We start from the raw sequence: 115,343 nt of genomic DNA, 5'->3' as shown, positions 1-115,343 counted from the left end.
TGCTGACGCATCGCCTGATCAAAACCGCTTTTCATGATTCCAAAGCCACCACCAAATTGTGTATTGCCGACGCCTGCCTGTCGGGAAGCATGACCCGCCCATCCCGGCAGCGAACCGTGGCGCAGTCCATGACCAGTGATGGCGGCAAAGGAAATAATGTGGCGATGATCCTCGCCAGCCGGTCGACGCAGTCTGCGATCGAAAGCCGCCGGTTAGCGGGCGGGGCCTTTACGTATTATTTGCTACAAGGACTCAACGGACGGGCCGATTTTGATCATGACAAAATCGTAACCATCCGTGAATTGCACCGGTATGTGTCTCCGCAGGTTCGGCAGACGACCCGGGGAAAACAGGCACCGGTTTTTTATGGCCGTTTTTCAGATACGCTGGCTTTATCGTATCTTTGAAGACGAGCTGTACTGAGTAAAATATACTAGGTAATGTAATCGAAACCTATGGCCCCAACGTTTACTTCGTTTCAGGAATTTAAACGACGTTACCCCATTCGCCCCAACGACAAAGAGTCGCTGTTGGGGAGTGGTTCGTATGGCCGTGTTATTAAAGTGGAAGACCAGCTGGAGACCGAATGGGTGGCGATTAAGGTCAGTGAATTTAAAGGAAACGATACCAAATCGCTGAAGGCCGAAGTGAATCTGGCCCAGCGTGTGCCCCGGCAGGCCAATATTGCCCGTTACGACGCTTGTTACCGGCTTGAAACCGACACGAGCATCAGCGATTTTGCCATTATGAAATACTACCCGGATGGCAACCTGGCCGACCTGCTCAAACGGGAAACCCTGTCTTCGGCCCAACTCTACGAAATCACGCAGGGCATTCTGCTGGGTTTGCAACACCTGCACCGGCACCGGATTGTTCACCGCGATTTCAAGCCCGCCAACATTCTGATCTCGCGCGATAATGCCGGACGGTTTGTGCCCAAAATTGCGGATTTTGGCCTAAGTAAATTGGTGACTGACGAAGAACTCGACAGCTCTGATTTCGACCTGAGCGACGGCCGGGGGACGCCATCCTACAAAGCGCCGGAGCAAATAGAAGGCAGTAAAGTCAGCTTTAACCTCGACTTGTGGGCCTTTGGCATTATCTTATATGAAATGCTGACGGGCGAAAAACCGTTCAAGGCCGACCTTAGAAATACCAGCGAACAATCTGCCCGGCGCGAAATTGAGAAGAAAATCATCACGGTGGAATTACCCGCCCGATTGAACGAGATCGGTGAGCCCTACCGGTCGATGATCCAGCGCTGTCTGGTTCGTGATATTCATGAGCGGGTTCGGAAAGAGGAGGAGTTGCTGGATTTACTGGACCGGATTCCGCAACTTCTGGACGAGGCCAGCCGACTGGTTGAGCAGCAGGATTATGAACAGGCTCTTTTACGTTACGAGCAAATTCTGGCCAAACGGGAAGGTCATGCCGAAGCCGAAAAAGGAGCCAATCGGTGTAAAGCAATCCTGGAGCAGCACTACGTGACTCGTTTACTAACCGAGGCTGATGGGTTTGTTGAACAGCAGCAGTTTGAAGAGGCTAAAAACCGCTACGAGCGCGTATTACAATTCAAACCGACTCAGAAAATTGCCATTGCAGGGTTGGCGTTGTGCATCGAAGGGCTTCGGCCCCGGCTGGTGGAGGCTGAAACCGAAGCAACCGACGCCTATCCGCAGGACCATACCGACGTGTATGTGGAACCGTCAGCGCCCACTGTTGCCGCCGTCGCGCCGAAACCGGAACCGGAACCAGTCAGTGAGGCAATACCGGTGCGAAATACCTTTAAACCGTCTGTGTCCGGTAAAACACTCGATCAATTTGCTATTTATCAATACGTTATCAATTTGCCCAGCCATTCTTTCTCCTGGCGTATTGTCACATCGGTGGCGCTCGGTATTGGCGGCATTGCGTTGTACATCAATTTAAGAGGTCCGGCAAAAACGGCAGATACGTTAATACCAACACCGGGTGCGGGCTCTTCTGTCGAAATGAAACCGAATACGGAACCCCTTAAACCCAAGGTCGGAGAAACGAAAGAGGCTTTGAAAAAACGGATTGACATTGCGCTCAGTAAAGCCCGAAAAGCGTATCGTCGGCAGGGATACGAAGAGGCCGTTGTACTGACCAGCAGTGCCTTACTGCTTGACCCTACCCGCAAGGATGTGGCCGCTCTGCATACGGCTGCCACTGCGGAATTTGAAAAGAGAAAGCTGGAAAATGGCGGAAAAGTAGCCATCCCGGACCCCGCTACAGCCGGTACGTCAACCACCCCAGCAGAGGCAGAAAAGCCCGCTGCCGAACCCGTAGTTGACCCCAAAGAAAAGCTCCTGAAAGAAAAGCAGGTGCAGCAGGATGCGTATGATCAATTGATCGATGACGGCATGAAAGTTATTAAAAACAGCAACGACAAGGCAAAAGCCATTACCATGTTCAGCAAGGCGCTGGCGCTGGCGAAAGAGAATGACTTAAATACCGCCCGAGCAGAGGAAGCCTACAGTTCCTACCTGGCAAAAGCCAATAAAATCTTCGCTACGGATGAGTTTGAAGGCGCAAAAGCGTGGTACCAGGTTGCCCAGGCGCTGAAAGACACGGACGAAGTTCGACGGAAAATCAAACAATGCACCAACCAGTAATCCAATGCTATGCGTAAAATTCCACACCAATTTATTTTAAGCCTGCTGTTCTTATTCGTTTTGGCGCCCTCCGTGCAGGTAGTGGGCCGAACCGGAACCGTGGTCGTCGATGACGAGTATGACCGGTACAAAAAAAGAGGGGATGACTTCTTTAAGGAGGGAAAGTATTTCGACGCCCGCCGGCAATACCAGAACTGCCTCGAAGTTCCCGGTTTTGAAAATGATGCCTATGCGAAGAAACGGATCGAAGAAAGCACCACCGGTCTGGAACTCCGCCAGAAAGTTGAGGAGAGCGTGCGCCAGGGCAACAGCCAGGCCGTGGTTGACCTGCTCTACCAGCTCTTGAATCTGAATCCCGACGATGCCCTTACCAAAAACCAGTTTGCCGACCATTACGAGCGCCAGGCCAATCTGCTCTTTAACAAGAAAGAATACCGGGATGCCCGCAATAATTATTTGGCCGCGATCCAGTTCGCCAATGCAACCAAAAAGGAAACGCTGCTGATTCAGGTCCGGATTATCGACGAGATTCTGCGCCCTAAATACCCGAAACGAATGGGTTTGAAGATCGGGACCGGTGTGGTTGCCGTTGGAGCCGGCGCCGTGGCCCTGTTGCTGCGGAGTGATTACCAAACCAAACTCAGCGCGCTGAACCGGATCAGTGAGTCGGCCGACCCGACCGGTACGGGGATCATCGCCAACCCGGATACCTACCGCCAGTATGACGATGCTTACAAGGCGGCTGAAGCGGCCAAAAACAGGAACAGCTTGTTTAAAGCCTGCCTGGGCGTGGCTGCCGTGGCCACCATCGCCGAAGTTTATTGGCTGGTACACAAGCCCAAACCCCGCAAAACGGCCTGGAACTGGCAACCCGCTTCGGAATCGTGGGGGCTGGCGGTTCGTTATTCATTCTGACATTTTTCCCCACAAGGTGCTCTTTCCACATATCTATGAAATCATTATCTACTAATATACTGCGCGTTTCGTTGGTTTGCCTGCTGGGTGTAATTTTACTGGGCTGCGAAAAATGGGAATTGCCGTCGCGCAAAACGAAGCGAAATTGCGTGAAACCGGCGGGTAGCCTGGAAGCGCAGATTCAGCAGAAAAAAGTTGATTTTTCAATCGCGAACAGCTCGGGTACAATTGATAAAATAACCTGGGATTTCGGAAACGGCAGTTCGACCGTGACGACCGGTTTAACGGTTAGTTATACGTATCCGGCGTCCGGCAGTTTTTCCGTCAAGGCCACGCTGTCGAATACGTGCAACGAGGAGACTGTTCTTTTGCGGACGGTAACGGTGGCCGATGCCGCCCTGCCGACGGTTAGCCTACAACCCGCTTCTGAACTGTCTGTCAACGCAGCTACCTTCGGAATGACCGTGACCTCGACGGGCAACGCCAACCTGACCAGCTATGGAATCGTCTATTCCAGCACGAATCCAGTGCCGGAGCGGGGAAAACCCGATGCTACCACTCTTTACAAGGATGAGTCAATAGCCCTCAATACGCCGGTTTCGTTCAATTTGACCAATCTTCAACCGAACACGCTTTATTACATTCGCAGTTTTGCGGTCAATCTGGCCGGGGCGGGGTATAGCTCGCCGGTGCAGACCTTTCGGACGGGGTCGAAACCTTCACTCAGCAATATGGGCGCGACGCCCGGGGTTACAACCGGCAACGTCAATTTTGTCGTGACCAATACCGGCAGCCCGGCCGCGATCGAATACGGTATTTGCTATTCCGCCAGTAACCCAAACCCGGAAATCAATAACAACTCAAATTCCGTTAAGGTAGCCAATCCGGCCCTGGGCACCAATACCGTGGTTGCCTTGCTGGATCTAACGCCCAATACCAAGTACTACTACCGGGCTTATGCTAAATTACCGTCGGGAGAAATCGTTTACAGCACCACCGATTCGTTCACCACGCAGGTCGATACACTGGCGCAGGATTTGATTGCCTCCGTTTCGTTTACCGACGGATCAAAATTGGATGTGAGCGGGAATAATAACCACGTCATTCTGGTCGACAACCCCACATTTGTTACCGACCGCAAGGGAAAGGCGAATTCGGCGATTCAACTGGATGGTCAGAATGATTATTTCTTTATGGCCGAAAACAGTACGTTACGCCCGGCTTCGCTTTCGATCAGCATCTGGATTAAGCCCATAACGGTAGACCGGTGGATGCAGATTTATAACAAGTCCCGCTTCAGTGATGGGGCCAATGAAATGTATAGCTCCTTGATTCGCCCCAATGTGGGAGCCGCCGGCATTGTAATCAATACGGACATTAAGCAGAACAGCAACTGCCAGGGCGGGTTGGGCTGGCAAACCTTTACGTTCACCAGCGGCCTGCAACTGAACACCTGGCACCACGTCGTGATGACCTACAGTGGCCGTTCGGCCCGGATGTATTTTGATAACGTTTTGCTGTATACTACTGAAAATCTGCCGAAAAACACCATTGACGAATGCATTGGTGGTGACTTGAAATTTGGTGCGCAGGCGCTCAATATTCCCAATTACTTTTATGGTTCGATGGATGACATCCGGATCTACAAACGGGCGCTGACGCCCAGCGAGGTTCAAACCTTGTATAACCAATAACCGGCGCTACTGAATCTTCCTGATTACGCGTTGCGCCAGCGACTGAAAAGGGTGAGCCTGGTCCGAACTGATTCGTTTCAGAAGGGGCAGGGCTCGCTCTTTCTGGTTATTCTTGACATAGGCCAGGGCCAAAAACCACTCCGTTTTCTGATGCAACTCGGGCAAGGCGGTCTGCCGGGCCTTGTCCAGCAGCGGAATGGCCTCGGTTGGTTGCCTGTTGGCCAAATAGCTCAGTCCCAACAGATAATTCTTGTAGTGAATCGTTTGTTTATCGGCGGGCAGGGTTTTTAATTGCCCGATGACCCGATCGTAGTTTCCGGCTTTATAATTTTTGAAAGCCTCAAAGAATGTCGTCCGCGTTTGCGTCGAAACATGCTCGGACGGGAAATTTTTCATCACCTCGTCATTGTCCGTAAACGTTTCGGTATAGGCTAGATCGGCCTGACGACTGGCGGTTTGCTGATAGGCATAATAGCCCACGCCCAACACCACCACCACCGAAGCGGCCGCGGCCCAATACCGCAAACCGTTCAGCGGCAGCACCCGGGCCGCTGGTTTTGTGGCCGCCCCATCGGCCAGGGCATTTTCTTTGTACTGCGTTTTGGCCCGTTCGAGTGCCCGCTGAATACCAACGGCTTGCAGGCCTAACCGCATCTCGCGCTGGCGATCAACCGCTGACCGGAGTTCGTCCTCGGCCTGCAGGTCACGCTCGAACGAGAGCCGGTCGGTCTCGGAGAGTTCATGGTTCAGATAGGCCTCTATTAATTCAAATTGTGCTTGTGTCAATTTCATACTCGTTGTTGCTTAGCGGTTTGATGGTAAAAAACCTTTCAACTTTTCAGCGCATTGATACCGTTTTGATTTAACCGACTCTTCCTTCATTCCGAGCCGTTCCGCAATTTCCCGCAGCGGAATTTCATCCACATAAAACCATTCCAGGACCTTCCGGCAATCTTCCTTGAGTTGCTGAAGGGCCTGCTGAACCGTTTTAACGACATCCAGCCGCTCCAGATCGTTGACCACATCCGCCGAATCCGCCGTATCGATGTGGTCAGGCATGGGGCCGTGATTACGCATCCGGGCCGATTTTAATTCGGTGAGCCACACCCGTTTGCAATACTCGAAGGCCACGGTTGTGATCCGGGCGCTCTCCTGAAGTTGATACTTCCCGGTTTCGATATTGAGCAGAAAATTCATCAGACCTTTTTGAAAAGCGTCTTCGGCGTCCATTTCAGAACCGCTGTTCGTCAGGATCCAATGCCGGAACCTCGGAAAGACGTCGGCATATAAAAACTGATAAGCCCGCTCATCGCGCCGGCTCAGGGCCTCGTAAAATTCGTGATCAGTTTTGTAAATAAGTAACGGTCGGGATGCCATAAGACAGGGGTGTGGACAAAGCTAAAACCGGGTAAACTACCTTTTTTGCATTCGTTACCTCGTCATTAATAGGAGACACGGGCCAAAGGTGATCGGCCACTGAGCCAATTTTAATGCTATTTCCTGAAAAAGTGTATATAAAAAAAAGGTCATACCACCATTTACCTTGTCAAGTCGATCCCGATCAACATCTGAAGGTAGGTGAACTAACTGGCTAAAGCCGGATCAATCAATACGCTATTAGCCACCCGATTTAGGTTTAATGCAGTTCTGTTTGATTCGAAGTGTTCGAGATACGGGAAGCCAATGGTGTTTTTTTGTTGGTTCCAGGCACGTTTCGAAAGAAATAAAAGCCGGGCGGTAGGCTGTTCGGCAACAGCCTTTTACTCCGCCCGCCAACAAAACCTTATTACTCACTCTTCAACACGTTCGCCGGATTGCTCCGGGCCGCTTTCAACGTTTGTGAGCCAATCATAAAAAAGGCAATGAGCATAATTACCACCACACTCAGCAGTAATTCACTCATCCCGATGGGATGATGATAAACAAATTTCGTCAGAACCACCTGGTCGAAGAACAGGTAAGTAACCGGCAAGGCAATCAGGGTGGCGATCACGAGCAGAAACAGGAATCCTTTACTGAGCATGAAAATCAGGCCGACCTCGCTGGCACCCAGTACTTTACGGATGCTGATTTCTTTCAGCCGGGTTTCAGTCGTAAACACCACCATGCCAAACAGACCCATCGACGCGATGCAGATGGCCAGGAAGGTGATGAAACCGATGACCTTCACCATGACCTCAAATTGGCGGTATGCCTCTTCAATCTGCTCGTCGTAGAAGGCAGCATTCAGCGGATGGACCTTGTCAAATTTCCGCCAGACGGCTTCGATGCTGGCCAAAGCCGCCGGGTAATCTTCGGATTTAATGCCCACATTCAGGTAACCACCGGGCTCTTCGGCAGAATACCGGAAAACGGTCGGCTCAATTTTATGATCCATCGTTCCGTAGTGAAAATCTTTCAAAACTCCCACGATCGTCAACGGCTTCTTATCCACAATTACCTGTTTACCAATCGCTTCGGCCGGGTTGCCGGTGGTAATCCGGAAGCGTTTCAGCAGCTGTTCGTTCACAATGACTTCCGTTTCGTTGCCGCTGGTCGGGCGGTTTTTAAAATTGGTACCGGCTATCAAGTGATGCCGGTGGAGCGGAAGATAGTTTTCATCGACAAAATTGAGCCAGACATTAGCCGAATCCGGCGTCCCTTTCGCCTGATACTTCAGGTTGGTACCATAGAGACTGCCCAGGCTCGTGATCATTCGGGACGTGGCGATCTGGCGCACCGCCGGAATTTCGGCCAGTTCCTTTTTCAACAAATTACTTTTGTTGCCCTGCATCCGGATGTTCAGGATATTTTCGGTGGTAAATCCGAGATCGAACGAAAGAAACCCCCGGTATTGCCGGTAGCCGATCAGGGTGGTCGAAATAAAGATCAGCGAAAAGGTATATTGGATGACGAGTAAGGCTTTACGCATGCTGACATGCCGAAATACCTTAATCGAAGAGGCATCCTTTAACACCTGAATCGCTTTGATGCGGGCAAAAAACAGCGCGGGAACAAACCCGGCAGTGAGACCAACCACCACGGCCAAAATAAAAAAGTAGAGGAAAAGTTGCGGTGATAATTCGAGCGAAACAAGCCCTTCCTGGGGAATAAGGGCCAGAAACTGAGTTCGCAGGACCAAAAAAAGAGGAAACGAAAGCACCAGCGCCAGCAGGGAAATAATCACCGATTCGGCTAAAAACTGTCCCAGAACGTGGCCTTTGAGCGCACCGACGATTTTGCGAACGCCCACCTCACGCGAGCGTCGCATCGAGCGGGCGATCGACAGGTTGGTATAATTAAAACAGGCCGACACGATCACGACGAGGGCCAGTCCAATCAATACCCAGGCCACGGGCTTGGGTATATTGACACCAATCTCGTTGGACAAACGCTCTCCAAAGACAATTTTATCCATTGGCTGGAGCGAAAGGGTAATTTTCTGGTGCTCAAGCCGGGTATTTTCGGCGGCACTCAGTTTGTCAAGGCCAGCCTGAATGCCTTTCAGATTGGCGTTTTCGGGGAGCGTCAGATATACGTAGTTTTGATAGATGTTGCTCCAGTCCATCACACCACCGTCGGAATCGGCTTTTTGGCCGAGCATCGACACCAGCGAAATCAGGGCTTCAAACCGAATGTGCGACAGTTTGGGCAGGTCTTTTAAAACACCGGTAACCGTGTAATTGAGTGTGTCGAAGCGGACGGTTTTTCCCAGTGCTTCAGCCTCCCCGAACAACTTCCGGGCGGTTTTTTCGGTAATCACCAGCGAATACGGTTCTTTCAGGGCCGTAGCCGGATCGCCTTTGAGCATCGGGAACGTAAATACCTTGAAAAACGACGGATCCGCCCACGTAGCCTCAAGGGGAACGATGGTTTCGTCGCTGACTTTCGCATCGCTGTAAAACCCGCGCCGAATCAGTGTTACGTCTTCAACGCCCGCAATCGTTTCCTGGATCTTGTAGCCGGCTTTCAGCGAAGTGGACGCAAAATTCATCACGGTTTTGTCGTCCGACTCGGTGTGGGTCAGCAGCCGGTAGGTGCGGTTTTTCTTTTCATGAAACCGATCGTACGAAAACAGGTCGGACAGAAATGCCACCACCAGCAAACCCACCGACATGCTGACGGCCAGCCCGATGATGTTGATGGCGGAGAACAATTTGTTGCGCACCAGACTGCGCCGTGACGTTTTGAAATAGCTGCCGAGCATGAGCCAATGGATGAGTAAGTTGAGGAATTCGGGTTTACGGACGGTATAAGGTCTGAAAAATTTCAGGGCATCGAGCACGTAAATCAAGCGGGCGCGCCGGGCTCCTTTGGTTTTCAGATTGCGCTCGAAATATTCATTGAGGTCACCTTCCAGGTCTTCGAGCAGGTCGGGGCGGCAATACCAATGGAGCAGATTCCGGGCCCAGCGGGGCGGTTCAGGCGGTTTGTTGGCGGACGTTTTCATACGGAACCCTCCAGGTTGAAGCCGGGAATAATCCGCCAGAGCGCTTCGCGAACCTCTTTAGAGCGTGTCAGGGCGACTTTTCCCGCGTGCGTCACCTCGTAATACCGCTTGCGCTTGCCACCCCGCGCCTGGGTGGCTTCGCCCATCCGGCTTTTGACCAAGCCCTTCTCTTCCAGGCGGTTCAATACCGCATGCACGACGCCCAGCTTGGCAGCCCGGCCGGTGTATTTTTCCAGTTCGTCACAAATTGCTACACTATAAGCATCATTGATGAGCGCTGCAATGGTCAGCAGCACCAGCTCTTCAAATTCGCCCAGATTGGTCCCTTTCACAGGCTTGGTGGCTTAACGGGTTTCGTAATTAATTCACCAAATGTATGTAAAATGGGTTTATTAATTCATGAAATGTATGTAAAATATTTTTACGACCTGTCCGTCCTTATCCCGTTCCGAATGGTAACGAACTTAATTGACGCCTTCGTTGAGCTTCGCGTTTTGCCCCGCCAGAATTCGCCAGTCCCCATCCTTGTTGGTCAAGACGATCGTTCGTCGAAAACGGAAGGTCTGGCCGGGATAGCGTTCATCACCGCTTAAATCTGTACGAACATGCACTAAGGCCATATCCGGTTTGATCAGCGTTATATCCTCAATGGAGCGGGTCGTAAAATGAGTGGTCTTAAAATAGGTACTGTGCGTGGTTTGATAGTGCTGCTCAATTTCGGCCCGGCCCTTGTAATAGGCACCAAACCAGTTGACCCAGGTTGCATCGGTATGGTATTGTTCCGCTAAAGCTTTGGCATCGTGGCGGTTCCAGGCCTCTTCATATTTCTTAATGACTGATTGGATCGCTTCCTGAGCTGGATTTTGGGTGCTCTGCTGGGCACGAATGGCGTACGGGAGGAGGGATAACAGGGCGATTGCTGCTAGATGACGTTTTTTCATACCCGGAATGTAGGTTTGTAGGGTCACAAGGTAGGCTTCAATGCATAAACACAGACCTGTTTTTTATTCAATGGTAGACCGTCGTAAATCTGACTTCTAAAAGGTGTTTCAGTCTAGGGGTAAAGAGAAGCTGGAAAAATTGATCGATACCGCCAAAAAAAAGCCAACGCCGTTTAATTGCGTTGGCTTAATAAAGATTTCTGGTTGAATCGTCGCCTAATTCTGCTCACTTATTTCCAGAACCACGCTGGTCCTGCGGGCATCTACGACAGGATTAAAACCAACCGTCATCAGATAATCGCCCGAATAAACGGCCTGATTGCGGTTGATGGGCGAATTGTCACCCGGCATGGTATTCACTTCCTGAATCTTGTATTTTTTGCCGGGGTTGAGGCCTTTCAATGGAATCGGTGCCATACTGCCTTCTCGATACCGGTTTCCGACCAGGTAACTGAACCACACGGCTTTGTCCTGCTTTTCACTGACGTACAGCAAGGAAGCCATATCGTTGGTTTGGGGAGAAATCAGGCGGAACAAATCACCCTGCCAGATCACGTCTTTCACCCGGCTGTAGGTTTGAAGCGCCTGCTGACTAAAAGCCAGTTCCTTCTCGTCCAGCTTGCTCACAACGATGTCATACCCCAGTTTCCCCATCATGGCAACATCCGTGCGGAATTTGATGGGTTGTTTGCCCCAGTCGGTAATGTGGTTACACATTGCGATAGCCGGAAAAAAATACGAGTAATTCCATTGAATAAAGATGCGCTCCAGCCCATCGGTATTGTCGCTCGGCCAGAACTCGGTAAAGTAGTTGAGGGCACCGTAGTCGACCCGGCCACCACCACCCGAGCAGAGCATCAGCGGCAAGGTGGGGTATTTGGCCCGCAGGCGCTCCAGTACTTTATACAGCCCCTGCACATACTCGACGTACAGGTGCGTGGGATTGGGGTTCGTTGCTGAAAAGGCGTTGTAAATCACCGCGTTACAATCCCACTTGATATATCCCAAGGTCGGGTTTTTTGTCAGAATACCGTCTACTACGCCGTAAACGAATTCCTGGACCTTCGGATTGGATAAATCCAGTACCAGCTGATTCCGGAAATAATACTCGGCGCGGTTCGGTAGTTTGATCACCCAGTCCGGATGCTTTTCGTACAACTCACTTTTCGGACTGACCATTTCCGGCTCCAGCCAGATCCCGAATTTGATGCCCGCCTTCTCGGCTTCTTTCACCAGATAACCCAGGCCGTGCGGAAGCTTCTGTTTGTTTTCCTGCCAGTCACCCAGACCGGTATGGTCGTCGTTGCGGGGGTATTTATTCGCGAACCATCCATCATCTAACAGGAATAAGTCGACGCCCAGTTTTTTGCCGTCTTTGAACAAGGTCGTCAGTTTTTCTTCATTAAAGTCAAAATACGTGGCCTCCCAGTTGTTTAACAGTGTTAACCGGTTGCCTTCCCCCTGCGGAATGCGGAATTTGCGGGCCCAGCGGTGCAAATTCCGGCTTGCTTGACCCTTGCCCGAATTTGAATACGTGAACAAAAAAGCCGGGGTTACAAACTCCTTGTCCGGGGCTAGCATATACTCCGAAGCGTAGGGGTTGATGCCGGCAATAAGCCGTAAATTCTGGAGGGGATCGACTTCAAACTGAATCTGATAATTGCCCGACCAGGCCAGCGTTCCGGCAATCACCTCACCGGTTTCTTCTTCGGCCGGTTTGTTCAACGAAAGAAGAAAGGAGGGGGGCTGGAACAAATCGGCGCGCGTTCCGAGCTTGGAATCAAGTACTTTTAATCCGGCGGTCAATTGAATTTCCTGAGGATTCATCTCCCGCGCCCAGTCGCCGTGGAAATGGGTCAGGTAATAGTTTTTGGCCGGAACATACAGATTGGCCGACGCGTATTTCTGCAAACGAACGGTTTTTTTCTCCGTATGACGAATACTGGACCATTGTTCGATCACATCTTCGTTCTGGTAGGCCTTGTAAAACAGCTTGACCTCAAAAGGATACTGGGGATCTTTAAGAAAAACCGTTGTCAAAACAACGCCATCGGCCACCGTTTTCGTCTCGTGCCGGACGTATTTTAGATCGGAAGAAGGATTGCCGTCTGCGTGAGCCACTTGCAGGGCCGGTTCGAGCAAATTACGTGAACCAGCCGGTGTGTAAGCCGAATTGTAGAGATTGGTATAATCTTCACCGCGTTTATTATTGTCTGACAAAAGGCCATATTCGGCGGAATTTTGCAGCCGTTTCCCCAGGTGAACCACCGTTGGATCGCCCTCCTTATTGACCCGGATAACGAGGGCCGTTCGTTGGGTTTCAATGGCAATTTGGGTGTTGCCGGGCGCAGTAGGGCGTGCAACGGCATTCAGGGAAAATAAGGCAAGGAATAAAAAAAAGTTTCTCATGATAGCGAACGGTAAAGGTTGCAAAGCTAACAAAAAGAAACTTTATGGGTGGCAATCAAAACCATGACTTTCGCGGGTTGCCGACCTTTAGAAAGCAGGGTCGTACCCGGTAAAAGGTAGTTCACACACTTCGGGTGAAATTAAACGGATCGCCCGGCTAGTTCCTCCATCGAACCGAAAACGGCAATTCCCCGTCGCCGGGCCTCAGTAATCATTTCGTCCGCACCCCGGGATGGCCCGCCAATTCGCAGAACGGCGTTGCAATGGGCTAGAAGGTCGACGGCGACCGGATGAAAAATCCGGTCGAAAACCGCATCGCCAAGGTGGCGGGAACCAGCAGCCTTGATCAACGGCAACGCGACCCACTCGCCCAGCATGGGCAAATGACCCATTTCGAGCAGTTGAAGGGCGGTTTGGGTCATCAAAAGAACATTATCTGCAATTTTTTCAGGATCATCGTTCGTGCCGGAGCGATACGGACCGGCCACCAATATCATTTTTTTCATTCGATCAGTTGGATTTTTTGAACCTTACGTAAACAAAGGTAATAAATTTGATCAATATTGATAAATTATGATCAAATTTGATTGAATACTTACGGATAACCCAGTTTAAATCTGATCTATTTATGGGCTTACTATACTATTAATTCTATCTTGTTTGAAAATTGGATGATAGATGTAAAATAGGCTGGCGATGAAGAAAATTGTGATTACGAGAAGTTTTTTAAAAAGACCGAATTTTGCCGTTTATTCGTTGCTGGTTGTCTTTGTCATTTTTGAAATCACCTATTGGCAACTTGTCCCCGGAAGAAAGCTGGATGCAGTAAGCAAGTATGAAGCTGGGCCGGAATTTCTTTACATAGTAATTCGAGGTGGCATTCTCCCGGAACTCGTTACGGTTTCGATTGTAGTTGCCTTGATCGATATCCTGCATAAGGTGCTGAAAATTAGCGCGATTGAGGTGTCCTGGCGGTCGTTGCTTCGCTATGAGCTTTCTTTTCTGCCCGTCATGTTGCTGGCTTTTTTTGTCTTTAACCCAATTACGCAATCCGTGCGGTATTTATTGGTTGAGTTTCCTGGTTATGATTTCGCGATTTACCGGGACCATTTCATTCTTGGCTCGTATACTTGGAAATCCTATTTTCAATACGTGTTTGCCGTCCTGCTGATGGGCTATTTCACGCTAAATAGCTCGCTTTTGCGCGATTTTTTAAAAACTAACCATGATTCGGTTGAGTAAATAAAAACCCCTCCTCAGCGCCAGAGGGGCAGCCGGGAGGGGATTTGGAATGATTGGCTACGGACGGTTACTGCTCCACTTCAACAATCATTTCCACTTCGACGGCGTAATCCGAGGGCAGGGCCGCTACCCCAACCGCCGACCGGGCATGCTTGCCTTTGTCGCCAAATAGCTGAACCATTAAATCCGAGCAGCCATTGACCACTTTGGGGTGATCGGTGAAGTCGGGAGTGGAGTTAACCATGCCGAGCACCTTGACAACCCGTTTGACTTTATTCAGATCGCCAATTTCGGCTTTCAGGGAAGAAAGCAGGCCAAGAGCCGAGAGCTTGGCCGCTTCGTAGCCCTGCTCAACGGTCAGGTCTTTTCCCAGTTTGCCTTTGATGCCGGTTCCGTCGGCCCGGTTTGAAACGTGGCCGGATAAAAACACCAGATTGCCCGTTCGAACGGCTTTTACATAATTCGCCAGCGACGCGGTGGGTTTAGCGAGTTCAAGGCCCTGTTCTTTCAATTTCGCTTCGACCGACTGGCCCACTACGGCACCCGAGTAGACGGAAATACTGATGACCAGAAGCGTACAGATTTTTCGCACAACGAGTAGAGTTTATAGAGTTAAACGTGGGTAATGCTTTACTGGTCAGGGATTTATCAGCTTCTCATTTCTTTCATAACCTGCTGAATGGTATCGACAAATTTTTCGGTCACTTCCCGTTTGGGCGTGGTGTCCCAGTTGCCGACCAGACCGTTACCGCCCAAATAGATGCCATCTTTTCGGGCAATGATGCTGGCTCCTCTCGCATTGAGTTTATACGTTACTTCGGGCTGGGGAATCAAACAGGCCAGCTGGCCGGAGATCGGCGTCAGTTCTTCATCATTAAAAATTTCTTTTGCTCCTAAACCCATGCAATTGACCACACAAAGCTCGGGTAAAGCATCGATATCTTCCAGCTTTTTGATCTCCTGAACCTTGATTTTTCCGCCCAGCATGATAAAGGTACTGAGTTGATGGTGAAGATAACTGGGAATGTTGAACATCATGCTCGACCGCCAGGAAACATACCTGGAGCCAAACGAATGTTCGTTCGGGCTGAGGTCCCTGCGCTCGGGAATCAGGCCCGCCAGGTGGTATACTTCGCCACCCAGCGCCACGTCCGTTTGCTGCCGGAACGGTTGGTCGCTGACCCCATATTCATCGACCCACGACACAATATCGTCCAGACCAAGCATAAACTGAAACCGCCGGAACGAAAACCGGGTGGCTTTTTCCCACAGATCCTGAAACTCCGGAGTCGCCACTTTCGGGTCACACACGCGCGAAGCCGGCGACCAGGTTCCTGTTGCCAGATTGCTCGTGACATTCGGGGGCAGGTCTTTGGTGTAGATGGTTACCTCGCACCCTTTTTCCTGAAGCAGCCGGGCCGTGGCCAGTCCAACCGTACCACTGCCTAAAACGGCTACTTTTTTTTCGCCGGTCGAAAGCACCAGCTCGCGGGCCAGATTGCCCGTTCCCCAGGAGAGCGACCAGCCGCTGCCGCCGTGACCGTAATTGTGCACAAGGGTTTTACTGCCCAGGGTTTCCTTCGCGATGCGGGGCCCGGAAGCCCGGAAAGGCCGTAACCCAACGGTTTCTTTCACGATTCGATCCAGGGAAAGCTTCAGTTTGGGAACGCGGTGCATAACCTGGGCCGATGATGCGTTGAATCGCGGAGCGCAGGAGGTTAGGCCGGAGGCCAGCGCGAGTGAACTCAGGCCGGCCGTGTTCAGAAAATTTCGACGGTTCATAGTCGTACACCGGACCGACTGCCCGGCTTTGGATAAGGTGATGATTGATAGGATAAATAACCCAGATAAGAGCATCTGGAGGAGTTGTATGCGGCCGGAATAAATCTACTATAATTTTTGATATATCAAAATAAGCTTTCGGAATTACCTAAGATATATCCTATTAATTTCTTGATTAGGCCAATTGGGTGAATTATTGTTTTTGTTGATCAGGAAGATTTTGCGAGTGATTGCATGCCCGCCTGGCACGAGCGAGTCAACCCTTTCTTCGTTCAAGGGATTCGGTTTCAATTAACGAGGAGCGGGCTGGCCGGATCGGCGTATAGAATCAGATTTAGTGCAGCCCGTAATCGGTCCTCCGGTGGTTTAAACCACCAGTGGGCTTTGTCGTTGACTGGAATGCCATCCCGCAAACGGTCTTAAAAAATCGTACTCTCTGGCAATTCTACTCATATCCCATCACTTCAACAGCGCCATCACAGCATCGTCGCCCATGACGGCATTGGCCGGGCGTGGATGAGCCTCATTGAAAACCTGCAAATCGGCGGGCTTTAAAAGAACGTTCGGGCTTTCGTCGATGTGGCCGTCTTTCAGTACTTTATTGAGATCGAGCTTCAGGTGTAACGCCAGAAACCGGTAGGCAGCCGCACGTTTGGAAGGGCCAAAATCGTGCTTTTCGTTCGGAAGGTGAACATTTTCGACCCGGTTTTTGGCGTTGTAAAAACCGTAAATGCGCTGAATATGAGGAAACTCTACATTCGGCGTATTTTTGGTCCAGTCTCCGCCGTCCGAAATCATGATCATGGGACGGGGAGCTGCCAGTGCGGCAATTTCGACGTTGTTGGTTTCAAAAGTGGGTCGTTTATGAATGGGCATCCCACTCTCGCAAATGCATCCGCCGAAAAAATGGGCCGAAACCATAACGACCGGCACCGAAACCTTAACGCGGGAATCCAAAGCCGTGAGCAAAAACGTCTGCGTACCTCCGCCCGATTCGCCCGAAACCGCCACCCGGTTGGTATCGACATCGGGCAGGCTGGTCAGAAAATCCAGCGCCCGGATGCTGTTGAGGGTTTGTAATTTAGCGGCTTCCGGAAGCTTGTGGTCACACTGCTTCGAGTCGCCGTATCCCAGCATATCGTATACGAACACAACGGCACCCATTTTGGCCATCGTGATGCACCGTTGTTGGGTCTGTTCCACAAACCGCGCATCGGCGTTGGCAACGTGGCCGTGCGGACAGAGAACAGCGGCCGTTTTTCCGGAAATACCGGCCGGTTTATACAGGTTTCCGGTTACATAAAAACCGGGCAAACTTTCAAAAGCCACGTTTTCGACGGTGTAACCGTCCATCTTCCGGAGGCTGTGGCGGATGGGGTTGAGAGCGGCAAATGCCGGTTTTTCCGGCAGCTTCAACCCCTCGCGGATGCCCTGCCGGATTTGGGCCGCCCGTTTTTCCCACGAAGCCCGGTCGGTATAGGCAAGGGCGCAATTCTGAAGCGCTTTTGCCCCGTCGGGTTCCGAAAAATAGGCCCCTTGCCGCAACTCGGGCCGGGCCGGATTGGGTTGGGCAAAAACATGGAGGGGTAAGGCGAGCAGCACACAGAGGGAGGTAATGGAAGAGCGCATTTCGGGTCAAATTTAGGGTTGTGCTAAAGTAAATGTTTTTGCCATGGAGACAAAATAAGAAGCAGGTTCCCGTGGACTAATCCCGTTTAAAACCGTTTATTTGCAGGTAAAATCAAAAACTGTACGTCTATGACTCCTTTTTTCAGAACCGTTTGGCTTTTTTCTCTACTGGTACTATCGGCTTTCTATGATGGTAAGGCGTAATCGACCCCAAAACCCAATTTTATCATCATTCTGGCCGACGATTTGGGCTATGGTGATCTGGGTTGTTATGGTCACCCGACCATTCGGACGCCCCATCTGGACCGGATGGCGACGGAGGGAACCCGGTTTACGCAATTTTACGTGGCCGCCAACGTCTGTACACCCAGCCGGGGGGCTTTGCTAACGGGACGCTTACCGGTTCGGAGTGGTCTGTTCGGCAAGCGGGTCGTGTTTTTTACCAACTCGGCCAATGGCCTGCCCCACAGTGAGATAACGATTGCCCAAGCCCTGAAAACCAAAGGGTATCAAACCGGGCTGGTTGGAAAATGGCATCTGGGGTCTCAGCCCGACTACTTACCGCTGAACTACGGATTCGATTCCTATTTCGGACTTCCGTATTCCAACGATATGGGAAAAGTGGGTGCGTTTTCGAGTTCGAACTCCGCCGGTTTGCCGCCCAATACCAACCCGCCGTTGCCGTTATACCGCAACAATCAAGTGATTGAAACCGAGCCTGATCAGCGGTTATTGACCAAACGCTATACCGACGAAGTGTTGAAATTTATTACGACCAACAAAGGCAAACCATTCTTTATGTACTACGCCAGCCCATTTCCGCATGTACCGTTGTATGCTTCTGACGATTTCAAAGGTAAAAGCAAACGGGGTTTGTACGGTGATGTGGTCGAGGAACTGGACTGGAGCGTGGGTCAGATTTTGAAGAAGCTGAAAGATCTGAAACTGGATAAAAATACCTTTGTCGTCTTTCTGAGCGACAATGGCCCCTGGCTGATTAAAAACCGGCTGGAAGAAGAGGGCGGTTCGGCCGGTCCGTTGTTTGAAGCCAAAGGGTCTACTTACGAAGGCGGTATGCGCGTTCCGGCCCTATTCTGGGCACCCGGAATTGTAAAAGCCAACACCGTATCGAGTGCCGTAGCCACCTCGATGGATTTATTTCCGACCATCCTGAAACTGGCGAACGTGGCACTTCCGAACGATCGGGTACTGGATGGGCAGGATATCAACGATCTGTTGACCGGCAAAAAAGAAAAGGGGAGCGAACTGGTCTATTTTTACGATTCAGACCGGTTGTATGCCATTCGGAAAGGGCCGTGGAAAGCGCATTTCACAACGCATCCGTCGTATTCGCCGGAGGCCCCCGTACCGCATGATCCCGCTTTGCTGTATAACCTGGAAGTGGATCCCGGCGAACGCTATGAGGTGGGTAAAAAACACCCGGAGATTCTGGAAGAGCTAAAAAAGGAGTTCGAAAAACACCGCGCGGGTGTGGTGCCGGTGGCGCCTTTGCTGGATGCTGTTGTAGAGAAATAGACGGTTTTACCGCAGAATACCGTTTACTTTGTGTTCCGGTAAAGCCGTTTCTAAATCCTGTTGTACAGACCGTATGAAAACGATACTCGCACTGCTGTTTCTGGCTACGACCTCATGGGCCAACGTTTCGCTGCCTTCCATTTTAAGTTCCAATATGGTGATGCAGCAGCAGACCGAAGTCACGATCTGGGGCTGGGCCGATCCGACCGAGAAAGTCACCGTTACGGCCAGTTGGGAAAGTCGGCCCGTCAGCACCACCTGTGCCGATAATGCCGTCTGGAAAGTGAGTTTGCGGACTCCTAAAGCCGGTGGACCCTACACGATCTCGATCAACGGGTACAACAAAATAGAACTCACCAACCTTCTGATTGGCGAAGTATGGCTTTGTTCGGGTCAGTCGAACATGGAAATGAGCGCGGGTGGTGGAGCAAAAGACGCCCGGGCGGAACTGCCTACGGCGTATAACGCAAACATCCGGTTTTTCAAAATTCCGAAACGGGCAACCGAATCGCCCCAGGTCGATGTGCGGGGCAACTGGGTGGTTTGCGACTCGCTGACGCTGAAGTATTTCAGTGCCGTAGGTTACTTTTTTGGGAAGAAACTCCAGACGACGCTGAATGTTCCCATCGGTTTGATCGATATGTCGTGGGGCGGTTCGTTCATGGATTCGTGGGTGCCCGAAACCGTCGCCATGCTTTATCCGGAAACCCGGCGTTCGGCCCTGGCGATGCCAAAAGCGCCCTGGGCACCCAACAAACCGGGTGTACTGTATAATGGAATGACCGCGCCCATTACCTCGTTTCCTATTGCCGGCGTCATTTGGTACCAGGGCGAAGCCAATCGGCATGATGCACCGGCGTATTATAAACTGACGCATACGCTGGTTGACTCCTGGCGGGGTGTCTGGCAGAAGGATTTTCCGTTTTATTACGTACAGATTGCTCCCTATACCTACGGTGATAAATACCAGACGGCAGCTACGCGTGAAAGCCAGACCAAAGCGATGGATATTCCAAAATCCGGCATGATCGTGACGACGGATCTGGTTGATAATCTCAGAGATATTCACCCGGCGTATAAAAAAGAAGTGGGTAACCGGCTGGCTAACTGGGCATTGGCGGAAACGTACGGACAAAATGCCGGACTTTATAAGAGCCCGCAATACCGCTCGATGCAGGTTGAAGGCAACAAAATCCGGCTGACGTTCGACAATGCACCCAATGGGCTCGTCAGTAAAGGATCTGAAATTACCGAGTTGGAAATTGCCGAAGCCGATAAGGTTTTCTCAAAAGCGCAGGCGCGAATCAAAGGCAATACGGTGGAAGTTTGGGCCGATAACATCAAAAATCCGGTGGCGGTGCGGTTTGCATTTCGCGACGCACCCGTACCCAATCTATTCAGTAAGGAAGGCTTGCCGGTCATACCGTTCCGAACGGATTCGTGGGATTTGGGGCTGAAACCGGTTACTAACCAGTGAAAAAAGTTGTGTCGCGGAGTTAAGCAGAGAGTAGGGAGGTAAGCAGAGTAAATAAGAAAAAATGACTCCGCTTACCTTCCTAATCTCCGCAGATCTCCGCGACACACTACCAGCCTAACTCATAACTCTTCACTCAATATCCCGGATTTTGGGTCAGGCCGGGATTCAAAGCTCTTTCGCTGGCCGGAATTGGGAATAACCGGCGGAAAAGTTCTTTATTATCTTTGAAACCCCAGGCATCTTCAAACTTGCCGAAGCGGATGAGGTCGTTCCGGCGCCAGCCTTCCCACGATAATTCGCGGGCGCGTTCGTCCAGTAAGTCATTCAGGGTAAGAGTCGTAACCAAATCCGTTTTGGCACGTTTCCGTAACTTGTTAACCAAAACGACGGGCGTTTGCAGCTCACCGGCGACGGTGGTAGGGGCTGCTCCCCGCAGGATGGCTTCGGCTTTCATCAGGTAAATGTCGGCCAGGCGGAAAACCGGGAAGTCGTTGCCCTGGTAGCGGGTGCTGGCGTTCGAATTCTTGTCGGGATAGAATTTTACCGACCGAATGCCTTTCGCCTTGGCCAGATCGTCGTTCCCCACATCCAGTTTGGCGGGAATCACAAGCGTCAGATCGGGCGAAAATTCGAGTTGCCATTTAATGGCAGTCGCTCCATCGGTACCCGCATAGGTTGCATCGAGTCCTTTTTTGGTGGTGTTGACCAGAATCGGGGTGCCGTCAAAGTTGAACTGTTTGCCCACCAGCCAGGTATCATTCCGAACATCGCCTTTCAGATTGAATTTGGCGTAAAATTCCTTGATCGTACTCATGGCGATACTGGGGCGGAACGGAATGCTGTATTTGGCCACCAGTTCCGGGTGCGTGGCAAACCGGGTAAAGTGGTTGCCCGGTACGACGTTGCCATCGTAGGGAATGGCAAAAATGATGTCTTTGATCTGGGGGCCATTATCACCCGCGAAAATGCTCTGGTAGTTGTCGTCGAGGGCGTATAACGAACCCGCTCCGGTCAGGATGGCGTCGCAGGCGGCTAGGGCATCCGCGTATTTTGGCGTACCTGTGTATACTTCCGCATTCAGATACAGCTTGGCCAATAGCGCATTGCCCATCCATTTGTTCACCCGCCCGTACGTCAGAGCGCCTACTTTGTCGTTCAGATTCGGGATCGATTCTTTCAGCTCTTTTTCAATAAACGCAAAAACATCGGCCCGTTTCGAAGTCGCCGGCAGTTTGGTATCGCCGAAAACCATAACGATAGGAACATTGCCGTACAGATCCATCATGTAAAAATGGAACAGCGCCCGCATGGTTCGTAATTCGGCGATTGCGGTGGTTTTGGCCGGCGAATCGGGCGACGCTTCGAACAGTTTGATGATGCGGTTGGCCGTATTGATACCACTGTAGCCCCATTGCCAGACGCTGATCACGTTGGTATGATCGATGGTCCAGTTGTGCTGGTGCAATTGGCGGTATTGACCTCCATCGTCGAAGTTACCGTCCCGAGCCGGGATTATGGCTTCATCGGTCGAGAGCGTCTGCATCCGCCAGTATTCAACGGCGTAGCTTACACCGGCCTGGTTATAAGCCAGTTGGGTATAAACCGGACCGCTGGCCGCCACAAATTCTTCCGCTGTTTTGGGGAAGTTCGAATCCGTTAGTTCCGATTCGATTTTTACATTGAGGTCGCTGCACCCGCTCCCAAGGAATCCGAGTGAAAGCACCATCAACGCAAGTTGTATCGTTTTCTTTTTCATGTTTTTAGAATCGTTTTCAGTTTTCTGTAAACGGTTTTCCGCCGGGACTAACGCGGGTTTTGCTTATGTTTTCATGCGTGCGGCAGCCACCGTACACCGTATACCGTAAACTGGATTAGAATGTAATGTTAGCGCCCAGCACAAACGAGCGGGTTTTGGGGTAAAAATTGTTGTTGTCGATTCCCGGTGTAATCCCGCCTAAGTTCATTTCCGGGTCGATACCGCGGTACTTCGTGATCACGAACAGGTTGCTGGCCGTTACGTACACCCGTAGGTTGCGAATGGCCGGCGCACCGGTTTTGATCGTATACCCCAGCGTGGCATTATCCAGCCGCAGGTAGGAACCACTTTCCAGATACCGGTTTGAAACCAGATACGAGTTGATGTCGGCAAAGGGTTCGTCGAGCACAATCCGCGCCTGGTTGTAGGAGTTGGCATCACTCGGGCCGTTCAACTGCGCCAGCGATGCATTCAGGATTTTGTTCCCCGTAACGCCCCGTACAAAAATGTTCAGGTCAAAATTGGCGACGGTGAAACTGTTGTTCCAGCCGTAAATCAGTTTCGGCTGAGCGCTGCCGCCGATCACGAAATCGTCGGAAGTCGGCGAGGTCGTCAGTGTGCCGTCGGCTTTCCGGAATTGCGATATTCCTTTTTCATTTTTACCCGCATACTGCCACAAATTGAACGTGCCGATTGGGAGCCCTTCTTTCACAATCTGCGACGAATTTCCCGATTGGCCCCGGCCACCGACAAAGGCTGTCCGGATGAAATTCAGCGTAAATTTGTCATTCGACAACGTGGTGATTTTATTCACGTTATGCGCCAGGTTGAGGCTGCTGCGCCAGGTAAACCGACCGGTTTTGATCGGCGTGGCCGACAGACTCAATTCCACACCTTTGTTGCTCATCTTCCCGGCATTGGCCGTCAATGTACTGACGAAATACTGCGTAGTTGACACCGGATACGTCCAGATGAGGTCCGAAGTCAGTTTGTCATAGTATTCGAGCGTACCGCTTACCCGACCTTTCAGAATACCGAAATCAAGCCCGACGTTGAGCATGGCTGTTTTTTCCCATTTCAGATCCGGGTTTTCGTTCTGGGTCGGACCAACGCCGTTGATGTAGCTGCCGTTGTAGTAGAACCGGCCCGTCGAACCGTAGCGGAGAATGGAAACGAACGGATCGAAGCCCAGCGAATTCCCCGTAACCCCATATCCGACGCGCAGTTTAAGATCACTGACCGCCGTGACGTTAGCCATAAAGGGTTCCTTGCTGATCTGCCAGCCCGCCGAAACCGTTGGAAACAAGCCCCACTGGTTGTTTTTTCCGAAAGCGGACGAGCCGTCGCGACGAACCGAAGCCTGGAGCTGGTATTTTTCGTTGTACTGGTAATTGATCCGGCCGTAATACGAAATCAGGCGCAGGGTTTTGATAACCGTATTGCCGAAGTCGGAGACGAAACCGAGCGGTGGGCTGCTCAGACCCAGGTTGTTATACAGCAAGGCATCCGATACGAAACCCCGTGTCGACGTCTGAAAGCCATCGCCCTGGCGGTCTTGCTGCCACGAATAGCCGGCCAGCAATTTCAGGTCATGGTTGCCAAACTGCTTGTCGTAATTGAAATACGACTCGATGATTTTCTTGGTATTGGCGTAGGCCGAACGAATGGCGATCCCACCGGTGGTAAGGGCTCCCTGGGCGTACCGATTCGCGTAGTAGTTATAATTGATCTGCTCATCCTGAATGGCCAGGTTGGCGTTGTAGAACAGATTCGGCAGAATCTCGGCCTGGATTTTTCCGTTCGCCATGAAGGTTTTGGTCTTCCGGTTTTCGGTAATGCTTTCGATCAGGGACACCGGATTGGAGTTGCCCCGACCAAAGTTTTCCTTGAACGTGCCATCCGGGTTCCGAACGTTCACCGTTGGCAGATACCGAACCATATTTTCATAAACGCCACTGGGAATGGTTTTGGCGGTATTGAAGGTATTTCCTACCGAAAGATCGAGCCGCAGCCGGTTGTTGAACGCTGAATGCTGTACGTTGGCCCGAATAATGGTCCGTTCCCGCGAGGACCCGCGCAGGACGCCGGGATTGTCGAGGTAATTGACGCTGGCACCGTATAACGTATTGTTGCTGCCCCCCTGAAACGAAATGGTGTGGCTGTGCGAAACCGGACTGCGCATCACTTCCTTCTGCCAGTCGGTATTGACGTTGTCTTCATCTGCCGGCGCCAGAGTTTTGCCGTTGGCTTTCAGGTACGACCGGATTTCGTCACCCGTCAACACATCGATGCGGTTGGAAACCTGCTCGAGGGCGGTATAGCCACTGTACGTCAGTTGGGATTGACCCGCTTTGGCCCGTTTGGTGGTAACGATAATAACGCCGTTGGCGGCCCGCGCTCCGTAAATGGCGGTGGCCGAAGCGTCACGCAGTACATCGATCGAAACGATATCATCCGGCGGAATCAGGTCGATGGACGCATCGGGCACCCCGTCGATTACGTAGAACGGCTGTTGGGCCGCCCCTTCGCGCAGGGTTGAAGGACCGCGTAAGGTGACGGAAGGGGTGCCGTTGGGGTCACCGGAGCGGGTGATGTTCAGACCGGCCACTTTGCCTTGCAGCAATTGGGCGGGTGACACCACGACTCCGCGGTTGAAATCTTCCGGTTTGATGGAGGCAATGGAACTGGTCACCTCCCGTTTCGACAGACTTCCGTAGCCCGTTACGACCACTTCACTCAGTTGCTTCAAATCCGGAGCAAGCTGGATGTTGATGACTGGTTTGCTGCCAACGCTTACTTCCTGCGAAAGATAGCCGACATAAGAAAAAATCAGAACGGACTGGGGCCCGGCCACGGTAATGGAATACTCGCCCGAAGCGTTGGTGGCCGTACCGGCGGTTGTTCCTTTGGCGATGACGGTTGCGCCCGGAAGGGGCTGGTTTTTTTCATCGGTAATCTTGCCCGTAACCGTTACCTGGGCCGCCTGGGCGTGGGTGGCTGATCCGCCTTTGCCGGGCAGGATGGTGGCCTGAGCGGGTAGACCCGCGCAGAGCAGGGCCAGAGCGGCCCAGCCCGCCGGGCGAAATGGTTTACGTAAAATTGGAGGCATCATTTGAAAAGGGGTTTGATTTTTAATTGGTTCGTACGGTTTTGACTGCATGTTAGACGCAGCTTGGCCGAAAAGTAACCTTTTCGGAAGGGCAGTTCCTGCGTTTATTCGGGGCAAAGGTACAGGAAAGGGTACTTGACGGGTATTTACAGGGCGTTAAGGTTTAATTACGATTACGGGTACGTTGAGCTATAGACTGTGAATCTACCGGACGTAAAACCGCTCTGACAGGTAAGCCGGAAAAGCAGAGAGATTGGCGTGGTAAACAGCTTGGAAAATGACCACTGGTATTAGTTTGGCGCAAAATAGAGCAATTGTTTTATGACAAGCAAATGCAGGAGCGGGAGAATGTGATGAATGGGTTTCGGGAAATGTGTTTTTGGGAATTGCAAGGTAACCGCCCGCCAAATCTCGAAAATGCGGGCTTTTTTCGTAAGTTTGATAAACCGCAAAGCGCCTATCGCTTGCCCTCTTTTCGAGAAAATACCTTCGGATAAAACCACCCACTCATGCACTACGGAGATACTGTAAAACACAGCAATGCAGGCATCAACAACGGCCACCCGATGACGGTTTCGAGTATGAATGAAGACGAAACCCAGGCGCTGTGCCGCCTGGATGACGATTCGGAAGAATGGTTCGACGTACAGGAGCTAACCGTAGTGGGCGAACTGGACGACAGCTTTATCTGAGCGAAACCGGGTTTTGATAAACCCGGTTTATAAATACGTGAAGGGGTTTTTTGAGTCCACGTAGGTGATTTTCAGATCGGGTAGTTTGGGTTGCAGCCAGGGCACCAGCCACTGCATGCCGGGCGCTTCACTCATGATGTGGCCCAGGATTCCAAGGGACAGGTTTTGCCCCTGTTGCCGGGCATCCCGAACGTATTCGGCGGTTTCCCACTCGCTGATCTCCCCGCACAAAAGCACATCCGGTTTGTCCTGCTGCAGAGCCATGATGTGGCTCCGGCCGCCCGAAGCGCCCGGCATGAGCAAAACCCGCCGGCAGAGTTGCGCCGGATCGCCCACCACCCGCATCTGGGCGATACCCAGTTTTGCCTTCGCATGGGCAATAATCTGCTTGAGCGGCATCGGCGCGGGGAGCGTGATCAGGCGCGGATTTTTCTCGTCCAGGTAGTTCTCCCAACCCAAAGCGGTCACCACGCCCATCCGGATGCCGTCGGGTCGGTGGGAATGCCAGTAATCGTGGAACCGCCAGACCGCAATGCCGTTTTTTTCGAGCAGCGCGTGCTTTTTCTGGAAAACTTCGTCTTTTTGCAGCCAGTCGGTTTCGTCGGCGTGGTTGTAAAAAGTTGGTTCGTGAACAATGATGAAGTTGGCTCCCAGCCGAATGGCTTGCTGGATGACCTCCATCGTGGCAAACATGGTGGAAACGATACCGGTCACTTTCTGCTCGGCATTCCCGGATTTCAGGGTGTCGACGGTTTTTGGAAACGGCGCATTCGGGATGGTTTTCAGAATCAGTTCCATCACCTGGCCCACGGTAACGGGCTGGGCGGGTTGCCGGAAATGTTCCGTGGGGTTGATTCCCGGAACCGTCAGTAAAAGAGAGGCTTTGGTGAGGGTGCCGACAAACGCCCTGCGGCCTGGTTTTTCCGGTGATATCATGGTTTCTGGTGGTAGTTAAAGGCTTCCATTACTTTTGACCGTTCGATGGGTGGCATAAATTTGAAAAACGTTCAGCAGCAGCGTAGGGAACAGGATCAGGATTTTTTTCATGGGAAAGGTCGTTCTACTCCGGCAAGCTTAACCATTTTTGCGGACTTTTTAGGGCTGGACCCATAAAAAATGCCCCACCAGGTGGCGGGGCATTTTCGATTCACATGTTAATAAACTTTACATTCTTCTTAAAAAAACCGGTGGGTTATTTTCCGATCATTTCCGTCGGGGCGCTTTTTTCCACGGCTTTCATGACCCGAAAAAAATTGCCACTCCAGATTTTCTCGATGTCTTTTTTGGAATACCCGCGACGGACAAACTCGACGGTGAAATTTTCGTATTGACCCACATCGAAGCAGTCGGCCAGCGCACCACCGCCGTCGAAGTCGGCACCCATCCCGACGTGGTCGATTCCGATCAGTTTAACGATGTGGTCGATGTGGTCAACGGCGTCTTTCACGGTAGCCAGCTGAACGGGGTATTTTTTGTTCAGCTCCATAAAGTCGGCCCGCAGTTTCTTCTGATCGTCTTCCGACAGCTTGCTCATGGCTCCCATCATCGCCCGGCGGTCTTTCACGCCCCATTTTTCCAGCATGGCTTTCTGCGCGGCTTCACGCTCCGGGCTCACCGGAATGGTTTTGACATAGTCGCTCAATAGATTCAACTGTACCACGCCACCGTTTTTCGCCAGTGCCTTCAGCATGTCGTCGGTCAAATTGCGGGGGTGATCGCAGACGGCTTTGGCCCCTGAATGCGAAGCGATAATGGGTACTTTCGACAGCCGGACGACATCATAAAAGGTCGAGTCCGAAACGTGCGAAACGTCGATCATCATGCCGAGCCGGTTCATTTCGGCCACCACCTGCTCGCCCAGGGGGCTGAGTCCCTGGTATTCGGCTCCTTTCGGATCGGTGGATGAGTCGCAGATGTCGTTGTTGCTCGAATGGCAGAGCGTCATGTAGCGGGCGCCGAGGTCGTAGAATTTCTTCAGCATCGACAGGTCGTGACCCATCGGATAGCCGTTTTCTACCCCGATGAAAATCGCGCGTTTCCCGGTTTTACCGACGCGTAAAGCATCCTGTGGCGTCGTTACCAGCTCGGCTTCGGAACCGGTATTTTTGAGCGTCGTATGAATCGCATCGAAAATGCCCAGGGCTTTTGTTTTCGCGATTTCGTGGCCTTCCGGCGTGCGGGGCCCCTGGCCCAGATAAACCGCCCAGAAAATAGCATCCAGACCGCCTTTCCGCATCCGCGGATAATCCACTTTGCTGTTGGTGGTGCGGGCGTCGTTGTCTTTTGTGACATCGAATCCGGGTCGCGAGAGCAACATCGGTGTATCGGCGTGGGTGTCGACGGTAAATGCTCTTTCGTGAATTTTCTTCGCTTTTTTCAGCAACGCTTTTTCATCATCGCCCGCCGATGCCGGGATAACGCCGGTGGCGAGGCAGGCAAGCAGGGTAGGGTAAAGCCAGTTTTTCATGGGGAAATTAGTTTAGTAGAACTAGAAAAAAGGGTACGTATGGTTCCGTACCCTTCTGATGGATAGTTATTTGGCAAACCAGAGTTTGGTTTTCATGTCATTTTTGCCGCCCTGTTTCGTGAGGGCATCGCTGAAATTCTTGAAGTTCAGCGACTCCTCCGTTCCCGGATACGGCAGCCGGGTTGGAATCACCCCGCCGTTGGTGTTGATCACCGCCGGTGAAAGGGCCGGAATGCCCGTGCGCCGGTATTCCGCCCAGGCTTCCAGACCCTGACCATACAAGGCGATCCATTTCTGCTCCATGATTTGCGTATACCCCGCTGCGCCGGTTTTCAGGGCGTTGGCCGCTAGATAAGCCGCATCGGCCGTCAGCTTGTATTGCGCAAACGAAGCGTTGATGCCGGCCGTATAGTTGGTGGCCACATCGCCCGCCGTGGTGATGCCTTTGTAGGCAAATTCCGCTTTAATGAACAGCATTTCGGCATAACTCATGATGACGCCCGGGGCCGTTGGTGACACGAAATACGCGCCAACCTTGGACGTTTTGGCCAGGCCCAGCGCATTGGCATCCGCACCGGAAAGTCCGTTGGGAACCCCCAGAAAATCACCACCGGCGGCCGGTTTGTCGGCGTAAACCGCCAGCCGGGCGTCGTTCATGGCTTTCAATTTGTTCACCAGCGTGGCACTAACCCGGTGGTCGTCCCGCGTTTTGCGGTTCTGGTTGATCGGGTTATTGTTGTTGGTAGCATCGAGGTAATTCAACTGAATGTTATCGGCATTCGACTCCATAACCGGGTATTTCGCCGGGTCGCTCAGAATCCGGTTGATCTCCGCTTTTACATCGATCGGCGCATCCGCTTTTCCCAGCATCCGGTTTAGCAAACGCAGGCTGAGTGAATTGGCAAATTTCTTCCATTTGGTCAGGTTACCGGCAAACAGAATGTCGCCCGCGATGCCTTTGGTGGCATCGTTGAGCACCAGCATGTCATTGGCCGCTTTCAACTCCGCAATCAATCCCGCATACACATCTTTCTGGGCATCGTATTTGGGGGATAAGGTGCCTTCCAGCCCCTGAAGTGCTTCCTTGTAGGGAATGTCGCCGTAGATATCGGTCAGTAGCGAAAACACCCACGAGCGCATGATCACCGCCACCGCCTGGTAGTTGGGATTATTGGTTTCCTTGCCAAGTTTATAAATGCGCTGGTAATCGGCTAGGGATTCGATGTAGAATATTTGCCAGGACGACCCGCCGTACACATCGCTGGTGATGGTATACTGATCGATGTCCGTATATTGAATCCGGGCCCAGTATTGCGGAATCAGATCCCCCACGTCCATGCCCAGTGAGCCGCCCCAATAGGCATCGACGGCACTCTGAATACCGTGTGGCAGGAACAGATCCGCCGAGGCAACCGTCGGCGCATTGGGGTTGGTATTGATTTCATCAAAGTCGCCCGTACAGGCGGAAGCACCCAGCAGGAGGGCCGCCAGAACGGTTTTATTTTTCAAGGTATGAAGAATGCGTTTCATGATTTTAGTTTATGATTTATGATTTATAGTTTTTGGTTGGTAGTGAAGCTGTTAGCCAACTATAAACTAAAAACCTTAAACGGTTTTACAGATTGAAGCTGATGTTGAAGCCCATCGTGCGGGTGGTCGGCGTCTGGCCGTTTTCAATTCCCTGCAGGTTTCCGTCGTTGTAGTAGCTGGTTTCCGGATCGATGTGCGGAACATTGCTGTGGAGCAACGCCAGGTTACGGCCCACAATCGAGAGAGCGATGTCGCGGAACGGTAGTTTTTTGAACACCTGACCGGAAATCATGTAAGTCAGTTTCACCTCGCGCAGTTTCACGTAGCTGGCATCAAACAGCGTTACTTCGTTGTTGGTCAGCGAGTAGTATTTTTTGTGCCACTCTTCGGAAGAGATTTTGGTCGTATTTGGCGTATAAACCGGGCTTTCGGCGGTTCCGGTATTGACCACGCCCTGACCGATAATGCCATCCTCGCGACCCACCGTGGTTTCTTTCAGGACGCCGGTATAGCGACCGATATTCACGCTTTGCGAGAAGATGTCGCCACCCGATTTAACGTCGATCAAGGTGCTCAAAGACAGGTTTTTGTAGCGGAAGGTGTTCTGGAATCCACCAATCCAGTCCGGGGTAAAGTTGCCCAGAATCCGGCGGGCTGGATTGATCTGTGGATAACCGCTCTTGTCGTAGATGACATTGCCGTTGGGGTCACGCAGCAGACCCTGGCCAAAGAACGTGCCGTACGGTTGGCCAACGCGGGCTTCGATCGTCATACCGCGCACCGTTCCCAGGGTGTAGGTCGTCAGGCCGTCTGGTAGTTCGACCACCTTGTTGCGGTTGCGGGCCCAGTTTACACCAATGTCCCACTGAAAGGCACCGGTTTGTATGGGCGTTGCGCTCAATTGGACTTCAATGCCCTTGTTTTGCAGTTTACCGGCGTTCAGTACTTTCGAATTAAAACCGGAAGCCTGGGAAATGTTTACGCTCAGTATCTGGTTGAACGACTGTTTGTCGTAATACGTCACATCCAGCCCGATGCGGTTATGCCAGAGTTTTACCTCAGCACCCACTTCGTAGGAACTGGTAATTTCAGGCTTCAGCGTGGCGTTCAGCATCGTGTTGTTTTCGGCCAGCGACGGCGTGCTTCCCCAGGGATTCTGATAGGTATACGCCTGAATCAGGTTATACGCATCCGTGTCGTTACCAACCCTGGCAATACCGGCGCGTACTTTGGCAAACGACAATACCGGTGAGTTAAGATTGAACATGTCGGTCAGAACGGCGCTGAGGGAAGCCGACGGGTAGAAATACGAGCGGTTATTGGCGGGCAGCGTACTCGACCAGTCATTACGGGCGGTCAGGTCCAGAAACAGGTAGTTGCGGAAACCGAGGTTGGCCGATGCGTAAGCGCTGTTGACCTGCTTTTCTGTGTACGAGTTTTCGGCTACTTTGGCCTGGCGGGAGTTGCCCAGGTTCCAGACGCGGGGAATCGCTAACTCCGTAGCACCCATGTAATTGCGTTGGTAGTAGTTGGTCCGGTGGTTGCCCCCGATATTGGCCGTCACATCGAACTCGCCGAATTTATGGGTGGCATTCAGCAGGAAGTCGGAGTTCGACTCGCGGATGAAAATCTGCTCTTCGTTGTAGCTGTCGTACTGTTTGGCGCCGTTCAGGTTATCGATCCGGGCGGCTCCTTTTGTTTTCCGACGATCTTCGTAAACGTCCGTTCCCGTGCGGGCCGTCAGCGTTAGCCAGGGCGTAAATTTGTAGGTGGCTGCCAGATTGCCGTAGAGCCGGTCTTTTTCGTTGAATTTCGTACTCAGGTTCAGAACATAATACGGGTTTGTCCAGTAATTGTTATTCCAGTTGTTCTGGTAAATGCTGTTGGGCGCCGTGTAGTTTTTCAGGTTTTCCATGTCCACCTGACGGCCAAACCAGATAAAATACAGACCCCAGTTCGTGCGGTTGTCGCTGCCATCTTTCACATAATTACCCGTGGCCCGGATGCTTAGTTTCTTGGTGAGATTCCAGCCGGCATTCAACGAAACCGTCTTCCGTTTGTAGTCCGTATTCGGCAAAATACCGGTCTGATTCAGGTCCGTCAGCGACAGGCGGAAATCGCCTTTATCACTTCCGCCCGTGATCGACACGTTGTTGGTTAACGTGCGGCCGGTCTGGAAAAACTGGTTGACATTGTCGGGATGGGCAATCCAGGGCGTTGGTGTCCGGGTGCCGTCGGCCGCAATCGGAGAGTCGAACTGCGGAATCAGGCGACCATCCAGTTTGGGCCCCCAGCTTTCATCTACGCCATCGTTGACCCCTTTTCCGGTACCATCGACGTAAGAAAACTGACCTTTATTGCCCTGTCCGTATTCATTCTGCCATTCCGGCTGGCGAAACGGGGTATCGAAAGCGGTATTGGAGTTAACCGCAACGCCGATGCCTTTCGTGCCTTTGCCGCTTTTGGTCGTAATCAGAATCACCCCGTTGGCACCGCGTGAGCCATATAAGGCAGCCGCGCTGGGGCCTTTCAAAACGCTCACGTTATCGATGTCGTCCGGGTTCAGCGAAGAAGCACCGTTGCCGTAGTCAACCCCGGTTCCCGAGCCATAGTTGCCATTGTCGATCGGAACACCATCGACTACAAAGAGCGGCTGGTTGTTGCTACCGATCGAACTGGTACCGCGAATCAGAACCCGGGAGGATGCGCCCGGCGATCCATTGGAATTCGTTACCTGCACCCCGGCAATCTTGCCCGACAGGGCGTTGACGAAGTTGGTCGAACGGGCCTGGGTTAGTTGTTTGCCACTCACTTCCTGTACCGAGTAGCCCAAGGCTTTCTTTTCACGGGTAATACCGAGTGCCGTCACCACCACTTCGCCCAGGAGAGCCGCATCTTCTTCCAATGGAATTTCGATGGAAGTTTTATTGCCGATGGGCACTTCAATCGGTTTAAAACCAATGAAGGACACAATCAGGGTGGCGTTGGCCGGGGTGTTGATCGTAAACTCGCCGTTTGAGTTGGTCGTGCTGCCACGATCCGTTCCTTTGATCAACACATTGGCTCCGGGCAGGCCCCCGCCATCGGTTTTCGACACAACCCGTCCCTTCAGGGTCAGATCCTGCGCGTAGCTGGCCAAACTGATCAGGATGGCAAACAGCACATAACATGGGGTAGATATTCTTTTCATAAAAATGAAAAATTAACGAAGTGAGATGAACTAGGATTATTTTTAGTGAATTGGCGAATTGAGAGGATTTTTACTGCTTTAAAAAAAATACTGTTTTGGTAATTATTTTGCTTTTTAGGCTAAATCAAGTTTGTTTTTGATGTCGTATGTGATCTAATTATTAAATTAATTAAAAATCTAATATAAAAGACGAGGTAATCAATAACCAAATTTTATTCTAATTATAGCTTATAATTTAAAATTAATATTGTAAAAATAGAATTCTATCATAAGATTTGGTAGAATATGCCTATTGGGACCATATAATAAATAAAATGATGCAGTTCAAACTAAGGTTAAAGTTTATAGTATGAATTTTCAAAGCTGATGGTTCATTTTTAGGTGTTATTCCGGCGTAAAAAGGGGGCTATTGAAGTCGGTGTGAAAGCTGGTTTCTACCGCATTCCGGGGGAGACGCGGGCTGTTTCCAGACCCGGATGGTAGACGTTCAAAAGAGTAAATCGGCCGTCACGCTGGCTTTACTAATTTCAAAGCCAAACCTGATGAAAAAGCGTTGTCTGTTGTTTGCCGGATTGTCTGTCCTGTGGTTTTTTAGGGTTGTCGCCCAACCTAAACCGCCCCGTCTGATTGTCCGCGGAGACGACATGGGCTATTCGCACTCGGGCAATGAAGCGCTGGTGAAATGTTACAAAGAGGGGATTGAGTCGTCCATTGAGGTGATTGTGCCTTCGCCCTGGTTTCCCGAAGCAGTTGAAATGGTAAACGATATTCCCGGGGTCGATGTCGGAATTCACCTGGCACTGACCAGCGAGTGGGACAATGTAAAATGGCGCCCCGTGTCGGCTTGTCCCAGCCTGCGCGATGCCGACGGGTATTTTTACCCGATGATTTACCCGAACAAAAACTACCCCAAACGCGCCCTGGTGGAAAACGACTGGAAACTCGACGAGGTCGAACAGGAATTCCGGGCGCAAATCGAAATGGGCCTGAAAAAGATTCCCCGCATCAGCCACATTTCCGGCCACATGGGTTGTACGGGCATGGGCGACGACGTGAAGGCGTTGATTCAGAAACTGGCGAAGGAATACCAACTCCTGATTCTCGATCATACCAGGCAGGAAGCGGGCGTTACGGCTGCGGGTTACCTGGGACCGCACGCGACTTCGGCGGAAAAAATCGAGAGCTTTTCCAAAATGCTCGAAAGTCTGGAACCGGGCAAAACGTATCTCTTTGTCGATCACCCTGGGCTTGATACGCCGGAATTACGGGCTATCCATCACATTGGTTATGAACAGGTTGCCGTCGATCGCCAGGGTGTCACCGACACCTGGACCAGTCCGCGCATCAGGGAGTTGATCAAAGCCAAAGGGATTCAGCTAATTGGATACCGCGATTTGAGAAAGTGAACGAATCGGGATTCCGCATCAGTGGCCGGTTCATGAATTCGTGCCGTATTGCAACGGGCAGGAACTTTCATGCGTACCGATGAGCAGACTCCTAACGGCAAACCAATGGCTATACGGTACAGAAACCCACTGATGGTCCGCCTGCTTCTGCTCCTGATGTACGCTCTGCCCGGACGCATTCCGGTCGCATTGGGCCAGGGGGTCGATTGCGCCAATGTCGGCTTCGAAGAAGGTACTACCCGGGGCTGGGTTTTGTCGAACGGGGCGGTGGAGGACGTCAATCAGAAAGTAGTGTACCAAAGTGAAGTGCCCGGAACGATCGAGAATGAACACCTCATTACCCGGGCCAGCGATGGCAACGATCCCCGAATCACCAGCGAAGCCATTCCGATGGTGGCCCCCGGCAGCAACTACTCGATCCGGATCGGTAATGTGACGCGCGGAGGGCGGTTTGACCGGATCAAAGGAACGTTCCTGGTGACTCCCGATAACACCTTATTCCAATACCGGTTTGCCGTTATTCTGGAAAATCCCCGGCACGAAGTCTGGCAGCAGCCGGAGTTCATGATTCGCATCACGACGCAGGACGGGACTACCATCGGTTGCAGTCTTTACAACGTGACGTCCGCCGGTACGATCGATGGGTTTAAAAGCCAGGGCGATTTCCGGTTTCGAAACTGGACGACGGGGGCAATCAATCTTCAAAACTACGTTGGTCAAACGATTACGGTGGAAGTAACGGTGCATGGCTGCACGGAGCGACGACACGTCGGCTACGCGTATTTTGACGCGCAATGCCTGAAAGCTCAGATCAGCCCGGCCTTGTATTGCCCGCTGGTCGATCCTAAAATGACCTTGAAAGCGCCGGAAGGTTTTGCGTCATACGTCTGGAATACCGGCGAAACCACACCGACGATCCGCATCGACCCGGTGCAGGGAGCCCGTTACTGGGTGAAAGTCAAGCCGTTTTCCAGCCTGAATGAAACCTGCGAATTTCAACTGAACCACATCGTCAGTTTTGAACGTCAGAATGAACCGGAGCCGATGGCCGTGTCGATTTGCGAAGGGGAGGGCTATGCCGTCGGCGATTCGACCTATCGTCGGGCCGGTACCTATTTAACCCGCATCAAGCGGGGCACCGAGGTGTGTGATAGCCTGGTAAAAACCGTACTGACCGTTCGCCCTTTGGCCCGCAGTTCGCAAACCGTCACGATTTGCGAAGGCGAAAGCTATACCGTGGGTTCGGCGGTGTATAAAACCGCGGGCTCCTACGACACCCGGATTGCCCGGCCCAAGCCCCTTTGTGACAGCCTGGTAACGACCAATCTGGTCATCAGCACGATTGCCCTGTCGGTTACGCCCGATACCCTCATTCGTCCGAACGCAAGTGCTCAGCTTCGCGCGGTGGTGTCGTCGCCCGGAACTTACCGCTACACCTGGAGTCCGGCCGACGGTTTGTCCTGCCCGACCTGCGCAGTTACTACCGCAAAACCGCCGGAGACAACCCGCTACACCGTAACGGTCGAAAATACGGATGTCAGCTGCCGAAAAACCGCATCGGTGAACGTAACGATTGGCGATTGCACGATTCACACGCCGAGTGCTTTTACCCCAAATCATGACGGGAACAATGATGTTTTCCTGATCCTGGGTACCGACTGTGTGGCTGAAATTAAAGAATTTGTCATCTATAACCGCTGGGGCGAAGTCATTTTTACGAAACAGAATTTTCCGGCATCCAACCCCGACTATGGCTGGAATGGCGAGTATCTGGGCACCATTTCGGAGGGTGGCGTCTATTCGTTCCGAATAAAAGTAGCTTTTATGAACGGGAAAGTCGACGAACGGCGGGGAACGGTTACCCTGATTCATTGAGGATGGCCTACTTTTTAGGTTCCCATATTGAAAAAAGAGTAACTTTAGTAGCTAAACTGGTTTTTGTCAAAAACCACGCTCGTATTGCCCATTTCTACTCTCTGACCTATGCGCCCGTTTGTTTACCGAGCTTTGCTCTGGCTTCTGTTGCCGGGCTTGGCCTTTCCGGCCCTGGCTACGCACCAGGTCGGCGGACAGATTGAAATGCGCGCCATCGGCGATGTGCCGGGGCATTTTCAAATCACGGTTACCAATTACCTCGAAGACAATAACCGGGCCGCTATGACAACCGGCGGGCAGATCGGAATCTTCCGCAAACGCGATAATGCCCGGATGCTGGTTTTTGATGTGTATGAAACGGCTCAGCGTCAACGGGTTGTGTTTACGAACGAATCCTGCGCTACCTCCAAAAACCAACGGGTTGTGGTTGCTACCTTCGGCGCCGAAATCCAGCTCAACCCGACTGTTTACAACGATGCCGGGGGCTATTACATGTCGTTCCAGACCCAAAACCGGAACGATGGCATTAACAACATCAATAATCCGGTACAAACCGGTTTTACGTTCTACCTCGAATTTCCGGCCCTGCAAAAAAACGGGCAGCTTTTTACCAATTCGTCACCCCGGTTTTCTACCATCAATGGCGAATACCTCTGTATAAATGAGGCTTTTACGTTTCCATTTGGCGGTTCCGACCCGGATGGCGATGAACTGCGGTATTCGATGGTGACGCCCCTCAACAAAAACGGGACGGGCCGCAATCAGGAAGTGTCGGCGGGACCTTATCCGGATGTGCAGTGGCTGGGCGGTTTTGAGGCCAACAATGCCATTCCGGGTAGTCCGACGCTGACCGTCGATGCCAGGAGCGGCCAGCTCTCCGTTACGCCAAACCAGTTGGGCCTCTTCGTTTTTGCGGTGAAGGTGGAAGAATACCGGGATGGTCTGAAAATTGGCGAAGTACGCCGGGATTTTCAGTTTCTGGTTATCGACTGCCCGCCGGTCACGACCCCCAATCCGACGGTTTGGGCCACCAATCAGCCCACCGGTACCGAATTTACGATCTGCAAGGGAAAGTCGCTGGAACTGCAAACGACGGTCAATCCGGATTGGAACTACCAGTGGCGACGGGACGGCCTGAACCTGGCAGAGGCCACCGGTACCAAATTAGTGGTCAATGAACCGGGAACCTATTCGGTTTTTGTTTCCATAAAAACGCAGTGTGGCAAAGCCAGTGGCTCGCAGAACGTGAAGATCAACGTTATCGATCTCACGTCAGCCATCAACACAACCGGCCAGCTCTGCGCCAAAGACGGCTCGGTGTCGCTGAGCGTGTTGGAAGGAACCGGGCTTGTTTACCAGTGGTATCAGGATGAAAAGCTCCTGGCGGCTCCGGCTACCGGGCCCGTCATCACCACTAGCCAGCCGGGCCAGTTTCGGGCCGTCCTGACCCAGCCGCAGTACGGGTGTAGTTATCGTACCGAAACCGTCTCCCTGACGCGGGCGGCCCCGGTTCAAGCGGCCATCCGGTCAGCCCAAACCCGGCTTTGCCCCGGCGGATCGCTTTCCCTGGAAGGGGTCGGCGGGGTCAATTTTGCCTGGCAACGCGACGGGCAGGCCGTGGCTACGGTTACTGATCCGGTATTTTCGGTGCAAACCGCCGGTCGCTACGTCGTCGAGGTAACCGCTCTAAACGGGTGTAAAGCGACTTCCACGCCGTTCGTGGTTGAACAGATTCCCGGGGTGCAGGTGACCATGGAGGCCGTTCCGTCCGTTTGTGGGACCAATGGGCCGGTTTATGCGCTCACCGGAACCCCGGCCGGAGGGACCTTTGCCGGACCCGGTGTGTCGGGTGCCCGGTACGATTCCAAAGCTGCGGGCATTGGGAATCACGTTCTGACGTATTCGGTCAATTTTGCGCCCGAATGTCCGGCGGCTGTGGCGCAGCAAACCGCCATCGTTGCGCCCATTCCAACGATTTTGCTTCCCGAAGAAGTCATCACTTCCAGCGGTAAATCATTGACCCTGACGCCCGAAATGACCGGCGATCCGGTGGTTTTCCGGTGGTCGCCACCCACTTACCTGGCAGACACGACCGAAGCGAATGCGCGGGTGGTGGACATTACTGACGATATCGTCTATACGTTGAAGGTTGAGAACGCAACGGGTTGTAAAGCCGAGGGGTCAGTCGTAGTGACGGTATATGAGCGAATCTGGGTGCCGGGCGCTTTCACGCCGAATGCCGACGGGCAGAACGATGTATGGGAATTGAAAGGAGTCGAAGCCTTTCCGGAAGTTGAAGTGACCGTTTTTAATCGCTGGGGAGAAGTCATTTATAAGTCGGTCGATGGGTATTCTCATCCGTTCGACGGGACTTTAAAAGGGGAACCCGTACCGCCGGGTGCCTACGTTTATACCATCCGCTATGAACCCAAACGGCCCTTGCTGCGCGGAACTTTGGTGATTTTGCGGTAATCAAAACCAGCTTTTTGGGTTTTAATAGTTTATAAAAATAGCCGCACCGGCTTTTTCATACCGGTGCGGCTATTTTTATAAACTATTTGCAAATTGTACTTATTTAACCGGGATGGTTTTCACGGCGATTTTCGCACCTGCCGCTGACGTGATGTTAAGTGGCTTGCCATAGGTATCGATCAGATTTTTCCAATACAAATCACCCGGAGCGGTCGAGTTTCCAGCAATTGTACGATTCAGATCGAGATTCGTTTCAGTGAGATTATCGATCATCCAGACATCACCCGCCGGAAGTTGAGTCGTCGTTAGTGTCAACTTTGTATCATTTTCAGACAAAGCCCACTTGCCCGTTGAAGAAGCACCTTCAAGGCTGGTTTGTACCAGATCTCCGTTGCTTTTAAATTCAAGACGAAACTTACTCATATCCACCAGGTTTCCTGGATTACCTTTTGTGTAACCCGGCACTGCCAAGGTACCTACCGTTATAACACCCGTTTGAACCTCCCAGGTACGGGCAATCATCTCCGCTTTGGTTTTTACCGCCGGAGTATCGTCTTCATCTTTGCTACAACTTACGAACAGAGTAGTACCCATTAAAAGGAGTAAGATTGCTTTTTTCATAAATCAGTTTTTTTCAGGCTTAAGTTTTCCGGCAGCAATTTATTGAAATATTTTTAGACCGGCTGGCAAAAGGACCGTTTAATAAACGCTTTGTCCGGCTAATATATTATATGGCAGTTTTTGCCTGCCCCGACAGCCAGCGCACCCATCCTCGGAACGCCTGAACCGATGCAAACCGGTTCAATGCAATCCCTGACAAACACAATGGATATGCCCGAAACTCTGGGTTTCGGCGTGCCAGTCAAAAGCGTCGTTGTAGCGGTTATGTTCCCAGAAAAACTTGCCGCGTGTCCGGTTGTAATTTCCGGTTTCGTTCATCGTGGCCGCATCGAAAAGCCGCCCGTTGATCATCACGTACCGGATCGATTCACTGTTGCGAAGGTCCTGCAACGGGTTTTTGTCGAGCACCAGCAAATCGGCCAGTTTGCCGACTTCCAAAGACCCGATTTCCCGATCCAGCCCCAGGTTTCTGGCCGGGCCGATGGTGGCCTGTTTCAACGCCTGAAGATTTGAAATACCGCCCTGACCCAACATCCAGAGTTCCCAGTGCGCGCCCAGTCCCTGCAACTGACCGTGCGCACCGAGGTGTACGCTCACGCCGGCGTCGGCGAGTTGTCGGGCCGTTTGGGAATTGCCAATGTGGCCGAATTCCTCATCGGGCAACATCAACCGCCGACGCGAGCGGCTGTCGACCACGGCGCGGGGTGTAAACCGCAGCAAGCGTTCCTGTTCCCAGACGTTCATTTTCTGATACCAGTAGTATTCGCCCGAAACGCTGCCGAAACTGACAATCAGCGTGGGCGTATACCCGGTTTTGCTGTTGCTCCACAACGACACGACATCCTTGTAAACCGGATCGACCGGCAGGTTGTGTTCAATCGTCGTGTGGCCATCCATAATCATCGTCAGGTTGTGGTTGAAGAACGACCCGCCTTCCGGCACCACCATCATGCCCAGTTCACGGGCGGCCTGAATGATCTGCTGGCGCTGGTTTCGACGGGGCTGGTTGTAACTTTTAACCGAAAACGCCCCGACGGCTTTCATCCGGCGCAGGTGCGAACGGGCATCGTCGAGGCTGTTGATCACGGCCTTGAAATCGCCTTCGGCCCCGTAAAGGATGGTGCCCGTCGAGAAGACCCGGGGACCGAGCATCCGGCCGGATTTCACCATTTCCGACTGACTGAAAACCATTTCCGTATTCGATGAAGGGTCGTGAACCGTGGTGACGCCGTAGGCCAAATTGGTAAAATACGACCATTGTTGCTGAGCCGATTTGCCGTCGCCGGTGCCGATGTGCGCGTGGGAATCGATCAGGCCCGGCATGATGGTTTTGCCCGTGGCATCGATGATTTTTGCGTTGGCCGGAATGGTCACCGAACCGGCCGGGCCAACGGCCAGAATTTTGTTATCCTGAACCACTACGATACCGTTTTCAATCACCGCGTCGTCTTTCATTGTCAGGATCGTCGCGCCCTTGAAAGCCACCACGCCTTTCGGAACATCGGCGGTTAATGTAAGACCAATCGGAATACCGGTCGTATCGATGGCGGGAAGCTTTTCGGGGGCACCCTCCACAAAGGCAAAACTGTTCCGGATGGACCGCGTGAAGTAGTCCGGGCCAATCGTCCAGTGCAGATTCTGGCTGTCGTTCGACCAGTGCAGGTAGTCGCCCGCGTCGCGCGTTACTTTATAAACCGGAAATGCTTTGGTGCCACCCGAGAGCTCCGCGGCTTTCCCGGCCCTTGGAAAAGGGGCAATGTAAAGTTGAAAAAGCTCCTGAAACGCAATCCAGCGGTTGTCGGGACTCGGCACAAACCGGGTGGCGTAGGGAGACGTAAAATGCGTTTGCTCGTCGGCGTTGTTGAGCGTAACACTTTTGAAGGATTTGGTAGCCCCGTCTTCCACGAAGAAAATCCGGTCGCCGGTGCTGTTGAAGAGCGGTTCTTCGCCATCTTCCCGAATGAACCGGGGCGTTCCGCCGTTGCCCGGCATCACGTACAAACCCGGTTCCTTGCCAAACGCAAAACCCATAAAACCGTTCCCCGTGCCTTTTCGATAAACCAGTTGCGAGCCATCGGGCGAGAAAACCGGCGTGTTGTAAAAGCCTTTTTCGCGGGTTAAAGTCTCCATTTTGCGGGATTGCAGGTTCAGTTTCCGGATGCTGCCCGCCAGTGAATCGTTCCAGGTGGTATAAACGACAAATTTTCCGTCGGGACTAAAACTGGGTTCGTATTCAAAACTGGCGGTTTCTTTGGTCAGCCGTTCGGGCTGGCCGTTGGGCAGGGTTTTCTGGTAGAGATACCCGGCCGCGTGGAAAATAAGCGTTTTTCCGTCGGGCGAGGTACGCGCGTGGCGAATCATTTTCGACTCGAAGGTGGGTGAAAAAACCGTCTGCGGGAACCGAACGGCCTCCTGAATGGTCAATTTAGCGTTCACCGTAAACGGAATTTCAACGGCTTTCCGGGATTGCACATGGACCCGGAACAGCTTGCCTTTGGCCCAGATCACGAGTTCTTTGCCGTCGGGCAACCAGTCGTAATTCGGATACAGCCCCATGATCGCCCAGGCTTCCTGCTGGTCCTTGTTGAGCTGATCGAAAACCGGGAATTCTTCCCCCGTTTTCAGGTCGTGGATGTACAGCACGGTTTTGGTGCGAACCCGCCGGACAAACGCCAGTTGCCGACCGTCGGGCGAAACTTGCGGCCGTGTGGCACCGCCGGGACCCGTCACGATGTTTTTCACTTCGCCCGTCTGACGATCGACGCGCCGGATGGCGTAAATCTGGCCATTGGGGTCTTTATTGTACTGGAAAATAGGTCCCGGACTCACATCTTCACTGAAATAGACATACCGCCCGTCCGGCGAAACGCAGGGTTCACCGGCATCCTGCTGGTCGTTTTTCCGCTTTGTCAACTGCAAACCGCTCGTTGTTCCGCCGGAATGATACAGCCAGAGCTCGCCGGCACCGAGCGAACGGCGGCTGGTAAAGTGCTTACGGGCAACCAGATACTGGCCGTCGGGTGTCCAGACGGCATTGTTGAGCAACCGGAACTCTTCGTTGGTGATCTGTCGCGGGTTGGAGCCGTCGCGGTTCATGGTCCAGATGTTATCCCCCCCGGCGCGGTCGCTGGTAAACGAAATGCGGTTGCCATCGGGGCTATACCGGGGCTGAACATCCAGCGGCAAACCACCCGACAGCAGTCGGGCCGTTCCGCCGGTTATGGGCAGGGTATACAGATCGCCGAGCAAATCGAAGACCAGTTCCTGACCGTTCGGACTGACATCCAGATTCATCCAGGTGCCTTCACGGGTTGTAAACGTAACCTCTTTGGCGGGGCCGTGCGACGCGGCCACATCCCAGGCTTCCCTGGGTTTTTGGGCAAATGAAAAAGTAGAAGCCAGGAAGGCAACCGCAACGGTATAGAGTTTCTTCATCGGGAGCGTTTAAGAACTCGAAAGATACTGAATGAGCCGTAAAGGTAACGGGTAAAATGCCCAAATTCTGCCGTATGACTTTTGGAAGGATTACTTTGAAAATTTCTCCGTATAGTAGACTATTCCGATATTGAAAATGACAATACGGTAATTCGATAGTAAGAAGCGAATTTTCTAAAACTCTTTTAATCAGAATATTGTAGTATACTATAGATTGATGTCGATCCAATTTAACGAGTGTATATATAGTCTATAAATTGTACTATAGTAAGTATCAATCCATCCATTAGACCTACAGAAATGATGAAATCCATTGAAAAACAACTGGCTGATTTACAGCGGCAAATTGAGCATTTGACTACTCAAGTTACCGTACTTCTTGCGCATTCACCGGGCAATGCGGGTGGTTCGGACCGCACGCTGGTGCGGAAGCATCAGCCAAAACTGATTCAGGACGACCGTACTTTCAACCCGGCAAAAGGGCTGAACCGGTTTCGGGCCTTGCAGAGCAACGGTTGATACCGGTTTTTACAAAGGGTTCTTTCAAATCGCTGACGGCTGCTACTTCCTTTGCGCCGGTCACCGCGCTCCTTTCAGTTGCCGTTGAAAACCAGCCGGATAGCTCCTTCTGAGCCACGGGTTTTTGTTCCGGCCGTATGCTTCAACCGACGGGCCGGCTCGGCTTTATCCGGTTTTGTGCCGACCGGTTTCTTTGATTGGATACCCCCAAAGTTGGATCCGCCACAGGCCAGCATCCACATCCCGAGCGCCAGTCCCAGGGCAGACTGGATTAATTTACCGTTCGTGTTCATCAGCAGAATTGTTGTTTGAAGTCGCGAAGGTAGGATGCGGGTTGCCTTGTGGGCAATAAAATGAGGTTAAGTGGAAAAAATAGGGGGTAAAGCGGACGATTTTTTTTCTGAAAGAGCCAGCGCCCAGGACAAAGTGGCTAACAATCCGGACCTTCTTGGAAAATAAATAGTAAAAAACCGGGTCTTGCATCTTATAGGCGTATACCAGGTGTGTTTTCCACGAAAAACCTCTTCAACTTATACTTTTTTATGGCAGCGGAAAAAAAATCGGGGGTCTCCCGGAGAACATTTCTCGACCTGACCGCCAAAGGAGCCCTCGCCACCACGGCGCTTATCGGCGGGTTTCCAACCATCGTACCGGCCTCCGTATTTGGTAAAAATGCGCCCAGTAACCGCATCAACGTTGGCGCCATTGGCGTTGGCCGAATTTCACGAACCCACGATATGCCGGGCGTCTGGCAATACGATAATGCCCTCATCATGGCCGTATGTGATGTCGATAGCCGGCGGGTTGAAGAAGGAAAACAACTTGTCAACGGGGTTTATTCGAAAAAAACCGGTAAAGACTACGACGGTGTTCGCGGTTATTCCGACTACCGCGAGCTGCTGGCCAACAAAGATATCGATGCCGTTTTGATCAGCACGCCCGACCACTGGCACGCGCCGATGGTGGTTCATGCCGTCGAAGCGGGCAAGGATGTTTACATGCAAAAACCGGCTTCCCTGACCATTTCGGAAGGACGTCTGATGGCCGATGCCGTGAAGCGGACGGGCCGGATCATGCAGGTGGGCAGCCAGCAGCGGTCGACGACGCAATTCCGGTATGCCGCCGAACTCGTGCGCAACGGCCGGATTGGTCAGCTGAAAACCGTATACGTCGGTTTACCCGGCGACCCCTCGGGCGACGAAGAACCCGAAATGCCCATCCCGAAAAATCTGAATTACGACATGTGGCTCGGCACAACGCCCGAGGTCTATTACACCGAAAAACGGGTGCATCCGCAGGTGGGGTACGACCGTCCGGGCTGGTTGCGTTGCGAACAGTTTGGGGCCGGGATGATTACCGGCTGGGGGTCACACCACATCGACTGTTCGCACTGGGCGATGAATACCGAATACACCGGTCCGGTGGAAATTTGGGGTAAAGCCGAGTTTCCCAAAAAAGGATTATGGGATGTGCACGGTATTTTCCGCACGGAAGCGGTATACGAAAATGGCGTTCACATGATTGTGAGCAACGAATTGCCCAACGGCATTAAATTTGAAGGAACCGACGGCTGGATTTTTGTGTCACGCGGGGATGCTGCCGTTACGGCCAGCGATCCGGTTGCCAAACAGAAAGCCGCCAAAGCCCTGGATGCCAGCGATCCTAAACTGATCGAGTCGGTGATTGGGCCGAATGAAATCCATTTGCCCGTCAGTAAGGAACACCACGGCAACTGGCTGGAAAGCATCGTCAGCCGCAAGGAACCGATTGCCCCTGCCGAAGTGGGTCACCGCTCGTGCTCGGCCTGTCTGCTCCACCATGCTGCCATGAAACTGGACCGGAAACTGTATTGGGATCCGAAGAAAGAACAGTTTAAAAATGATGCGGAAGCCAATAAATTATTGTCCCGGACGCAGCGGTCGCCCTATGCCATCAAAGCAGTGGCATCCACCAAAACCAAATCCCGTTAATTACCGAATCTATCCGAATGAACGTATCGCCTGTAGTTGGCAGCCTGTTGTTGGCAGCCCTGTTTACCGCTTGTCAGTCTGGTCAAAAAAAAGATGACATGATTCAGTTGATTACCCTCGATCCTGGCCATTTTCATGCGGCACTGGTGCAGAAAACCATGTATGAGGGCGTCGATTCGACGGTTCATGTCTACGCACCGGATGGGCCGGATGTCGAGCTTCACCTGGAAAAAATAAAAACGTACAATGCCCGACCCGAGAATCCGACGCATTGGCACGAAGATGTGTATCTCGGCACGGACTTCCTGGATAAAATGCTGGCCGATAAAGCGGGGAATGTCGTTATAATGGCGGGCAATAACCGGTTGAAAACCGATTACATTCAGAAAACGGTTGCCGCCGGTTTTAACGTTTTGGCGGATAAGCCGATGGTAATTAGTGCGGCCAATTTCAATCAGTTAAAAGAAGCGTTTGCTACTGCCGAAAAAAAGAAGGTATTGCTGTATGACATCATGACCGAGCGGTATGAAATCAGTACGATGTTACAACGGGCGTTTTCGCAGCAGGCCGGGGTGTTTGGTACGCTGGAAAAAGGAACACCCGACAATCCGGCGGTGACCAAGGAAAGTGTTCACCATTTTTACAAGAACGTCTCCGGCAGCATCCTCACCCGCCCATCCTGGTTTATGGATGTGGCCCAGCAGGGCGAAGGGATCGTGGACGTAACAACGCACCTGGTGGATCTGGTACAGTGGGAGTGTTTTCCGGAACAAACAATTGATTATCAGAAAGATATTAAGTTGAATTCGGCCCGCCACTGGACCACCGACATGACCCTGAGCCAGTTCAAAGCCATTACAAAGCAGGACGCATTTCCGGATTACCTCAAAAAGGATGTGGTGAAAGACAGCGTTTTGCGGGTGTATAGCAATGGCGAAATCAATTACCAGCTCCGTGGCGTACACGCCAAAGTTTCCGTGATCTGGAAATACAAAGCGCCGGAAGGAACGGGTGACACGCACTACTCGATCATGCGGGGAACGAAGGCCAATCTGATCATTCGTCAGGGTGCCGAGCAACAGTACAAACCGACTTTATACATCGAAGCCGTTGACAAAAAAACGGATCTGGAAGCGGCTTTAAAGACGGTTTTGCCAACGATCCAGCAAACGTTTCCGGGCGTCGATGTGAAGAAAATAGCCACGGGCTGGGAAGTCGTCATTCCGGAAAAATACAAGGAAGGCCACGAAGCGCATTTTGGCCGGGTGGCTCAAAAGTATCTGGACTACCTCAAAGCTGGGGCCTTACCCGCCTGGGAAGTTCCGAATATGATCGCCAAATACCATACGACCACGCAGGCACTGGAGTTGGCAAAACGGACCCGCGGACTTTAGTCCGTGCTGGTTGTTTCGTAGAAGTAGACACTAAATCCATCAAAGATCACCTGGACTAACGTCCGCGGGTATACCATGAACAAATCACAAGCCAACCGGCGCCGGTTTCTGAAAGAGTCCGTCACGACGGCGGCTGGATTAGCCAGCCTGACGGTTTTGCCTAAAGAACTTTTGGCAACGCCCGCAATTCCGCATTTTGTTCCCAGTACGGGCAGTAGTCGTTTGAAAGGGGCTGCCCGCATCCGGTTTTCGGCCATCGGGCTCAATCATGGACACATCTATGGCCAGGTCGAAGCGGTGATCCGGGGCGGTGGCCAGTTGGTTTCTTTTTATGCCAAGGAACCGGACCTGGCGGCTGCGTTTACGAAGCGTTATCCGGAAGCAAAGCTCGTCAAAAGCGAAAAAGAGATTCTGGATGACAACTCCATCCAACTCGTGGTCAGTGCCGCAATTCCCGATGAACGCGCACCACTCGGTATTCGCGTGATGAAGGCCGGGAAGGATTTCATGGCGGACAAACCCGGTATTACGACGCTGGAACAACTGGCTGAAGTTCGTAAGGTGCAGAAAGAGACCAAACGGATTTACTCCATCATGTACAGCGAACGCTTGGAGAATAAGGCAACTATCAAAGCCGGGGAGTTGGTGAAAGCCGGCGCTATTGGAAAAGTGATACAAACCATTGGTCTGGGACCACATCGGATAACTCCTAAAAGCAGACCTGAGTGGTTTTGGGATAAACAACGGTTTGGCGGTATCATCTGCGACATTGCGTCTCACCAGTTCGACCAGTTTCTTTTTTTTACGGGCTCAACACAGGCCGAAGTAGTGGCTTCGCAGGTTGGCAATACCAACCATCCGCAGCACCCGAAATTTGAAGATTTTGGTGATGCGATGGTTCGTGGTAACGGCGGAACCGGGTATATCCGGGTCGACTGGTTTACGCCCGACGGACTCAATACATGGGGCGATGGTCGGTTGACGATTCTGGGTACCGAAGGGTTTATCGAAATTCGAAAGTATGTAGACATCAGCGGACGTGAGGGGGGCAATCACCTGTTTCTCGTTGACAATAAGGAAACGAAAACCATCGATTGCAGCCAGGTCGAAACGCCTTATGGTAAGCTTTTGATCGATGACATTTTAAATCGCACCGAAACCGCCATGACCCAGGCCCACTGTTTTCTGACTACCGAACTCGCGCTGAAAGCCCAGAAACAGGCGCAGGATGTAAAAATGAAGGTTTGATTTTTGGATGCCGGATTGAACGACGAAAAACGGGATGATTCGGATTTTCCGGCTCCGGAGAAGCCTTCAGCACCCATCCAAACGAACCGTTACTCCATTTCAAGCTCCGCAGGGACGCCCGAAAACCGTCCCTGCGGGCGATAAAACAGTATTTTCTTACAAACATTCCATGAATCGATTTGCTACGGTTTTTCTTGCCGGTTTATTCCTTGTCGGGCTCGCGTCTAGCGCGGCCTGGTGTCAGAAGGATGGGGTTAACTGGAAGAAAGTCAAGGTGTTGGTCTACACCAAAAACGGAAAAGGCTACGTTCACGACAACATTCCCTTTGCTGCGAAGAGCATTCAGAAACTAGGGGAGGAGCACGGTTTTAAAGTGGATGTGTCGGACCAGCCGACGGTTTTTACGGAAGATAACCTCAGGCAGTACACACTGCTGGTCTTTCCCAGTACGAACAACGACGTTTTCGACACCGATGAGCAGCGGCTTTCATTCCGGCGCTACATCGAAGCCGGGGGTGGGTTTGTGGGCGTTCACTCGGTAACGGGGACCGAGCGGAACTGGACCTGGTTCAAGCGGATGATTGGCGGGACTTTTGCCTGGCATCCCAAGTTTCAGAAGTTCAAAACGCACGTAATCGACACCAAGCATCCATCGATGCAGGGAATTCCGAAAGTTTGGGAGAAAGAGGATGAGTTTTACTTTACCAAAGAAATGTCGCCCGGACCAACGGTGGTGATGGCCCACGATCTGACCACCCTCAACGGCGAAGAATCCGAAAAAGTGAAGATGTTCGGCGGTTCCTTTACGCAACTGTATCCGGCAGCCTGGTACTACAACTTCGACGGGGGCTTTACCTGGTGTACGACGCTCGGGCACGATAAAAAAGACTATTCCGAACCGTTGTTCATGAATCATATTTTTCAGGGAATCCGCTACATCGCCAGCCAGGTCAAAAAGATCGATTTCAGTAAAGCGTACGCCGATTCGAGAGACACCCCGCTGCGGGATAATTAAAACCGCTAGTCTTCCATCAGTTTCAGAATATCCTGCCAAACGGCATCGGCACTGCTGGGTCGTTTGGCATTCAAATCCGCCATCTGCCCTTTTTTGTCGATCAGGATGTACCTTGGGATACTCTGAACACCAAAATACTGCACGATCCGCGACCGCCAGCCCCCTTTCGACCAACCTTGCTCGCCGGGTAGCTGGTGCGTTTTCAAGGCATTTTTCCAGTTAACTTCTGAATCGTCGATGGAGATATACAGAAACGCTACTTTCTCCAACTGCTTCTTGCTCAGTCGTTCGTAGAGTTTTTTGGAATGCGGAATTTCGCCGATGCAGGGACCGCACCAACTGGCCCAAATATCCAGATAAACCACTTTGCCTTTAAAATCGTCGAGCGTGACGGATTCGCCATTTTGATTTAAAAACGAGAAAACAGCCGGGTCGACCGGTTTCTTTTTGGCCGCAGCCACCTCCGGTTTTGGATCCTCTTTTCGGGCCATCACGTCGCCACAGCGGGCTTGGACCAGATCCGTGTACGCCGTCGAATTGGGCGTAGCGGTTAAGGCCGCAAATACGTCACGCACGGAGGACGGAGTGGCTTTTTCGCAATTATCGAGCAGAAGCCGCGCCAGGGCATACTGATAGGGCTTGCCCGTCAGCACCTGACGGGCAAAACCGGCTTTTTCCGGCAGCATTTTGTGAAGGTCGTTCGGCGTGTATTTGGCAAAATTCCGGCTTTTGGAATTGGAATACGTCACGTAATAGAGCAGAAAATTCCGGTAGGGTTCGGCCGTCAGGGCGGCTTCATCGTTGACCTTCGTTTCATCCAGCCCTTCCAGCATCACCGCGGGCAGCGACGGCACGGTTTGCTGCGAAGCCTGGGCATTTGTCCGAACGATGGGCCAGGCCAGGAGCAGGTGCCAGTAATTCCAGCGAATGCAGTTATCGACGTACTTTTTGAAGGAGTCAGAAAACTGAGCCGCCTGCGGATGCTCCTTATAAAAGGCCAGCTGGGCTTTTCGGGCCGTAAACAGATTCATTTCCCATCCGTCGACTCCCATCGTTTGGGCCCTGGCATACTGGGCTGTCGCGTCGAAATCTGCTTTGAACTTTTCGTTGAACTCGTTCAGGAAACCGTGTTCGGCTGCCGCCGTAAACAGGGTTTCGGGTTTTGGACCCGGGTAACTATCCTGCGGGAAGGCCTTCACCAGCCACTGGGTGGAAAATAGAAAGAAGAGAGCGATTTTTTTCATGATTCTTTATTGAGTAGACAAGCAAATAACATTCCAAACCGGACAGAGAACGCCCGGGCTCCTGGTCTTATTTGATTACGTACTGGTAAATCAGGCCGGAAACGCTGGCCAGCGTTTCGGTTGCCGCTGCGTCATCCTTCATTTCCTTTGAGAGCAGGACCAGAACGTATTTGTGGCCATCGGGCAGATAAACAATGCCGGAGTCGTGACGAACCGTAGCAAAAGAACCGCTTTTGTGGGCCACTTTCACCTCTTTCGGCAGTTTGGCCGGAATAACGGAGCTGAAATGTTGATCCAGTAAAACCTTGATCATCGCTTCCGATGCTTCCGGACTGACGGCTTTCCCGGTGGCAATTTTTTCGAAAATCACCAGTAAATCGTAAGCCGTTGTGGTGTTATTGAGTCCTTTTTGAAAGGCTTTGGTATCTTCCACGCCCCGCCGGATCTGTATATCTTTTGCACCCAGATCGCGCATGGTTTGTGTCACATTCCGGGCTTCCACAAGGTCGATAATGAGGTTGGTAGCCAGATTGCTACTCAGTATAATCATGTCATACATGAGCCCATAAAGCGTGCGTTTGGTGCCCACTTTTTTATAAATCAGGGTGTCACTATCGTCCGACGCTTTCAGACTGAACGGGCTTCCGTCGACGATGCTTTTAAATTCATTTTTGACCAGAACCGAATCCGAAAGTGAAAGCCGGTGTTGGGCGGCTTGTTTAAAAACCTCGATCATGACCGGTGTTTTCATGGTGCTGGCGGCATGGAATTCTTCGCGTTCACGGATGAAAAGCTGCTCGCCGGTGCTTAAATCTTTGAAGGCCACCGCAAACCGGCCCGGCTGTTTGGCCAGTTCGGCTTCGATCTGCCGGCGTAATTGGGCGAGCGCCGGTTTTGATTGGGCGAAGGAGGGGAGTCCATTACCTAAAAAAAGGAAAAGATAAGTACTTAGTAGAATGATTTTATTTTTTTGAAAAACCATAAGCTGATTTACTATAGATGGGGAATTTAGTTGCCTTTTTTTTGTTTACCTCTACGGAAGTGAATCCTGTTCGGGCCGTCGATGAAAGCGGTTGAGGTTGATTAGTCGATTCGCAGCGGCAATTTATTTAAAAGTTAGCTCATACCGGTCCTCGGTGAAGAATATCCATTGAATCGCCGACCTGAGCGTTCTGGAGAACATTCAAATTAATCTTGAAAATAGTACTATTCTCAAGTGACCTTTTGCCATTAATTCGTCCAAGTTGAAAAAGCTTTTCCTCCGGCACTGAAAAAAGGGCCGATTGGGCGGTATTCGTAATGGTACTTTTAGAACAAATAACGGACAAACTATGTCTTTTTACTGTAATTTATTGCTTTCATGTAGTTTAACCTAAAACTTTAATCATATGGTTAAAATAATCAGTTAATTTTTTGTTTCTTATTTTTCCAGCAACCACCTTTGTGCCATGATAGTAAGTTTTTGTGATCGCGGGCCTGAGGAGCAGATTAAGGAAGCAGCCAAAAAAGTCTTTCTGGAAAAAGGATTTGATGGCGCTACAATGAAAGAAATTGCCCATTCTGCCGGCATGAACAGTGCTCTTACCCACTATTATTTTCGTAGTAAGGAGCGATTGTTCTGGCTGGTTTTTGAAGGTTTGTTAAAAGAACTGATGGATGGAATGCAGTATACACTGGACATGCCCACTAGTTTGAGGGAGAAAATCGGAGATATTGTGGAGCAGCAATACCAGTTTCACCGGAAAAATCCTTCGCTGGTGTTATTCCTGATGAGCGAAGCACAGCGGGATCCGGTTGGGTTGTTCGAAAAAATGGGAGCGCGACCTGCCCTGAAGGATTCGTATTTTTTCAAACAGGTGGAAGAAGCCATTCAATTGAACCTGATTCGTCCTGTTTCACCAATCGTTCTTTTATCCATCGTATTCTCCAGCATTAAGCAGGTATTTGCCGGAAAAGCCTTGCAAATGCATTTGTTTAATCTGGATGAAGCCGGCTTTGCCGCCTATCTGGAAGAATATAAAAATATATCGATAACCATGTTACTGAATTATCTGTATAAACAATGAGCTTTTTTTAATTTGATTTTAATCAATCGTTTTAATTGATCGCTTAAGCCTTTGAAATTGCTCTTTCTTACAAAATTACCGGAATTAATGGCCGTACAATCGAATCAGGAAGGCGTTTTGGGCAACATAAACTATAATAGAAACTTATTGGTTTACTCAGCAATTGATAAATAACCAAGTGATGACCGGAGCGTGAACATTTTGACACCAAACAATTCATGAGCAAAAAACTTCATACCAAAGTCGCTGCATTTAAAGATGTAGCGGTTGCAAAAGCAAAAGGGATTTATCCCTACTTCCGGCCGATTGAGTCCGGACAGGATACCGAAGTCATTATCGGAGGAAAACGCGTCCTCATGTTTGGCTCGAATTCGTACCTGGGTCTTACCAATCATCCCGTTATTAAAGAGGCTTCTAAACGGGCCATTGAAAAATACGGTACCGGTTGTGCCGGTTCCCGGTTTCTCAATGGAACGCTCGACATCCATGAGGAACTGGAAGAAAAACTGGCGGCCTACACCGGTAAACAAGCCGCGGTTTTGTTTAGCACTGGCTATCAGGCCAATCTGGGGGCTTTGTCGTGCCTGACGGGGCGCAATGATTACCTGATTCTGGATGAAAGTAACCACGCTTCCATCATTGACGGGTGTCGTTTGTCTTTTTCCAAGGTGATCAAATACGCCCACAATGACATGAATGACCTCTGGAAGAAGCTGAGTCAGCTGCCGGAGGACGGGATTAAACTGATCGCTACCGACGGGGTTTTCAGTATGGAAGGCGATATCGCCAAATTACCGCTGTTGAATCAGATCGCCACCGAATTCGATGCTTCCGTCTTGGTCGACGACGCCCACGGTCTGGGAGTTATCGGGCATATGGGTGCGGGAACGGCGTCACACTTCGGACTGACTGATACGACGGATCTGATCATGGGGACGTTCAGCAAATCGCTGGCTTCGCTGGGGGGCTTTATTGCCAGTGATATGGAAACGATCAATTACCTCCGGCACCGGGCCCGTTCGCTAATTTTTAGCGCGAGTATGACGCCAGCCGCTGCCGCCAGCACCCTGGCCGCACTCGAGATCATCCAGTCGGAGCCGGAACACATTCAGCGGTTGTGGGAAAATACCCGGTATGCGAAAGAATTACTGCTGGCGAATGGTTTCGATTTAGGAGCCAGCGAGAGCCCGATACTACCGGTATATATTCGGAATAACGAGCATACCTTTCTGATTACCACCATTTTGCAGGAAGAAGGCGTGTTTGTAAACCCCGTGGTTTCACCGGCTGTGCCTCCTCAGGATTCGCTGATCCGGTTGTCGATGATGGCCACCCACACCTTTGCCCAGATTGAAGAAGCGGTTGATAAGCTGGCCCGGGCCTACCGGAAAGTTAATCATATGCCCCTAACCGAAAGTGTATGAAACAGGTCGTGCCCGTAAGCTCGAAAAAGGAGTTAACCCAGTTTATTGACTTTCCCCATAGTTTGTATCAGAACGATCCAAACTATGTTCCGGAGATTTTTATCGGACAGCGGGATCTGTTGACCCCCGGTAAACACCCTTTTTACGAGCATTCACAGGTCCAACTGTTTCTGGCTTATTCTGATCGGACGATAACCGGGCGAATTGCCGCCATCCATAACCGGAACTATAAGGCGTTTACGAATACGAACGATGGTTTTTTCGGTTTTTTTGATTGCATCGATGACCAGGAAACCGCGAATCTTTTGTTTAAAGCCGCAGCGGACTGGCTTCAGAAGCAGGGATTGACCAGCGTAATGGGCCCGGCCAACCCCACCACCAATGATGTTTGTGGCTTGCTGGTGGATGGATTTGACCGCCCGCCCCTCGCCATGATGCCTTACAATGCTCCCTACTATGAAACACTCCTACTCAATGCCGGTCTTCGCAAGAAGATCGATTTGCTGGCCTACGAACTGAATGTTGCCACGGCTAATGAACGATCACTCCGACTCCAGGAAGCACTGGAAAACCGCCTGAAACGCAGTGGAATTGTGATTCGGAAAGTGAACCTGAGCGATTTCAAGAACGAGGTACCCAAAATTCGGGAAGTGTATAATACCGCCTGGGATAAAAATCTGGGGTTCGTTCCGATGACGGATGCGGAGTTCGATTACCTGGCGAAAGATCTGAAACTGATTCTGGACCCGAATTTCTGTCTGGTCGCCGAAAAAGGAGATAAAGTGGTCGGGTTTATCCTGGGAATTCCCGATATCAACCAGATCCAGATCAAAATGAAGCGGGGGCGGCTTTTTCCGACTGGAATTTTCAAGCTGCTTCTGCAAAAAAAGAATATTACGCGCATCCGGGTTTTGACCCTGGGCGTGCTCGAAGGGTACCGTAAACTCGGTATTGAAGCGTGTCTGTACGCGTCGGTGATTAAAAATACCTACGGCACCAAAATTACGGGAGGAGAATGCTCCTGGATGCTGGAAGATAATTACCTGATGAATCACGCCATCGAACAGATCAATGGCGTATTGTATAAGCGGTACAGGTTGTTCGAAAAAGAACTATGAAAGATCGGGTTTTGATTACCGGAGCTAGTGGATTTATTGGCTATCATTTGGTTCAGGCGGCTCAAAAAGCCGGTTTGGAAGTCCATGCGGCTGTACGTCGCACCAGCGACCTCACGCAACTGAACGAATTGAGTCCGGTCCTGGTCTATCCTGATTTTAGTTCAAAAGAAACCCTGAAACGAACCCTGGAGGAAGGAAATTACCGCTATATCATTCATGCTGCCGGAGCAACGCGGGCAAAAAATTTAAAAGCCTATAATTTAATCAATGCCGACTATACGCTGAATCTGGCTCAGGCGGCCTCGGCAACCTCCACACCGGTGAAGCGATTTATCTTTATGAGCAGCCTGGCCGCTGTGGGGCCCTTATCGTATCAGGAAGAACAGCCCATAACGGAAACCACCCTGCCCATACCCGTCACCAGTTACGGAAAAAGTAAACTGCTGGCTGAACACTACCTGGGAGAATTGAAGGAAAAGGGCCTGCCCATCACCATTATCCGGCCAACGGCGGTGTATGGCCCCCGCGAAAAGGATCTGTTTATCCTGTTTAAAACCTTGCAAAAAGGGCTGGATCTATACATCGGCAAAAAACCGCAGCGATTGAGCTTCGTGTATGTAAAAGATCTGGTTTCGGCGACTATGGCGGCCCTGTTTCAGAAACAAAACCAAAACCGGGTGTATAACATATCGGACGGAGGAGCCTACAGCCGGTATACGCTGGCGAATTTGTTCCGGAACTTGAGCGGGAAGCACCCGTTTCGCTTTCATCTGCCCGTCAGTATGATGGAAGTGGTGGCCGGGCTGCTGGATGTCGGGTATACGTTTTCAGGGACCGCTCCTGTCCTGAACCGGGAAAAAATCAGGGAGCTGACTGCACCGAATTGGGTCTGTAGCATCGAAGCCGCCCGTGCGGAATTGAACTACCAGCCACAGTATGACTTGTCGAAGGGATTGGCCGAAACACTTCAATGGTATCGGGAAAATAAATGGCTGTAACACGACGAAAAGAGACATCCCACCAGATGGAAGCAATTAAGGGCTGAGGAAAACCGAAGCCAACACGAACATGTTAAAATCACTCATCACACACGTAACGCTACTGCTCGGCATTGCCCTACTTTCTTTGGGTAGATCAATGGCACAATCAACGCAGGTAAAAGGCGTGATTACGGACGCCAGAACCGGCGAAACACTGCCTTTTGTCAGTGTAATTATACCGGGTACTACGCAGGGTACATCGGCCGATGTTGACGGCAAGTACGTTATAGCGGTACCGGCCACCCATTCCCGCATCAAGTTTACCTATGTGGGCTATCAAAGCATTGAAAAACCCGTAACGCAGGGTGCGGAGCAGGTGATCAATATAAAAATGAGCGTGGATGCCACCATGTTGACGGAAGTAACCGTGAAAGGGAAAAGCCGGTATCGCAACCGCGACAATCCGGCGGTTCAGCTCATTCGTCAGGTGATCGACAACAAGGAGAAAAATCAGGCGGGTAATTATGCCACCGTAGAATATGAGCAATACGAAAAAATCTCGCTGGCACTGAGCAATCTTTCGGAAAACTTTCGGAGCAAGCGCATTTTTCGCAACTATCAGTTTCTGTTCACCGATCCGGATTCGACCGACCAGGACGGGAAAAGCCGCTTACCGGCTTACATGGAAGAAAAACTTTCCCAGTTTTACATCCGCAAAAACCCGGCCACGAAAAAGCAATGGGTGAAGGCCAATCGCCGGGCCGAATTCGATCCGCGGTTCATTGATAACAAGGGGCTGAGCAAATATTTTAACCGGCTTTACGCAGACATCAACATCTACGACAACAACCTGTTCATCGCCACGAATATGTTGTTGAGCCCGATTGCCAATACCGCTCCGACTTTTTATAAATATTTTATTCGCGACACGATTAAAACGCAGACGCCCTGGCTTATCGAACTGGGTTTTGTGCCCCGAAACAAAACCGACCTGCTGTTTGAAGGAAAACTCTTTGTGACGCTGGACGGGAATTTTGGCGTTCAGAATGCGTATCTGACGGTTAATAAGGACATTAATCTCAACTACCTGCGTGATCTGGAAGCGCGGATTGAATTTGAGAAAAGCATCGACGGGCGCTATCACCTGAGTAAAACAACGTTGGGGATCGAATTTGCCCTCGGTGAAAATACACCCGGGATTTTCGGGCAGCGGGTGGTGAATTTGAAAAACTACGAAATCAATACGACCCGACCTGACAGCGTATATGCCGGACCGTTAGTAGAAATGGTCGATAATCCTGATGAAAGGCAAAACGAGGCCTACTGGAACCTGATTCGACCCATTCCGCTGGAGAAATCGGAATCGGTGATTTACAAAAACGTCGATACCCTGCAGACCATTCCTTCGTTCCGTCGGACGATGAGTTACGCGACGCTTCTGATTGCGGGTTACAAAACGGTGGGACCCCTGGAGATCGGGCCGGTCAACACGTTCTACAGCTTCAACCCGGTCGAGGGCTTCCGGCTGCGATTCGGGGGCCGAACCACCACGGAGTTCAGCAAACGGATGTATTTTGAGACCTACGCGGCCTACGGTTTCAAGGACGAGAAGTGGAAGTATTTTTTAAGCGGGACCTATTCGCTCAACAACAAGTCGGTCTATAGTTTTCCTCTGAAGTACGTCCGCGCCAGTTTCCAGCGTGATACCAAAATACCGGGGCAGGATTTGCAGTTTGTTCAGGAAGATAATTTCCTGCTGTCGTTCAAACGCGGACAGAATAACCGCTGGTTATACAATGACATTTACCGGATAGAATACATCAGTGAGTTTGAAAACCACTTCTCGTATAAACTCGGCTTTACGCAGTGGAACCAGCGTCCGGCCGGCATCCTGCAGTACATTCCGGTTGCTCAGGAAGGAAACCTGCCCACAAATACCGATTTGAACAACACCGAATTGAATATTGAGCTGCGGTATGCTCCCAATGAGCAGTTCTACCAGGGAAAACTATACCGCACTCCGCTTTTTAACAAATACCCCATTTTTACAGTGCGGTATGGCGCCGGACTGAAGGGTTTTCTGGGCGGAGAAAATCAGTATCATAATTTCAATGCCAACATCTTTAAGCGCGCCTACCTGTCCCAGTTCGGTTACATGGATTTGACGGCGGAAGGCGGGTATGTGATCGGCAAAAACATTCCTTTTCCGCTGCTCACGATTCATCGGGCCAACCAAACGTACGCGTATCAGTTAAACTCCTATAACCTGATGAATTTTCTGGAATTTGTCAGCGATCACTATGCGAGCATCAACGTCCAGTATTATATGAACGGTTTTCTGTTCAATAAAATACCGCTGCTGAAAAAACTGAAATTGCGTGAGGTGTTCAGCTTTAAAGCGCTCGCCGGTGGGTTGCGGGATGAAAACAATCCCGATAAACGGGCGTCGGTATACCGGTTCCCCGTCGATGAACAGGGAAAAACGATTAGCTATGCCCTGGGAAATGTCCCCTATATGGAAGGGAGCATCGGGGTGGCAAATATTTTCAAAATTCTGCGGCTGGATCTGGTAAAGCGTTTCAATTACCTGAACCATCCTAATGTGGCAGAGTGGGGAATTCGGGGACGGTTCCGGTTTGATTTTTAATGAGTTGTTTTTTAAACGGAGGAGTATGAATTACGCGATCATTGCGGCAGGAGAGGGGTCCCGGCTGGCCCGGGAAGGAATTACGCTGCCAAAGCCGATGGTGAGTCTAAACGGACAGATGCTGATCGATCGGTTGATTGGCATTTTTATGGATACCAATCCGGAATCCATCCGGGTGATCATCAATGAAGATTCCGACCCCCTGGCGGAGCATTTACTGGCGTTGAGCGAAACGCTTCCTATTGCTGTGGTCCGCCAATCGACGCCCAGTTCCTTGCACAGTTTTCATGAACTGTTGAAAACCATGCCTGCTGTCGACGCACTGTGTCTGGCCACCACGGATACGGTTTTTAAAGAAGACGAATTCAGGGCCTTCATCACGGAGTTTGAACGACGTCCTGAACTCGACGGTCTGATGGCCGTCACCACCTTTGTCGATGATGAAAGCCCGCTGTTTGTCACGGTGGATGCTACCCAGGCCATTGTGGCGTTTACCGATAAAAATACCACGGACACACCCTATATATCCGGTGGCGTGTATGCGCTGAGGAAAAAAGCACTGGAGGCCGTGGGTCAGGTTGTCGAAAGCGGCAACAGCCGGATGCGGAATTTTCAGCGCTACCTGCTGGAAAAAGAACTGGCGATCCAGGCTTATCCGTTCGCAAAAATTGTGGATGTGGATCACGTGCGGGATATTGAAACGGCGGAGCTTTTTTTAAGCGAGGCCAACTAAAACACCTATTGACGTCTACAGCTCCGGCTGGAAACTTAAAGTTTATTACCTTGGAAGTACTTGGAGTTCAGAGAAACCGGAAATTTTCACCAAATCACATCGGGAATGATGATGCTATTTTTTCACTAACCGCTCAGGCGCTTGAAAAACTGGGATGCCACGTTCGCCTGTGTTGTGAAGATGACTTTTTTAAGCAAGATGAAACCCCCGAACGCTACATCTTCACGATGGCCCGACAGAAAGCGGTGGTCAAAAAGCTGCAAACGGTCGAATCCGACGGAAAAATTGTGGTCAATTCGGGATTTGGAATTGAAAACGCCTTTCGTATCAATATGCATAAGGCGCTGTTAGGTAGTAATATACCGGTTCCGGAAAGCGTCATTGTGTCTACGGCAGAAGCGGGCGAAAGCGTTTTTGATCAGCTACCCGGTAAGGGATACTGGATCAAGCGGGGCGATTTTCACGCGATTCACAAGGAAGACGTCACGTTTGTGTCGAACCCGCGGGAAGGCAAGGAAATGCTGCGGGAGTATGCCTTGCGTGATATTTCGGATGTGCTGATTTCGCAGCATCTGGTTGGTGACCTGGTGAAATTTTACGGGGTGTTGGGCAGTGATTTCTTCTTCTGGTTTTATCCGTATGAACATAATCACCACAAGTATGTTGATTACGAACAGATCAATGGCAAATCCCTCCATCATCCATTCGATCAGGCGGAGCTACTGAAGGTTGCCTCGGCCTCGGCCACTGCGCTGGGAATCGATATTTACGGTGGCGATGCCATTGTGGGAAAAGACGGATCGTTTCACGTAATCGATCTGAACGACTGGCCCAGTTTTGCGCCCTGTCGTCAGGAGGCTGCCGCGCCGATTGCCGCAGTGATTTTTCAGAAATTTACCCAAACCGCGTCATGAATACAGTGACAAAAAGCCCCTCCGGGCCGGAAACCGCGGAAAATACCCGCACTTCATTTGAAAGTACCCTGAAATCGTCGGACACCGAAGAAACCATCGATATCTGGTTTTACCGGCCCATTGGGTACCAGATCGCGCGGTTTTGCGCCCGCGTAGGCATCACCCCCAATCCCGTTACCATCGTCAGTATATTCTTTGGGGTAGCCGCCGGTATTCTTTTTTATTACCAGGAACTTTGGATCAACGTCATCGGGATGCTGCTGCTGGTCTTTGCCAATTCGCTCGACAGTGCCGATGGGCAGCTGGCGCGCATGACCAACAACAAAAGCCGTCTGGGGCGCATTCTGGACGGTGCCGCCGGTGATTTCTGGTTTATTTCCATTCACATTGCCATTTGTTTGCGGAGCCAGAACGAAGGCTGGTCGGCGCTGATCTGGGTTCCGGGGGTGGTCGCCGGAATTTCGCACGTAATCCAGTCGGCAATGGCCGATTATTACCGCAACGTCCACCTGTTTTTTATCAAGGGAACCTCGGGTAGTGAGCTCGACAACAGCCGGGATTTGCAGAAAGAATACGATCAGCTTACGTGGGGCCGCCATTTTGGCCAGAAACTGGTGGCACGCACGTATTTGAATTACACCAAATTGCAGGAAAGCTTTTCACCGAACCTGCAAAAATTGCTGGCGGTTGTTCGGCAGAAATACCACCTGGGTTTACCCCAAACTCTGGTCGATGATTTTCGGGTAAAAAACCGCCCGTTGATGAAATATACCAACATTATCCAGTTCAATACCCGGGTTTTGTTTCTGTTCTTATGGCTGTTCATCGACCAGGCGTGGATCTATTTTTTCTTCGACATTTTTGTTTTGAACCCCATTCTGATTTACATGTGTGTGAAGCAGGAAGGCGTTAGCCGTCATTTTTACCAGAAGATTACCAGCGAACGTGAAAATCAGTACCCAACACTATAGGACGCTATTTTTTATCCTGGGAATCCTAACCCTGGGCTACATGCTGTACGTCATGGGGCTGGGTGTGATCTGGCTCAATATCACCAAAACGGGGGTCTGGTTTATTCCGGTGGTGGGTAGCTGGCTGCTGATTTACGGCCTGAATGCGCTGGCTTTCAACGCCATCATTCAGGACCCGGAATTGCCGGAGAGCAAGCTGCCTTTCCGCTCGATCCTGCGACTCACCATCACCGGCTACGCCATCAATTACATTACTCCCTTTGTGGCGCTGGGTGGTGAGCCCTACCGGATTCTGGAATTAAAACCCGCGCTGGGCGTTCAGAAAGCCACGTCTTCGGTGTTGCTCTACAGCCTGATGCACATGTTTTCGCACATCATTTTCTGGCTGGTTTCGATTGGCCTGATTGTCGGGTTTTTACCCTTGACCAAACCGCTCCTGCTGGGTTGTGCCGTTTTGGCGCTGGCTGGTTTAACGCTGGCGTACTGGTTTATACGGGTTTATAAAAAAGGATTTACGGTAAGTACATTTCAGTTTCTGGAAAAAATACCGCTGGTAAAAAAGAAAGCAAAGGCGTTTGCCCGTGAGAAAGCGGAGTCTCTGGCAGAAATCGACCAACAGATCCGGGTGTTGTATGCCGACCGAAAACCGCGGTTTTATGTGTCTCTGGGGCTGGAATTTGTGGCCCGCGTGATTGGGTGTCTGGAGATTTATTTTACAGCCCGCGCACTCGATCTGGATATGTCACTGGTGCAATCCCTGATTGTCAGTTCGGGGTCTTCGCTGTTTGCCAACCTGGTTTTCTTCTCGCCCATGCAACTCGGTACGCGCGAGGGTGGCCTGGCGCTGGCCTTGAAATGGGTCGGATTTCCGGCTGCTGCCGGGCTATTCATCGGGGTAGTCATGCGCATCCGGGAACTGGTCTGGATTCTGATCGGGCTGGTATTGTTGCGAATAACCCGGGCCAAAACCGTGTCTGAGCCTGCCGAACTGGTTACGAACGATTGATTTTACGGATTGATGACGATGATAAAAGGCGTATTATTGGATTATGGCGGCACGATTGATACCAACGGCTTGCATTGGGGTGGAGTTTTGTGGGCGGGTTATCAAAAATACCGGGTACCTGTCGATAAAGCTGCTTTTTCCAAAGCGTATTCGTTTGGCGAACGGGCGCTGGCAATCCATCCGATTGTGAAGCCGGAACATTCCTTTTACGAGGTTCTGTATCTGAAAATTGAACAGCAGTTCGCCTATTTGACCGACAATGGGTATACGGTCGACAAGCGGGACATTGCAACGGTTGCTGCGGATTGCAATGCGTTTGCGCAGCGTACGGTAGAAAAAGCCAAACCGGTTTTGACCAAACTGGCGGACCGCTATCCCCTGGTGATGGTGTCGAATTTTTACGGAAATCTGAACACGGTCCTCACGGATTTTGGTATTCGGTCCTGTTTTAAAACCGTCGTCGAATCGGCCGTGGTGGGCATCCGGAAACCTGATCCGGAAATTTACCGGCTCGGCGTCACACAGTTGCAACTTCCCGCCGAAAACTGCGTGGTCGTTGGCGACTCGTATTCCAAAGATATCCGACCGGGTAAAGCGGCCGGCTGCCAAACCGTCTGGTTGAACGTTGCCGGCTGGGAAGAAACCAACCGGACCAGTGACCCATTTTCGGAGGCCGATGCGGAGTTAACCGATTTCGCCCAGCTTCCTGAATTGCTCACCCGGTTAAATGGGTAAAACCGGCTTGCCCGGAATGATGACAAAGAAGTTTACGACACCAAGATTTTAAGAACCATGTATGATATCTGCACCATCGGACACATTACGCTCGACAAAGTTGTAACCGATCAATTGGTAAAGTTTATGCCGGGAGGTACGTCTTTCTATTTCTCGAAAGCGCTCCGGAATTTCGATGTTAACTATGTGCTGGTGACGGCTTTAGCCGCTAAAGAGAGTGCCGTTGTGGATGACATTCGTCACGACGGCATCGATGTGTGGGCCTTGCCCAGCGAGCATACCGTCTATTTCGAGAACATTTACAAATCCAACCAGGATCATCGCGAGCAGAATGTACACCACACCGCGGCTTCGTTTACCCTTGCCGGCATGCCGCCCGTCGAGGCCCGAATTTTTCATTTAGGCCCCTTGCTATCGGACGATATTTCGGTGGAACTGGTGCAATCATTGGCCCGGAAAGGAACGGTTTCGCTCGATATTCAGGGCTATTTGCGGTATGTAAAAGCAAAAAAAGTGTTCTACCGCGATTGGGTGGCCAAAAAAGAAGCCTTACCGTCTGTTACTATTCTGAAAGCCAACGAGTTTGAAATGGAAGTGATTACCGGAACCAGTGATGTGCGGGACGGAGCCCGGTACCTGGCTGATCTGGGCGTTCGGGAAGTGATCATTACGCTGGGGAGCAAAGGGTCGATTGTCTATACCGGCGATCAGTTTTATACCATTCCGGCCTTCACGCCCTCGGGTATTGTCGATGCCACCGGTTGCGGAGATACCTACATGGCGGGCTATTTGTGGAAAAAAACGCAAGGCGCTTCCGTGCAGGAAGCCGGGGAATTTGGTGCCGCCATGGCTACGCTCAAAATTGAATCGTCGGGCCCGTTCTCCGGAACTCCCGAAACGGTAGAAAACATTTTGAAACACAGCCGGTTAGGTAAAGCAGGAAACAGAGTCGTAGTGCCTACTTTTTAATTGATTAAAAGAGGCTGGAATTCATTTGGAAAGGTATGAAAAAGGCTGTCATTTGTATTGTTGCCATTGCTTCCTTGCTGGTTGCCTTTAAAGGTAGTTTAGCCCCGGAACGGAATCGGCTTACATCATTGAGTAATCCGGATACCTTTCCGGTTCCCCGCAACATTCCCGGTCTTCTGTTTTATATTCAGCGCGATCCGAATACCAATACGATTTGCTACGAATTAAATACGGACGATCAGGGGAAACTGCAGAAAAATAGTCCGGTTCATGTTTTCTGGATTCGATATCCGGAAGGAGGGAAGCGCAAAGATTTAAACTTTATTCAGCGCAAATTTGCGTACGGAATAAATGTCAAATCGGTCGGAAATGATTCGTACGAACTGCGATCCGTAGCGTATTCAAAACTGCCGATGGTGCTCCGGAAAGATGCGAACAACCAATACCATGTTTATACGGATATTGATCGAAAAAACTGTCAGTTAAGCCGAATTTTTATTCGCATCGATGGGGGAACATTTTGGTCTCCCAATGTGGTTTATATTGAGTTGAAAGGCGTTGATCCGGCTACCGGAAAAACGATTGTGCAGCGAATAAAACCATCGTAGTTATGGCTAAAAATTATGTCTCCAATTCACAGGAATCTACCCGAATGTTTAAAAGTGATCTTCTGGAAAGTTTATCAAAAGTCGCCTACTGGGTTCCACTTGTCATTTACGTTCCCGTCATTGTTTTTTTTAGTTATTACGCCATAGGGGTCAGTAAACTTCCAATCTGGGTATTCAGCGTGCTGGTAATTGCGGGCCTTATCGTCTGGACCCTGACGGAATACGTGCTACACCGGTTTGTTTTTCATTTCGAACCCAGGGGAAGCATCGGCCGGAAAATCCATTTTATTTTTCACGGTGTGCATCATGACTTTCCCAACGATGCAAAACGACTGGTTATGCCACCATCGGTGAGTATTCCGCTGGCCACCGGATTTTATTTTCTGTTTTATTCTTTCCTTCCCGCTACGTATAACTACGCTTTTTTCGTCGGGTTCATTGCCGGTTATCTGGTTTATGATATGATGCACTATGCCCTTCATCATCATACCTTTAAAAGCGAGTTTATGAAAAGGATAAAAAAGCACCACATGCAGCATCACTATGCTGATCCAACGCACGGATACGGGGTTAGTTCCGACTTCTGGGACCGTATTTTTAGATCCGGTTTTGAAAAACAAAAAGCCTCGTAAACTCGTGTGCCGAACCGGCGGTTCGGACGGACGCCTTTTCGTCTTTTTGGTCGAAACAATTTTATCTTCTCAAAATACGAAGTACATTTCGTAAACTGAAAGATCGTTTTGTTACGATGACCAATCTTGAAATTGTTTTAATTTTGATGGCGATTCTGGCTGCTCTGGCGTCAGTAACCCAAAAATTAAGAATACCGTACCCCATTTTGTTAGTGATTGCCGGGCTGGTGCTGGGCTTCATTCCCAGCATACCGGACATCCATCTGGAGTCAGAAGTCGTCTTTTTGATCTTTCTGCCGCCCTTGCTTTATGAAGCGGCCGGAAACATTTCGTGGCACGAATTCAAGGCCTACCGACGCCCGATCGGGTTGCTGGCGGTTTGGCTGGTTTTCCTGACGACCGTCGCCGTTGCCGTGGTGGCTCATGAATTCATCCCCGGTTTTACCTGGCCGCTGGCGTTTGTGCTGGGCGCCATTATCTCCCCGCCCGATGCCGTTGCCGCCACCAGCGCCACCCGCGGCCTGGGCCTTCCCAAACGGTTGATTACGATTCTGGAGGGCGAAAGTCTGGTGAATGATGCGTCGGCCTTGATCGCCTACCGGTATGCCGTGGCGGCAGTAACCAGCGGCAGTTTTGTACTTTGGCAGGCTGGCCTGCAATTTTTGATCGTAGCGCTGGGCGGAATCGCCATTGGAATTGCCATTGGCTACTTATTCAGTCACATCCATAACAAGCTCGAAAACCCCACGGTGGCCACCACCATAACCTTGTTACTGCCTTTTCTGGCGTATCTGGCCGCCGAACACCTGGGTACCTCCGGTGTGCTGGCGGTGGTTTCGGCGGGTTTGTATCTGTCCTGGAATTCGTACGAAATCTATTCGTTTCAAACCCGGATGCAAATCAACGGGTTTTGGAATATTTTAATTTTTCTTCTGAACGGTTTCGTTTTTATTCTGATCGGTTCCCAATTGCCGGTTATTCTTAAAACCATTGGTAATGAGTCGCTGACGCTGTTGATTGGCTACGGGTTACTCATCAGTTTTGTGGCTATCGTTACGCGTATAATCTGGATTTTTCCGCTGGCTTATATCTACGCTTTACTCGATCGTCGAAAAAAAAATCTTCACCGGTTTAGCCCCAACGAACTGTTCATCACGTCCTGGGCCGGCATGCGGGGCGTTGTTTCGCTGGCAACGGCGCTGGCCTTGCCGGTAACCCTGAGCAACGGGCATTCTTTTCCGATGCGGAACGAAATTCTGTTTATTTCCTTCATGGTGATTTTTGTCACGCTGGTGCTGCAGGGACTGACCTTACCCTTCTTTATTCGGCGGCTCAACGTGCAGGAACCGATGGAAAAAACCGTGCTGGAGGAAAAGAAAATCCGCCTTGCCATCACTACCAGTTCGATCACCTTTATTGAAGGAGAACTTTCCATGAATCTGCACGATGAGGTTTTGAGTGAGTTGAAAACCCGGTTTGAGCAGCAGACCAATTACCTGAACGGGGTTTTGCGAGTGGATGAAAAACCCAAAAAGGGAGATGTCCTAAAAGCGCCCAATTTTTTTAAAGAGTTCGTGGAGAGTGAGTTAGCCATTGTCAACCACCAGCGGGCTTTGATTATCCAATGGCACAAAGAGGGCCGGTACAGTGAAGAATCCATCCGCCGGATCGAACAGGAACTGGACATTCGGAGCCTCAGTCTGCAAACGCAATTGCACCGGCTAAGCCCGGTTGAAAGTTAACTGCCCGCCAGGACTCCAGCGATGGCGGGAGCCCTGGCGGATCGGCTTCCTTAGTGAAACCCAAACAGGAACGGAAACAGAAAGGTAACGATACTTGTCCACAGGCCGTAAAGGGGCAGGTAAAATGCCATGGATTTTCCCACATCGGTGCTATCCGCCTTCTTTAAAAGTACCCGGAAAAGTTGCCCCGCTACTACCAAAAGATTGATTAATATTAACACATTGCCGCCCAGAACCGCAGCCCGGTTGGGCGTAATTCCCCATTCTGAAATCCGGAACAGGATGGCCGACAGCGCAATGCCATTGACCAGTATGGTAAGAACCGATAGCAGAAAAAGAACCCAGATTTCCGTCGGGGTTTTGGTTGTCTTCGATGTTTCCGCAATGGAAAAAAAGATGATGGCCATAACGCCAATTAATAACGCATTGAAAATCAGTAAAAACTCCCGATCGTTGTAAGGATCTTTGCCCGAATACACCATGGCGATCAGATAAATTGCCAGCATTACCAATACCAGCGGACTGAATAGCTTGGCAATTACCGGCGAAACTTTTCCTACTAACTGCGGATTGGTCTGCGTAAGGTAGGTGCCCACTACTGGTGCCGCGGCAAGCCCGAAAATGCCAACATAATCGAAATAAACCTGTTCAATATTAAAGCCGATCAGCTTGAAAAGACCGATGGTTATTCCGGTCATAATACCACCCGCAATCAGAATTAAGGTGGTCATAACGACCAGATCGCCGTTATACCGTAAATAACCCAGCCGCTTCTCAACGTCCGTTTTTACCTCACCAACAAAAGAAAAACCGGTTATTGACCACAGAAACAAGACTAGATGCAGGCACGATAAAAGTAAGGTGTCGCTCTTCTTACCATCAGGAAAGAAATTGATAAATAGTAGGCCGGCAAGCATTGCGCCAGCTATAAAAGCCGTTTTACCGGTTGATAATTTGTTCTTCCAGGCGAAGTAACCTGCCAACACCGGAAATATAATAAAACCACAATTGCGGGAATAAAAATACTCCTCGTTGATCGATAAAAATACCGGTAGCTTGGCAATGAGACCTGCCACTAGCGAAGCAATAAACACCCAGACCAGTTCCCGGCGGGTGCCCCAGTTGATCTCGTCGCTTTCGTAATTCAGCCTCTCATTCCAGAAATCGGCGAGGATGTTGCCTTTGATGGTCGGGTAGAGTGTACTGAATTCCCGTTTAAAAGGCACCTTGTTGGTTCGGTACATCTTTTCGAGTTGCCTGGGGTCGTTCAGATGGGTCAGTATTTCGTCTCTCATGAATTGATAGGGTAACGTTTTAGTGGTAAGTGTTTCATTATTAGCTATTTAGGGTGAACTAATTCCACAGCGTACCGTTCAGTCCCAGAACCGTGCCTATCCACAGCACAAAGAGGTAGCCAAGCAAGCCCAAAACCAGGGCCGCTATTTTCTTCCAGCCACCCTGGTACCGCAGATGATCCATCAAGTAATAGAAAACGCCACCCGCAGCACCGGCTATCGGTACGACCAGGAGCGGTTTGATCATCCAGAATTTCCCCCAGGCGGGGTTAGGATTTTTGACGCCAAGCAGAAAAACCACAATTAGAAGGAAAGCAATTCCTGCGCCCTGCAGCATTCGTGTGCCAACCGAAACCGGATGAACGGGCCTTGTTGATAAATGCGTTTTCGTTGCCATAACCTGTTCACTTTATAAGGTATAAAATAGATAATTACGGATTTCACTATAAACCCAACCCTGTGGCTTTTCAAGTTAGTTGTTGGCCAGCTCAACCACCGGGCGGGCGTTACCAGTCATTGCTGAATTGGTGTTGAAATGGGCTGCCTGTGCTATTAATTTCTGGTTGTATAAAGTACTTTGTGTTTCAAAGTTAATTAGAAGTTATAAATAAACAAGAGCGACCGGAATTATTTTTGCACCGATTTATACTCCACTGAGATACCGGGTATTAGCTCCCGGGAAATGCTCTATTTCCGGTTGGCCGTAGGCGGTTTTTCTTCGCTTCCGGTTTTGGTTTGCACCGGATAAGGACGGCTTTTGGATGGAGCCTTGAGGGACGATGCCGCGCGGGCGGCTTTTTTTCGGACGGCTTTCGCTTTGGGCCTGGCCGTTGCTGGGGCCGGTGATTGGGTGGCCGGTTTTTCAGACCTAACCAGTTGCGGCTGTCTAAACGCCAGCCTGATACGGGCTGCGTCCAATCGGGCCAGAGAATCCAGTTCGGTCGGTGTTGTATTCAGGCGGGGCAGCCGGACGCGGAGAATATTTTTACCGGTTTGAGAAGGAAGCAGGAGGCTGACCCGATTGAATTGGCCGGCCTGTTTGGCCCGGTTGATTTCCTGATCGGTCAGCGGAGGCATCGCTCCGAGCCGTCTCAAATTGGCACCGTAGCTATCGAGCGTATTGATTTTCTGTCGGATGGTATCGATCGGCAGGTTCTGATTGAGCAGCGTGACATACTGCCTCACCAACGTGTCCATGGGCGTCATTTCGGTCGATTGAAACCAGGAGGTTGGTGCCACGATCTGGTTGACTTCGCCGAGCGGACTAACGACGCGGGAAACGTCGGTTGCCGATCGATTCGGTAACGAGTCGAGGTGAAAACCGTATCCGTACCGGATGGCGTGGAGGTTATACAGAGCCTCGAAGGTAATCCGGTTGCGCAGAGAAGCCAGTACAAAAGCCAGTCGAAGCTCGTACAACTCGGATTCGGGGATGGCACGAGTGGAATACGAGTAGGCCTGAACCGGACTGGTTCGGGGAAATGCGTATCCTATGCGTGCACTCCAGCTTTTTAGTTCGGACACGGCATTGATGTCTTCCAGCCTTTTATCCAAAACCGAAGCGGCCAGGTTGTTGTAAATCACCGCACTGTCGGAAAAGGTGGTGTCGGACCGGGAATAAAAAAACCGGTTTAAACCGGTCGAGGTCCGGTTGGGCTGTTGGGAAAGAATAAAATAGCCACTGATCAACAGCAAAACCGCAGCCGTCGCCAGGGTCAGAACGTAAGCCAGTTGCTGGCGACGCCCGTGGTCGGCCACCTGCCGGTCGACCACCCGATTGGTGATGAGACCCGCTTTTTGAAACGGCGCGAGCTTCCGCAAGGCTTCCGGCCGGCGGTTTTCGTCCGTGAGCCACACCTCGTAAGTATGCATTTCCTGTTCTTCTCCGGCCATGCTACCGGGTACGGTTTTCACCGATTGTAGCAGGGCCAGCACGTCGTTCTGAATCCCTGTCTGCAAGTTGGGCGGAAATTCCGCCAGTCGATCCAGCAACGCGGCCCGTAAGGGATCGGGTATTCTGCTTTGCTGGAGCCACGGCAACGCGCTTATTTTCAGAAGATTAGTTGTCGTTACAAGGGTGTCGGTTTGATAATACTGTTCCAGGGCTTTCCCGATGGTCAGCGTCATTTCCCAGGTAGGAGTGGGGTAAACGGCGGTGGCGTAGGCCCATTGTTTTAGCCTGATTTTGTCGGGTTCGGTTAAATTTTCATCCTCAAACCCGGTTTCCAGAAACTGATCGATGTCTGCGATGGTGAGCTTTTCCGCCGATTTACCGAAAAAACCTCGGTCGGCCACCTGATCGGTAGACCGTTGAAACCGGCGAAGTAGTTCCTGAAATGTGGGTAGTTCGTCGGCCTGTAAATACGCCCGGAGCAGCAGTTGCCCTTCGGGCGTGGCGGGCAATACGATGAAAAACCGGCTGAGAAGGGCTTCGATGTACGTCCAGTTTTCGGCATAAACCGGGGTCAGAATGGCGCGTTTCTCCCACCCGTCGAACAGGTTCGTCACCCACGACGCCACCGTGCCTTTTTCGTAGTCGAGAAGCCTGACGCCTTCCGTAATCAAAACCAGCTGCGAGGCCCGGTGGATGCGGTACAGATCACCGATGGCGATGCCTTTCGGGTATTTTTCATTCCAGCAAGTGCGCGGGTCGGCATTGAAAAAAAACAGTTCCAGCTCCACATCCCTCTCCATCAGGACGGTGCCTAGGTAGGCATAAAGCCGGGCTTGCTGGTGGAACGTCGACCGGTTGTCGATCAGAACCAGATACCGCGGACGAAGCTTGATTTGCTGGTAGTAAATGGCGGGATAACCGCCCATTCGCGCGGTAGCCCGGATAGTTCGGGCAATGTCCATCACCCGTCGTTGGCCTTCCTCGCGCTGATTCAGTTGCCGCGCCCATACTTCCATCGACCCGGCAACCTTGATGGTTTTTTCCTGGTCAGGAAATGTCAGGAAATAAGGCGGGCTGTCACTCGGCCTGACTTTCCGGCGGGTAAAAAAATACCGGAAGCTGATGACGCCAAAGAGCCCCGTTCCCAACAAAACCGCCAGCAGCAGCGACCCGCGGTTTATCGCATAGGTCGTATGGAGCGACGGGGCCGCTACCACGAGCGGAAACGATTCCAGCGTCGGCTGGTTAGTACGGTACAGGTTGGTAAGCAGGAACGTCTGATCACATCCGCCATCCTGAAGCGCAATTGTAACGACGGTTGACGCCGTTAAAGCCGGAAACGTATGGGTGATCGTCGAATCCGTCGTCACGATAACGGGTTTGGTACCATCAAAATCCCATTTATACGCGTAGTGCAGTTTCAGCCCGGGGCTTTGATTCAGGAACGTCACCTGGTTGCCCACAATGGATGCAACGCTTACTTTAATGAGGCAATTGGGGTCCGGCAATTTCCGGTTGGTCGAATCGGCCGGTTGGGGAACCGGAACGACCGGTGGTGGCTGGTAGATAAAATACCCGATACCGCCACCGGTCAAGAGCATTGCGGCCAGGAGCAAACCCCAAAACCAGGGCCTGCGTCCGGGCGACTTTTGTTGAACCGTCGTTTTTAGTTCCCCGGTTTCCGGGCTGGGCCTGGTTAGTACCTGGTCAAAAATCAGCCCGAACTTTTCCTGCTCGATGTCGGACCGGGCCACCACCGGACCCAGTACTTCCTTCAATTCCCGGAGCGTCCGGTCTGGCCGGCTTCCGTCGGGTGATTCGGTCCAGCCCGTTGGAAAATAAACACCGGCAACTCTGAAACAGCGGTCATAAACCTCCGGCGTAACGGCAAACCCTTCCAGACGAAGTTGTTCGAGCAACTCGCCCAGAGGAATCGGACGTTGGGGCGAAACGGGCGTCATAACCGTATAAAAGCCGTTACAGGGTTTTTAGCAACGCTAAATCTTCGGCATGTTTAGCCAGAATGCTGTAACTGGCCAGGCGCTTTTGCTCGTCCACTTCCTTCGGACGCCGGTTTTTGAGAATGTCATCCCGCAGGAAATAGATCCAGCTAATGAGCTCCGCCGTAGCCGGTTTTTTCTTCAGATTCGCATTTTTAACCGTCATGAAAAACGCAATGTAGTCCGTGAGGGTCTGCTGCAGGGTCTGGCGTTTTGCCGGAGAATCGGTCAGCTCCGGAAGTCTGTTAAAAATCTGATTCAGAATGATTTCCATTAACTGGTCTTCTTTCGGAAACGCGATGTGATAAAAAATACACCGACGCAGAAAGGCATCCGGCAGGTTTTTTTCCGAATTGCTGGTCAGGATGACGAAAATGTTTTTCGAACCCATGGCGTAGACCTCATTGCCATCTTCCCGGACCTGAAACATGAAACGATCGAGTTCATTGAGGAGGTCGTTCGTGAAATCGCGCGGGGCTTTGTCCACTTCGTCGATCAACACCACCGAACTGCGGGGTTTCGATGGATCGATGTCATTCATGTGCAGATACGGACATTTGTCCAGCATGGCTTGGCTGCTGAGCACAATTGCCTGGCCCAGTGCCTGAAGCCGGATGTGCCGGGCCACCTCGGGAACCGGCGGTTTTTCCGGAACCGATCGAGCCGTTTCATGTCCAGCGCCTTCGGGTGCAACCACCGGTATCGAATCGAAATGAGTTGCGTGAAAATGGCCCAGGGCATCATACAGGTAAAACAAATCCGTCGATGTCGAAACGGTTTTGGTGTTGAAAACCAGCGGTTTACTCAGGTATTCGTCCGGATACATCTGGTGCAAATCGGCGGCTAGTTTTTCGGCCAGCCGGGTTTTTCCCGTACCGGGTTCACCGGTCAGCAGCAACGGTTGCTTGAGTAAAATGGCCACCCGGACGGCATTGTACAGGGCCGAGTCGAGGATATAATCAGACGGATTTTTCTCCATCCGCGGGACATTCAGCTCGGTAGTCTCGTCAAATGAAAAATTTTCGACAATAGCCATTTCTTCAAAGGGTTTGAGGAGTATTCAGACGCTCGATCAGCGTCAGTAGTTTATCTTCCAGCTCCGGCACATCGATCTTTTTGGGATCATTGGCCTGAAAAATGCTGGTAATCACGTGCTCCCGGTCGGTATCGGACGCCGTGCGGAGGTATTTACGGAACCATTCGTCGATGTATTTCCGCTGGTCGGGAACCGCCAGCAGTTCGTCCTCCTGATTCAATATAATGAGCGGGCTATTGGCCGGATCATCGGGCTTGAAGAGGCCGGAATTCCTGAAAGGTTTCAGGATTTTTCTGACGGAATTTCCCGGAATAAAAGCCGAATACCAGCGTTCTTTCGGTGTATACATGATGGTCCAGAAAAACAATAAATAGGGGCGGCCCGGCGGATTCGAACCCGTTTCGGCCGGGTTGAAATCCGTCATAAACGCTTTGATCGAATCGACTACTTTTTCCAGTAAATCGTCGGCATTAATCTGAATGGCCACGATGGTATACTGGCTGTGCTGCACCTCCGGAATGGCCAGAAAATCATCGAACGTCAAGCGATTGACGGCATCCTGACCCTTGATGATTTTATAGAGTTCGCGCCGGATTTTGATGGGATTATCGTAGGCCCGGTTGAGTTTAACGAGCATGTCATCGGCATCGCGTCGCCGGTCGTTTGGGTCGAAGGGGTAGTTATAAATGCGGTTGGTATTCTTCGTAATTTTCTCATACACCAGTTTGCGGGCCAGCCCGAGCGGTGACTGACAATCTTCCCCCACCATCAGGTAATGCTGCACGGGCCGGTAGAGAACATCCAGCCCCTGAACGAGGTTAAAGCTGGGGTCGAATACGTTCCGGTATTGATCACGGTCGCAAAGAAAAGCTTTTTGGCGGTCGACCGGAGCGGCTTTTTCCGGACTGAACCGCTTGCCAACCAGACACCATTTCAATACATCCGGCTGATTGTAATACAAACCCCAGGCGCAGGGTGCGTCCGGAATACCGGTCGGAAATCCGCCCCGCACAAAGGTCGATGGTTTGCCTGACAAGACGCTCGAGGTAGAAACCGCTTCGTCAAAGGCTGCCTGAAGTGTTTTCTGGGGCCGGGTAAATGAAAAATAAAATTCTTTGGCAAACTCGCTGGCCTGACCGTCCGGTACGGAGGTCGAGGTGGCAATGACGGCTTCGATACCGGCATTGAGGAGCGCATCGACGTACCCGTAGGTAGAACAGCCGTTTAAAAATACCAGTTTGGGCTTTTTTCCACTCAGTAATTTAAGCAATCGATCCTGGCTGTAGGAACCGTCGGTCAGGGTAAAATTAGTCTGGCTGGCGTGACCGCAATAATGAAAAATAGTGAGATTCTGACTGATTTTTACGAGTGCCTTGTGGATGATGGTAGCGTCGGTTTCGGTGGACGGCGTTGGGTAGATAATCTCATCATTTAATTCCAGTTCCGTGAGCAGTTCGTCGATGTACTTTATTTCCTCTTTTAGCGCATCCAGATACGGCCCATCGTTCAGCGTGGACGGATTTGCGCTGGCAATAAAAACAACGGGCTTGCTCATAATACCTTCCGGGTCGACCTGACTTCGGAAAGTAATATAAATAAATAGTGGGTAGCTACGGCCGGGTTATTATTTAACGGTTGAGGGTAAGGGGCTTAACTTTGCAGATTGAGATTTTTCATGACCACCCGCATCAAGCTCCGCGGATTATAGGGCTTGACCAGAATCTCGTTTAAACCGGCGACCTGGGCCCGGTCGCCGACTTCCTGGGGCAGGCTGGCGGTTACGGCGATGATGGGCAGGGTTTCATGCCGTTCCCGGATGATTCGGGTGGCCTCATAGCCGTCCATCACCGGCATCTGCAGATCCATCAAAACCAGGCTGTGTTTGGAGGAATCCAGCATATCGACCGCTTCCTGCCCGTTGGTCGCCACATCGACGGACGCGCCGAGCCGTTCGAGCACACTTTTAGCCAGTAAGACATTCATCGTATTGTCTTCAACCAGCAGGATGGTAAATCCAAGTAAAGGCTTCTCTTTGGGAACAGGCCGGGATTCCTCCTGAGGTTCCTGCGCTGTAATTACTCTCGGGAATGTTTGCGTAAAATAGAACCGGGAGCCTTTCCCCGGTTCACTTTCGAGATGGAGTTCAACCTGTTGTAAGTGCAGAATCCGCCGGCAGATGGTCAGTCCGAGTCCCGTACCGCCGTAACTGCGTGACAGGGACGAGTCGGCCTGCGTAAACCGGTTAAAAACCAGTTCCTGTTTTTCGGGCGCAATACCAATGCCTGTGTCTTTGACCGCGATGGTGAGCGTGATCGTCTGTTCGGTTTGTTCGTCGACGGACAAGCTGACGACTACCTCGCCTTGTTCGGTAAACTTAATGGCATTATGAACCAGGTTGGCGATGACCTGCGCCAGCCGGGTAGGATCGCCCAGGACCCGGTTGGTAAACTTCGGGTCGATCGACAGCCGGAGGTCCAGTGATTTTTCCCGGGCCAGCGTCTGGTAAGTGGAAACAACATTCTGCAAGATACTGGCCGGATCCATCGGTATGTGTTCCAGCGTTGTTTTTCCTGCTTCGATTCGGTTAAAATCTAAAATATCATTGACAATATGGAGTAAATTCTTGGCCGAAAACAGCATGACATCCAATTGTTGCTTTTGATCCGGGCGCGGATGGTCCTGTAATAGCAAGTGGGTCATCCCGATAACGGCATTCAGGGGCGTCCGGATTTCGTGACTCATCGTACTCAAAAACTCATTTTTTACCCGTAATCCTTCTTCGGCCTGTTCCTTGGCCTGTTTCAGCGTAAAGGCAAACCGGAACGACAGCACCAGCGATTGCAGGAAGAAAAATCCCAGATACCCGATAAAAAGTACCCAGATTTCGGGAAAAGCGACCCGGAAATACTTAAAGATAATGATTGTGAAAACCGCCAGCAGCACGCCCGTGCTCATCAACGAGTAGACCGCGCCGGGGCGTTTGCGCCGGGCCGCCAGCCAGTACACGTAAAAAGCATAGCCAATGTAGATAAACATCAACCCCAGAAACAGCGTGATCGTCTGCGTAAAGAGGACGGGTGGAAACAGGAGGGTTACGGCGGCAAAAGCCAGACAGACTCCCGCCAGCATTTTTACAAACCCATGGTTGACATCGGCGGGATAAAGTGATCGGGTATACCACGCAAAAACCGCAATGCTCAGGAACAGCGACAGGTATTCGAGGTGAAGCGTGAGGGACCAGCCTGCATTATGCAACAGGGAATGGAGTGCGTAATGATCGGTGCCGATGATTCGGTAGCTGTACAGGAGACAAAAGAGCGAAAAGTAAAGAATGGAGGTCTCGTGGCGCCCGAAGAGGTAGAGCCCCAGAAAAAACAGCCCGCCCATGAACAGGCAACCCGTCAGGATAAAATCCAGGGCAAATTCGCGGTTCCTGGTAACGATCAAATCGTCGGCCTTCCCCAGGAACAGCGGTTTGTAGGCACCTCCTTTCGAATGGTGAAAATTGGCGATTTGCAGCAACAGGCGGAGCGTATCCGTTTTAGGAACCGGTTTTAGCTGGGTCGACCAGAAAGGAATCGTTGTTTCCGCCGAAGTTCCGGGAATACCGCTTTGGGCCAGCTCTGTTCCGTTCAGAAACAGCCGGTGTGCCGAAAACGTATCGGGCATCCTCAGGGCCAGGGGCGGAGTGCTGTGTGGAAGCAATACCGTCAGGGCGTAGGTTGCGTAGCCGAAGGAGGAAAGCGGTTTTTTATTCCACGTCTGCTCGGTCCAGAGCTGGGGAAACGGGCTGTATTCAAACGTCGTCTCCGGATCGCCGGGATTGCGCAGCGCGTGCCAGTACCACTTCCAGCTTCCGTTTAAGGCGACGGTTTGCTGCGTAAAGTCGACCGTGCGCAGATCCAGCAAGCCTTCCCGGGCCACCGGCGTTTGAAGGCGGTCCGACGGGTTCATGGAGCAGCCTGCCACCAGAAAACCAAGGAGGCTGAGGAAAGAAAGAAAAACGCGTTTACGAATCAGGTCCGAAAAAAAACGGCTCTTCATGGGGTTGGAGGAACGACCGTGTTGAGTAAAACTACTTCTCGATTACCAGACAATAGGGTGTGGTTTGTAGGGCTACTAATTTCCCCTCAATTTTTAGTCCAAAGATGATTTGGTACGCCGAATCGCCGGGAAAAGGTCGCAGGAATTTTTCTGGCCTGCCCCATCGGATTGTCACGCGCTGACTGGAAAGAAAGGAGAATCGGAACCGGCGATTCAGCAGGCGGTTTTTTCGTTTCAAACGGCCGTCTCAGGTCCTGGAAGGAAGGCGGGCCGTATCAAACCAGAACGTCCGGATTTGATGAATAAGCGTGGTGAGTTGCTGATAGCCAGACGGTTTGATTAAATACGAATTGGCCCCCAGCTGGTAGCATCGGGTGATGTGTTCGGGCAATGAAGAGGTCGTAAAAATAATAACCGGAATGGAACGGAAGGCGGGGTTCGACCGCAATTCGTCGAGGGTGGCAAAGCCGTCCATTCGGGGCATGTTCAGATCCAGAAAAATTAAAGCCGGAAGGTGCCGGGCGTTTTCCAGAAAATCCAGTAGTTCTACACCGTCACCCGCAAAACTTACGTCACAATCCATCCCGCTGCTATCAAACACCGATTTGAATAAAAGCCGATCGTCGTCGTCGTCATCGGTAATGATAATACGGTATCTGCGAGCCATTGAAAGGAATGAAGGGAACCAAAACTGGGGTAGTTGGTTCAAATATAGTCAATCTGTATCAATTACAATTTAACCGCAACCAAACTTTTCAGGCTGAAAAAAGACCTGTTTTTTGAATCGACACCTACCATTCAGTAAGATTTGAGCGTACGGGTCGATATGGCCTTGATGCTTGCTCCTTGCTCCAGGACAGGTTAAAAAAGGGGTCAATCAAGTTCGTGCGAATCACTGGAAAATGGCTTTGGGGTTCACGCCGGAAAACCGGGCGGAACCTGCGAGAATCCGGCTCCGTCCGGAGGGCTGAAAATTGCACTTCACGCGGCAAATACTTTTATTTGTGGCGATTTTTTTGCATATTTGTATGATAGGCGTACGCTAGAACATGCCTCAAACCGTCTAACAGGTTTCCGTGGGGCGGTTCCACTTTTTTAACCATCGCTTCGTTCGGATTATCGGACAAAGAATTTACTTCTTATGGCAGAAGAGACAGAAGAACAGAACAACTCCACCAACATTATTCCCATCAACATTGAAGACGAAATGCGCGGTGCCTACATCGATTATTCGATGTCGGTTATCATTTCCCGCGCCTTACCCGACGTCCGTGACGGCCTCAAGCCGGTACACCGCCGGGTGCTTTTCGGAATGGCTGAACTGGGCGTCAATTATAACAAACCGTTCAAGAAATCGGCCCGTATCGTCGGGGAAGTTTTGGGGAAATACCACCCCCACGGTGACTCTTCCGTGTATGGGACGATGGTTCGGATGGCCCAGGACTGGTCGTTGCGGTATCCATTGGTGGACGGGCAGGGAAACTTTGGTTCCATCGACGGCGACTTTCCGGCCGCCATGCGGTATACCGAAGCGCGGCTCAAGCGCATTGCCGAAGAATTACTGACCGATATATACAAAGAAACGGTAGACTTTCAGTCGAACTTCGATGATTCGCTGGAAGAACCCACCGTGATGCCCGCCAAACTGCCGAACCTGTTGTTGAACGGATCCTCGGGTATTGCCGTCGGGATGGCGACCAACATGGCACCCCACAACCTGACGGAAGTGGTGAACGGTATTGTCGCCTACATCGATAACCATGATATTTCCATCGATGAGTTGATGGAACACATCACCGCGCCGGACTTTCCGACGGGGGCTACTATATATGGTATGGAAGGGGTGCGGAATGCGTTCCGCACCGGACAGGGCCGGGTGGTGCTGCGCGCCCACGCGACCATCGAAGAGAACAAGGGCAAAACGCAGATCATCGTATCCGATGTTCCCTATATGGTCAACAAAGCCGTGATGCTGGAAAAGACCGCGGAATTGATCAATGACAAAAAGATTGAAGGGATTTCGGCCTTTCGGGATGAGTCGGACCGTGACGGTTTGCGTGTAGTGTACGACCTGAAGCGCGATGCGGTTCCGAACGTTGTGCTCAACAACCTTTATAAGCATACGCAGCTACAGTCGGCTTTCAACATCAACAACGTTGCGCTGGTGAAAGGCCGGCCGGTCTTGTTGAACCTGAAAGACATGATCCGGTATTACGTGGAGCACCGCCAGGAGGTGATCACGCGCCGGACGCAATACGAACTGCGGGAAGCCGAAAAGCGGGCGCACATTCTGGAAGGTTTGCTCATTGCGCTGGATAACCTGGATGCGGTGATTGAAATCATCCGGAGTTCACGCGATCCGGAAGTGGCCAAAAACGGACTCGTTGAACGCTTCAAGTTGTCGGAAATTCAGGCGAAGGCCATTCTGGAACTTCGTCTGCAACGGTTGACGGGACTGGAGCGCGACAAGATTGTGGCCGAATACGAAGAACTGGCGCGACTGATTGCCGACTTGCGAAGTATTCTGGCGAGCGAAGAACGGAAGCTGCAAATTATCCGTGATGAACTGCTGGAACTGAAAGCCCGCTACGGGGATGCCCGCCGGACGGAAATCAGTATTCTGGGTGACGGCAATATCAGCGATCTGTCGCTGATCGCCGATGACGAAATGTTGATTACCATTTCGCACGAAGGCTATATCAAACGAACTCCGTTGACCGAATACCGGACCCAAAGCAGGGGAGGGGTCGGTTCGCGGGCGGCCAAAACCAAGGAAGACGACTTTACGGAGCATTTGTTCATGGCCACCATGCACAATACGCTGCTCATTTTCACCCAGAAAGGGCGGTTGTACTGGTTGCCGGTATACGAATTGCCCGAAGGAGCCCGGGATTCGAAAGGGCGGCCGCTGGCCAACTTCATCAACATTGAATCCGACGACAAGGTGCGGGCGGTGATCAATGTGAAGGACCTGAAAAATGCCGATTACATCAACAACAACTACCTGGTGATGTGTACGGAGCAGGGAACGATCAAGAAAACCCTGCTGGAAGCGTATTCACGGCCGCGCCAGAACGGGATCATCGCCATCACGATCAACGAAGAGGAGGGAGATCGCCTGCTGAATGTTTGTATGACCAACGGCCAGAACGACATCGTGATTTCATCGAGTCTGGGAAAAGCCGTTCGTTTCAACGAAAGCCGGGTGCGCCCCATGGGCCGTACGGCCGCCGGGGTTCGCGGTATTGATCTGGAGCCGGGCGTCAAAGCCGTCGGGATGGTGTGCATCGGTCGCGACGATGCGCAACTGCTGGTGGTTTCGGAGAAAGGTTTCGGGAAACGGTCGCCGATTGATGAATACCGCGTAACGAACCGGGGTGCCAAAGGCGTCGGTACGCTGAAAGTGACGGACAAAGTCGGGAACCTCGTGGGCATTCTGGAAGTGACGGATTCGGACGATATGATGATCATTACGAAGTCGGGAACGGCGATTCGGATGCACGTCGATGAGGTTCGGGTTATTGGCCGGAACACCCAGGGTGTGAGACTGATCAACCTGCGGGACGGCGATGAAATCGCGTCGGTGACCCGGATTGCCCGGGAGGAAGATGTTGAAATTGAAGGAAATGCCGTGCTGCCGGATGCACCGGTCGAGGGGTCAGAAGAACCGTCCTCTGATCAAATGGCTTGATATTCCCATAAATTATTCAGTACTTTCCAAAATTAAATCAAAAACAACGTTCAACCACAAAATTTAGTCATATGAAACGATTCTCGTTCTTTCTACTGGCGGGACTTTTATCAGTAGGAGCCTACGCCCAGGGCATAGACGCTCTAACCGAAAAAGCTTTCCAGAGCGAGAAAGAAAAAAGCGACAAGGCAATCACCGATGAGAAAGCCAACGTCAAACCCAAGACCTGGTTGGATCGGGCTAAAACGTACGAGAACATTGCTACGCAGGCCATTAAACTGGATTCGAACGCTGCAACGGTTGCCTTCGACGCTTACAAGAAAGTGATCGAATTAGATAAGGATAAAAAAACCGGCGGACCCGGAAAATTGGCGAAAGAAGCTGAAGAAGCCATGAAAGGCCAGACCATGTTCCAGGCGTTTATGAACTCCGGTATCTACAAATACCAGGCTAAGAATTTCAAGGATGCGGCCCGGTTGATGTCGACGGCCGGTGAAATCAATCCGAAGGATACCACAGCCGCTTTGTATGCCGGTATTTTTACCCAGAACACCGATAAGCCAGGCGATGCCAAAGCTCATTTTGAGCGGTATATTGCCAATGGGGGTAAGGATGTTTCGGTTTACACGACGCTGGTGAGTTTGTATTACCAGGACAAGGAAATCGAAAAGGCACTGGCAACGATCGACAAGGGAATTGCGAACTTGCCGAACAGCAAAGACCTAAGCAACCAAAAGGTGAGTATTCTGGTGACGTCCGGGAAAACGGAAGACGCAATTACTGACCTGAAAGGGCTGCTTGCGAAAGATCCCAACAACCTGAATAACCTGCTGACGATGGCCACTATTTATGACAACCGAGTGGGCAAGGAGTCGGATGAACTTTCGAAACTGGTTTCCAGCGCGAAGAAAGGACCTAATGCTACCAAGCAGCTGGCCGACGAGAAGGTGGTGCTGAAAGAATCGCAGAACGAGTTAACCCGCTTGAGCGCCCGGGCGAAGAAAGAGCCCAGGAATGTCGATGTGAAAAATCAGCTCGCCCGGGTTAATCAGATGATTGCCGACTCGAAGACGAAAATCGCCGGATTGGAAAAAGATGTGCAGGATCAGGCGCAAGCCCAGGCTGCCGCCGGAAATCAGGAGCAGAAAATTGCCGAATTGACCAAGAACATCGAACGCGACCGGGCCGCCGTTAAAGAATATTACAGCAAAGCCCTGGCCGTAGATGGCAATAACTTCGACGCCAATTTCAACCTGGGTGCTGCTTATTTTAACGAAGCCGTACAGATTCGGAAGCAACTGGAGATGATGGACATGAAAGACTATCAAACCAAGGGCAAAGAAATCGAAGGCCAGGTTTGTGGAAAATTCAAGCAGGCGCTGCCGTATTTCGAGAAAGCAAAATCAGTGAAGGATACGGACACCGATCTGAACGAAAACCTGACTAATCTTCAAAACATTCTGAAGCAGTTTGAAGAAAAGAAAGTGCCTTGTATCGAAAGCAAATAAAAAGGATACCGCTTAAAAACCGGTCTTTTTAATTTTCAATAAAAGCCCCGATCTTGTGAAAGCCAGATCGGGGCTTTTTGATGAAGTATAGTATGGTAAGAATTATGAAGATACTGATCACCGTTGCCATGATTGGCGTTTGGGGCTGGCTGGCTTTTATGGCAATCATGACCAACAGTTTACTCGGCCGGGTTACCTCGATCGGGATCGGTATTTTGCTCAATTGTGCCTTGGCGTTTTGGTACGTGAAGCTCGACACCCGTTCGAACCGTGCCAACCTGGAGAGATCAAAAACGGAGCCGATCGAAGAGGAAACCTAGCATATTGAAAAGTCTAGTTAACATAATATATATTATACAACAAGTATTTTATTTGAAGTACTACTGGATAGAGATCAACTAAGCTATTGTCCAGTAGGGATTTAGGTGAGGACGTGTCGATCAATGATTTATGGATTCACGTGGAACAATTGCAGGTAATCAGGTCGGATCATGCCAGGAAATCAGGATTCATCAGCGTGAATATCCTGAAAGATGAACTGAGTATTCCACTGGCTTGCGGGTTCGTAGCTCCGGCGAACGGTTTCACCTTTATGAAATGAAACCGGATTTTTGAAAATCGGTCCGTCATACACAAACGAATGATACTCACCATTTTCACCACACGGATCGACCGACGGCGGCAGATCAACCAGCACCGTAGCGTCCAGTTCGCGGCCAGCCCAGCTTTCCGGTAGCCGATTTTCATTGATACAAACCATCACCGCCTTAAAGCCGGATTCGATAAATCCCGCCAATACCGTGGTCGTATTCTGATTCCACAGCGGAAAAACGCCCTGCAGGCCAACCTCGCTCAGTTGCTGTTCACGGAATTGCCGAAGATCTTCCAGAAAAATATCGCCGTAAATTACGTGGGTAATTCCCTGCGTTTTCAATTCAACCAGGCGTTGGTTCATCAGGATACTGTAGTGTTCCATCGAAACATCGCCCGGAAATTCAAGCGGCAGCATGGGTAGTCCGATGGCTCGGGCCTGGGCTTCGATGAGTTCAGTACGCACCCCGTGCATGCTCACCCGACCGTAATGCGCGTTGACATTGGTGAGCAATCCGACGATTTCATAGTGACCGGATTGAAGACAAAAAAATAGAGCGAGGGCCGAATCTTTGCCCCCGCTCCAACTGATAACTGCTTTCTTCATTTTACGTACCTACAAAACGTTGATCGTATCGTCTGGTGAATGGCAGGAAGATAACGTACGGAAAGCTAATCCGACGGTCGGTTTTTATTTGAAATAGAAACTTGATGGAGCAATTTCGGCTTTCACCGAATCGATCAGGGTTCCATTCGACTGGTAACGGAATACGTAGCCTGCCTGTTTGTACGATGGTGTGAAACCGCCATAGATTACACCCGAAGTGGGTTCGACGGCCAATCCGCTGAATAACCGTTTAATGAACGGCGTGGTAGCCGGAACGCTCGTGTCATTGACTGAAAAGCGATACAACTCGCCTTTTTCCTTGTAATTTTCGGCCGCACTTCCGTAGAAACTGCTAACGAAGTAAAAGTACTGCTTGTCTGAACTCAGCTGGAATTTCGACAGTGATCTTGATTTATCGGTACCAATTTTAAGGCGGTTTTCAATCGCTTTACTTTGGACATTGATTCGTACCAGCTCGCCCGACGAATAAACCCAGAGTTTCCCGTTGGCATCAACGGCCACAGGGTTGGGATTAGCACCAATTTCGATACCGGTTTTTACCTGATCGGTGGTCGCGTCGATCACGGTTAGTTTGGTGGACCCGCCCGCCGATCCGGCAAATACTTCGGTTCCTGCCAGCAGAAGCGACTCCACTCCTTTTACCGCCGGTATTTTTTTGATAACGGTATTGGTCGTTAAATCCACGACGGCAATATATCCGGGATCTTTATAAAATGTGCCGTTCGAATAATCACCGGACACATCCCAGCAACTGACGTAGACTTTGTTGGCGCCTACCCGCACCGCCGACCGGGGGTTTTCAATCTCCGGAGATTTCAAGGTTGCCAGTGATTTGAATGTATTGGCGTCCACGATTTCTACTTTATCCTGGCCCGCCGTCGTGTTGTCGACCAGTAAAACTCCTTTGCCGTCCGATTCGGTATAGCCCTGTAGACTACCCGTTAAAGAACGTTGATTCACCTGATTAAAAATATCGTAGGTGGCTGTTGAACCCGATGGTGGCAAAAATGAAATCGTACCGTTATTGTCGGAGAAATTTCCCGCATTTACCACCAGAACGCCCGAGCCGTAGGGTAACGCCTGTGGATCATCCTTGTCATTGTTACAGGACCAGTTGAGGGCAACCAGCAGACCAAGTGCCAGTTTCAGTCGGACCGCCGATGCGGTTGTCGTTTTTTTCATTGTTTTTTGGTATTCAGATTACAGATTAATTGAATGGCAAAATTGCGCCCCGGCATTGCGTTGCGTTTAACGTTGAGGTAGACGGTATCAAACAGGTTATTGACTTGTCCCTGAATCCGGCTTTCCACCGGTCCGAGTTTTACCTGGGTTTCGAGCAGCACATTGGTCAGCATGTATCCGCGCAGGTACTGACTATTGTCAAAGGTGATGAATCGGCGCGAACTGGCCTGAGTCTGCACCGTGACCCGGTTTTTTCCCCGAGCCAGATGAGCCGATAACCGACCGGTATGTTTGGGAACGTAAACGAGTTGCTTTCCGATAATGTCCTGGGCGTAGGCATTGTAAACCCGTTCCTGGCTCGACCGTGTCAGGGCATAACCGGCTGTCAGACCCCACTGCCAGTGGTTGGTGGCATGGTGGAGCGATGCTGACCATTCCAGTCCGCGGGCCACGACCAGCTGAAGGTTTTCGACCCGGTAGCCAGATTCGGGATTCCAGTACGACCAGTCGTCGATGCGGTTTCGGAAAGCCGTTGCTTCGGCAGAGAGGGTAAGCTTTTCGTGGAGAAACCACCGGGCTGATAAACCGGCTTCCAGATTAAAACCGTTTTCTGGTCGGATATTCGGATTGCCCAGCCCTTTCCAATACCGCTCATTCAGGGTCGGAACCCGGTAGCTGCGTCCGGCGGATGTTTTGGCGGTCAGATTATTGTTCGCGTTTTTCAGGATCAGGAACTCCGCTCCTAAAGAAGGTGTCAGGGGCGGATCGTACCGGGTAACGAAAGCCTGACGCACATTTGCCGATAGCAGCCACCGGGAAAATTGCATCCGTAGCAAGGCATACAGATCGGCCCGGTCTTCCTGAATAGGTTTATCGCCATAGCCATCCACCTGCGTTCGGTAATGCGACCATTCTCCGCCCACCCGAAAGGATAATTGTGCCGAATGATAGGTGTGGGTAAATTCCCTTTCAATTCGACTGATTAGTCGATCGGTTTCTGAGTGACTGGGCGTATTGAAATTGCCGCGGGCGTAATCAATACGATCTCGAATCCAGCCCAGTCGCAGGGTCAGTTTATTGGTTTCGTAGGTCGTCAAAAACCGGTACGATTGTGAAAGCGTGCGTTCGCGGACGGTCGTATCATACGGAGTTACTACCAGATCGTTATCCGTTACCCATACATTCACCGAAAACTGCTGATTTTTCTGATTCCGGAGATACAAATCCTGAATAAATCCTTTCTGATTCGTTAGCGAACGTTCTACAAAATAATTACCCCGTTCCCGATACGGAAAATCATTATTCGAATGGGTCGTGTAGAGGAACGATTTTCCCGCCAGTTGCCACTTTTTTCCGGCGGGACTCACAAACCGGATACCCACATGGGTAGCCAAATTTCGAAAACTGGCCACTTGCTGGCCGACGGATGCTGAAAAACCCGGTTGTTTCCAGCGCGGGTTGCTCATCAGGAGGATGCTCCCCCCCACGGCGTCCGAGCCCACGCAACTGGCGGATGAGCCATACTGAACGGCCAGCTGATCGAAACCCGCTACGGGCATCGTTGAAAAGTCCGTTTGCCCGAGCGTCGGTTGATTAATATTGATACCATTCCACAGTACGGCGGTATGATTGGCGGATGTTCCGCGAAAAGATGCCGTGGACAACTGGCCGGCACCATATACTTTGAAGGCAATGGGAGTTGTGTAGCTTAGAACATCCGTCAGCGTTTGAAAACGAAATTGTTCCAGCGTTACCGAATCGATTCGCTGGGTTTTTTGCCCGGCTGAAAACCGTTCGGGCGTAGTTCCCCGAATCGTTACGGAAGGTAACAGTTGGTCACTACCGCTGGTTTGCCCGTTCGCAAAAGAGAATGAACCGACCAGTAAGGACAGGAAAACCCCGTCTCTACACCGCATAAGAAATCAATTAAATGAATCAAAAGTACCGTTCCATTCTGACATGAACGGGCGGTCTGTAAAACCCGGTTTCTTTTACTCCCGAAAGAAACAGAGTCCAATTAGCTTTTGTTAGGCAGGTCTCCTGGCTCACCCACTGATTTCAGCCTTCCCATCCCAAAAACCGGACAGTGGCACGAAGAGGAAATCAGTTGCTAAGGGTTTACAGTTGCGGGAACAGCGTCGGTTTCGCACCGACTTCCCTATTAAGCCATCACTGAACATAAAGTCAGGCGGCACCTAGCTGGGCAAATGTACTACGTTCATAATGATTCTCCAATTATTCAGGCTGGAGAGTACTCCCGAAAGGTGCCATCGGTATAGAAAACGAGAATTCGCTCTATGGTTTTTTCTTCTTTATTTTTTGCTACAGACGATTGTGACGGGGCTATATAAGGCGGCTTTTCATCCAGAATTTCGGGTTGAGCAACTTTCCGGGGAGAACTGGGGGCAATCTCAATCGGGCGCTGGGTTACATTTGTTAATTGATTGTATTCAGGTTGCTCATCTTCCAGTATCCAATCGTAACCTAGCTCCGGGAAGCGTCGAATGATTTTCTGAATGATGTCAAAGCTGGGCCGGTTTCGACCTGAAAGGATGTGGGAGATACTCGACCGCTGAACGCCGATTTCATCAGCAAAATAGGAAGGTGTTAAGTTCTTGTCCTTCAACACCTGTTTAATTTTGTCATTTACATTCATAGTCTTCTGTTTTTACAAAAGTAAACGGTTTACATCAGAAAACAACGCATAAGGGTCACGTTTGTAAATATTTTATGATTTAACAAAGTAAACTTATGTATGTAAATTGTAAATTCACAAAAAAGGCCAACTTACAGATGTAAAATTGGCCTTTGTAAATTGTATGTGGTAAATCGGTTTATTACAAATGGATATTGAGTTATACCGTTACATTGTTGCTACGAAGCGCATCGTTGAGAGACGTTTTTAAATCGGTCGATTCTTTCCGCTGACCAATGATGAGTGCGCAGGGAACGTGATAAACGCCTGCTGCAAATTCTTTAGCAATGCTACCGGGAATAACTACTGAATTATCGGGGACATACCCACGATGTTCGATTGGTGAAGAGCCTGTGACATCAATAATTTTTGAGCTTCCGGTGATGGTTACCCCGGCACCAAGCACGGCTCTTTTTCCAATGTGGGCGCCTTCGACCACGATGCAGCGCGAGCCGATAAAAGCACCATCTTCAACAATTACGGGCGATGCCTGGGGTGGCTCCAGAACACCACCGATCCCTACTCCCCCACTCAGGTGAACGTCCTTACCAATCTGCGCACAACTGCCTACTGTGGCCCACGTATCGACCATGGTTCGTTCGTCCACATAAGCGCCGACATTGACGTACGATGGCATAAGAATCGCTCCAGGGGCAATGTACGAACCATACCGCGCAACGGCTGGCGGAACTACCCGGACCCCCCTGCTTTTGTAGTCTTTTTTCAGGGGAATTTTATCGTGAAACTCAAAAATGCCGACTTCCTCAGTCTGCATGGTTTGGGAAATAAAATAAAGTAAGATTGCTTTTTTGACCCACTCATTTACGATCCACTTCCCTCCTTCGCCACCGGGTTCGGCTACGCGTAACTGACCACTATCAAGATCGGCGATCACCTTTTGAATAGTCTCAAGAGTTAATGAACTGGTTAATAATGAGCGGTCTGACCAACATTCTTCAATTACCTGGATACTCTGCATAGTTTAATAATTTATTTAAAGTAAAAGTTGATTTCAATTTATTTAATTACCTCATTTTCAATTACTTATATGGAACGGACTGAAAATGTTTTTATTAAATTAATACAAATAAACTTGCCCCTAGACGGACGCCTGAAATGAGGTGAATTTGGAAGTATAATAAACAAAATAATATGCCTATAAACAAGTAATCCAATCAAATTGACTAGGTTTTTTTCGTATAGTATCAAATAAATATAATATAACTGCAATATATAATTCAGGATTAATTAACAGCCTTTTATTCCACTATCCGTTTGGATGAAGGTAGTACAGCTAAAGAAAACCATCTGGAATAGAGGACAAGAAAGGACCATTTTTAACCATCTTTTTCCGGTAGCTGTCAACAGGATTCTCTCCTTTGTAGCCTTTCGTGATGACAGCTTATAGCATGTAGAAATCTTTTTCTGGGCCAGGATGCGAGCCACTATAATGTCGCAGCAGCAAGTGTCTGTCATGGTAGGCAGAATATGCCAGGATTTGTTGGATACGAATGCGCCTGAAGCAGTAGAAAAAAAACAGTTTCCCTGTCTGATCAAATCAGATCCAATAGAGTATTATCAAGCAAACACAGCAACTATACACCATTACTAGGATCACTTTTTTCTGAATTCTGTAGGTCGTTTTTGACTTAAAATTTTTAGTTGACTGGATTTTGGAAACTAAGGTCAGATAGCTAAGGCGCTGTCTGGTAGGCCTAAGCAAAGACAATAAATAAAGTTAACTCTTATTAGTAAAAAGGTAACTGATATACTATTAAATTTAGTAAAAAACAGCAAGGTGGTTAGCAAATTACTAAATTTAATAACAATATGTACTTATTTTATTAGTAAATACTAATTTAACTCATCTTGCATACTAAAATGAGTATCTACGCTTGCTTACAGAAATCATTCCTTCAGCTGTATAGATTTTCAATTGTATAAGAATTCGATCTTTACCTTTCGATTTGTAGTACTATCTTTGCAGCGTTCTTGCTAACTAATTAAAACACACAATGGGCAAAATAAAAGTCGCCATCAATGGGTTCGGTCGAATAGGCCGCCTGTCTTTTAGAAGACTCCTCGAAAAAGAAAATGTTGAAATTGTTGCTATCAATGATTTGACTGATAATGCAACGCTCGCTCATTTACTAAAATACGATTCGATTCACGGTAGATTTAATGGTGAGATTACGTCCGACAGCGATAGCTTGACCATTAATGGTACTCGCATTCATGCCTATGCAGAACGGGATCCTAAACTGTTGCCTTGGGCAGCTTTAAATGTGGATGTCGTACTGGAATCGACCGGACGGTTTGTCGATGAAGCCGGCGCGGGTCAGCATTTGACCGCAGGTGCCAAAAAAGTAGTAATCTCCGCTCCTGCTAAAGGCAATATCCCTACCGTTGTTTTGGGTGTCAATGAAGATACACTAACCGGCAACGAAACTATTCTTTCGAACGCTTCCTGTACCACCAATTGCCTGGCTCCAATGGCTAAGGTTCTGGATGATGTATTTGGCATCGAAAAAGGTTATATGACCACGATCCACGCCTATACCGCCGATCAGAATTTGCAGGATGCACCGCATTCGGACTTACGTCGGGCCCGGGCAGCTGCCTTGTCAATCGTTCCAACGTCGACGGGAGCAGCAAAAGCCGTTGGTTTGGTTTTGCCACAATTGAAAGGAAAACTCGACGGATATGCCCTCCGTGTTCCCATTCCTGATGGTTCAGTTACAGATTTGACGGCGATTTTGAAACGTCCAGCCACGAAAGAGGAAATCAACGAAGCGATGAAAGCCGCAGCTGAAGGCCCCCTGAAAGGAATTCTGGAATATTGCGTCGATGAAATTGTTTCGACGGATATTGTCGGAAACTCAAGCTCCTGTATTTTTGATTCAAAACTGACCTCCGCCAATGGCACCCTGGTGAAAATTGTTGGCTGGTATGATAACGAATTTGGCTATTCAAGCCGGGTAGCTGACCTGATTGCAAAATTGTAATATACAAAGCTCAGGCAACAAAAAAGGCGGCTTAATAGGCCGCCTTTTTGCATTTTAAATATTTTATCGAAAATCCCTTCCGAGTGAATATGTCTTCGTATTTGGTCTTGATGCCCAGATGGAGATTGTTCATTTCGGAGGCATACAAGTCGCGGGTAACCACTACATCGCTAAATCCGTTACGGCTCAAACTCTCAATGCTGAAGTCAAAGAAATCATCGTGGTCGGTTTTCAAATGAAGAATCCCCTGATCGACCAGAATTTCACGGTACATTTTTAGGTAGCGGGCATCCGTCGACCGGTTTTTCAATTGACTAACCCGCAGTTGAGGATCAGGAAAAGTGATCCAGATTTCATTTACCTCGTCCCGTCCAAAAAAATCCAGAAGCCGGTAGATATCCGTCCGCAGGAAAGCCACATTGGTCAATTTGGCTTCCAAAGCCTGCAAACTCCCCTGGGCAATGCGATCACCTTTGCGGTCGATGCCAATAAAATTCAACTCGGGATAATGCCGGGCCAGCCCCACCGTGTATTCTCCTCTCCCACAGCCAATTTCAATGACAATCGGATTCGAATTTTTAAAATACCGTTCACGCCACTTACCCTTAATGGTACCATATAACTCTTTTCCCGGCTCTAACACATTATCACTCATTCGATTGTGTTCAAACCGGAAAAGCTTCTTTCTGCTCACGCTTCCAATTGATTTAATTCAGCAACAACATAGGTACTTCCGGTAATCAGGATGCAATCGTCCGGTTTTGCGCGATTTAGAGCAACTTCCAACGCCTGATTGACGTCGGTGAACACTTCTCCCTCCCGCCCCTGTTCCTGAAAAGCCATGGCAAGGTCTTTGGCGTCAAGGGCTCTCGGAATATCCGGCTGGCAAAAATAATACGCAGCGTCTTTCGGAAACAAACGAATTACTTTTGATAAATCTTTATCTTTTACAAAACCCACTACCAGATGCAATTGCTGGTAAGTAACCGTTTTTAGCGACTCCACCACATTTAAGATACCAGGTTCGTTATGCGCGGTATCACAAATTACGGTGGGGTTTTGTTGTAAGAACTGCCAGCGGCCTTTTAAACCCGTTAAGCCGACAACCTTGGAAAAACCATCCGCAATTGCCAAATCAGGTATTTCAAACTGCGTTTTCAGAACCTCGACGGTTGCCAATACGCCAGCGGCATTTTTTAGCTGGTAGATTCCCAGTAAACCAATCGTCAAAGGTGTTGTAGTTTGTCCCCGACTCGTAATCGCCAGGTCACGACCCTGTTCATGCACCCCCAAATCCCTGATCGCATACTGGTCGGACGCAAATGCAATCGGACTTTGGCATTCACTGGCCCGATCAAGAAAAACGCCTTCTGTCTCGGGATCCCGTTCACTGATTACAACGGGAACACCCGGTTTAATGATCCCGGCTTTTTCATACGCAATCTTCTGGAGCGAATCGCCCAGAATATCGCTGTGATCCCAGCCAATGTTGGTAATTAGGGATACAAGCGGGGTAATGATATTGGTTGAATCGAGTCGTCCCCCCAATCCTACCTCAATTACGGCCACATCCACGTTCTGACGCACGAAGTAGTCGAAAGCCATGCCAACGGTTACTTCAAAGAAAGAGGGCTTTAAATCCTCTATAAACGCCTTGTGTTGAACCACGAAGTCAGCAACCGCTTCGCCGGGGATTGGAAAACCGTCGATCCGGATTCGTTCGGTGAACGATTTAAGGTGGGGCGACGTATACAAACCGGTTTTATAACCCGCCGATTGCAGGATTGCCGCCAGCAAATGGGACGAACTGCCTTTCCCATTGGTTCCGCCAACGTGGATGCTTTTAAATTGGTCCTGAGGGTTGCCCAGATAGGCACATAGTTTGATGACATTGTCCAGCCCCGGCTTTAGGGCCTTCGCTCCTACGCGGTGAAATACCGGTAACTGGGCATACAAATAGTCAATGGCTTCCGAATACGTCATTCGGCTTAGTTTGAGCGGATGTTAATGGTGTAGGTTCCCGTAGAAATGGGCGGAGCAGCTGATCCTTTCGGTACCAGTTGCAGTTTATAAACTTGTTGTTTATAAAATTCGGTAACTGTGGGACTCACCCGGGTTTCTTTTACCCGAACAAATGTCACATCCCCTTTGTCATCTACCTTAATTTCAAAAACGATTTTACCACTTTCTCCGGAGTTATCCTGGTTGATTCGGCTACTGGCCAGCTTCCAGCCCGCCATGTTCAGGGAAACACCCGAACCGGTGCCACCCGGTGTGCCATAAAATTGTTTGGCATTGATATTGCCATCCGGATTTCCCTTATCCCCTACACCCGACGCGTCATCGCCATTGTTGTTCCCCCCGGTTCCGGACGCTTTTCCGACCGTTCCATTCGAACCGGCAGAACTTGATTTTTTGTATAAAGCATTGGCATCCACCTTCTTCGGCTCGGCAACAGGCTCCACTTTGGGCGGTGCCGGTGTCGGTTTAGGCGTGGTGGCTTCCACTTTTTTAGGTTCTGCTTTCTCGGGAACCGATACCGGGCTTTCAATTTTGCTGGCGATATCCGGTTTTTCAGTTACCACTTTACTCGGTTTGGCATCGACAATCTTGGGAACGGGCGAAACCGGTGTTTTTTCAACCCGCGAGGTAGTTGTCACTTTCGGATTCGGCTTGTCCTCTTCCTTTTTGACGTCCTCCTTGTTTTTCGAGTTGTTGGCTTTATTATAGGTTTGAATGGAACCACTACCGATTAAATCGGTACCAAAGTTGACCTCTACCAGTTCGATTGGCGGGGGATCAGGAACCGACTGCCACAGCCGAATGTATAACAACAGGAAAAATAGCAGGGCACAAACGGCGAACGATGCGGCAAGAGCCGTTACCCGGTATTCATTCTCATTTTCCAGTGTGACGCGACTCATGAATACAGCTGTTTAGCCAATTAACGGAATAACCGGTAGCTGGTATTGTTTAACTACCGGCAAAAATAAAACGAATTCGCGAATTGTTCGGTTCGCCAATGCAAAAAGGCAACCACGGGCTGCCTTTTGATATGCTCTAAAATGATCTATTTTACTCGATTTTATGAACCCAGGCCGTTGCTCCCGACAACTGGCTCACTTTAGCGAGTGAAGCCAGCACTTCCGTTTTATCACGTGAACCCACGGCGGCCACTTTAATCAGTTCTTTCTTTTTGGTATGCGGTAACATATAAGCCGTTTCAAACCCTTCACGACGCAACCGGCGCATCAGCCGTTTTGCATTCTGCACACTGGAAAAACTTCCGGCAATGGCCAGGTAATAAACGTCTGATTTCTTCGGTTCCAATACAACAGGCACCGGCACAACACTCGGTTTGATGGGCTCGATGGCCGCCGATTCAACCGGCGCAGCGACTGGTTCCGGAACGGCAACCGGTGTCTCTTTTTTTGTTTCAACAACCGCTACCGGTGTTTCGGCCACAGGATGAACCACCGCCGGCTCGGCATCTTCCGCGTCGCTAACGAACAATTCAAACGGGTTAAGGCTACTTAAAACTTGCGAGGGGGTCTTTTTAACCGAAATAATGCCTAACGAACAAATCAATAAAACCGCTGCAGCCCACGCCAGGTACTGACGACGGTTTCGTTCAACCGGCATTTCAATCGTTTTCGCTTCGGCCGTCACTTCTTCAGCCTCTACGGCAATCGGGCTCTCTTGGGGTGATTTAACTACGGCAACCGGTTTTTCTTCTGCCAGTTCCGCATTCAGCATATGGGCGGCAACGGGTTGAAAACCGTATGATTCGCCCTGAAAATTATGGCGGATTTCCGGGTCGAATTGCAGCTTACCCTCCTCATTCTCCGAGAATAACCCTAGCCCTTCTATCGTAAAAATCCGTTGCTGGCGAACTTCCTGTTTTAATTGATCCACAAATTGCCGGATCGCCTGGAATACTTCATCGCGGGTCAGCCCTTCGTGAAGCATCATGTAGTTGATCAGCAACCCGTCATCCAGTTTGAGCGCTTCGTTAAACGCAATTTTCTTCCGGGGAGGCATATACAAACCGCTGGCTGCCACAAATGTGGCCGGAATGTAATGCAGGATAAACCCGCCCAGTTCGGGAATAACGAGACAATCGTACTGAAATAACAGTTTTTTGAGATAATCCGAAACAGGTACCATGGGCTTTACGGTTAAGGCGGTGTCAGAAGCTGTAAGACAATCCTCCCAGAAAGTTAAGCCCTTGTTGCGGATAATACAAATAGCGCTGATAATTACGGCCTATAATGTTATTTAACGAAACAAAAGCTGAAACCTGTTTTCCTAAAAAATAGTCAATTTTCAGGTTGAGATCCCAGATCGGTTTGAGGGTGACAATCTGATTGGTAACAAAATTTTTGCCCTGCATGCCCTGATAATGGTACAAATCGGTCGTGATAAATAATTTTTTATTCACGATAAACGAGTTCGACCACGTACCCGACACCTTCGGCCGATGCCAGGCGGCTTCCATCCGGCTCAGGCTGTAATCATAAAAGTCGGCCCGCAGCGTCGACCGAAACACGTCTTTGTAGGTGTAGCCGACCTGTCCCGATACCGTCAGCACGTGCGTCAGGTTTCCGTCATAGACCACAAAGAACTTGGAGGTGTCAGGCCAGGTGTTGTTGAAACCGTAAAAATTGCGATAACGGGCGTACGACACTTTGCCTTCGTACGAAATTCCACTCCCCAGTTCCCCCTTGCTGCCGCCGTAGATATCCCAGGTTTTTTCGGTGTTCGCCAACACAACCTGCGGAGCCAGCCAGCGGTTTTCATTCAGAAAAGTACGCAGCGTGTTCCGGTTGATGTCACCGTCGACACCCGCGAAAAAGTGAATATTCCCAGCGGGCACAACATCAAGATCCAAAACCGGAAAAGCGCGCGTCCGATTGATACTCTGCCGTTTATCGGATTCATTAACAGCGTTAACCCCAAAGGTGAGGGTCAGCAGCGAATTAGAATATTTGAAGGTAGGCTTTACGCGAAACAAATTCCGGTTATCGACCGGTCCATCCGTGCGTTGGGTCACATAGGCATCGGCGGCAAAGAGGGCCACAAAATGATCAGTGATGCCCACCGACCCTTTCAGGTTGGTTCCCCAGTCCAGTTCTGTCGCTTCGTAATTATCCTTGAGGCTAACGATTCCCGTTTTCAGCGAGTAGTCGATATTCTTTTCGGGGTCCACATTTTCAATTCCAATCCGAAACTGGGTCGTGGTTAGTTTCTGGCGAATGGATTCGCGGTCAATTTCCTGGGGCCGGCGGTATCCGTAGAAATAAAAAGCCTCCCGGTCGTAGCCCAGATTGGCCGAAAACTTGAAGGCGTCGGTCTGGTAATTACCATTCAGTTTCAGGCGGTTTTCACTCGTCGCCGAGTTTTTCCCATCGACCGGACCAATACCCGACGACAGGTGTTTGAAGGAGCCATCGACAGCAATATTCTCCATTACCTGCCCGCTCCCGAACGCTTCGCCGTAGAATGAACTGTAGTTGCCCGCTCCCAGCTTGACGTAATTATTGAAGAGTTGCTGCTGTTCCGATTGGGCGGCCGGAATGGGCAAAGCCGTCGGTGCCAGTTTCGGATCACCAACCGATAACACCCGGTCGTTAAATTCGTAGGTCAGTTTCCGTTGCTCGGTCGATGGTTTGATCGAAGGTATTTTGTTGAAAAGCCGGTTTGCCGGCGGCATTTCAATTTTTCTGTTTTTTTCAATGGTAATCTCCTGATTATCAATCTCGCCTTCCCGCACGGGCGGTGTAACGGGGCGTTGGGGTTGCTGGGCCAAGACATCAACCGTGTGGAGCAACAAACTGCCCGTTACTATCGCAATGAAAGCAAGCTGGTCGATGGATGATTTTGGTAAGAACATGCAGCTATTCGGTTAAACCGATGTGGTTTCGGATGATTTGTTTTACTGGACTGGAACGTGCGAACCAGAACCGGTTACTTGTTGTCAATGGCCGCCAGTTTCTGTTTGGCCTCCGCAACAATCTCCTGATTCTCCGCATTTTCGATAATGGAATTCAGTACGGCTTTCGCCTGGGCAACTTCGTTTTGCGCCACGTTGTTATCGGCCACCAGAATGAATCCTTTCCCTTTCCAGTAATCATACTGGGCAAAATCGGAGTTGAACCGCAACAGGGCATCGATGGATTCCTTGTATTTTTTGGTTCGGTACAAGATGTCCGCAATCCAGTAATTGGCCTCGGCACCCTGCTCATCTTTCGCCAAAGCAATGGTTTTGTCAAATTCCGTGGTGGCCAGTTTATAATCCCCTTTCGCATAGGCCACTTTCCCCAGCATCAACTGCGCCCGATTCTGCGCACCCGGAACCACATTGCCCATCGACAGGACTTCGCGGGCCGCCACCTGGGTCGAATCGTAATTACCGGTTGCGTAATACGTGTCCATCAGGCCTAAAACCGCCTGCGATTGTTCGTTCTTGCTTTTCGACTGAGCCAAAACCGTGCGGTAATTCCGAATGGCGCGGGGATAATTCTTCTGCTGGCGCTCGACTTCGGCCGCGCGGGCGGCTGCCCGGGTTACAAAATCCGATTTGTTATCGCTGATCACGCTGTAATAATACCGGAGTGCATTCGGCAAGTCACCCGACCGGAAATACGAATCGGCTAAATAATACCGGGCTTCATACACCAGCGGACTCCCGGGATTCTCATCAATAAATTCCAGTAAAGTGGTAACCGCCTGAGCGTATTTCTCGTTGAAATATAAGCTTTTAGCGTTCTCATACTCAACCTTTTGTACATCGGTACTTCCGGGGTTGCTTTTCTTGTAAGTGGCTAAGGTACTGCTGAATTCTTCGGCCCGACCGGCGTCACTCAGCGCATTCTGCAAACCCAGCAGGGCACCCGGAGCCGATGGACTTCCGCCAAACTGATCCAGAATGCGCTTGTAATCCTGAATGGCCGGTTCATACAACTGGAGGTTGGTATTCGCCGTGGCCCGCTTCAGCAAGGCCGCCGGCAGGAGATAGCTTTTCGGTTTCTCGCTGATCAACCGGCTGAATCCCCGAATGGAAGCCTGATACGCTCCCTTTTCAAAATCGACATTGGCAGACTGAAACAGGGCGTCGTCGGCATAGCGGGAATTGGGAAACTGCGCCAGCAATTTATCAAACTGGGCTTTCGCTTCCACATCCCGCTCCATGAAAGCCAGAATCACACCTTTCTGAAATGTCGCATAATCGCGGTCAATCCGGCCCTGCGCAATGGCATTGTCGTAATACCGCATGGCCTCGTTGTAATTCTTGGTGGCAAAGTAACTATCCGCTACCCGAACCGTGGCATCTTCAATAGCCTGTTTGTCGGACGAACCCGATTTGGAAATAAAATCCCGGAAATACGTAATGGCCTGGGTGTAGTTCTTTTTATTATAGGAAGCGTATCCCAATGCATACAGGCTCTTTCCCTGCAAATCCGGTGACACATTTCCCGAGCGCATGGCCTGCTGATAGAGCGGAATGGCTTCGTCGTATTTTCGTAAAGCCGAGTACGATTCCGCTTTCCAGAACAGGGCGCTGTTGCGCAGGTCGGCATCGACGGGATATTTCAGCGACTTATCGAGGTTGGCAATGGCCTGGTCATACCGCTCGGCATTGAAATCCGTTACCGCCTGGTTATAGGTAATCCGCTGATAGGAAGCGTTGATGCGCGGAGTCCGGCGTTTGAGTCCTTCGATGTACGTAATGGCGGCCGCATTATTATTCGACGAAAAATACGCTTCGCTCAGCAGTTCGTTCGACTCGTTCTCGAATTTACTATCCGGATACCGTTTCAGGAAATCCGTAAATTCTTTCACGGCGTCTCCGCCATTGTTCAGATCGAGTTGCAGCTTGGCGTGATTGAAGGCCGATTCTTCCTGAATGGTTTTGTTAAAATTCAGCCGGGCCGACTGATCGAACGCATTGAGGGCAAAGCTGGGATTGGCGGTCTGGAGGTAACTGATCCCGAGTCGATACGCTGAATACTGGGCAATCGTATCTTTTCCCGCCGATACATTTTTCAGAGCGGCAATGGCACCCGTATAATCACCGGTTTTGAACAAGGCATCGCCATACCGGAATTGAACCGCCGGGGGCACGCTTCGTCCTTTGATGTTGCTGTATTGTTTATAAAAAGGAACGGCTTTGGCATAATCCCCTTTTTTATACAAAACTTCGGCCGTAAACAGAGCGACCTCAGCCAGCTGAGCCGCATTGCCCCGGTTGCGTTGCAGCAGGGGCTGCGAATACGCCAGCAGATCGTCGTACCGACCGGCTTTGTACATCGACTGCACAATCCAGTTCGGGATCTCGTTCTGATACGTCGGATTCTGTTCCAGGCGCTTGAAATCGGCAATGGCTTCCCGGTAATTTCCCTGACGGAAGTTGATCACCCCGGCATAATACGATGCCGACGGTGCCTGATCCAGACCGGGGTCCTGCTTGATCTGATTCAGCAACGGCAGGGCACTTCGCAAATCCTGCTTGGAATAATAGGCCATGGCCAGCAAATACTTGCTCCCGGCCTGACCGTTGGCATTCTGGCTCTGCTTGATCGCTTTTTCCAGAAAGGTGATCGCCCGGTCGTAATCCCCTTTGTCAAAATAATATTTACCCAGATCGCCGTACAAAAGGCCCGCTTTCGGGTGTTCGCGGTGGTTTTTCACGAAGCGATCCACTTGCACCTCCGCTTCCGGAATGTCCAGATACAATCCCGTCAGCGCAATGTAATATTCTGCCGAAACCGCATTCTGGTCACTGATGTTGGTGATCGGCTTTTTACGATCGAGGTATTGCAGGAATTCCTGCCGCGCAGCCGCGTAATTATTTTTTTCAAACCACTCCAGCCCGTTCCTGAACAGAACATCGGGTTCGGTATAACTGAGGGTTCGTTGGGCGGTGGCCGGAATTACCAGCACCGGGCAGGTTAGTAAAACCAATAATTGGAATGCCTTTCCAAACAGGGTCGGACGCATACGTTGGAGTTAAACAGATTTTATTTATCGTAGTTACGTTATTACTTTTATAGGTCGTAAGAACGGGTTTCTACCATCTGAAAACGAAAGTACACGCATTTCCGTATGAAAAAAAATCATTGCCTTTTCTTTTTACTCTGTTTGCCGGCTTTTGTAACCAGTGCATTTCCTTCGCTTAAAGTAGCGCCTACACCCGCTTCCGCGCCCACCCCTTCCATTACCTACCTCCTGTCGATGCCCGAACCACAAACGCATTATTTCGAAGTGGAGATGCGTTTGACGGGTATTGCATCCGGTTCCAAAGGAAATCCGACGGGCTATGTTGACGTTAAAATGCCGGTTTGGACACCGGGCTCGTACCTCATTCGCGAGTATGCTAAAAATGTGGAAGGCTTTCAGGCTGTGACCAATAACCAGCCCGTCCGCTCTGAGAAAATCCGAAAAAATACCTGGCGGGTCTATTCCGCTGCGGATCAGATTGTGATTCGTTATAAAGTATACGCGTATGAACTGAGCGTACGCACCAGTTTTATCGACGCGTCACACGGCTATCTGAACGGGGCCAGCCTCTTTCTCTATGTCGATCAGCTCCGGAATCAGCCCCACCGCGTACAGATTCAGCCGTATAAAGAATGGAAAAAGATTTCGACCGGTCTGACAGCTGTTCCCGGACAAGCCAATACGTTCGAAGCCGCCGATTATGATGTGCTGGTCGATAGTCCGATCGAAATTGGCAATCACCACACGATTTCGTTCACCGCTGCGGGAGTTCCCCATACGGTGGCGCTATACGGCGAAAAATTGTATGACGACGTCAGGCTGGCCGACGACATGAAACGGGTGTGCGAGCAAGCCTTCAAGGTTATCGGCGAACACCCGTGTAAAGACTATACCTTTATCATCCATCAAACGCCCGCGGGCGGTGGTGGTCTGGAACACGCCAATTCGACAACGCTCCAAGTTACCCGCAACGCTTTTCTGAACGGCCAGCTCTACCAGAATTTGCTGAGCCTGGTTGCCCACGAATATTTTCACCTCTGGAATGTCAAGCGAATTCGGCCGAAAGCCCTCGGCCCTTTCGATTACGAAAACGAGAACTACACGCACCTGCTGTGGGTTTCGGAGGGAATTACGACTTTTTACCAATCACTGATTCTGAAACGGTGCGGTTTTTTGACCTCCGAAGCCTATCTGCGGTCCTTCGCGGGAGAGATAACCGGTATTGAAAACTCACCCGGCAATGCGGTGCAGTCCGTGGCCGAATCGAGCCTGGATGCCTGGATTAAACTGTACCGTCCCAATGAGAATTCGGTCAACAGCACGGTTTCCTACTACAGCAAAGGCAGCGTTCTCGGCGGTTTGCTCAATCTGGTCATTGTATCGAATACCAACGGACAGAAAAATCTGGACGACCTCATGCGTCTCCTGTATGCTACGTATTACAAGAATTTGAAACGCGGTTTTACGGATGATGAATTCCAGCAGGCCGTTGAAACGATCGCGGGCCGTAAACTGGATGATTTTTTCCAGAAGTATGTTTTCGGCACCGCGAAAATTGACTACAACACGTTCCTGAATCCGGTGGGGCTCAAACTGGTGGATGCCAGCGCCAGCAAACAGGATGCGTATCTGGGCGCGATGACCAAATATGCCGATGGGAAGCTGACGGTTTCCGCCGTCCGGCGCGACTCTCCCGCCTGGACGTACGGCCTGAATGTAAACGATGAAATTATCTCGATCGATAACCTTCGGGCCGGGACCGATCTACAGAAAACGCTGGATGCGTATCCCCCGGATGCCACCCTTACCCTACTCGTCAACCGGAATGGCCAGCTGAAAACCCTAACCCTGAAATTGACCGGAAATCCACTGGCGGCTTACCGGATCGAACCGGTTTCCAATCCAGGTACGGAACAACGGACTCTCTACCGAAAATGGCTTTCGGTATCGGACAGTTAATTCAAAATTCGTTTCGCTGCCGGGCTTCCATAAAATCTTCGTGCATCTGACCAAACCGTTCGTTTACCTTTTGCATAAAAGGTTCGTCGAGCAATTGGATCACCTCATCGTCGGAGTTCACGTCCAGTTCGCTAATTTTGTACGTCTGTTCATAGAGCCCCGCTTCAATCTTGACGATGTATTTGTTGTTCCAGGCATATAAGCCCATTCGGAAAGCCGGATGCGAAATTTCTTTTATATACCGCATTGTATTGCCATTTAACAGTGTTAGGTTTCGTATTTATTGCCAATTTGATGAACTGATGACCCGCTCCATGCGACCTATTTCTATTTCGTATCCGGTATTTCTGACGCTTTGTTTCTTTTTTTTCGGGTGTTCAAACTCGGATCAGGATGAAGCCACCCTCTTTTTTCAACGGGGAAATCTGGTTTTTCAATCCGGCGAATACCGGCAAGCCATCAAGTTCTACAACGAAGCTATCGAAAAAAATCCTGATTTTGCCGATGCCTACAACAATCGCGGTCTGGCCAAGTACCGGATCGGCAATTTTCAGGCGGCTTTGGAGGATTACAACAAGGCCATCGAAAAAGACGCTGAGTTTTGGCAAGCGTACTTTAACCGGGCGGAAGTGCGCGCCGATTTGAACGATCTGACAGGAAGCAGCGAGGATCTGAACAAAATCCGGCCGGTTTACAGCGATTCGACCTACTTTTATGTTCGACTCGGCAATGTGCAGGTGAAACGGTCGAATTTCTCAGCCGCTCAGGCTGCTTTTGAAAAAGCGCTGACCTTAGATCCAAAAAATGCCGAAGCCCTGACCAATCGGGGTGTTTTGTATTTCAATCAGAAACAATACGATCTGGCCAAAGCCGACTTCCGGCAAGCTACCCAACTTGATCCCAGGCAGCATTTCGCCTTCAACAACCTGGGATTGATCCTCGGCCGGGAAAAGAAATATGCCGAAGCGTTACCGTTGATTGACAAGGCCTTAGCACTTCAACCGACCCAACCTTATTACCTCAATAACAAAGGCTATGTGTTATTACAATCCAATCGGCCTGACGATGCGTTGAAACTCATTCAGCAGTCCATCAAACTGGATGATCAAAATGGCTGGGCTCACCGCAATCTGGGCCTTTATTATTTGACCAAAAACCAACCTTCCCAGGCCATTACCGCCTTGAAAGACGCCGAACGGCTCGATCCGTCGGTCGAAAACATCTATACCTATCTGGGGCAGGCCTACCAGCAATCGGGTGATCTGACCCAAGCCTGCCAAACCTGGCAAACGGGCGTCCAGGCCGGTGATGAACTGGCAAAAGCGCTACAGACCCGGTTTTGCCGCTAAATTCCGCGAAATGTGTCCTGCACCAGCTGCTTATACCGCTGAAACTGTTCGGCGTTGACCCGCCGGTCGGTCTGGATTTCCAGCATTTTTGCGGAATCACCCGTTGTGAAGAAATCAGCCAGTGCGGTTTTTAATTCGCCGTAGGAGAAAACGTTGGTATAAACCAGGTTTGCATCTTTTGCGGTATTTTCGGCCGAAAGCGGTTGAGCCGTTTCAAAATACGCGTCCAATTCCGGTTGCCTGGACGGGCCGTCGATAATCCGGAAAATATTGCCGCCGTGATTATTGAGCACGATTATCCGCAGATTGGGAGGAACCAGCGAATTCCAGAGGGCATTCCGGTCATAAAAAAAAGCCACATCACCAATCAAAGCCGTCACCACCTTATCCGTCGTCAAAGCCGCCCCTACCGCCGTACTCAGGCAGCCATCGATACCGCTCGTACCACGATTGGCAAAAACCTCAACCTGCTGCTGTTCGGCCAGCCCAGAAAGATTCACGTACCGGACGGGCATACTATTGGCCACATGGAGCTGGCTCTCAACCGGTAGGGCATCTAAAATTCGCTGAATGACTGCCCACTCGTGAAAAACGGCATCGTCTTTCAGAAACTGGCTCACCAGTCGCGTGGCTTTCCGATCCAATGCCCGCCAGTTTTCCTGAAAATGATCATCGGAATCGTCATCGTCATTGCTGACAAACCGCTGGTAGTCGATATCCGAAAACAGTTTTTCAAAAAAAGCCGCCGGTTCATACGGGATCAACCGCGTTAACGATTGAAATGGATCGGCCAGGCGGTTGTGCGGTTGAATCTGCCAGTGCGAACGGGGCTGATGATTCCGTAAAAAGAGTTTAAACTGTTTCGACAGAAAAGATTGACCGCAGGTGATCAGCAAATCCGGAACCAGCTCTTTGTTCATCTCCTCGTCGGTTCCCCCCAGAAACACATCGAGCTGTGTCCCAAATTCGTCGTTTCGCGGCAAATTCGAAATCGCATCGCCCACCACCGGAATTCGCCACTCGTCACTCATTTTTTTGAGAATCGCCAGCAGAGCCGGGTCGTGCGGGCCCTGTCCAATGGCAATTAGTTTTCGTTCGGCGGTTTCCCACTCCTGCTGAATCTGATGCCAGGTTTCCGGTGCCAAAGCGGGTGCTGCCGTCACCTGTTCGATCACCCGGACCGGCCCATACTGAAAGGTTTCTTCACCAGTCGGATACAACGGCTCGCGCAGGGGAATGTTAATATGCACCGGCCCGCGTGGTTCAGTCCGCGCCAGATCGACGGCTTCGTTCGTCACCCGTTCGGCAAACCACCGGGCGTCGGCGTGAATAAAGTCGGCGGGCAGTTCAAACGAACGTTTGACGTGTTTTCCAAAAATTTCGGTCTGGTAAATGGTTTGTCCATCCTGCTGGTGTGTCCAGTCCTTCGGCCGGTCGGCCGTCAGAATCAACAGCGGTATTTCCTGGAAATACGCTTCGGCGACGGCGGGGGCCAGATTGTAAACTGCACTGCCCGAGGTACAAACCACAATGACGGGCTGGCGAAGTTGCTGGGCCATGCCCAGGGCAATGAATCCGGCGGACCGTTCATCGGCGACGGCGCGGGTGGTCATTTCCGGATGGCGCGCCAGCGCCAGCGTCAGGGGCGCACTGCGGGAGCCCGGCGAAATGATGGCTTGCCGCAGGCCCTTGCGAACACACAATTCGACGAGATTGAGTACGTGCTGATGAATAGCCACAAAAGTCGGAGGGTTTTAAACGCCGAAGTCGCAAAGAAAAACCGGGTCAGCAAATTACGCTGCATGCCCGACGTTTTCTTTACGACTTCGACGTTTAACTACGAATCGTTTATCCTAAATACGTTTTCAACGCTTTCGAGCGGGAGGTATGCCGCAGACGGCGGATGGCTTTTTCTTTAATCTGCCGAACGCGTTCCCGGGTGAGGTTAAATTTCTCCCCAATTTCTTCGAGCGTCATCGCATGTTCTCCATTCAGGCCAAAGTAGAGCGTAATCACGTCGGCTTCCCGTTGGGTCAGCGTCGACAGGGCGCGTTGTACTTCTTTCCGCAGGGAGTCGTTGATCAGACCCGAATCCGGTTTGTCTTCGCCGTCATTTTCCAGAACGTCGAGCAAACTGTTTTCTTCGCCCTGAACGAACGGCGCATCCATGGATACGTGACGACCGGAAATTTTCAGCGTATCGACGACCTCGGCGGCCGAAATCTCCAGCACGGCGGCCAATTCTTCCGGTGACGGTTCCCGTTCGAATTTCTGCTCCAGGTCGGAGAACGTCTTGGAAATCTTGTTCAGCGAACCGACCCGATTGAGCGGCAGACGAACAATCCGCGACTGTTCGGCCAGGGCCTGCAAAATCGACTGGCGAATCCACCAAACGGCATACGATATAAATTTAAACCCCCGGGTTTCGTCAAACCGCTGGGCGGCTTTGATCAAGCCCAGGTTTCCTTCGTTAATAAGGTCACCCAGCGATAAACCCTGGTTCTGGTACTGCTTTGCTACGGATACGACGAAACGCAGGTTGGCTTTGGTCAATCGTTCGAGCGACAACTGATCGCCTTCCCGGATTTTCTGTGCCAACTGTACTTCTTCGTCGGGCGTTAACAAGTCCACTTTACCAATCTCCTGCAAATATTTGTCAAGCGACTGGCTCTCGCGGTTGGTAATCTGTTTTGAAATCTTTAGCTGTCTCATGTACGGAATACTGCCTTCCGGCAGTCCGGTTTTATTACTACTTCATCGGGTGAACGCCTACGCGAGTCCAATTGGTAACGAAATCATGTACTGATTCTGTACACAAAAAATAACAAATCAGGCTGGATTTTTGTTCACGGGCCTGGGAAGTAGAATTTTCCGTGAGAGACGGTATTTTCCGGTTTTTTTGTCGACTTCGATCAACTTAACCCGTACCTCTTCACCCACTTCAAGGACCCCATCCATGGTTTCTAGACGATCCCACTTGATCTCGGAAATGTGCAACAATCCATCTTTGCCCGGCAGGAACTCGACGAAGGCACCAAATGGCATGATGGTCTTCACTTTTCCGTCATAAATCTCACCCACCTCGGGAACGGTCACAATCCCTCTGATCCGGGATACGGCTTTGTCCATCCCAACCTGATTGGTCGAGAAAATGTTGACATAGCCGGCGTTATCTTTTTCTTCGATCACAATCGTAGTGCCGGATTCTTTCTGAATTTCCTGCACGACCTTCCCGCCGGGTCCGATTACGGCGCCAATAAACTCGCGGTCGATCTTGATGGTAATGGCCCGGGGAGCGTGGGGTTTCAGTTCCGGACGGGGTGCCGAGAGCGACTTGTTCATTTCGCCCAGAATGTGCAGACGGCCAGCTTTGGCCTGTTGCAAGGCTTCGGTCAGCACTTCATACGACAAACCGTCCACTTTAATATCCATCTGGCAAGCCGTAATACCGGCTTCGGTACCCGTCACTTTGAAGTCCATGTCGCCCAGGTGGTCTTCATCGCCCAGGATGTCGGACAGAACGGCGTATTTGCCGGTGTTATCCGTAATCAATCCCATGGCAATACCGGCCACCGGTGCTTTTATTTTTACCCCGGCATCCATCAGCGCCAGCGTTCCGGCGCAAACCGTCGCCATCGAGGATGATCCATTGGATTCCAGAATATCGGAAACGATCCGGATGGTGTACGGATTGTCGGCTTCCGGCGGCAGCACTTTTTTCAATGCCCGGTGCGCCAGATTTCCGTGACCAATTTCCCGGCGACCCGCTCCGCGATTCGGTTTTACCTCACCCGTCGAAAAACCGGGAAAGTTATAATGAAGCAGGAATTTGGAATAGCCCTGAAGCATGGCCTGATCGACAATCTGCTCATCCATTTTCGTACCGAGCGTCACCGTCGTCAGGGATTGGGTTTCACCGCGGGTGAACACCGCCGAACCGTGAGCGGAAGGCAGGTAATCGACTTCGGTCGTAATCTGACGGATTTCGTCTAATTTCCGACCATCCAAACGATACCGCTCATCGAGCACCAACCGGCGGGAGGCTTCCCACTGCACATCGTGAAAATAGGTTTTCGCCAGCGACAGTTTGAAGGAATCCACGTCGCCATCCGGAAAGAGGACGTTTTTAAATTCGTCAAAAACCGCTTTGAAGGATTCGCTGCGAACCTTTTTATTTTTATTTGCCTGCAGGGCAACGGCGTATACTTTATCGTAACATTGCGCTTTCACGAGCTGACGGAGTTCTTCGTCGTGCGTCTCGTGACTGTATACGCGTTTTTCCTGTTTACCAACGGCGGCTTCCAGTTCTTTTTGAACGGCACACTGCAATTTGATGACTTCGTGAGCCACTTTGAGAGCCTCGACCACTTCATCTTCGGAACATTCGTTCATCTGGCCTTCCACCATACAAATGTCTTTGGCCGTTGCGGCCACGATCAGATCGAGCGTTGCCCGTTCCAGCTCAGACGTTTTGGGGTTAACCAGGTATTCGCCATCGATTTTAGCGACGCGCACTTCCGAAATCGGCCCATTGAACGGAATATCCGAAACCGCCAGAGCGGCCGAAGCGGCCAGGGCAGCCAGGGCATCCGGCAACACTTCGGCATCGGCCGAAATCAAGGTAATCATGACCTGGGTATCGGCGTGATAATCCTCCGGAAAAATCGGACGCAGCGCGCGGTCGACCAGGCGGCTGATCAGGACTTCGTGATCGCCCAACCGGCCTTCCCGGCGCTGGAAGCTACCCGGAATGCGTCCGGAAGCCGCGAATTTCTCCTGATAATCAACGGAAAGGGGCAGAAAATCGGCTCCTTCTTTTCCTTCTTTATTCGATACGACTGTTGCCAGCAACATGGTATCGCCCAAGCGAACAACTACCGCACCGTCGGCCTGGCGAGCCAGTTTACCGGTTTCGATAGTGATGGTACGTCCGTCAGGAAGGGTAATGGATTTTGTGATGATTTGTGACATACTTTATAGAATGATACACGACAGCCGCTTTATAAACCGATTGTTTCTACTGAAAGACCGCAACTAGACATACTTACTCGCAGACTGCACCGTCGGACGAACCGAACGTAAAAAAATCAAGAAAACAGCCTTAATTAAAAACGTAAACACAAAATCAGGGAACCTGTTTGGCGGGTTCCCTGATTGACTTGAAGAATTACTTCCGGAGGCCTAATTCGGCAATAATCGCCCGGTAGCGACCGATTTCTATTTTTTGCAGATAATTCAGCAACCGACGTCGCTTTCCTACCAGTTTCAGTAGGCCCAGGCGGGTGCCGTAATCATGTTTGTGCTTTTTCAGATGCTCTGTCAGGTGGTTAATCCGGAATGTGAACAGTGCAATCTGAGATTCAGCCGACCCAGAGTCATCCGCAGTTCTTTTGAACCCCTGAGCAGCAAAGATTTCTTGCTTTTTTTCGGTATTTAAATACATCGTCAGACAGCTAAAACTAATGAATAAATTGAATGAAACGCAAAAGTACGATTTTATTTAGTATAAGCTGAAAAACCAGGGCAGAATATTTCAGGCAATCTTGGTTTCGGTACGGGCGGCTCGCCTGCTGGCATACCGCTTTTTGATGCGTTCCCACCAGATTACATAGACATCCTTGTCAAAAAGTCGGGAATCATTCCGGGCTTGTTTCATCAGGTACAGACCCAGCGGCAACAAGGTCGCATTGGCCATCCAGGCCCCGGCCGGCACCCAGATCAACCCGTCTTTGGCGTATTTATCCCCGGTCAGGGTCAGCACGTACAGCAGAATAAAAAAGATGATAGACACCAAAACCGGCACGCCAAAACCGCCTTTTTTGATGATGGCCCCCAGTGGTGCGCCAATCAGGAACATGATGAAGCAGGAAATCGCCTGCGTAAACTTGTGGTGACTTTCCAGTTCGTAGCGGTAAACGGTTTTAGCCTTCTCTTTCAGGTAGGTCTGGTTCGATTCGGCGTAAGAAAGCATGTTTCGGGCCTGCGACAGGGCCATTTCCTGCACCTCGCCCTTGATACGGGCATCGGCGGGCCGGGCCAGCAGCGAATCGATCCATTTGCCCGGACGAACCACCACGGGTTGGGGAGTCGACGGATTGGTTACAATAACAGGCGGTGGTTGCTTGAACTGATACGTATAGTATTGCCGGGACGTGGCGGCCGTACCCGCCAGACTGGCTTTCAGTTCTTTTTTCAAGGAATCGGTCAGCGTCGAAAGTTCCTTGAGATTCTTCATGTACTCATGGTACTCGAATTGCTGCTCATCCGTCCGCTTCAGCCCATAGGAATCCAGGCTGATGCGTAATTTATAATGCTGAAACCCATTCCGTAAAAATTTGGCCAGCGGATTCTGAGGCCCGTTGCTGGCGTAGGAAACGCTGGAATTATCGGTGTATTCGGTATAATCGTTCCCGTTGTAGAGCTCAAAAACTAGGTATTGCTTGTCGGGGGTGGTAAACATCCGTCCTGAATCCGCCAGGATAATTTCCCGGTTTCCGGTTTCCATCCCGTTTTCCTGGTGTTTGTAAATTACCATTCCCCGCAGCGTTTCCCCGTCTTTTTTATCGGCTTTGATGCTGTAACCGGGCAGGTCATTGTAAAAAATCCCTTCCTTAATACTGAGCGTGGCTTTCGACGATTTGATATCCCACAACAAGCTGTAGCCTTTGAGGTTGGCCCAGGGCGCGACTTTGTTGTTGAACCAGAACGAAAAGAGGGCAATGCCGGTGGCCACGATCAACAACGGGCGCATGGCCCTCGTCAGGGAAATACCGGCGCTTTTCAAGGCCGTCAGTTCAAAAAATTCCCCGAGGTTTCCGTACGTCATCAGCGACGACAGCAGCACCGCCAACGGCAGCGCAATGGGAATGGTAATGAGGCTAAAATAGAAGAGAATTTTGGCAAAAACCCGTAATTCGATGTCTTTTGACACAAATTGATCGATGTAAAACATCATCAGACGCATCAAAAAAATAAAAACGACTACACAAAGCGTCAATACGAAGGGTCCCCAAAACGACTTTAGTACGAGCTTATCAATTTTTTTCATTGCAGACCTAACTCCCCACGATTTCTTTTAACTTATCGATTAAACTGTTCCAGAGTGATTTAAGTTCGTCCGCATCGGCGTTGGAGGAGTAATCGGTGATGCGTAAAAACGTGGATTGGGTCAGTTCACTGACATCCACCCGGAAGTCGATGTAATTATGCTCTTCACTGCTAGCTCCATTTCCGTTCAAAAACTCGAAACGAACGCTTTTATTCTGACGCATGGAAACCTGTTTGGCAAGGTGGCTTTCGTTATCCCAGTAAAAATCAAATTGGTGATCCGGTCGGACATTCACTTTCGCTGCGAACCATTGGGAGAGGCCGGAAGCCGTGCTGATATAGGGAAACAGGACCTTTGGAGATGCCCGAAGTTCATATTCCGCAATAAATTTATAGTTTTCCATATCAGTGATTTTAAAGAGGTAATGTGGCAAAGTTAGCAGAATTTTAACACGGTACTCAAAAAGGTGTATTGGAGTACTTGTTTTTTTTCTTACTTTTGTGGCACCAAATCTGGCGGGGTAGCTCAGTTGGTTAGAGCACAGGATTCATAACCCTGAGGTCACGAGTTCAACTCTCGTCCCCGCTACTGAAGGTTCCTGGTGAACCCCAAATGAAAAAACCGCCCGTAATCCGGCGGTTTTTTGCATGTATGCCGAACCCTCAATGCAGAATCTCATACACCAGTTGCTTCAGAATAGCGCCTTCGTTTAGGGAGGGCGCATCGATTCCCTTCGAAAACGCATCGGCCTGGCGGATGGAGTGAATAATACCGGCGACTTTCCATAAAGGATAGGCCCGGGCGGTTTGCAGGTAATCCTTCACAAAAAAGGTGTGCACGCCCAGTAACGACGATAACGTTTTTTCACTCTGATCACGGGATGCCTGCACCATCAATACTTTCGTAAAAAACTGATACAGAATAATAAGCATCGGCGGCAGCGGGTTATCTTTCGGGTTGCGGCTGAAATAGTCGGCAATCCGGTTGGCTTTCAGCACGTCGCGCAGCGTCAGTGCTTTTTGTAATTCAAAGACATTGTATTCCTTGCTGATCCCGACCAAACGTTCAACGGTCTCGGCGCTGATTTCTTCGCCCGCTTTCAGATTGATCATGATTTTGTCGATTTCACTGGCCAGCCGTTTCAGGTCGTTCCCAATATAATCGAACAGCATCTGAATGGCTTTCAGACTGATTTTCACGTTCTGCTGGCGGCAATACTCCCCGATCCAGTCCGGCACTTTGTTGTCGTAGAGCTTTTTCGAGTTCAGCAAAACGCCTTTTTGCGCAATGGCTTTGGCCAGCGCCTTCCGCTCGTCATATGGTCCGGTATGACACAAAACCAGAATCGTGGACGATAAGGGTGATTTGGCGTATTCCTCCAGCAGCGACTGACTCGCTTTTTCGTTCAACCCGCCCAGTTGCTGGGCTTCTTTGACGAGTACGAGCTGACGGTCGGCCATAAACGGATACCGGCGGGCCATGTTGATCACCGCGCCCACCTGCGTGTCCTTGCCAAATACCATGAACTGATTAAACCCCTTCTCGTGCTCGGGAACGGCTATTTTTTCAATTTCATCGGCAATCAGATCCACGAAATACGTTTCATCGCCGTGCAGTAAATACAAGGGGGCAAAATTTTTCTTTCGGACATCTTTCAGAATCTGGTCAATAGCCGGTGTCATAACGGTATACTATATACGTAATCATTTCTCAGTCAACTGCTCCTTAAACCGGTTGATCGTTTGCCAGAAAATCGAGGACATGCGTCTGTAATTCGGGAAAAAACCGGTTGAAATAGCCCTCAAAACTACCATAATTGTCTTTCAAATCCTCGACCGCCGTATCCAGATTGGAGGGAAAAGCCGTCCGCCGGGCCATTCCTTTCAAACTGCGGTCGATGCCTTCCAGCAAGCGGTAATTCGTCAGCCAATCCTGCTGAATCATGTATCCTGCCATACGCCGGGCAGCATCCGGCAACTGATTCTGCCGGTTTTGCAGAAACTTATAAAAATGGGTTACAAATTCCGTCAGGGGTTGATGCGCAATTTCCGAAAAATGGCTGGCCAGAAAGTGATCCAGAAATACATCGATGGCGGCACCTGCGTATTTATGGCAGCGCGGGCGAACCACAATCCGCATCTGTTCAACCAAAGGGTGGTGGTCCGTAAACTGATCAATCTGGCGGTGTAGCCGGATTCCGCGCTGGACCTCAGCCGCTAAACCGTGTTTCGGATGGGCGGGATTTCCTTTGATAAAATCCGCAATAAAATTGCCAATTAACAGGCCCTCGTCAGTACCGGATAGGTAAGCGTGTGCTAATATATTCATCGATCCGGGTGCCTACAGATGCGGGTCACCCTGCTGAATGACGGTTTCAAACCCTGCGGCAGGCTGATACTGGACGGTTTCGACGCCGAATTTGCGCAAAAACTCGACACCTTCATCCGTCGGAATGCCTTTATACTGGGCGTAGGAATGCAGAAAAACCACTTTTGCAATTTTCATGCTGAAGATAATCCGCGCACAGGCTATACAGGGCGAGAGGGTCACGTAAATCGTTGCCCCTTCGATGACAGCCCCGTTTTTGGCCGCGTATAAAATGGCATTTTGTTCGGCATGGAGCGCCAGCGAACAGCTTCCTTTCGAATCGCGCGGGCAACCCACGCCCGGAAATTCTTCGTCGCAATTGTGCGTTCCCGACGGCGGACCGTTGTAACCAATGGAGATGATCCTGGTTTCTTTAGTCAAAACCGCACCCACCTGAGCCTTAATACAATGAGACCGTTTGGAAAGATTGACGGCCAGTTCCATGAAAATATCGTCGAAGCGGGGTTTACTCATCGGGTTACGGGAAAGCGGATGCGGTATCAAATTAAACGAAAATACCGCATAATCCGCTTACTTCAGTCGGCGTTTTGCATTTCAAGCCGCAGTTTTTTGGAAACCAGCCAATCCGGTTTGTGCGTAATGACCTTGGCTTTCAATTCATTGAGCATCGAATACAAGCCAAAATAGGTCCGGTTGATATACAAACCGTGCTGCGATCCGCGGGCCACTTTCGAGTTTTTCAGTTCCTCCACCTGCGCTAACTCCTCGGCAAAGGCGTATACCGTATCGAAATAGGCATTATCGCCAAAATCGAAGGTTTGTTTCTCGAACGGTTTTCCCAGTAAAACGATCATTTTTTTGAACAGTTCAACAAAAAAAGCCTGTTCTTTCGGGGAATCTTCGGGAACGATAAACTCCAGATTGCGGAACGTTTGCAGCGTGGCTTCCTCGTCGTCGAGCATGTCGAAATTGATCAGGCGGAAGTAATTATCGTAAAAGAAATCCGAAATAACTTTCACACAGCCAAAGTCGATAACGCCCATGGTTCCGTCGGCGCGCATCAAAAAGTTACCGGGATGCGGGTCGGCATGAACCTGTTTGAGGTCGTGAATCTGGTAATTATAAAAATCCCACAACGCCTGCCCGATGCGGTTTCGGATTTCCTGTGACGGATTGGTTTTCAAAAAATCCTTCATGTGAAAACCGTCCAGCCAATCCATCGTCAAAATGCGTTTGCTCGATAGTTCCGGATAGTATTTCGGAAAAACCAGGTTCGGAATCGACGCACATTGCTCCGAAATATAGATCGAGCGTTTCAGTTCGAGTTCGTAGTCGGTTTCTTCCAGCAGTTTGGATTCCACCTCCCCCATATACCGGTTGATATCTTTTTCGTTCAGGTTCAACAAGCGGATGGCCAGCGGTTTGGCGATGCGCAAATCGGAACTGACGCTATCGGCCACCCCCGGGTATTGAACCTTGACGGCCAGTTTCTTCCCGTCTTTCCAGGCCTGGTGCACTTGCCCGATGGAGGCTGCGTTGACGGCTTCCATCTCGAAACGATCGTAAATCTGCTGGGGTGATTTCCCGAAATACGTACGGAACATCTTGACGACCAGCGGCCCGGACAAGGGTGGTGCCGAATACTGGGACATGGCAAACTGATCGACATATGCCCGGGGCAGAATATTCCGGTCCATACTCAGCATCTGCGCCATTTTCAGGGCACTGCCTTTCAATTCGCTGAGCGCATTGTAAATATCGGTGGCGTTGTCTTTATGCAGTTCTTCCCGCGTCAACTCCGGATCGAGCAGCTTTTTACCGTAATGTTTCAGGTAATTGCCACCGACTTTCACACCCGCTTTCACAAACTGGCTGGCCCGGGCAACTTTGGTGGTCGGGATATGATTTTGCGTCTTCATGCCTGGGATCGATGGGGTGTGCCTGCTGAATGAATGGACGTGTCAACCCATTCAGCAGGCAAACGCCCTTCTTTATTTGTTGTGGTAGATGAATTTGGCCAGATCGAACAAAGAATCCAGCGGAGAGCGGCCAATCAGATCGAAAGCCGTATTGACCGATTTTTCGATGGCCGTATCGGTTTTTTCAAAATTCTTGCTGACGTCATTCACCCAGAAATTGAGGATGAACAGGGTTTGGGTCCACAAACCATCGGCATAGCGGTCGGATAAAAACGGCCGGGGTTCCACTTCTTTGCTTTCCCGTCCTTCGGCCAGCAAATCGCGTACATAATCAAAATACAGCTCTTTAAATGGTTGCCAAACCCGGGAAGACTGATTTCCCATGCGCACCCGGGCCACGGGCGAAGGCCGGGAAGCGGTCTCCCGAATGCGGTTGAAGCTGAAAACCGCAAAGCTGCGCTGCGATTTCAACACTTCAATCCAGGTGTAGTAAAAAGCCAGCAGTTTTTCGCGAACGGAATACGTCTGATAAACCGGGTCGGCTTCAATGCTTTGGACGGCCTGCTTAAAGAAGGCCACCCAGATATCCGCTTCAATCGATTCGAACGAGGTATACTCCTGATAAAAATCGGCTTCGGAAATCTTCAGCTTCTTCGCAAATTGAAAAACACTCGGTGGTGGGGTTCCGTTTTCGAGCACATACTCTGTGTAGGCTTTACGGATTTTTTCCAGTTTTTCCATACTTCACGAACGCTGTGTTGAGCAAAAAAGTTTAGCTTTTCATGTTCACAAACTGCAAAGATATTTCGAGCTCAGACCGGCGCAAGAGGCCGATTACCGCCTGCAAATCATCGATTTTTTTGCTGGTCACCCGCACCTGATCGTCCATGGCCTGAGCCGTGAGTTTCGGAAAGTGTTCTTTGATCAGTTTCAGGATTTTTCGCTGCTGGTCTTTGTCCAGCCCCTGCCGGATTTTAAGCTCCCGGCGCAGGC

The 115,343-nt window shown here is 50.6% G+C and carries 88 protein-coding genes, 1 tRNA gene and 1 riboswitch (2 of these 90 running past the window's edge); of the genes, 37 read left to right on the top strand and 52 right to left on the bottom strand.

What is annotated here, in order from left to right; translation table 11 throughout:
* The 4 genes in view from EHT87_RS06585 to EHT87_RS06570 are tightly spaced (at most 48 nt apart) and all read left to right on the top strand, a layout consistent with a single transcriptional unit that may run on beyond the window.
* Positions 1-407 carry the 3' portion of a caspase family protein gene (locus tag EHT87_RS06585; RefSeq protein WP_124905030.1) on the top strand. The gene continues 373 nt to the left of window position 1, outside the view, so the window shows 407 of its 780 coding nt (coding positions 374-780); its start codon lies off the left edge, out of view; it ends in the stop codon at positions 405-407.
* A gap of 48 nt (positions 408-455) precedes the next feature.
* A complete protein-coding gene (locus tag EHT87_RS06580; RefSeq protein WP_124905028.1) occupies positions 456-2,636 on the top strand; it encodes a serine/threonine-protein kinase in 2,181 nt (726 codons plus the stop codon).
* Positions 2,637-2,645: 9 nt separating this feature from the next.
* Positions 2,646-3,551, top strand: a complete 906-nt coding sequence (locus EHT87_RS06575; protein ID WP_124905026.1) for a hypothetical protein — start codon at positions 2,646-2,648, stop codon at positions 3,549-3,551.
* 35 nt (positions 3,552-3,586) lie between these two features.
* Entirely contained in the window at positions 3,587-5,245 is a 1,659-nt protein-coding gene (locus tag EHT87_RS06570) for a LamG-like jellyroll fold domain-containing protein (RefSeq protein ID WP_124905024.1), read from the top strand.
* A 6-nt stretch (positions 5,246-5,251) separates the two neighbouring features.
* On the opposite strand, the gene EHT87_RS06565 is transcribed toward EHT87_RS06570, so the two are convergent.
* The 7 genes from EHT87_RS06565 to EHT87_RS06535 all read right to left on the bottom strand — a co-directional run bounded on the left by EHT87_RS06565 (position 5,252) and on the right by EHT87_RS06535 (position 13,530).
* The gene (locus EHT87_RS06565) at positions 5,252-6,037 is read right to left on the bottom strand and encodes an anti-sigma factor (protein WP_124905022.1); all 786 of its coding nucleotides are present in this window, start codon (positions 6,035-6,037) and stop codon (positions 5,252-5,254) included.
* 12 nt (positions 6,038-6,049) lie between these two features.
* On the bottom strand, positions 6,050-6,622 hold the full coding sequence (locus tag EHT87_RS06560) for an RNA polymerase sigma factor (protein WP_124905020.1): 573 nt from the start codon (positions 6,620-6,622) through the stop codon (positions 6,050-6,052).
* A gap of 409 nt (positions 6,623-7,031) precedes the next feature.
* The gene (locus EHT87_RS06555; protein ID WP_221621983.1) at positions 7,032-9,674 is read right to left on the bottom strand and encodes an ABC transporter permease; all 2,643 of its coding nucleotides are present in this window, start codon (positions 9,672-9,674) and stop codon (positions 7,032-7,034) included.
* Entirely contained in the window at positions 9,671-10,006 is a 336-nt protein-coding gene (locus tag EHT87_RS06550; RefSeq protein ID WP_124905019.1) for a PadR family transcriptional regulator, read from the bottom strand. The genes EHT87_RS06555 and EHT87_RS06550 overlap by 4 nt, the downstream gene beginning before the upstream one ends.
* A gap of 132 nt (positions 10,007-10,138) precedes the next feature.
* Entirely contained in the window at positions 10,139-10,615 is a 477-nt protein-coding gene (locus EHT87_RS06545; RefSeq protein WP_124905018.1) for a YybH family protein, read from the bottom strand.
* A 216-nt stretch (positions 10,616-10,831) separates the two neighbouring features.
* Positions 10,832-13,024 carry an alpha-galactosidase gene (locus tag EHT87_RS06540; RefSeq protein WP_124905017.1) on the bottom strand — a complete coding sequence of 731 codons (2,193 nt, stop codon included), beginning with the start codon at positions 13,022-13,024 and terminating at the stop codon, positions 10,832-10,834.
* Between the two features lie 140 nt (positions 13,025-13,164).
* Complete coding sequence (locus tag EHT87_RS06535) at positions 13,165-13,530, bottom strand: DUF4406 domain-containing protein (protein ID WP_124905016.1); 366 nt, start codon at positions 13,528-13,530, stop codon at positions 13,165-13,167.
* Between the two features lie 190 nt (positions 13,531-13,720).
* Here EHT87_RS06535 and EHT87_RS06530 point away from each other — a divergent pair, with 190 nt between their 5' ends.
* Positions 13,721-14,266 (top strand): hypothetical protein, encoded by a 546-nt coding sequence (locus tag EHT87_RS06530; RefSeq protein ID WP_124905014.1) that lies wholly within the window; start codon positions 13,721-13,723, stop codon positions 14,264-14,266.
* A gap of 67 nt (positions 14,267-14,333) precedes the next feature.
* On the opposite strand, the gene EHT87_RS06525 is transcribed toward EHT87_RS06530, so the two are convergent.
* The 3 genes from EHT87_RS06525 to EHT87_RS06515 form a co-directional block, all read right to left on the bottom strand.
* Positions 14,334-14,858, bottom strand: coding sequence for a RidA family protein (locus EHT87_RS06525; RefSeq protein WP_124905012.1), 525 nt, complete (start codon positions 14,856-14,858; stop codon positions 14,334-14,336).
* 56 nt (positions 14,859-14,914) lie between these two features.
* A complete protein-coding gene (locus tag EHT87_RS06520) occupies positions 14,915-16,048 on the bottom strand; it encodes an FAD-dependent oxidoreductase (protein WP_124905010.1) in 1,134 nt (377 codons plus the stop codon).
* Between the two features lie 459 nt (positions 16,049-16,507).
* On the bottom strand, positions 16,508-17,677 hold the full coding sequence (locus tag EHT87_RS06515; RefSeq protein WP_124905008.1) for an alpha/beta hydrolase family protein: 1,170 nt from the start codon (positions 17,675-17,677) through the stop codon (positions 16,508-16,510).
* A gap of 225 nt (positions 17,678-17,902) precedes the next feature.
* Here EHT87_RS06515 and EHT87_RS06510 point away from each other — a divergent pair, with 225 nt between their 5' ends.
* Together EHT87_RS06510 and EHT87_RS06505 are read left to right on the top strand one after the other, a co-directional pair.
* Positions 17,903-19,213: a sulfatase family protein gene (locus tag EHT87_RS06510; RefSeq protein WP_124905006.1), complete on the top strand. Its 1,311-nt coding sequence runs from the start codon at positions 17,903-17,905 to the stop codon at positions 19,211-19,213.
* Between the two features lie 73 nt (positions 19,214-19,286).
* Complete coding sequence (locus EHT87_RS06505; protein ID WP_124905004.1) at positions 19,287-20,690, top strand: sialate O-acetylesterase; 1,404 nt, start codon at positions 19,287-19,289, stop codon at positions 20,688-20,690.
* Positions 20,691-20,823: 133 nt separating this feature from the next.
* On the opposite strand, the gene EHT87_RS06500 is transcribed toward EHT87_RS06505, so the two are convergent.
* Together EHT87_RS06500 and EHT87_RS06495 are read right to left on the bottom strand one after the other, a co-directional pair.
* Positions 20,824-22,446 (bottom strand): RagB/SusD family nutrient uptake outer membrane protein, encoded by a 1,623-nt coding sequence (locus tag EHT87_RS06500; protein WP_124905002.1) that lies wholly within the window; start codon positions 22,444-22,446, stop codon positions 20,824-20,826.
* 115 nt (positions 22,447-22,561) lie between these two features.
* A complete protein-coding gene (locus EHT87_RS06495; RefSeq protein ID WP_185716151.1) occupies positions 22,562-25,558 on the bottom strand; it encodes a SusC/RagA family TonB-linked outer membrane protein in 2,997 nt (998 codons plus the stop codon).
* 506 nt (positions 25,559-26,064) lie between these two features.
* Between EHT87_RS06495 and EHT87_RS06490 the strand changes: the two genes are divergently transcribed.
* Positions 26,065-26,247: a hypothetical protein gene (locus EHT87_RS06490; protein ID WP_124904998.1), complete on the top strand. Its 183-nt coding sequence runs from the start codon at positions 26,065-26,067 to the stop codon at positions 26,245-26,247.
* 27 nt (positions 26,248-26,274) lie between these two features.
* Here the strand turns inward: EHT87_RS06490 and EHT87_RS06485 are convergent, their stop codons facing one another.
* From EHT87_RS06485 to EHT87_RS06470, 4 genes are all read right to left on the bottom strand, one after another.
* Complete coding sequence (locus EHT87_RS06485) at positions 26,275-27,183, bottom strand: Nif3-like dinuclear metal center hexameric protein (RefSeq protein WP_124904996.1); 909 nt, start codon at positions 27,181-27,183, stop codon at positions 26,275-26,277.
* Positions 27,184-27,439: 256 nt separating this feature from the next.
* Positions 27,440-28,714 (bottom strand): dipeptidase, encoded by a 1,275-nt coding sequence (locus tag EHT87_RS06480; RefSeq protein ID WP_124904994.1) that lies wholly within the window; start codon positions 28,712-28,714, stop codon positions 27,440-27,442.
* A 66-nt stretch (positions 28,715-28,780) separates the two neighbouring features.
* A complete protein-coding gene (locus EHT87_RS06475; RefSeq protein ID WP_124904992.1) occupies positions 28,781-30,244 on the bottom strand; it encodes a SusD/RagB family nutrient-binding outer membrane lipoprotein in 1,464 nt (487 codons plus the stop codon).
* A gap of 85 nt (positions 30,245-30,329) precedes the next feature.
* On the bottom strand, positions 30,330-33,434 hold the full coding sequence (locus tag EHT87_RS06470) for a SusC/RagA family TonB-linked outer membrane protein (RefSeq protein WP_124904990.1): 3,105 nt from the start codon (positions 33,432-33,434) through the stop codon (positions 30,330-30,332).
* A 542-nt stretch (positions 33,435-33,976) separates the two neighbouring features.
* On the opposite strand from EHT87_RS06470, the gene EHT87_RS06465 reads away from it, so the two are divergent.
* The 3 genes from EHT87_RS06465 to EHT87_RS06455 all read left to right on the top strand — a co-directional run bounded on the left by EHT87_RS06465 (position 33,977) and on the right by EHT87_RS06455 (position 39,187).
* Positions 33,977-34,840 carry a polysaccharide deacetylase family protein gene (locus tag EHT87_RS06465; RefSeq protein ID WP_124904988.1) on the top strand — a complete coding sequence of 288 codons (864 nt, stop codon included), beginning with the start codon at positions 33,977-33,979 and terminating at the stop codon, positions 34,838-34,840.
* A 132-nt stretch (positions 34,841-34,972) separates the two neighbouring features.
* A complete protein-coding gene (locus EHT87_RS06460; protein ID WP_185716150.1) occupies positions 34,973-36,715 on the top strand; it encodes a T9SS type B sorting domain-containing protein in 1,743 nt (580 codons plus the stop codon).
* Between the two features lie 108 nt (positions 36,716-36,823).
* Complete coding sequence (locus EHT87_RS06455; protein ID WP_124904984.1) at positions 36,824-39,187, top strand: T9SS type B sorting domain-containing protein; 2,364 nt, start codon at positions 36,824-36,826, stop codon at positions 39,185-39,187.
* 99 nt (positions 39,188-39,286) lie between these two features.
* Here the strand turns inward: EHT87_RS06455 and EHT87_RS06450 are convergent, their stop codons facing one another.
* Positions 39,287-39,808, bottom strand: a complete 522-nt coding sequence (locus EHT87_RS06450; RefSeq protein ID WP_124904982.1) for a hypothetical protein — start codon at positions 39,806-39,808, stop codon at positions 39,287-39,289.
* A gap of 180 nt (positions 39,809-39,988) precedes the next feature.
* Complete coding sequence (locus EHT87_RS06445) at positions 39,989-43,243, bottom strand: amidohydrolase family protein (protein WP_124904980.1); 3,255 nt, start codon at positions 43,241-43,243, stop codon at positions 39,989-39,991.
* Positions 43,244-43,543: 300 nt separating this feature from the next.
* Here EHT87_RS06445 and EHT87_RS06440 point away from each other — a divergent pair, with 300 nt between their 5' ends.
* On the top strand, positions 43,544-43,762 hold the full coding sequence (locus EHT87_RS06440; RefSeq protein WP_124904978.1) for a hypothetical protein: 219 nt from the start codon (positions 43,544-43,546) through the stop codon (positions 43,760-43,762).
* Between the two features lie 74 nt (positions 43,763-43,836).
* On the opposite strand, the gene EHT87_RS06435 is transcribed toward EHT87_RS06440, so the two are convergent.
* Complete coding sequence (locus tag EHT87_RS06435) at positions 43,837-44,055, bottom strand: hypothetical protein (protein WP_124904976.1); 219 nt, start codon at positions 44,053-44,055, stop codon at positions 43,837-43,839.
* A gap of 249 nt (positions 44,056-44,304) precedes the next feature.
* Here EHT87_RS06435 and EHT87_RS06430 point away from each other — a divergent pair, with 249 nt between their 5' ends.
* The 4 genes from EHT87_RS06430 to EHT87_RS06415 all read left to right on the top strand — a co-directional run bounded on the left by EHT87_RS06430 (position 44,305) and on the right by EHT87_RS06415 (position 49,389).
* The gene (locus EHT87_RS06430; RefSeq protein ID WP_124904974.1) at positions 44,305-45,732 is read left to right on the top strand and encodes a Gfo/Idh/MocA family protein; all 1,428 of its coding nucleotides are present in this window, start codon (positions 44,305-44,307) and stop codon (positions 45,730-45,732) included.
* A gap of 17 nt (positions 45,733-45,749) precedes the next feature.
* Positions 45,750-47,126 carry a putative oxidoreductase C-terminal domain-containing protein gene (locus EHT87_RS06425; protein ID WP_124904972.1) on the top strand — a complete coding sequence of 459 codons (1,377 nt, stop codon included), beginning with the start codon at positions 45,750-45,752 and terminating at the stop codon, positions 47,124-47,126.
* 75 nt (positions 47,127-47,201) lie between these two features.
* On the top strand, positions 47,202-48,374 hold the full coding sequence (locus EHT87_RS06420) for a Gfo/Idh/MocA family protein (RefSeq protein WP_124904970.1): 1,173 nt from the start codon (positions 47,202-47,204) through the stop codon (positions 48,372-48,374).
* A 169-nt stretch (positions 48,375-48,543) separates the two neighbouring features.
* The gene (locus EHT87_RS06415; RefSeq protein ID WP_124904968.1) at positions 48,544-49,389 is read left to right on the top strand and encodes a ThuA domain-containing protein; all 846 of its coding nucleotides are present in this window, start codon (positions 48,544-48,546) and stop codon (positions 49,387-49,389) included.
* A 5-nt stretch (positions 49,390-49,394) separates the two neighbouring features.
* On the opposite strand, the gene EHT87_RS06410 is transcribed toward EHT87_RS06415, so the two are convergent.
* The gene (locus tag EHT87_RS06410) at positions 49,395-50,633 is read right to left on the bottom strand and encodes a TlpA family protein disulfide reductase (protein WP_124904966.1); all 1,239 of its coding nucleotides are present in this window, start codon (positions 50,631-50,633) and stop codon (positions 49,395-49,397) included.
* A gap of 67 nt (positions 50,634-50,700) precedes the next feature.
* Positions 50,701-51,615, bottom strand: a complete 915-nt coding sequence (locus tag EHT87_RS06405) for a serine hydrolase (RefSeq protein WP_124904964.1) — start codon at positions 51,613-51,615, stop codon at positions 50,701-50,703.
* Positions 51,616-52,081: 466 nt separating this feature from the next.
* On the opposite strand from EHT87_RS06405, the gene EHT87_RS06400 reads away from it, so the two are divergent.
* The 14 genes from EHT87_RS06400 to EHT87_RS06335 all read left to right on the top strand — a co-directional run bounded on the left by EHT87_RS06400 (position 52,082) and on the right by EHT87_RS06335 (position 67,178).
* A complete protein-coding gene (locus tag EHT87_RS06400) occupies positions 52,082-52,699 on the top strand; it encodes a TetR/AcrR family transcriptional regulator (RefSeq protein ID WP_124904962.1) in 618 nt (205 codons plus the stop codon).
* Between the two features lie 218 nt (positions 52,700-52,917).
* Complete coding sequence (spt, locus tag EHT87_RS06395) at positions 52,918-54,123, top strand: serine palmitoyltransferase (protein ID WP_124904960.1); 1,206 nt, start codon at positions 52,918-52,920, stop codon at positions 54,121-54,123.
* A complete protein-coding gene (locus EHT87_RS06390) occupies positions 54,120-55,241 on the top strand; it encodes a GNAT family N-acetyltransferase (protein ID WP_124904958.1) in 1,122 nt (373 codons plus the stop codon). The genes spt and EHT87_RS06390 overlap by 4 nt, the downstream gene beginning before the upstream one ends.
* Entirely contained in the window at positions 55,238-56,239 is a 1,002-nt protein-coding gene (locus EHT87_RS06385; RefSeq protein ID WP_124904956.1) for an NAD-dependent epimerase/dehydratase family protein, read from the top strand. The genes EHT87_RS06390 and EHT87_RS06385 overlap by 4 nt, the downstream gene beginning before the upstream one ends.
* Positions 56,240-56,378: 139 nt before the next feature.
* On the top strand, positions 56,379-58,868 hold the full coding sequence (locus tag EHT87_RS06380; RefSeq protein WP_229320872.1) for a DUF5686 and carboxypeptidase-like regulatory domain-containing protein: 2,490 nt from the start codon (positions 56,379-56,381) through the stop codon (positions 58,866-58,868).
* Positions 58,869-58,893: 25 nt separating this feature from the next.
* Entirely contained in the window at positions 58,894-59,601 is a 708-nt protein-coding gene (locus tag EHT87_RS06375; protein ID WP_124904952.1) for an NTP transferase domain-containing protein, read from the top strand.
* Between the two features lie 50 nt (positions 59,602-59,651).
* Entirely contained in the window at positions 59,652-60,515 is an 864-nt protein-coding gene (locus EHT87_RS06370; RefSeq protein ID WP_229320871.1) for an ATP-grasp domain-containing protein, read from the top strand.
* On the top strand, positions 60,512-61,486 hold the full coding sequence (locus tag EHT87_RS06365; RefSeq protein WP_124904950.1) for a CDP-alcohol phosphatidyltransferase family protein: 975 nt from the start codon (positions 60,512-60,514) through the stop codon (positions 61,484-61,486). Before EHT87_RS06370 ends, EHT87_RS06365 begins: the two co-directional genes overlap by 4 nt.
* Entirely contained in the window at positions 61,461-62,492 is a 1,032-nt protein-coding gene (locus EHT87_RS06360) for a lysylphosphatidylglycerol synthase transmembrane domain-containing protein (RefSeq protein ID WP_262707739.1), read from the top strand. Before EHT87_RS06365 ends, EHT87_RS06360 begins: the two co-directional genes overlap by 26 nt.
* A gap of 18 nt (positions 62,493-62,510) precedes the next feature.
* A complete protein-coding gene (locus tag EHT87_RS06355) occupies positions 62,511-63,227 on the top strand; it encodes an HAD family hydrolase (RefSeq protein WP_124904948.1) in 717 nt (238 codons plus the stop codon).
* 57 nt (positions 63,228-63,284) lie between these two features.
* A complete protein-coding gene (locus tag EHT87_RS06350; RefSeq protein ID WP_185716149.1) occupies positions 63,285-64,196 on the top strand; it encodes a PfkB family carbohydrate kinase in 912 nt (303 codons plus the stop codon).
* 35 nt (positions 64,197-64,231) lie between these two features.
* Complete coding sequence (locus EHT87_RS06345; protein WP_124904944.1) at positions 64,232-64,804, top strand: DUF4833 domain-containing protein; 573 nt, start codon at positions 64,232-64,234, stop codon at positions 64,802-64,804.
* A 2-nt stretch (positions 64,805-64,806) separates the two neighbouring features.
* Positions 64,807-65,436 carry a sterol desaturase family protein gene (locus EHT87_RS06340; RefSeq protein ID WP_124904942.1) on the top strand — a complete coding sequence of 210 codons (630 nt, stop codon included), beginning with the start codon at positions 64,807-64,809 and terminating at the stop codon, positions 65,434-65,436.
* A 116-nt stretch (positions 65,437-65,552) separates the two neighbouring features.
* Positions 65,553-67,178 (top strand): Na+/H+ antiporter, encoded by a 1,626-nt coding sequence (locus tag EHT87_RS06335; RefSeq protein WP_124904940.1) that lies wholly within the window; start codon positions 65,553-65,555, stop codon positions 67,176-67,178.
* 50 nt (positions 67,179-67,228) lie between these two features.
* Here EHT87_RS06335 and EHT87_RS06330 read toward each other — a convergent pair whose 3' ends face one another.
* The 7 genes from EHT87_RS06330 to EHT87_RS06300 all read right to left on the bottom strand — a co-directional run bounded on the left by EHT87_RS06330 (position 67,229) and on the right by EHT87_RS06300 (position 78,114).
* Positions 67,229-68,473 (bottom strand): hypothetical protein, encoded by a 1,245-nt coding sequence (locus tag EHT87_RS06330; protein ID WP_124904938.1) that lies wholly within the window; start codon positions 68,471-68,473, stop codon positions 67,229-67,231.
* Between the two features lie 58 nt (positions 68,474-68,531).
* Entirely contained in the window at positions 68,532-68,870 is a 339-nt protein-coding gene (locus EHT87_RS06325; RefSeq protein WP_124904936.1) for a potassium transporter KefB, read from the bottom strand.
* Positions 68,871-69,160: 290 nt separating this feature from the next.
* Positions 69,161-72,328, bottom strand: coding sequence for a PKD domain-containing protein (locus EHT87_RS06320; RefSeq protein ID WP_124904934.1), 3,168 nt, complete (start codon positions 72,326-72,328; stop codon positions 69,161-69,163).
* 16 nt (positions 72,329-72,344) lie between these two features.
* Complete coding sequence (locus tag EHT87_RS06315; protein ID WP_221621982.1) at positions 72,345-73,403, bottom strand: AAA family ATPase; 1,059 nt, start codon at positions 73,401-73,403, stop codon at positions 72,345-72,347.
* A 4-nt stretch (positions 73,404-73,407) separates the two neighbouring features.
* Entirely contained in the window at positions 73,408-74,958 is a 1,551-nt protein-coding gene (locus EHT87_RS06310) for a CHAT domain-containing protein (RefSeq protein WP_124904932.1), read from the bottom strand.
* Positions 74,959-75,053: 95 nt separating this feature from the next.
* Positions 75,054-77,447, bottom strand: a complete 2,394-nt coding sequence (locus EHT87_RS06305; protein ID WP_124904930.1) for an ATP-binding protein — start codon at positions 77,445-77,447, stop codon at positions 75,054-75,056.
* A 247-nt stretch (positions 77,448-77,694) separates the two neighbouring features.
* Entirely contained in the window at positions 77,695-78,114 is a 420-nt protein-coding gene (locus tag EHT87_RS06300) for a response regulator (RefSeq protein WP_124904928.1), read from the bottom strand.
* Between the two features lie 474 nt (positions 78,115-78,588).
* Between EHT87_RS06300 and gyrA the strand changes: the two genes are divergently transcribed.
* From gyrA to EHT87_RS06285, 3 genes are all read left to right on the top strand, one after another.
* Positions 78,589-81,138, top strand: a complete 2,550-nt coding sequence (gene gyrA, locus EHT87_RS06295; protein WP_124904926.1) for a DNA gyrase subunit A — start codon at positions 78,589-78,591, stop codon at positions 81,136-81,138.
* 71 nt (positions 81,139-81,209) lie between these two features.
* Complete coding sequence (locus tag EHT87_RS06290; RefSeq protein WP_124904924.1) at positions 81,210-82,646, top strand: tetratricopeptide repeat protein; 1,437 nt, start codon at positions 81,210-81,212, stop codon at positions 82,644-82,646.
* Positions 82,647-82,750: 104 nt separating this feature from the next.
* Positions 82,751-82,966, top strand: coding sequence for a hypothetical protein (locus EHT87_RS06285; RefSeq protein WP_124904922.1), 216 nt, complete (start codon positions 82,751-82,753; stop codon positions 82,964-82,966).
* Between the two features lie 182 nt (positions 82,967-83,148).
* On the opposite strand, the gene EHT87_RS06280 is transcribed toward EHT87_RS06285, so the two are convergent.
* The 5 genes from EHT87_RS06280 to EHT87_RS06260 form a co-directional block, all read right to left on the bottom strand.
* Positions 83,149-83,844, bottom strand: coding sequence for a Dph6-related ATP pyrophosphatase (locus tag EHT87_RS06280; RefSeq protein WP_124904920.1), 696 nt, complete (start codon positions 83,842-83,844; stop codon positions 83,149-83,151).
* Between the two features lie 84 nt (positions 83,845-83,928).
* Entirely contained in the window at positions 83,929-85,047 is a 1,119-nt protein-coding gene (locus tag EHT87_RS06275; protein WP_124904918.1) for a YncE family protein, read from the bottom strand.
* On the bottom strand, positions 85,044-86,963 hold the full coding sequence (locus EHT87_RS06270) for a TonB-dependent receptor plug domain-containing protein (RefSeq protein ID WP_124904916.1): 1,920 nt from the start codon (positions 86,961-86,963) through the stop codon (positions 85,044-85,046). The genes EHT87_RS06275 and EHT87_RS06270 overlap by 4 nt, the downstream gene beginning before the upstream one ends.
* A gap of 97 nt (positions 86,964-87,060) precedes the next feature.
* Positions 87,061-87,261: riboswitch (cobalamin riboswitch) on the bottom strand.
* A 25-nt stretch (positions 87,262-87,286) separates the two neighbouring features.
* Positions 87,287-87,703, bottom strand: coding sequence for a helix-turn-helix transcriptional regulator (locus EHT87_RS06265; RefSeq protein WP_124904914.1), 417 nt, complete (start codon positions 87,701-87,703; stop codon positions 87,287-87,289).
* 199 nt (positions 87,704-87,902) lie between these two features.
* Complete coding sequence (locus EHT87_RS06260; RefSeq protein ID WP_124904912.1) at positions 87,903-88,721, bottom strand: 2,3,4,5-tetrahydropyridine-2,6-dicarboxylate N-succinyltransferase; 819 nt, start codon at positions 88,719-88,721, stop codon at positions 87,903-87,905.
* Positions 88,722-89,757: 1,036 nt separating this feature from the next.
* On the opposite strand from EHT87_RS06260, the gene gap reads away from it, so the two are divergent.
* Entirely contained in the window at positions 89,758-90,747 is a 990-nt protein-coding gene (gene gap / locus EHT87_RS06255; RefSeq protein WP_124904910.1) for a type I glyceraldehyde-3-phosphate dehydrogenase, read from the top strand.
* 31 nt (positions 90,748-90,778) lie between these two features.
* On the opposite strand, the gene trmB is transcribed toward gap, so the two are convergent.
* From trmB to EHT87_RS06225, 6 genes are all read right to left on the bottom strand, one after another.
* Positions 90,779-91,441, bottom strand: coding sequence for a tRNA (guanosine(46)-N7)-methyltransferase TrmB (gene trmB, locus EHT87_RS06250; protein WP_124904908.1), 663 nt, complete (start codon positions 91,439-91,441; stop codon positions 90,779-90,781).
* Positions 91,438-92,730: a bifunctional folylpolyglutamate synthase/dihydrofolate synthase gene (locus EHT87_RS06245; RefSeq protein WP_124904906.1), complete on the bottom strand. Its 1,293-nt coding sequence runs from the start codon at positions 92,728-92,730 to the stop codon at positions 91,438-91,440. The genes trmB and EHT87_RS06245 overlap by 4 nt, the downstream gene beginning before the upstream one ends.
* A gap of 5 nt (positions 92,731-92,735) precedes the next feature.
* Entirely contained in the window at positions 92,736-93,671 is a 936-nt protein-coding gene (locus EHT87_RS06240; protein WP_124904904.1) for a hypothetical protein, read from the bottom strand.
* A gap of 151 nt (positions 93,672-93,822) precedes the next feature.
* Positions 93,823-94,914: an HU domain-containing protein gene (locus tag EHT87_RS06235; protein WP_124904902.1), complete on the bottom strand. Its 1,092-nt coding sequence runs from the start codon at positions 94,912-94,914 to the stop codon at positions 93,823-93,825.
* A 22-nt stretch (positions 94,915-94,936) separates the two neighbouring features.
* Positions 94,937-96,640 carry a TonB-dependent receptor gene (locus EHT87_RS06230; RefSeq protein ID WP_124904900.1) on the bottom strand — a complete coding sequence of 568 codons (1,704 nt, stop codon included), beginning with the start codon at positions 96,638-96,640 and terminating at the stop codon, positions 94,937-94,939.
* A gap of 74 nt (positions 96,641-96,714) precedes the next feature.
* Positions 96,715-99,747 (bottom strand): tetratricopeptide repeat protein, encoded by a 3,033-nt coding sequence (locus EHT87_RS06225; protein WP_124904898.1) that lies wholly within the window; start codon positions 99,745-99,747, stop codon positions 96,715-96,717.
* A gap of 105 nt (positions 99,748-99,852) precedes the next feature.
* Between EHT87_RS06225 and EHT87_RS06220 the strand changes: the two genes are divergently transcribed.
* A complete protein-coding gene (locus tag EHT87_RS06220) occupies positions 99,853-101,706 on the top strand; it encodes a M61 family metallopeptidase (RefSeq protein WP_124904896.1) in 1,854 nt (617 codons plus the stop codon).
* A 1-nt stretch (position 101,707) separates the two neighbouring features.
* Here the strand turns inward: EHT87_RS06220 and EHT87_RS06215 are convergent, their stop codons facing one another.
* Positions 101,708-101,953 (bottom strand): hypothetical protein, encoded by a 246-nt coding sequence (locus EHT87_RS06215; RefSeq protein ID WP_124904894.1) that lies wholly within the window; start codon positions 101,951-101,953, stop codon positions 101,708-101,710.
* A 67-nt stretch (positions 101,954-102,020) separates the two neighbouring features.
* Here EHT87_RS06215 and EHT87_RS06210 point away from each other — a divergent pair, with 67 nt between their 5' ends.
* Complete coding sequence (locus EHT87_RS06210) at positions 102,021-103,055, top strand: tetratricopeptide repeat protein (RefSeq protein WP_124904892.1); 1,035 nt, start codon at positions 102,021-102,023, stop codon at positions 103,053-103,055.
* Here EHT87_RS06210 and menD read toward each other — a convergent pair.
* The 6 genes from menD to EHT87_RS06180 form a co-directional block, all read right to left on the bottom strand.
* On the bottom strand, positions 103,052-104,794 hold the full coding sequence (menD, locus tag EHT87_RS06205) for a 2-succinyl-5-enolpyruvyl-6-hydroxy-3-cyclohexene-1-carboxylic-acid synthase (RefSeq protein WP_124904890.1): 1,743 nt from the start codon (positions 104,792-104,794) through the stop codon (positions 103,052-103,054). The two genes, EHT87_RS06210 and menD, sit on opposite strands and share 4 nt — an antisense overlap.
* Positions 104,795-104,903: 109 nt before the next feature.
* A complete protein-coding gene (locus EHT87_RS06200) occupies positions 104,904-105,767 on the bottom strand; it encodes a sigma-70 family RNA polymerase sigma factor (RefSeq protein WP_038118528.1) in 864 nt (287 codons plus the stop codon).
* A gap of 117 nt (positions 105,768-105,884) precedes the next feature.
* A complete protein-coding gene (gene pnp / locus EHT87_RS06195; protein ID WP_124904888.1) occupies positions 105,885-108,026 on the bottom strand; it encodes a polyribonucleotide nucleotidyltransferase in 2,142 nt (713 codons plus the stop codon).
* A 196-nt stretch (positions 108,027-108,222) separates the two neighbouring features.
* Positions 108,223-108,498, bottom strand: coding sequence for a 30S ribosomal protein S15 (gene rpsO / locus EHT87_RS06190; protein WP_124904886.1), 276 nt, complete (start codon positions 108,496-108,498; stop codon positions 108,223-108,225).
* Between the two features lie 90 nt (positions 108,499-108,588).
* Complete coding sequence (locus tag EHT87_RS06185) at positions 108,589-110,103, bottom strand: LptF/LptG family permease (RefSeq protein ID WP_124904884.1); 1,515 nt, start codon at positions 110,101-110,103, stop codon at positions 108,589-108,591.
* 7 nt (positions 110,104-110,110) lie between these two features.
* Positions 110,111-110,506 carry an START-like domain-containing protein gene (locus EHT87_RS06180; RefSeq protein ID WP_124904882.1) on the bottom strand — a complete coding sequence of 132 codons (396 nt, stop codon included), beginning with the start codon at positions 110,504-110,506 and terminating at the stop codon, positions 110,111-110,113.
* A gap of 111 nt (positions 110,507-110,617) precedes the next feature.
* Between EHT87_RS06180 and EHT87_RS06175 the strand changes: the two genes are divergently transcribed.
* Positions 110,618-110,691, top strand: a tRNA-Met gene (locus tag EHT87_RS06175).
* Positions 110,692-110,765: 74 nt separating this feature from the next.
* Here EHT87_RS06175 and holA read toward each other — a convergent pair.
* The 6 genes from holA to EHT87_RS06145 all read right to left on the bottom strand — a co-directional run.
* Positions 110,766-111,785 (bottom strand): DNA polymerase III subunit delta, encoded by a 1,020-nt coding sequence (gene holA, locus EHT87_RS06170; protein WP_124904880.1) that lies wholly within the window; start codon positions 111,783-111,785, stop codon positions 110,766-110,768.
* A gap of 43 nt (positions 111,786-111,828) precedes the next feature.
* On the bottom strand, positions 111,829-112,431 hold the full coding sequence (locus EHT87_RS06165) for an acyl carrier protein phosphodiesterase (protein ID WP_124904878.1): 603 nt from the start codon (positions 112,429-112,431) through the stop codon (positions 111,829-111,831).
* 12 nt (positions 112,432-112,443) lie between these two features.
* Positions 112,444-112,944, bottom strand: a complete 501-nt coding sequence (locus EHT87_RS06160; RefSeq protein ID WP_124904876.1) for a deoxycytidylate deaminase — start codon at positions 112,942-112,944, stop codon at positions 112,444-112,446.
* A 62-nt stretch (positions 112,945-113,006) separates the two neighbouring features.
* A complete protein-coding gene (locus tag EHT87_RS06155; RefSeq protein WP_124904874.1) occupies positions 113,007-114,350 on the bottom strand; it encodes an ABC1 kinase family protein in 1,344 nt (447 codons plus the stop codon).
* A gap of 72 nt (positions 114,351-114,422) precedes the next feature.
* Positions 114,423-115,091: a TetR family transcriptional regulator C-terminal domain-containing protein gene (locus EHT87_RS06150; protein WP_124904872.1), complete on the bottom strand. Its 669-nt coding sequence runs from the start codon at positions 115,089-115,091 to the stop codon at positions 114,423-114,425.
* A 31-nt stretch (positions 115,092-115,122) separates the two neighbouring features.
* Positions 115,123-115,343, bottom strand: partial view of a YajQ family cyclic di-GMP-binding protein gene (locus EHT87_RS06145; protein WP_124904870.1) — the final stretch only. It continues 271 nt past the right edge of the window; the window shows 221 of its 492 coding nt (coding positions 272-492); the start codon falls outside the window, past its right edge; the stop codon is at positions 115,123-115,125.

Origin of the sequence: Larkinella knui, from assembly GCF_003858645.1 — a bacterium.
Taxonomy (GTDB): Bacteria; Bacteroidota; Bacteroidia; order Cytophagales; family Spirosomataceae; genus Larkinella; species Larkinella knui.
The sequence above is the reverse complement of the archived record's forward strand: the minus strand, read 5'-3'. Positions and strand labels throughout refer to the sequence as shown.

Bases quoted from the DNA above. Each gene is read 5' to 3' on its own strand.
- EHT87_RS06390 (WP_124904958.1), top strand. From the start codon at position 54,120: ATGAAACAGGTCGTGCCCGTAAGCTCGAAAAAGGAGTTAACCCAGTTT.
- gap (WP_124904910.1), top strand. From the start codon at position 89,758: ATGGGCAAAATAAAAGTCGCCATCAATGGGTTCGGTCGAATAGGCCGC.
- EHT87_RS06305 (WP_124904930.1), bottom strand. From the start codon at position 77,447: ATGAAGAGCCGTTTTTTTTCGGACCTGATTCGTAAACGCGTTTTTCTT.
- EHT87_RS06485 (WP_124904996.1), bottom strand. From the start codon at position 27,183: ATGATATCACCGGAAAAACCAGGCCGCAGGGCGTTTGTCGGCACCCTC.
- EHT87_RS06515 (WP_124905008.1), bottom strand. From the start codon at position 17,677: ATGCGCTCTTCCATTACCTCCCTCTGTGTGCTGCTCGCCTTACCCCTC.
- EHT87_RS06580 (WP_124905028.1), top strand. From the start codon at position 456: ATGGCCCCAACGTTTACTTCGTTTCAGGAATTTAAACGACGTTACCCC.
- EHT87_RS06265 (WP_124904914.1), bottom strand. From the start codon at position 87,703: ATGAATGTAAATGACAAAATTAAACAGGTGTTGAAGGACAAGAACTTA.
- pnp (WP_124904888.1), bottom strand. From the start codon at position 108,026: ATGTCACAAATCATCACAAAATCCATTACCCTTCCTGACGGACGTACC.
- EHT87_RS06455 (WP_124904984.1), top strand. From the start codon at position 36,824: ATGCGCCCGTTTGTTTACCGAGCTTTGCTCTGGCTTCTGTTGCCGGGC.
- EHT87_RS06365 (WP_124904950.1), top strand. From the start codon at position 60,512: ATGAATACAGTGACAAAAAGCCCCTCCGGGCCGGAAACCGCGGAAAAT.
- EHT87_RS06560 (WP_124905020.1), bottom strand. From the start codon at position 6,622: ATGGCATCCCGACCGTTACTTATTTACAAAACTGATCACGAATTTTAC.
- EHT87_RS06475 (WP_124904992.1), bottom strand. From the start codon at position 30,244: ATGAAACGCATTCTTCATACCTTGAAAAATAAAACCGTTCTGGCGGCC.
- EHT87_RS06570 (WP_124905024.1), top strand. From the start codon at position 3,587: ATGAAATCATTATCTACTAATATACTGCGCGTTTCGTTGGTTTGCCTG.
- EHT87_RS06280 (WP_124904920.1), bottom strand. From the start codon at position 83,844: ATGAAGAAAGCAGTTATCAGTTGGAGCGGGGGCAAAGATTCGGCCCTC.
- EHT87_RS06165 (WP_124904878.1), bottom strand. From the start codon at position 112,431: ATGAATATATTAGCACACGCTTACCTATCCGGTACTGACGAGGGCCTG.
- EHT87_RS06430 (WP_124904974.1), top strand. From the start codon at position 44,305: ATGGCAGCGGAAAAAAAATCGGGGGTCTCCCGGAGAACATTTCTCGAC.
- EHT87_RS06345 (WP_124904944.1), top strand. From the start codon at position 64,232: ATGAAAAAGGCTGTCATTTGTATTGTTGCCATTGCTTCCTTGCTGGTT.
- EHT87_RS06225 (WP_124904898.1), bottom strand. From the start codon at position 99,747: ATGCGTCCGACCCTGTTTGGAAAGGCATTCCAATTATTGGTTTTACTA.
- EHT87_RS06230 (WP_124904900.1), bottom strand. From the start codon at position 96,640: ATGTTCTTACCAAAATCATCCATCGACCAGCTTGCTTTCATTGCGATA.
- EHT87_RS06520 (WP_124905010.1), bottom strand. From the start codon at position 16,048: ATGAACCGTCGAAATTTTCTGAACACGGCCGGCCTGAGTTCACTCGCG.
- EHT87_RS06445 (WP_124904980.1), bottom strand. From the start codon at position 43,243: ATGAAGAAACTCTATACCGTTGCGGTTGCCTTCCTGGCTTCTACTTTT.
- EHT87_RS06330 (WP_124904938.1), bottom strand. From the start codon at position 68,473: ATGAGAGACGAAATACTGACCCATCTGAACGACCCCAGGCAACTCGAA.
- EHT87_RS06320 (WP_124904934.1), bottom strand. From the start codon at position 72,328: ATGACGCCCGTTTCGCCCCAACGTCCGATTCCTCTGGGCGAGTTGCTC.
- EHT87_RS06310 (WP_124904932.1), bottom strand. From the start codon at position 74,958: ATGAGCAAGCCCGTTGTTTTTATTGCCAGCGCAAATCCGTCCACGCTG.
- EHT87_RS06460 (WP_185716150.1), top strand. From the start codon at position 34,973: ATGGTCCGCCTGCTTCTGCTCCTGATGTACGCTCTGCCCGGACGCATT.
- EHT87_RS06350 (WP_185716149.1), top strand. From the start codon at position 63,285: ATGTATGATATCTGCACCATCGGACACATTACGCTCGACAAAGTTGTA.
- EHT87_RS06315 (WP_221621982.1), bottom strand. From the start codon at position 73,403: ATGGCTATTGTCGAAAATTTTTCATTTGACGAGACTACCGAGCTGAAT.
- EHT87_RS06465 (WP_124904988.1), top strand. From the start codon at position 33,977: ATGAAAAAGCGTTGTCTGTTGTTTGCCGGATTGTCTGTCCTGTGGTTT.
- EHT87_RS06420 (WP_124904970.1), top strand. From the start codon at position 47,202: ATGAACAAATCACAAGCCAACCGGCGCCGGTTTCTGAAAGAGTCCGTC.
- EHT87_RS06440 (WP_124904978.1), top strand. From the start codon at position 43,544: ATGATGAAATCCATTGAAAAACAACTGGCTGATTTACAGCGGCAAATT.
- EHT87_RS06555 (WP_221621983.1), bottom strand. From the start codon at position 9,674: ATGAAAACGTCCGCCAACAAACCGCCTGAACCGCCCCGCTGGGCCCGG.
- EHT87_RS06495 (WP_185716151.1), bottom strand. From the start codon at position 25,558: ATGATGCCTCCAATTTTACGTAAACCATTTCGCCCGGCGGGCTGGGCC.
- EHT87_RS06405 (WP_124904964.1), bottom strand. From the start codon at position 51,615: ATGGTTTTTCAAAAAAATAAAATCATTCTACTAAGTACTTATCTTTTC.
- EHT87_RS06385 (WP_124904956.1), top strand. From the start codon at position 55,238: ATGAAAGATCGGGTTTTGATTACCGGAGCTAGTGGATTTATTGGCTAT.
- spt (WP_124904960.1), top strand. From the start codon at position 52,918: ATGAGCAAAAAACTTCATACCAAAGTCGCTGCATTTAAAGATGTAGCG.
- EHT87_RS06470 (WP_124904990.1), bottom strand. From the start codon at position 33,434: ATGAAAAGAATATCTACCCCATGTTATGTGCTGTTTGCCATCCTGATC.
- EHT87_RS06435 (WP_124904976.1), bottom strand. From the start codon at position 44,055: ATGAACACGAACGGTAAATTAATCCAGTCTGCCCTGGGACTGGCGCTC.
- EHT87_RS06540 (WP_124905017.1), bottom strand. From the start codon at position 13,024: ATGAGAAACTTTTTTTTATTCCTTGCCTTATTTTCCCTGAATGCCGTT.
- EHT87_RS06260 (WP_124904912.1), bottom strand. From the start codon at position 88,721: ATGCAGAGTATCCAGGTAATTGAAGAATGTTGGTCAGACCGCTCATTA.
- EHT87_RS06285 (WP_124904922.1), top strand. From the start codon at position 82,751: ATGAAGATACTGATCACCGTTGCCATGATTGGCGTTTGGGGCTGGCTG.
- EHT87_RS06575 (WP_124905026.1), top strand. From the start codon at position 2,646: ATGCGTAAAATTCCACACCAATTTATTTTAAGCCTGCTGTTCTTATTC.
- EHT87_RS06505 (WP_124905004.1), top strand. From the start codon at position 19,287: ATGAAAACGATACTCGCACTGCTGTTTCTGGCTACGACCTCATGGGCC.
- EHT87_RS06200 (WP_038118528.1), bottom strand. From the start codon at position 105,767: ATGAGACAGCTAAAGATTTCAAAACAGATTACCAACCGCGAGAGCCAG.
- EHT87_RS06245 (WP_124904906.1), bottom strand. From the start codon at position 92,730: ATGACGTATTCGGAAGCCATTGACTATTTGTATGCCCAGTTACCGGTA.
- EHT87_RS06375 (WP_124904952.1), top strand. From the start codon at position 58,894: ATGAATTACGCGATCATTGCGGCAGGAGAGGGGTCCCGGCTGGCCCGG.
- EHT87_RS06545 (WP_124905018.1), bottom strand. From the start codon at position 10,615: ATGAAAAAACGTCATCTAGCAGCAATCGCCCTGTTATCCCTCCTCCCG.
- holA (WP_124904880.1), bottom strand. From the start codon at position 111,785: ATGACACCGGCTATTGACCAGATTCTGAAAGATGTCCGAAAGAAAAAT.
- EHT87_RS06490 (WP_124904998.1), top strand. From the start codon at position 26,065: ATGCACTACGGAGATACTGTAAAACACAGCAATGCAGGCATCAACAAC.
- EHT87_RS06450 (WP_124904982.1), bottom strand. From the start codon at position 39,808: ATGAAAAAAGCAATCTTACTCCTTTTAATGGGTACTACTCTGTTCGTA.
- EHT87_RS06150 (WP_124904872.1), bottom strand. From the start codon at position 115,091: ATGGAAAAACTGGAAAAAATCCGTAAAGCCTACACAGAGTATGTGCTC.
- EHT87_RS06210 (WP_124904892.1), top strand. From the start codon at position 102,021: ATGCGACCTATTTCTATTTCGTATCCGGTATTTCTGACGCTTTGTTTC.
- EHT87_RS06340 (WP_124904942.1), top strand. From the start codon at position 64,807: ATGGCTAAAAATTATGTCTCCAATTCACAGGAATCTACCCGAATGTTT.
- EHT87_RS06215 (WP_124904894.1), bottom strand. From the start codon at position 101,953: ATGCGGTATATAAAAGAAATTTCGCATCCGGCTTTCCGAATGGGCTTA.
- EHT87_RS06535 (WP_124905016.1), bottom strand. From the start codon at position 13,530: ATGAAAAAAATGATATTGGTGGCCGGTCCGTATCGCTCCGGCACGAAC.
- EHT87_RS06235 (WP_124904902.1), bottom strand. From the start codon at position 94,914: ATGGTACCTGTTTCGGATTATCTCAAAAAACTGTTATTTCAGTACGAT.
- EHT87_RS06410 (WP_124904966.1), bottom strand. From the start codon at position 50,633: ATGAAAAAAATCGCTCTCTTCTTTCTATTTTCCACCCAGTGGCTGGTG.
- EHT87_RS06530 (WP_124905014.1), top strand. From the start codon at position 13,721: ATGAAGAAAATTGTGATTACGAGAAGTTTTTTAAAAAGACCGAATTTT.
- EHT87_RS06355 (WP_124904948.1), top strand. From the start codon at position 62,511: ATGATAAAAGGCGTATTATTGGATTATGGCGGCACGATTGATACCAAC.
- rpsO (WP_124904886.1), bottom strand. From the start codon at position 108,498: ATGTATTTAAATACCGAAAAAAAGCAAGAAATCTTTGCTGCTCAGGGG.
- EHT87_RS06160 (WP_124904876.1), bottom strand. From the start codon at position 112,944: ATGAGTAAACCCCGCTTCGACGATATTTTCATGGAACTGGCCGTCAAT.
- EHT87_RS06325 (WP_124904936.1), bottom strand. From the start codon at position 68,870: ATGGCAACGAAAACGCATTTATCAACAAGGCCCGTTCATCCGGTTTCG.
- EHT87_RS06480 (WP_124904994.1), bottom strand. From the start codon at position 28,714: ATGAAAAACTGGCTTTACCCTACCCTGCTTGCCTGCCTCGCCACCGGC.
- EHT87_RS06275 (WP_124904918.1), bottom strand. From the start codon at position 85,047: ATGAAAAAAACGACAACCGCATCGGCGGTCCGACTGAAACTGGCACTT.
- EHT87_RS06290 (WP_124904924.1), top strand. From the start codon at position 81,210: ATGAAACGATTCTCGTTCTTTCTACTGGCGGGACTTTTATCAGTAGGA.
- EHT87_RS06270 (WP_124904916.1), bottom strand. From the start codon at position 86,963: ATGCGGTGTAGAGACGGGGTTTTCCTGTCCTTACTGGTCGGTTCATTC.
- EHT87_RS06425 (WP_124904972.1), top strand. From the start codon at position 45,750: ATGAACGTATCGCCTGTAGTTGGCAGCCTGTTGTTGGCAGCCCTGTTT.
- EHT87_RS06155 (WP_124904874.1), bottom strand. From the start codon at position 114,350: ATGAAGACGCAAAATCATATCCCGACCACCAAAGTTGCCCGGGCCAGC.
- gyrA (WP_124904926.1), top strand. From the start codon at position 78,589: ATGGCAGAAGAGACAGAAGAACAGAACAACTCCACCAACATTATTCCC.
- EHT87_RS06415 (WP_124904968.1), top strand. From the start codon at position 48,544: ATGAATCGATTTGCTACGGTTTTTCTTGCCGGTTTATTCCTTGTCGGG.
- EHT87_RS06565 (WP_124905022.1), bottom strand. From the start codon at position 6,037: ATGAAATTGACACAAGCACAATTTGAATTAATAGAGGCCTATCTGAAC.
- EHT87_RS06400 (WP_124904962.1), top strand. From the start codon at position 52,082: ATGATAGTAAGTTTTTGTGATCGCGGGCCTGAGGAGCAGATTAAGGAA.
- EHT87_RS06300 (WP_124904928.1), bottom strand. From the start codon at position 78,114: ATGGCTCGCAGATACCGTATTATCATTACCGATGACGACGACGACGAT.
- EHT87_RS06180 (WP_124904882.1), bottom strand. From the start codon at position 110,506: ATGGAAAACTATAAATTTATTGCGGAATATGAACTTCGGGCATCTCCA.
- EHT87_RS06220 (WP_124904896.1), top strand. From the start codon at position 99,853: ATGAAAAAAAATCATTGCCTTTTCTTTTTACTCTGTTTGCCGGCTTTT.
- EHT87_RS06185 (WP_124904884.1), bottom strand. From the start codon at position 110,103: ATGAAAAAAATTGATAAGCTCGTACTAAAGTCGTTTTGGGGACCCTTC.
- EHT87_RS06500 (WP_124905002.1), bottom strand. From the start codon at position 22,446: ATGAAAAAGAAAACGATACAACTTGCGTTGATGGTGCTTTCACTCGGA.
- EHT87_RS06240 (WP_124904904.1), bottom strand. From the start codon at position 93,671: ATGAGTCGCGTCACACTGGAAAATGAGAATGAATACCGGGTAACGGCT.
- EHT87_RS06380 (WP_229320872.1), top strand. From the start codon at position 56,379: ATGGCACAATCAACGCAGGTAAAAGGCGTGATTACGGACGCCAGAACC.
- EHT87_RS06335 (WP_124904940.1), top strand. From the start codon at position 65,553: ATGACCAATCTTGAAATTGTTTTAATTTTGATGGCGATTCTGGCTGCT.